109 protein-coding genes, 2 pseudogenes and 1 riboswitch (1 of these 112 cut by a window edge) are annotated in these 112,044 nt (G+C 60.2%); of the genes and pseudogenes, 52 read left to right on the top strand and 59 right to left on the bottom strand.

Features of this window, described 5'->3' with window-relative positions:
• Positions 1-95 precede the first annotated feature (95 nt).
• Positions 96-1,292: a class I SAM-dependent rRNA methyltransferase gene (locus KI231_RS27800; RefSeq protein ID WP_007913577.1), complete on the bottom strand. Its 1,197-nt coding sequence runs from the start codon at positions 1,290-1,292 to the stop codon at positions 96-98.
• Between the two features lie 239 nt (positions 1,293-1,531).
• Complete coding sequence (locus KI231_RS27795) at positions 1,532-2,071, bottom strand: type 1 glutamine amidotransferase domain-containing protein (protein WP_103304334.1); 540 nt, start codon at positions 2,069-2,071, stop codon at positions 1,532-1,534.
• 228 nt (positions 2,072-2,299) lie between these two features.
• Between KI231_RS27795 and KI231_RS27790 the strand changes: the two genes are divergently transcribed.
• The 3 genes from KI231_RS27790 to KI231_RS27780 all read left to right on the top strand — a co-directional run bounded on the left by KI231_RS27790 (position 2,300) and on the right by KI231_RS27780 (position 4,330).
• Complete coding sequence (locus tag KI231_RS27790) at positions 2,300-3,112, top strand: HDOD domain-containing protein (RefSeq protein ID WP_177431403.1); 813 nt, start codon at positions 2,300-2,302, stop codon at positions 3,110-3,112.
• Between the two features lie 12 nt (positions 3,113-3,124).
• The gene (gene mutM, locus KI231_RS27785; RefSeq protein ID WP_103304332.1) at positions 3,125-3,937 is read left to right on the top strand and encodes a bifunctional DNA-formamidopyrimidine glycosylase/DNA-(apurinic or apyrimidinic site) lyase; all 813 of its coding nucleotides are present in this window, start codon (positions 3,125-3,127) and stop codon (positions 3,935-3,937) included.
• Positions 3,938-4,006: 69 nt separating this feature from the next.
• A complete protein-coding gene (locus KI231_RS27780; protein WP_213026860.1) occupies positions 4,007-4,330 on the top strand; it encodes a multidrug transporter in 324 nt (107 codons plus the stop codon).
• A gap of 151 nt (positions 4,331-4,481) precedes the next feature.
• Here the strand turns inward: KI231_RS27780 and KI231_RS27775 are convergent, their stop codons facing one another.
• From KI231_RS27775 to KI231_RS27755, 5 genes are all read right to left on the bottom strand, one after another.
• Positions 4,482-4,733, bottom strand: a complete 252-nt coding sequence (locus tag KI231_RS27775) for a YfhL family 4Fe-4S dicluster ferredoxin (protein WP_003195146.1) — start codon at positions 4,731-4,733, stop codon at positions 4,482-4,484.
• 161 nt (positions 4,734-4,894) lie between these two features.
• Positions 4,895-5,374 (bottom strand): pantetheine-phosphate adenylyltransferase, encoded by a 480-nt coding sequence (coaD, locus tag KI231_RS27770; RefSeq protein WP_003229157.1) that lies wholly within the window; start codon positions 5,372-5,374, stop codon positions 4,895-4,897.
• A 115-nt stretch (positions 5,375-5,489) separates the two neighbouring features.
• Positions 5,490-7,085 carry a GMC family oxidoreductase gene (locus KI231_RS27765; RefSeq protein ID WP_213026859.1) on the bottom strand — a complete coding sequence of 532 codons (1,596 nt, stop codon included), beginning with the start codon at positions 7,083-7,085 and terminating at the stop codon, positions 5,490-5,492.
• A gap of 88 nt (positions 7,086-7,173) precedes the next feature.
• Positions 7,174-7,719: a twin-arginine translocation pathway signal protein gene (locus tag KI231_RS27760; RefSeq protein ID WP_213026858.1), complete on the bottom strand. Its 546-nt coding sequence runs from the start codon at positions 7,717-7,719 to the stop codon at positions 7,174-7,176.
• A gap of 32 nt (positions 7,720-7,751) precedes the next feature.
• Entirely contained in the window at positions 7,752-9,182 is a 1,431-nt protein-coding gene (locus tag KI231_RS27755) for a coniferyl aldehyde dehydrogenase (protein WP_103304328.1), read from the bottom strand.
• Positions 9,183-9,328: 146 nt separating this feature from the next.
• Here KI231_RS27755 and KI231_RS27750 point away from each other — a divergent pair, with 146 nt between their 5' ends.
• Both KI231_RS27750 and KI231_RS27745 read left to right on the top strand, forming a co-directional pair.
• Positions 9,329-10,000, top strand: coding sequence for a TetR/AcrR family transcriptional regulator (locus tag KI231_RS27750; RefSeq protein ID WP_103304327.1), 672 nt, complete (start codon positions 9,329-9,331; stop codon positions 9,998-10,000).
• A gap of 32 nt (positions 10,001-10,032) precedes the next feature.
• Positions 10,033-10,887 (top strand): sulfurtransferase, encoded by an 855-nt coding sequence (locus KI231_RS27745; RefSeq protein ID WP_213026857.1) that lies wholly within the window; start codon positions 10,033-10,035, stop codon positions 10,885-10,887.
• A 111-nt stretch (positions 10,888-10,998) separates the two neighbouring features.
• Here KI231_RS27745 and KI231_RS27740 read toward each other — a convergent pair whose 3' ends face one another.
• The 5 genes from KI231_RS27740 to KI231_RS27720 form a co-directional block, all read right to left on the bottom strand.
• Positions 10,999-11,841: an AraC family transcriptional regulator gene (locus tag KI231_RS27740; RefSeq protein ID WP_213028843.1), complete on the bottom strand. Its 843-nt coding sequence runs from the start codon at positions 11,839-11,841 to the stop codon at positions 10,999-11,001.
• Positions 11,838-12,833, bottom strand: coding sequence for a hydrolase (locus tag KI231_RS27735; protein WP_213026856.1), 996 nt, complete (start codon positions 12,831-12,833; stop codon positions 11,838-11,840). The genes KI231_RS27740 and KI231_RS27735 overlap by 4 nt, the downstream gene beginning before the upstream one ends.
• A gap of 134 nt (positions 12,834-12,967) precedes the next feature.
• The gene (rsmD, locus tag KI231_RS27730; protein ID WP_213026855.1) at positions 12,968-13,585 is read right to left on the bottom strand and encodes a 16S rRNA (guanine(966)-N(2))-methyltransferase RsmD; all 618 of its coding nucleotides are present in this window, start codon (positions 13,583-13,585) and stop codon (positions 12,968-12,970) included.
• Positions 13,585-15,072 carry a M16 family metallopeptidase gene (locus KI231_RS27725; RefSeq protein WP_213026854.1) on the bottom strand — a complete coding sequence of 496 codons (1,488 nt, stop codon included), beginning with the start codon at positions 15,070-15,072 and terminating at the stop codon, positions 13,585-13,587. The genes rsmD and KI231_RS27725 overlap by 1 nt, the downstream gene beginning before the upstream one ends.
• Positions 15,065-16,420, bottom strand: a complete 1,356-nt coding sequence (locus KI231_RS27720; RefSeq protein WP_213026853.1) for a M16 family metallopeptidase — start codon at positions 16,418-16,420, stop codon at positions 15,065-15,067. Before KI231_RS27720 ends, KI231_RS27725 begins: the two co-directional genes overlap by 8 nt.
• A gap of 345 nt (positions 16,421-16,765) precedes the next feature.
• Here KI231_RS27720 and ftsY point away from each other — a divergent pair, with 345 nt between their 5' ends.
• The 4 genes from ftsY (at position 16,766) to rpoH (ending at position 20,928) form a co-directional block, all read left to right on the top strand.
• The gene (gene ftsY, locus KI231_RS27715; protein WP_213026852.1) at positions 16,766-18,268 is read left to right on the top strand and encodes a signal recognition particle-docking protein FtsY; all 1,503 of its coding nucleotides are present in this window, start codon (positions 16,766-16,768) and stop codon (positions 18,266-18,268) included.
• Positions 18,265-18,936 (top strand): cell division ATP-binding protein FtsE, encoded by a 672-nt coding sequence (gene ftsE, locus KI231_RS27710; RefSeq protein WP_003229148.1) that lies wholly within the window; start codon positions 18,265-18,267, stop codon positions 18,934-18,936. Before ftsY ends, ftsE begins: the two co-directional genes overlap by 4 nt.
• Positions 18,933-19,958 carry a permease-like cell division protein FtsX gene (gene ftsX / locus KI231_RS27705; protein WP_201236427.1) on the top strand — a complete coding sequence of 342 codons (1,026 nt, stop codon included), beginning with the start codon at positions 18,933-18,935 and terminating at the stop codon, positions 19,956-19,958. The genes ftsE and ftsX overlap by 4 nt, the downstream gene beginning before the upstream one ends.
• A gap of 115 nt (positions 19,959-20,073) precedes the next feature.
• On the top strand, positions 20,074-20,928 hold the full coding sequence (rpoH, locus tag KI231_RS27700) for an RNA polymerase sigma factor RpoH (protein ID WP_003229146.1): 855 nt from the start codon (positions 20,074-20,076) through the stop codon (positions 20,926-20,928).
• A 208-nt stretch (positions 20,929-21,136) separates the two neighbouring features.
• Here the strand turns inward: rpoH and mtgA are convergent, their stop codons facing one another.
• On the bottom strand, positions 21,137-21,859 hold the full coding sequence (mtgA, locus tag KI231_RS27695; protein WP_213026851.1) for a monofunctional biosynthetic peptidoglycan transglycosylase: 723 nt from the start codon (positions 21,857-21,859) through the stop codon (positions 21,137-21,139).
• Positions 21,860-21,933: 74 nt separating this feature from the next.
• Here mtgA and KI231_RS27690 point away from each other — a divergent pair, with 74 nt between their 5' ends.
• From KI231_RS27690 to KI231_RS27670, 5 genes are all read left to right on the top strand, one after another.
• Positions 21,934-22,314 (top strand): DUF423 domain-containing protein, encoded by a 381-nt coding sequence (locus KI231_RS27690; RefSeq protein WP_103304318.1) that lies wholly within the window; start codon positions 21,934-21,936, stop codon positions 22,312-22,314.
• Positions 22,315-22,385: 71 nt separating this feature from the next.
• Positions 22,386-22,586: a sulfur carrier protein ThiS gene (thiS, locus tag KI231_RS27685; RefSeq protein ID WP_165557463.1), complete on the top strand. Its 201-nt coding sequence runs from the start codon at positions 22,386-22,388 to the stop codon at positions 22,584-22,586.
• A gap of 60 nt (positions 22,587-22,646) precedes the next feature.
• On the top strand, positions 22,647-23,441 hold the full coding sequence (locus tag KI231_RS27680; RefSeq protein ID WP_042561554.1) for a thiazole synthase: 795 nt from the start codon (positions 22,647-22,649) through the stop codon (positions 23,439-23,441).
• Between the two features lie 9 nt (positions 23,442-23,450).
• Positions 23,451-24,176, top strand: a complete 726-nt coding sequence (trmB, locus tag KI231_RS27675) for a tRNA (guanosine(46)-N7)-methyltransferase TrmB (RefSeq protein WP_103304316.1) — start codon at positions 23,451-23,453, stop codon at positions 24,174-24,176.
• A gap of 188 nt (positions 24,177-24,364) precedes the next feature.
• A complete protein-coding gene (locus tag KI231_RS27670; protein WP_213026850.1) occupies positions 24,365-25,153 on the top strand; it encodes a hypothetical protein in 789 nt (262 codons plus the stop codon).
• A gap of 19 nt (positions 25,154-25,172) precedes the next feature.
• On the opposite strand, the gene KI231_RS27665 is transcribed toward KI231_RS27670, so the two are convergent.
• The 11 genes and pseudogenes from KI231_RS27665 to KI231_RS27615 all read right to left on the bottom strand — a co-directional run bounded on the left by KI231_RS27665 (position 25,173) and on the right by KI231_RS27615 (position 32,775).
• Positions 25,173-25,721 carry an RNA 2'-phosphotransferase gene (locus KI231_RS27665; RefSeq protein ID WP_213026849.1) on the bottom strand — a complete coding sequence of 183 codons (549 nt, stop codon included), beginning with the start codon at positions 25,719-25,721 and terminating at the stop codon, positions 25,173-25,175.
• A gap of 19 nt (positions 25,722-25,740) precedes the next feature.
• Positions 25,741-26,064, bottom strand: coding sequence for a DUF3392 domain-containing protein (locus tag KI231_RS27660; protein WP_007913629.1), 324 nt, complete (start codon positions 26,062-26,064; stop codon positions 25,741-25,743).
• A gap of 35 nt (positions 26,065-26,099) precedes the next feature.
• A complete protein-coding gene (gene hemW / locus KI231_RS27655) occupies positions 26,100-27,305 on the bottom strand; it encodes a radical SAM family heme chaperone HemW (protein ID WP_249412077.1) in 1,206 nt (401 codons plus the stop codon).
• On the bottom strand, positions 27,302-27,898 hold the full coding sequence (gene rdgB / locus KI231_RS27650; RefSeq protein ID WP_103304312.1) for an RdgB/HAM1 family non-canonical purine NTP pyrophosphatase: 597 nt from the start codon (positions 27,896-27,898) through the stop codon (positions 27,302-27,304). Before rdgB ends, hemW begins: the two co-directional genes overlap by 4 nt.
• Positions 27,895-28,329 carry a DUF4426 domain-containing protein gene (locus KI231_RS27645; RefSeq protein WP_213026848.1) on the bottom strand — a complete coding sequence of 145 codons (435 nt, stop codon included), beginning with the start codon at positions 28,327-28,329 and terminating at the stop codon, positions 27,895-27,897. Before KI231_RS27645 ends, rdgB begins: the two co-directional genes overlap by 4 nt.
• Before the next feature lie 25 nt (positions 28,330-28,354).
• The gene (gene metW, locus KI231_RS27640; RefSeq protein ID WP_103304310.1) at positions 28,355-28,975 is read right to left on the bottom strand and encodes a methionine biosynthesis protein MetW; all 621 of its coding nucleotides are present in this window, start codon (positions 28,973-28,975) and stop codon (positions 28,355-28,357) included.
• Between the two features lie 7 nt (positions 28,976-28,982).
• A pseudogene (gene metX / locus KI231_RS27635) lies at positions 28,983-30,121 on the bottom strand (homoserine O-succinyltransferase MetX).
• A 236-nt stretch (positions 30,122-30,357) separates the two neighbouring features.
• Positions 30,358-30,648: a DUF167 domain-containing protein gene (locus KI231_RS27630; RefSeq protein ID WP_213026846.1), complete on the bottom strand. Its 291-nt coding sequence runs from the start codon at positions 30,646-30,648 to the stop codon at positions 30,358-30,360.
• Entirely contained in the window at positions 30,645-31,235 is a 591-nt protein-coding gene (locus tag KI231_RS27625; RefSeq protein ID WP_213026845.1) for a YggT family protein, read from the bottom strand. Before KI231_RS27625 ends, KI231_RS27630 begins: the two co-directional genes overlap by 4 nt.
• 10 nt (positions 31,236-31,245) lie before the next feature.
• Positions 31,246-32,064 carry a pyrroline-5-carboxylate reductase gene (gene proC, locus KI231_RS27620; protein WP_103304306.1) on the bottom strand — a complete coding sequence of 273 codons (819 nt, stop codon included), beginning with the start codon at positions 32,062-32,064 and terminating at the stop codon, positions 31,246-31,248.
• Positions 32,065-32,088: 24 nt separating this feature from the next.
• Positions 32,089-32,775: a YggS family pyridoxal phosphate-dependent enzyme gene (locus KI231_RS27615; RefSeq protein WP_103304305.1), complete on the bottom strand. Its 687-nt coding sequence runs from the start codon at positions 32,773-32,775 to the stop codon at positions 32,089-32,091.
• Positions 32,776-32,831: 56 nt separating this feature from the next.
• On the opposite strand from KI231_RS27615, the gene KI231_RS27610 reads away from it, so the two are divergent.
• Positions 32,832-33,866: a type IV pilus twitching motility protein PilT gene (locus KI231_RS27610; protein WP_213026844.1), complete on the top strand. Its 1,035-nt coding sequence runs from the start codon at positions 32,832-32,834 to the stop codon at positions 33,864-33,866.
• Positions 33,867-33,985: 119 nt separating this feature from the next.
• Here the strand turns inward: KI231_RS27610 and KI231_RS27605 are convergent, their stop codons facing one another.
• The gene (locus KI231_RS27605; protein WP_201236439.1) at positions 33,986-34,609 is read right to left on the bottom strand and encodes a C40 family peptidase; all 624 of its coding nucleotides are present in this window, start codon (positions 34,607-34,609) and stop codon (positions 33,986-33,988) included.
• 248 nt (positions 34,610-34,857) lie between these two features.
• On the opposite strand from KI231_RS27605, the gene KI231_RS27600 reads away from it, so the two are divergent.
• Entirely contained in the window at positions 34,858-35,292 is a 435-nt protein-coding gene (locus KI231_RS27600; protein ID WP_103304302.1) for an NINE protein, read from the top strand.
• A 100-nt stretch (positions 35,293-35,392) separates the two neighbouring features.
• Here the strand turns inward: KI231_RS27600 and KI231_RS27595 are convergent, their stop codons facing one another.
• The 7 genes from KI231_RS27595 to gshB form a co-directional block, all read right to left on the bottom strand.
• Positions 35,393-36,664, bottom strand: a complete 1,272-nt coding sequence (locus KI231_RS27595) for a dihydroorotase (RefSeq protein ID WP_213026843.1) — start codon at positions 36,662-36,664, stop codon at positions 35,393-35,395.
• Positions 36,661-37,665, bottom strand: a complete 1,005-nt coding sequence (locus tag KI231_RS27590; RefSeq protein ID WP_095164512.1) for an aspartate carbamoyltransferase catalytic subunit — start codon at positions 37,663-37,665, stop codon at positions 36,661-36,663. Before KI231_RS27590 ends, KI231_RS27595 begins: the two co-directional genes overlap by 4 nt.
• A 27-nt stretch (positions 37,666-37,692) precedes the next feature.
• Positions 37,693-38,199: a bifunctional pyr operon transcriptional regulator/uracil phosphoribosyltransferase PyrR gene (gene pyrR, locus KI231_RS27585; RefSeq protein ID WP_103304300.1), complete on the bottom strand. Its 507-nt coding sequence runs from the start codon at positions 38,197-38,199 to the stop codon at positions 37,693-37,695.
• An 81-nt stretch (positions 38,200-38,280) separates the two neighbouring features.
• On the bottom strand, positions 38,281-38,718 hold the full coding sequence (gene ruvX / locus KI231_RS27580; protein ID WP_064589634.1) for a Holliday junction resolvase RuvX: 438 nt from the start codon (positions 38,716-38,718) through the stop codon (positions 38,281-38,283).
• Positions 38,718-39,290, bottom strand: coding sequence for a YqgE/AlgH family protein (locus KI231_RS27575; protein ID WP_103304299.1), 573 nt, complete (start codon positions 39,288-39,290; stop codon positions 38,718-38,720). Before KI231_RS27575 ends, ruvX begins: the two co-directional genes overlap by 1 nt.
• A gap of 193 nt (positions 39,291-39,483) precedes the next feature.
• The gene (locus KI231_RS27570; protein WP_213026842.1) at positions 39,484-40,383 is read right to left on the bottom strand and encodes an energy transducer TonB; all 900 of its coding nucleotides are present in this window, start codon (positions 40,381-40,383) and stop codon (positions 39,484-39,486) included.
• Positions 40,384-40,489: 106 nt separating this feature from the next.
• Positions 40,490-41,461 carry a glutathione synthase gene (gshB, locus tag KI231_RS27565; protein ID WP_213026841.1) on the bottom strand — a complete coding sequence of 324 codons (972 nt, stop codon included), beginning with the start codon at positions 41,459-41,461 and terminating at the stop codon, positions 40,490-40,492.
• Between the two features lie 225 nt (positions 41,462-41,686).
• On the opposite strand from gshB, the gene pilG reads away from it, so the two are divergent.
• The 15 genes from pilG (at position 41,687) to madM (ending at position 59,477) form a co-directional block, all read left to right on the top strand.
• On the top strand, positions 41,687-42,091 hold the full coding sequence (pilG, locus tag KI231_RS27560; RefSeq protein ID WP_007913673.1) for a twitching motility response regulator PilG: 405 nt from the start codon (positions 41,687-41,689) through the stop codon (positions 42,089-42,091).
• Between the two features lie 60 nt (positions 42,092-42,151).
• Positions 42,152-42,517 carry a twitching motility response regulator PilH gene (pilH, locus tag KI231_RS27555; RefSeq protein ID WP_007913674.1) on the top strand — a complete coding sequence of 122 codons (366 nt, stop codon included), beginning with the start codon at positions 42,152-42,154 and terminating at the stop codon, positions 42,515-42,517.
• Positions 42,518-42,527: 10 nt separating this feature from the next.
• Positions 42,528-43,067, top strand: coding sequence for a chemotaxis protein CheW (locus tag KI231_RS27550; protein ID WP_103304296.1), 540 nt, complete (start codon positions 42,528-42,530; stop codon positions 43,065-43,067).
• A gap of 247 nt (positions 43,068-43,314) precedes the next feature.
• Positions 43,315-45,369, top strand: coding sequence for a methyl-accepting chemotaxis protein (locus KI231_RS27545; RefSeq protein WP_103304295.1), 2,055 nt, complete (start codon positions 43,315-43,317; stop codon positions 45,367-45,369).
• 11 nt (positions 45,370-45,380) lie between these two features.
• Positions 45,381-51,284: an Hpt domain-containing protein gene (locus tag KI231_RS27540; protein ID WP_213026840.1), complete on the top strand. Its 5,904-nt coding sequence runs from the start codon at positions 45,381-45,383 to the stop codon at positions 51,282-51,284.
• Entirely contained in the window at positions 51,277-51,747 is a 471-nt protein-coding gene (locus KI231_RS27535; RefSeq protein WP_213026839.1) for a chemotaxis protein CheW, read from the top strand. Before KI231_RS27540 ends, KI231_RS27535 begins: the two co-directional genes overlap by 8 nt.
• A gap of 482 nt (positions 51,748-52,229) precedes the next feature.
• Positions 52,230-53,900, top strand: coding sequence for a malonate decarboxylase subunit alpha (gene mdcA, locus KI231_RS27530; RefSeq protein ID WP_213026838.1), 1,671 nt, complete (start codon positions 52,230-52,232; stop codon positions 53,898-53,900).
• Positions 53,900-54,772 (top strand): triphosphoribosyl-dephospho-CoA synthase, encoded by an 873-nt coding sequence (locus KI231_RS27525; RefSeq protein ID WP_213026837.1) that lies wholly within the window; start codon positions 53,900-53,902, stop codon positions 54,770-54,772. The genes mdcA and KI231_RS27525 overlap by 1 nt, the downstream gene beginning before the upstream one ends.
• Positions 54,772-55,071 (top strand): malonate decarboxylase subunit delta, encoded by a 300-nt coding sequence (locus tag KI231_RS27520; RefSeq protein WP_007913697.1) that lies wholly within the window; start codon positions 54,772-54,774, stop codon positions 55,069-55,071. The genes KI231_RS27525 and KI231_RS27520 overlap by 1 nt, the downstream gene beginning before the upstream one ends.
• Positions 55,064-55,915: a biotin-independent malonate decarboxylase subunit beta gene (locus tag KI231_RS27515; protein WP_213026836.1), complete on the top strand. Its 852-nt coding sequence runs from the start codon at positions 55,064-55,066 to the stop codon at positions 55,913-55,915. The genes KI231_RS27520 and KI231_RS27515 overlap by 8 nt, the downstream gene beginning before the upstream one ends.
• Positions 55,912-56,697, top strand: a complete 786-nt coding sequence (mdcE, locus tag KI231_RS27510; protein WP_213026835.1) for a biotin-independent malonate decarboxylase subunit gamma — start codon at positions 55,912-55,914, stop codon at positions 56,695-56,697. Before KI231_RS27515 ends, mdcE begins: the two co-directional genes overlap by 4 nt.
• Entirely contained in the window at positions 56,691-57,311 is a 621-nt protein-coding gene (locus KI231_RS27505) for a malonate decarboxylase holo-ACP synthase (protein ID WP_213026834.1), read from the top strand. Before mdcE ends, KI231_RS27505 begins: the two co-directional genes overlap by 7 nt.
• Positions 57,308-58,228, top strand: a complete 921-nt coding sequence (gene mdcH / locus KI231_RS27500; protein ID WP_213026833.1) for a malonate decarboxylase subunit epsilon — start codon at positions 57,308-57,310, stop codon at positions 58,226-58,228. The genes KI231_RS27505 and mdcH overlap by 4 nt, the downstream gene beginning before the upstream one ends.
• A 66-nt stretch (positions 58,229-58,294) precedes the next feature.
• Positions 58,295-58,711, top strand: a complete 417-nt coding sequence (madL, locus tag KI231_RS27495) for a malonate transporter subunit MadL (protein WP_003229065.1) — start codon at positions 58,295-58,297, stop codon at positions 58,709-58,711.
• A 1-nt stretch (position 58,712) separates the two neighbouring features.
• Positions 58,713-59,477, top strand: a complete 765-nt coding sequence (gene madM, locus KI231_RS27490) for a malonate transporter subunit MadM (RefSeq protein WP_213026832.1) — start codon at positions 58,713-58,715, stop codon at positions 59,475-59,477.
• A gap of 116 nt (positions 59,478-59,593) precedes the next feature.
• Here madM and KI231_RS27485 read toward each other — a convergent pair whose 3' ends face one another.
• The gene (locus tag KI231_RS27485; protein ID WP_213026831.1) at positions 59,594-60,514 is read right to left on the bottom strand and encodes a LysR family transcriptional regulator; all 921 of its coding nucleotides are present in this window, start codon (positions 60,512-60,514) and stop codon (positions 59,594-59,596) included.
• Positions 60,515-60,656: 142 nt separating this feature from the next.
• Between KI231_RS27485 and trhA the strand changes: the two genes are divergently transcribed.
• Positions 60,657-61,274, top strand: coding sequence for a PAQR family membrane homeostasis protein TrhA (trhA, locus tag KI231_RS27480; protein ID WP_103304284.1), 618 nt, complete (start codon positions 60,657-60,659; stop codon positions 61,272-61,274).
• Between the two features lie 111 nt (positions 61,275-61,385).
• Here the strand turns inward: trhA and KI231_RS27475 are convergent, their stop codons facing one another.
• A complete protein-coding gene (locus KI231_RS27475; RefSeq protein ID WP_213026830.1) occupies positions 61,386-62,105 on the bottom strand; it encodes a 16S rRNA (uracil(1498)-N(3))-methyltransferase in 720 nt (239 codons plus the stop codon).
• 144 nt (positions 62,106-62,249) lie between these two features.
• The gene (locus tag KI231_RS27470; RefSeq protein WP_213026829.1) at positions 62,250-63,656 is read right to left on the bottom strand and encodes an adenosylmethionine--8-amino-7-oxononanoate transaminase; all 1,407 of its coding nucleotides are present in this window, start codon (positions 63,654-63,656) and stop codon (positions 62,250-62,252) included.
• A gap of 223 nt (positions 63,657-63,879) precedes the next feature.
• Between KI231_RS27470 and KI231_RS27465 the strand changes: the two genes are divergently transcribed.
• The 3 genes from KI231_RS27465 (at position 63,880) to KI231_RS27455 (ending at position 67,159) form a co-directional block, all read left to right on the top strand.
• Positions 63,880-65,649: a flavin monoamine oxidase family protein gene (locus KI231_RS27465; RefSeq protein ID WP_103304281.1), complete on the top strand. Its 1,770-nt coding sequence runs from the start codon at positions 63,880-63,882 to the stop codon at positions 65,647-65,649.
• Positions 65,650-65,997: 348 nt separating this feature from the next.
• Positions 65,998-66,549 carry a cytochrome b gene (locus KI231_RS27460; RefSeq protein WP_213026828.1) on the top strand — a complete coding sequence of 184 codons (552 nt, stop codon included), beginning with the start codon at positions 65,998-66,000 and terminating at the stop codon, positions 66,547-66,549.
• 31 nt (positions 66,550-66,580) lie between these two features.
• The gene (locus tag KI231_RS27455) at positions 66,581-67,159 is read left to right on the top strand and encodes a YceI family protein (RefSeq protein WP_103304279.1); all 579 of its coding nucleotides are present in this window, start codon (positions 66,581-66,583) and stop codon (positions 67,157-67,159) included.
• A gap of 261 nt (positions 67,160-67,420) precedes the next feature.
• Here KI231_RS27455 and rhlE2 read toward each other — a convergent pair whose 3' ends face one another.
• The 4 genes from rhlE2 to ahcY all read right to left on the bottom strand — a co-directional run bounded on the left by rhlE2 (position 67,421) and on the right by ahcY (position 72,932).
• The gene (gene rhlE2 / locus KI231_RS27450) at positions 67,421-69,304 is read right to left on the bottom strand and encodes an RNA helicase RhlE2 (protein ID WP_213026827.1); all 1,884 of its coding nucleotides are present in this window, start codon (positions 69,302-69,304) and stop codon (positions 67,421-67,423) included.
• Positions 69,305-69,525: 221 nt separating this feature from the next.
• On the bottom strand, positions 69,526-70,338 hold the full coding sequence (locus KI231_RS27445; RefSeq protein ID WP_213026826.1) for a substrate-binding periplasmic protein: 813 nt from the start codon (positions 70,336-70,338) through the stop codon (positions 69,526-69,528).
• Positions 70,339-70,485: 147 nt separating this feature from the next.
• Positions 70,486-71,331: a methylenetetrahydrofolate reductase [NAD(P)H] gene (gene metF / locus KI231_RS27440; protein ID WP_003229047.1), complete on the bottom strand. Its 846-nt coding sequence runs from the start codon at positions 71,329-71,331 to the stop codon at positions 70,486-70,488.
• Positions 71,332-71,522: 191 nt separating this feature from the next.
• Entirely contained in the window at positions 71,523-72,932 is a 1,410-nt protein-coding gene (gene ahcY / locus KI231_RS27435) for an adenosylhomocysteinase (protein ID WP_064388105.1), read from the bottom strand.
• Positions 72,933-72,955: 23 nt separating this feature from the next.
• Positions 72,956-73,054, bottom strand: a riboswitch (S-adenosyl-L-homocysteine riboswitch).
• A gap of 197 nt (positions 73,055-73,251) precedes the next feature.
• On the opposite strand from ahcY, the gene KI231_RS27430 reads away from it, so the two are divergent.
• Together KI231_RS27430 and KI231_RS27425 are read left to right on the top strand one after the other, a co-directional pair.
• Entirely contained in the window at positions 73,252-73,659 is a 408-nt protein-coding gene (locus tag KI231_RS27430) for an acyl-CoA thioesterase (protein ID WP_095137509.1), read from the top strand.
• Between the two features lie 175 nt (positions 73,660-73,834).
• On the top strand, positions 73,835-74,731 hold the full coding sequence (locus tag KI231_RS27425) for a formate/nitrite transporter family protein (RefSeq protein ID WP_213026825.1): 897 nt from the start codon (positions 73,835-73,837) through the stop codon (positions 74,729-74,731).
• A 2-nt stretch (positions 74,732-74,733) separates the two neighbouring features.
• On the opposite strand, the gene KI231_RS27420 is transcribed toward KI231_RS27425, so the two are convergent.
• Both KI231_RS27420 and KI231_RS27415 read right to left on the bottom strand, forming a co-directional pair.
• Entirely contained in the window at positions 74,734-76,023 is a 1,290-nt protein-coding gene (locus KI231_RS27420; RefSeq protein WP_249412076.1) for a cation:dicarboxylate symporter family transporter, read from the bottom strand.
• A gap of 38 nt (positions 76,024-76,061) precedes the next feature.
• Entirely contained in the window at positions 76,062-76,475 is a 414-nt protein-coding gene (locus KI231_RS27415) for a VOC family protein (protein ID WP_213026824.1), read from the bottom strand.
• A gap of 91 nt (positions 76,476-76,566) precedes the next feature.
• Here KI231_RS27415 and KI231_RS27410 point away from each other — a divergent pair, with 91 nt between their 5' ends.
• Positions 76,567-77,430, top strand: coding sequence for a LysR family transcriptional regulator (locus tag KI231_RS27410; RefSeq protein ID WP_213026823.1), 864 nt, complete (start codon positions 76,567-76,569; stop codon positions 77,428-77,430).
• A gap of 30 nt (positions 77,431-77,460) precedes the next feature.
• On the opposite strand, the gene KI231_RS27405 is transcribed toward KI231_RS27410, so the two are convergent.
• Complete coding sequence (locus KI231_RS27405) at positions 77,461-78,723, bottom strand: cation:proton antiporter (RefSeq protein WP_213026822.1); 1,263 nt, start codon at positions 78,721-78,723, stop codon at positions 77,461-77,463.
• 157 nt (positions 78,724-78,880) lie between these two features.
• On the opposite strand from KI231_RS27405, the gene KI231_RS27400 reads away from it, so the two are divergent.
• Both KI231_RS27400 and KI231_RS27395 read left to right on the top strand, forming a co-directional pair.
• The gene (locus KI231_RS27400; RefSeq protein ID WP_213026821.1) at positions 78,881-79,714 is read left to right on the top strand and encodes an EamA family transporter; all 834 of its coding nucleotides are present in this window, start codon (positions 78,881-78,883) and stop codon (positions 79,712-79,714) included.
• A 39-nt stretch (positions 79,715-79,753) separates the two neighbouring features.
• Positions 79,754-80,137, top strand: coding sequence for an MAPEG family protein (locus tag KI231_RS27395; RefSeq protein WP_103304273.1), 384 nt, complete (start codon positions 79,754-79,756; stop codon positions 80,135-80,137).
• Between the two features lie 146 nt (positions 80,138-80,283).
• Here the strand turns inward: KI231_RS27395 and mltA are convergent, their stop codons facing one another.
• Positions 80,284-81,462 carry a murein transglycosylase A gene (gene mltA / locus KI231_RS27390; protein WP_213026820.1) on the bottom strand — a complete coding sequence of 393 codons (1,179 nt, stop codon included), beginning with the start codon at positions 81,460-81,462 and terminating at the stop codon, positions 80,284-80,286.
• 127 nt (positions 81,463-81,589) lie between these two features.
• Here mltA and KI231_RS27385 point away from each other — a divergent pair, with 127 nt between their 5' ends.
• The gene (locus tag KI231_RS27385) at positions 81,590-82,039 is read left to right on the top strand and encodes a c-type cytochrome (RefSeq protein WP_103304271.1); all 450 of its coding nucleotides are present in this window, start codon (positions 81,590-81,592) and stop codon (positions 82,037-82,039) included.
• A 167-nt stretch (positions 82,040-82,206) separates the two neighbouring features.
• On the opposite strand, the gene KI231_RS27380 is transcribed toward KI231_RS27385, so the two are convergent.
• The 4 genes from KI231_RS27380 to KI231_RS27365 all read right to left on the bottom strand — a co-directional run bounded on the left by KI231_RS27380 (position 82,207) and on the right by KI231_RS27365 (position 86,818).
• Entirely contained in the window at positions 82,207-82,602 is a 396-nt protein-coding gene (locus KI231_RS27380) for a DUF1090 domain-containing protein (protein ID WP_103304270.1), read from the bottom strand.
• Between the two features lie 97 nt (positions 82,603-82,699).
• On the bottom strand, positions 82,700-84,376 hold the full coding sequence (ligB, locus tag KI231_RS27375) for an NAD-dependent DNA ligase LigB (RefSeq protein WP_213026819.1): 1,677 nt from the start codon (positions 84,374-84,376) through the stop codon (positions 82,700-82,702).
• Positions 84,377-84,613: 237 nt separating this feature from the next.
• Positions 84,614-85,804: a methionine adenosyltransferase gene (gene metK, locus KI231_RS27370; protein ID WP_034153622.1), complete on the bottom strand. Its 1,191-nt coding sequence runs from the start codon at positions 85,802-85,804 to the stop codon at positions 84,614-84,616.
• Positions 85,805-85,822: 18 nt separating this feature from the next.
• Positions 85,823-86,818, bottom strand: a complete 996-nt coding sequence (locus KI231_RS27365) for an ArsR/SmtB family transcription factor (RefSeq protein ID WP_103304268.1) — start codon at positions 86,816-86,818, stop codon at positions 85,823-85,825.
• 258 nt (positions 86,819-87,076) lie between these two features.
• Here KI231_RS27365 and tkt point away from each other — a divergent pair, with 258 nt between their 5' ends.
• The 6 genes from tkt to fba all read left to right on the top strand — a co-directional run bounded on the left by tkt (position 87,077) and on the right by fba (position 93,434).
• Entirely contained in the window at positions 87,077-89,074 is a 1,998-nt protein-coding gene (gene tkt / locus KI231_RS27360; protein WP_213026818.1) for a transketolase, read from the top strand.
• 152 nt (positions 89,075-89,226) lie between these two features.
• Positions 89,227-90,279 (top strand): erythrose-4-phosphate dehydrogenase, encoded by a 1,053-nt coding sequence (epd, locus tag KI231_RS27355; protein ID WP_093429868.1) that lies wholly within the window; start codon positions 89,227-89,229, stop codon positions 90,277-90,279.
• A gap of 12 nt (positions 90,280-90,291) precedes the next feature.
• Positions 90,292-91,455 carry a phosphoglycerate kinase gene (locus KI231_RS27350; RefSeq protein WP_213026817.1) on the top strand — a complete coding sequence of 388 codons (1,164 nt, stop codon included), beginning with the start codon at positions 90,292-90,294 and terminating at the stop codon, positions 91,453-91,455.
• 34 nt (positions 91,456-91,489) lie between these two features.
• Entirely contained in the window at positions 91,490-91,711 is a 222-nt protein-coding gene (locus tag KI231_RS27345) for a hypothetical protein (RefSeq protein WP_007913756.1), read from the top strand.
• 57 nt (positions 91,712-91,768) lie between these two features.
• A complete protein-coding gene (locus KI231_RS27340; protein ID WP_103304265.1) occupies positions 91,769-92,101 on the top strand; it encodes an MliC family protein in 333 nt (110 codons plus the stop codon).
• A 268-nt stretch (positions 92,102-92,369) separates the two neighbouring features.
• On the top strand, positions 92,370-93,434 hold the full coding sequence (gene fba, locus KI231_RS27335) for a class II fructose-bisphosphate aldolase (RefSeq protein WP_003229012.1): 1,065 nt from the start codon (positions 92,370-92,372) through the stop codon (positions 93,432-93,434).
• 81 nt (positions 93,435-93,515) lie between these two features.
• Here the strand turns inward: fba and KI231_RS27330 are convergent, their stop codons facing one another.
• Positions 93,516-94,715 carry a type II toxin-antitoxin system HipA family toxin gene (locus KI231_RS27330; protein ID WP_213026816.1) on the bottom strand — a complete coding sequence of 400 codons (1,200 nt, stop codon included), beginning with the start codon at positions 94,713-94,715 and terminating at the stop codon, positions 93,516-93,518.
• The gene (locus tag KI231_RS27325; RefSeq protein ID WP_213026815.1) at positions 94,712-94,963 is read right to left on the bottom strand and encodes a helix-turn-helix domain-containing protein; all 252 of its coding nucleotides are present in this window, start codon (positions 94,961-94,963) and stop codon (positions 94,712-94,714) included. Before KI231_RS27325 ends, KI231_RS27330 begins: the two co-directional genes overlap by 4 nt.
• Positions 94,964-95,079: 116 nt before the next feature.
• Between KI231_RS27325 and KI231_RS27320 the strand changes: the two are divergent.
• Positions 95,080-95,424: pseudogene (locus tag KI231_RS27320) on the top strand (class II fructose-bisphosphate aldolase); the annotation flags it as partial.
• 63 nt (positions 95,425-95,487) lie between these two features.
• On the opposite strand, the gene KI231_RS27315 reads toward KI231_RS27320, so the two are convergent.
• The 3 genes from KI231_RS27315 to KI231_RS27305 form a co-directional block, all read right to left on the bottom strand.
• Positions 95,488-95,838, bottom strand: a complete 351-nt coding sequence (locus KI231_RS27315; protein ID WP_103304261.1) for a hypothetical protein — start codon at positions 95,836-95,838, stop codon at positions 95,488-95,490.
• Between the two features lie 544 nt (positions 95,839-96,382).
• On the bottom strand, positions 96,383-96,745 hold the full coding sequence (locus tag KI231_RS27310; RefSeq protein ID WP_213026814.1) for a DUF6124 family protein: 363 nt from the start codon (positions 96,743-96,745) through the stop codon (positions 96,383-96,385).
• A gap of 494 nt (positions 96,746-97,239) precedes the next feature.
• Positions 97,240-97,908 (bottom strand): polysaccharide lyase family 7 protein, encoded by a 669-nt coding sequence (locus tag KI231_RS27305; protein ID WP_213026813.1) that lies wholly within the window; start codon positions 97,906-97,908, stop codon positions 97,240-97,242.
• Between the two features lie 320 nt (positions 97,909-98,228).
• On the opposite strand from KI231_RS27305, the gene KI231_RS27300 reads away from it, so the two are divergent.
• The 3 genes from KI231_RS27300 to KI231_RS27290 are packed head-to-tail and all read left to right on the top strand — an operon-like array spanning position 98,229 to position 101,212.
• A complete protein-coding gene (locus KI231_RS27300) occupies positions 98,229-100,352 on the top strand; it encodes a putative bifunctional diguanylate cyclase/phosphodiesterase (protein WP_213026812.1) in 2,124 nt (707 codons plus the stop codon).
• Positions 100,353-100,396: 44 nt separating this feature from the next.
• Positions 100,397-100,891 carry a M48 metallopeptidase family protein gene (locus tag KI231_RS27295; RefSeq protein ID WP_103304376.1) on the top strand — a complete coding sequence of 165 codons (495 nt, stop codon included), beginning with the start codon at positions 100,397-100,399 and terminating at the stop codon, positions 100,889-100,891.
• Positions 100,892-100,915: 24 nt separating this feature from the next.
• Positions 100,916-101,212: a winged helix-turn-helix domain-containing protein gene (locus tag KI231_RS27290; protein WP_007913779.1), complete on the top strand. Its 297-nt coding sequence runs from the start codon at positions 100,916-100,918 to the stop codon at positions 101,210-101,212.
• A 123-nt stretch (positions 101,213-101,335) separates the two neighbouring features.
• Here the strand turns inward: KI231_RS27290 and KI231_RS27285 are convergent, their stop codons facing one another.
• The gene (locus KI231_RS27285) at positions 101,336-101,788 is read right to left on the bottom strand and encodes a GNAT family N-acetyltransferase (RefSeq protein WP_213026811.1); all 453 of its coding nucleotides are present in this window, start codon (positions 101,786-101,788) and stop codon (positions 101,336-101,338) included.
• A gap of 255 nt (positions 101,789-102,043) precedes the next feature.
• On the opposite strand from KI231_RS27285, the gene KI231_RS27280 reads away from it, so the two are divergent.
• Entirely contained in the window at positions 102,044-102,781 is a 738-nt protein-coding gene (locus tag KI231_RS27280) for a substrate-binding periplasmic protein (RefSeq protein WP_103304256.1), read from the top strand.
• A gap of 146 nt (positions 102,782-102,927) precedes the next feature.
• Here the strand turns inward: KI231_RS27280 and yccS are convergent, their stop codons facing one another.
• The 6 genes from yccS to KI231_RS27250 all read right to left on the bottom strand — a co-directional run.
• On the bottom strand, positions 102,928-105,111 hold the full coding sequence (yccS, locus tag KI231_RS27275; protein ID WP_213026810.1) for a YccS family putative transporter: 2,184 nt from the start codon (positions 105,109-105,111) through the stop codon (positions 102,928-102,930).
• A 254-nt stretch (positions 105,112-105,365) separates the two neighbouring features.
• A complete protein-coding gene (locus KI231_RS27270; protein WP_213026809.1) occupies positions 105,366-106,544 on the bottom strand; it encodes a BaiN/RdsA family NAD(P)/FAD-dependent oxidoreductase in 1,179 nt (392 codons plus the stop codon).
• Positions 106,545-106,678: 134 nt separating this feature from the next.
• Positions 106,679-108,064 carry an ATP-dependent RNA helicase DbpA gene (gene dbpA / locus KI231_RS27265; RefSeq protein WP_008085781.1) on the bottom strand — a complete coding sequence of 462 codons (1,386 nt, stop codon included), beginning with the start codon at positions 108,062-108,064 and terminating at the stop codon, positions 106,679-106,681.
• A 307-nt stretch (positions 108,065-108,371) separates the two neighbouring features.
• Entirely contained in the window at positions 108,372-109,799 is a 1,428-nt protein-coding gene (gene mdtD, locus KI231_RS27260; protein ID WP_103304251.1) for a multidrug transporter subunit MdtD, read from the bottom strand.
• Positions 109,800-109,947: 148 nt separating this feature from the next.
• Complete coding sequence (locus KI231_RS27255) at positions 109,948-111,285, bottom strand: TldD/PmbA family protein (RefSeq protein ID WP_103304250.1); 1,338 nt, start codon at positions 111,283-111,285, stop codon at positions 109,948-109,950.
• Positions 111,285-112,044: the 3' portion of a TldD/PmbA family protein gene (locus KI231_RS27250; protein WP_213026808.1), read on the bottom strand. Its footprint extends 683 nt past the window's final position; only the last 760 of its 1,443 coding nucleotides appear in the window; the start codon falls outside the window, past its right edge; the stop codon is at positions 111,285-111,287. Before KI231_RS27250 ends, KI231_RS27255 begins: the two co-directional genes overlap by 1 nt.

Below are 112,044 nucleotides of genomic sequence, written 5' to 3'. Positions count from 1 at the left end.
AAGTGTCGACTATTGAAGCAGAGATAGCGCCCTGACTGGCATGGGCTGGCGTAAAGCAAACGGGGAGCCTGCTGGCTCCCCGTCATCCGCATTGATCAGCTGTTTGGCAGCAGGCGGCAGGTGATGCTCTTGATGTAGCGGGTTTCGGCGATCGCCGGATGCACCGGGTGATCCGGGCCCTGACCGCCACGCTCAAGCAACTGGATATTTCGGTCCAGGTGACGGGCGCTGGTCAGCAGGATGTTCTGCAGATCGTCTTCCGGCAGGTGCATCGAGCACGAAGCGCTGACCAGGATGCCGTCCTTGTTGAGCAGGCGCATGGCTTGCTCGTTCAGGCGACGGTAGGCGCCTTCGCCGTTTTTCATGTCTTTCTTGCGTTTGATGAACGCCGGCGGGTCGGCCACGATCACGTCGAAGCGTTCTTCGCTGGCCTTCAGTTCTTTCAGGGCTTCGAAAACATCGCCTTCGATGCAGGTCATCTTGTCGGCGAAGCCGTTCAGTGCAGCGTTGCGCTCGACACCGTCGAGAGCGAAAGCCGAGGCATCGACGCAGAACACTTCGCTGGCGCCGAAAGCGGCAGCCTGCACGCCCCAGCCACCGATGTAGCTATAGAGGTCGAGGACGCGTTTGCCTTTGGCGTAAGGAGCCAGACGCGCGCGGTTCATGCGGTGGTCGTAGAACCAGCCGGTTTTTTGGCCCTGGATGACCGGTGCTTCGAATTTCACGCCGTTCTCCTCCAGCGCGACCCACTCCGGCACCAGACCGAATACGGTTTCGACGTAACGGTTGAGGCCTTCGGCGTCACGGGCGGCGGAGTCGTTCTTGAAAAGGATGCCGCTTGGCTTGAGCACTTGGGTCAGTGCGGCGATCACGTCATCTTTATGCGCTTCCATGGTCGCCGAGGCGATCTGCACCACAAGAATGTCGCCGAAACGGTCGACAACCAGGCCCGGCAGCAGGTCGGAATCACCGTAGACCAGACGATAGAACGGCTTGTCGAACAGACGCTCGCGCAGGGACAGCGCGACGTTCAGGCGGTGCACCAACAGCGATTTGTCCAGCGCGACCTTGGTGTCACGCGATAGCAGGCGGGCGCAGATCAGGTTGTTCGGGCTCATCGCGACGATGCCCAGCGGCTTGCCGCCGGCGGCTTCGAGGATCGCCTGATCGCCGGCGTTGAAGCCGTGCAGTGGCGTGGCGGCCACATCGATTTCGTTGCTGTAGACCCACAGGTGACCGGCGCGCAGGCGACGGTCGGCGTTGGCTTTGAGGCGCAAGCTAGGCAGGGACATGACGTCGCTCCGGAAAAAAGAGCGGGAGTATACCGTGTTGCTCGGCACGATTGGCTGGTGAGTGGACATGTGGCGCGACAGCAATGGTGATAGGGCTTACCGGTGGCGAGGGGATTCATCCCCGCCGGACGGCGCAGCCGTCGCACCTGTCTGACACGGTAAGCCTGATATCTCGCGCTGTCAGATTTGCGACTGCTGCGCAGCCGATCGGGGATAAATCCCCTCGCCACAAGGGCAGTTCAATCAGAGAGTGCGTCGATCAACTCTCGGCTGAACGCCGGAATATCATCCGGCTGGCGGCTGCTGATCAAGTGGCCGTCTCTGACCACTTCCTGATCGACCCAGTTGGCTCCGGCATTCACCAGATCATCCTTGAGTGTCTTGTAGCTGGTGATGGTTTTGCCATTGACCAGCCCCGACGAGATCAGCAACCAACTGCCATGGCAGATCACCGCAATCGGTTTGCCGGCCGAAGTGCCGGTCTTGACCAGATGCTGGGCATCCTGATCGATGCGGATCGTGTCGGAGTTCTGGACGCCACCGGGCAGCACAATCGCGTCATATTGCTCGCTGCTGGCGCCCTGGAAAGTCTGGTCGACGGTGAAGTCGTCCGCCGGCTTGTCGTGATGCCAGCCTTTAACCTTGCCGGCCTCGGCCGAGAGGATATCGACCTGCGCACCAGCCTCTTCCAGCGCCTGCTTGGGACCGGTCAATTCAACCTGTTCGAAACCATCGGTTACCAAAAAAGCGACGCGCTTGCCGTTGAGTGAAGTAGCCATCAATAAGCTCCTGAGTCTGTTGGAAATAGCCGCCCCACGGGATCGAAATGAACCGTCGGGCATTACAGAGTCCGAAGCCAGGGCCTGAATGAAAGTTCCTGACAATTGCCCACTGGTGTGTCGTCTTGCGGTTTTTAGGGGTTAGAATCGCCGCCTGTCCCAGAGTGTGTACTTATGTCCCAAGAGCTGACCACCGAACAGATTCAACAATCCCTGCAGGGCATCAGCGTGCCCGCGCAGCCGCAGATCATGGTGGATCTGCAAATGGAGCAGTACATGCCCGACCCGGATCTGGAGGTGATCGCCAAGCTGATCGCCCAGGATCCCGGCCTGTCCGGCGCGCTGCTGAAAATCGTCAACTCGCCGTATTACGGCTTGAGCAACAAGATCACTTCGATCCAGCGCGCGGTAAACCTGCTGGGCAGCCGTTCGATCATCAACCTGATCAATGCCCAATCGATCAAGGGCGAGATGAACGACGACACCATCGTCACCCTCAATCGTTTCTGGGACACCGCGCAGGACGTGGCGATGACTTGCCTGACCCTGGCCAAGCGCATCGGCACTCAGGCGGGCGACGAGGCATACGCTCTCGGCCTGTTCCACGACTGCGGCGTACCGTTGATGTTGCAGCGGTTCCCCAATTACATGTCGGTACTGGAAAAGGCTTACGCCAATGCCAGCGCCGAATGCCGTGTGGTGGACACTGAAAACGCCGAGTTCAACACCAACCACGCTGTGGTCGGCTACTACACCGCCAAGTCCTGGCGCCTGCCGGAACATGTCAGCGCGGCCATCGCCAATCACCACAATGCCTTGGCGATCTTCAGCGATGAGTCGTCGCGCAACAGTCAGCTGAAAAACCTGTTGGCGATTCTCAAGATGGCCGAGCACATCTGCGCCTCGTATCGAGTGCTGGGCAATCAGACCGAAGATTTCGAATGGAACGCAGTGGGCCCGCTGGTACTCGATTACGTAGGGCTGTCGGACTACGACTTCGAAACCCTCAAACAAACGATCCGCGACCTCGGCGCGCATTGATTCGAGGACGTCATGCCTGAACTGCCGGAAGTTGAAACCACCCGCCGGGGCATTGCTCCGCATCTGGAAGGCCAGCGCGTCAGCCGGGTGATCGTGCGTGACCGGCGGCTGCGCTGGCCGATCCCCGAAGACCTCGATGTGCGACTTTCGGGGCAGCGCATCGTGTTGGTCGAGCGCCGGGCCAAGTATCTGTTGATCAATGCCGAGGTCGGCACGTTGATCAGCCATTTGGGCATGTCGGGCAATCTGCGTCTGGTCGAGGTCGGGTTGCCGGCGCTCAAGCATGAGCATGTCGATATCGAGCTGGAGTCGGGTCTGGCCCTGCGCTATACCGATCCGCGGCGGTTCGGCGCGATGTTGTGGAGCAATGATCCGCTCAATCACGAATTGCTGATTCGCCTCGGGCCGGAGCCGCTTACTGATCTGTTCGATGGCGAGCGGCTGTTCCAGCTGTCACGCGGGCGTTCGATGGCGGTCAAGCCGTTCATCATGGACAACGCGGTGGTGGTCGGGGTCGGCAATATCTACGCGACGGAAGCGCTGTTTGCCGCCGGGATCGATCCGCGCCGCGAGGCCGGGGGCATTTCCCGGGCGCGCTATCTGAAGCTGGCCATCGAGATCAAGCGCATCCTCGCTGCCGCCATCGAGCGTGGCGGCACCACGTTGCGTGATTTCATCGGCGGCGACGGGCAGCCGGGGTATTTCCAGCAGGAACTGTTTGTCTACGGTCGTGGCGGTGAACACTGCAAGGTTTGCGGCACCGGTTTGCGCGAAGTGAAGCTGGGACAACGCGCCAGTGTGTTCTGCCCGCGCTGCCAGACCTGAGACGAAAGGCTGAAAAAGTCCTACGGTCTATAGTGAGTTGTCTCACTGTTCAGCCCGAAGGATCGTGCCATGAAATCCTTGCAAGTCCTCTTCGCAACACTGCTGCTGTGTTCCAGCCTGGTTGTTCAGGCCACGGAAAACGGCAGTGGTGATCCGCGTTACACCATTCAGAATCCACCGGCCTACGCCATGATCGGCGACTTGCTGATTGCCCGACCTTTGCTGGTGGTGGCTACGGTGATTGGCGCGGGGGCGTTTATTGTGTCGCTGCCATTTACCGCGTTGGGTGGCGGGATTGGCGATGCAGGACAGGCGCTGGTCGTGGACCCGGCGAAAGCGGCGTTTGTGCGGTGTCTGGGGTGTACGGGGGAGGGGTTTGAGCAGCGTGAGTGAGCTGCTCCGGAGTCAATGGTGTTTCTGATGGCCCAATCGCGGGCAAGCCCGCTCCCACAGGGTTTTTGGTGTTTACACGATTAGTGTTTCACCACGGAAACCTGTGGCAGCGGGCTTGCCCGCGATGGCGTCGGATCAGGCGCTGAAGGACTCAGGCCTTGCCGGTGATCTTGCGGTACTTCTCCATCAACTGTTCTTCAGTCTCCGGATGCGCTTCATCGAGCGGAATGCAATCCACCGGGCAGACCTGCTGGCACTGTGGTTCGTCGTAGTGGCCGACGCACTGGGTGCACAGGTTCGGGTCGATCACATAGATCTCTTCGCCTTGGGAGATGGCGGCGTTCGGGCACTCGGGTTCGCAGACGTCGCAGTTGATGCAATCGTCGGTAATGATCAGGGACATGCTAACTCCAGCCGGGGCGGCAGGCCCGGGCGCTATAAATCAATGCGCGCAATTGTGCCGCATTGGCGAGCGCAGTGCACGCGGGTGCGATCAAGGGCACGCGACTGCAATCCTTTAAAAGCAAAAGATCGTCTGATCGCAGCCCGAGCCTTCGGCAGCGCTTACTTCTTGAAGCGTAGGGTCAGGGCGTCGGCCACGGCCGGGTGGACGAACTTGCTGATATCGCCGCCCAGCGCGGCAATTTCCCGCACCAGCGTCGAAGAAATGAACGAATAACGCTCGGATGGCGTGAGAAACAGGCTCTCCACGTCCGGCGCCAACTGGCGGTTCATGTTGGCCAGCTGAAATTCGTATTCGAAGTCCGACACCGCACGCAAACCACGCAGGAACACGTTGGCATTCTGCTCTTTGGCGAAATGCGCAAGCAGCGTCGAGAAACCGACCACTTCCACGTTCGGCAGGTGTTTGGTGACCTCGCGAGCCAGTTCAACCCGTTGTTCCAGCGGGAACAGCGGGTTTTTCTTGGGGCTGGCGGCGACGGCAATGATCACATGGTCGAACAGGCGCGAGGCGCGTTCGACCAGATCGCCATGGCCCTTGGTAATAGGGTCGAAGGTACCTGGGTACAACACTCGGTTCATCGCGTCGTCCTGGCGGGAGTCCGTTGGGGAGTCGGATGGTATCGCAGCCGTCCCGGTCGGCCAAGTCGCCTGTTGGGTAAGAAAGCACTATAGACGAGGGGAATATTCTGCTTTTTCATGGATTTTTCAGCCGATCGGCGAGGGATGTCGCCAATTGTGCGGTCAGGCCATACACCGACAATTGCGGGTTGGCGCCGATGCTGGTGGGGAACAGCGAGCCGTCGTGGATCGACAGATTACTCAGTTGATGATGGCGACCGAGGCTGTCGGTGACCGCGGTTTTCGCGTCTTCGCCCATCGCACAGCCGCCCATGACGTGGGCGCTGCCCAGCCGCGTGCGGTACAACTCAAGGCTCAAACCATCGATCAGGCTGCGCGCCTCGGCCAGGGTTTTCACGTAATGCGCGTCGGCGTGCATCGGCAGCACCGCTTTGGCGCCGCCGGCAAACTGGATCTCGGCCATGCTGTGGAACGCACGGCGCAGGCCTTCCCAAGCGTACGGTGAAACCTGATAGTCGAGCACCGGCGAGCCGTCGCCGCGCAGTTCGACACTGCCACCGGGACTGTCCGGATGAAAGCCGTCGCGCAGTAGCGCCAGCATCGCGTGGGTGTGCGGCAGATCAGCCATATGCTCGGCGTTCTGCTGGCCGAACCCACCGAGCAGGGTGGCCGCCAGCGCCGGGTGCAGCGGCGGCACTTCAAGTTTGTAGCCTATCGGCCCGGTGGTGCCGTCCTTCCACTGGAAATAGTCCGAGTAGATCGACTGCGGCGCACCGTAGAACGGGTTGATCACCTCGTCGAAGCGTGCGGCGGACATGTTCACCAAATGCAGGAAGGTGCGTTTACCCAGGCGTTGATGCGGGTCTGGCGCATCCGAGCGCAGCAGCAACGCCGGGCTGTTGATACCGCCGCCGGCCAGCACGTAGTGCCGTGCCTTGACGGTGATCTTGTGTCCGGTCGGCTCGACACAGCGCTCGTCCATCGCCACGCATTGCAGGCCGGAGATTTTGTCGCCGTTGATCAACAGCTTCTCCGCACGGGCCAGATAAAGCAGCTCGCCGCCCTTTTCCAGGGTTGCCGGAATGGTCGTGACCATCATCGATTGCTTGGCATTGGTCGGGCAGCCCATGCCGCAGTAACCAAGGTTCCAGCAGCCGCGCACGTTGCGCGGGATCACGTGCCAGCTGTAGCCGAGTTGCTCGCAGCCTTTACGGATCACGTCGTTGTTGGCGTTGGGCGGGACCATCCACGGTGCGACGCCGAGGCGCTGCTCCATTTTTTCGAACCACGGTGCCATCTCGGCAGGGCTGTGGCCTTTGACGTTGTGCTCTTTGGCCCAGTGCTCAAGGGTCGGTTCCGGCGTGCGGAAGCTCGATGTCCAGTTGATCAGTGTGGTGCCGCCCACCGCGCGGCCCTGCAGGATGGTGATCGCTCCGTCCTTGCTCATGCGGCCGATGCCTTCCTGATAGAGGCTGCTGTAGGCCTGATCTTCGAGCAGTTTGAAGTCGGTGCTGGTTTTCAGCGGGCCTTCTTCGATCAGCAGCACCTTATAGCCGGCGGCACTGAGGATTTCCGCCGTGGTCCCGCCACCGGCACCGCTGCCGATGATCGCGACGTCGGCTTCAAGGGTCAGATCGTCGCTGAGTTGGGCGCCGTTGTAGGTTTTCCAGCCTCGGGCGAGGCCTTCGCGGAAGGGGTCGGGTACGGGCATCGATCAGGTTCTCTTTTATTATTCTGGATGCAGGGGTGGGGCAACTGGCGCATCGCGGGCAAGCCCGCTCCCACAGGGTTTGTGCTGTTCAGACGACAGGCGGGCCGGGGTAGCCGCAATGCGCCCAGGATTCGGTGCGGGTGTACCAGGCCATCAGCACCAATTGCTGCAAGGAGCTGTGACCCATGCGCAGCAGGCTCAACGAGCTGTTTTGCCAGCGGTCGAGGAAGTGGCGCATGCCTTCGGGGCTGGCGTTTTCCCAACTGCCCCAGATGCCGGTCAGCGGTCCACGCGTCACGGCCATGCCGAGCACGTCAAACAGTTGCCGGGTGAGCTTGAGCATTTCCGGCGACAGATGATCGAGGCTGTAGTCCAGCGACTTGAGAGTGCCATCGACGGCACTCGGCATTTTCTCGGCCGCCACGGCGCCGTCGAGCATCACTGGAATCAGTGCGCGCAAAAACAGCAGATCGTCGTCGCGCAATGAAACGAAACCGTTGGCGGCGACGCTCGACGAACAGCCGCTGAGGCTGGCACCAAGGCCTGCGGTGGCAAGGAATGCCGTGGCGCCGAGGCTGAATTTCAGCAGGCCACGGCGCGACAGGGCAGGTGTATCGGTCAGGCTTGGGTGCATTGTTTTTATTACCCGGCGACGATGACGAAGGTTTAGCGAATGAACAGCTTCTGGATCAGTTTCTGAATGGATTTGCCGTAGGGCGGGTAAATCAGTCTGGCCGCGTTGAAGCGCTGTTTAACCAGCACGCCTTTGGCTTTGCTGAACGTCAGAAAGCCCTCGTGACCGTGGTAATGGCCCATGCCCGAAGCACCGATGCCGCCGAAGGGCATGTCGTCCTGCGCCACATGTAGCAGGGTGTCGTTCAGGCACACGCCGCCGGAATGGGTTTCGTGCAGGACGCGAGTCTGTTCGCGTTTGTCGTAGCCAAAGTAGTAAAGAGCCAGAGGACGTGGCCGCTGATTGATGTAAGCGAATGCCTGCTCCAGATCCCGGTACGGCACGATCGGCAGCAGCGGGCCGAAGATTTCGTCCTGCATCACTGTCATCTCGTCGCTGACGTTCAACAGCACACTGTGCGGCATGCGCCGGCCCTGACCCTGATCGAACAGCGGGATCAGCAGCGCGCCTTTGCTGGTGGCGTCGCTGACGTAGCCGTTGAGCCGGGCCAATTGGCGTTCGTTGATGATTGCCGTGTAGTCCGGGTTGTCGGCGAGGGTCGGATAAAAACCCTGCACTGCCTGGCGATAGGCTTCGACGAAGCCGCCGACCCGGTCTTCCGGGACCAGCACGTAATCAGGTGCGACGCAGGTCTGCCCGGCATTGAGAGTTTTGCCGAAGGCAATGCGCTCGGCCGCATCCTTGAGCGGCACATCGCGCGAGACGATGGCGGGCGACTTGCCGCCCAGTTCCAGGGTTACAGGCGTGAGGTTTTCTGCGGCGGCGCGCATCACATGCTTGCCGATGCTGGTGGCGCCGGTGAACAGCAGGTGATCGAAGCGCAAACGGGAAAACGCCACGCCAATATCGGCTTCGCCCAGCACCACGCAGACCAGATCTTCGGGGAAAATCCGCGCCAGCAGTTGTTTGAGCAACAGCCCGGTGGCGGGGGTCGATTCACTGAGTTTGAGCATTACCCGGTTGCCCGCCGCCAAAGCGCCGACCAGTGGGCCGATGGCCAGATACAGCGGGTAATTCCACGGCACGATGACGCCCACCACGCCCAATGGCTGGTAGACCACTTTCGCCGAGGCGGGCTGGAAAGCCATGCCGACCTTGCGCCGCGATGGCTTCATCCAGCCGTTGAGATGACGGCTGGCGTAGTGGATGCCGTGCAGGCTCGGCATCAGTTCGGCGAGCAGGGTTTCATCGGCGCTGCGGTGGCTGAAATCGGCGCTGATCGCCTCAATCAGGGCCTGACGTTCGTTGCTCAGCAAATCGCGCAATGCCTTGAGCCATTGCTGACGCTGGGCGGCGGGTGGCATCGGGTTGGCGGCGTATGCGGCCCGTTGTGCAGCGAACTGCCGATCGAGCTCTTCCAGTGGCTGTTGCAGCGTTTGCAGGTAGGCAATGTCGGCAGTCATGGTCGGCTCCGGATTTATTGTAGTGAGGAACTTTCTAGAGTCTATGCTCTAGAAAGTCAAATGACTTCCATGCACAGCAGTGTTTTATCCATTTCCGGTTAGGTCGTAAGATGCCCGTCAACGCACTCTGAATTAAAGCTCAAGCCATGGCCCCACGAATAAAAACCAGCGAGCGTATCGTGCTGAACAGCCTCGAGCTGTTCAATCAGCAGGGCGAACGCAGCATCAGCACCAATCACATTGCAGCCCACATGGAGATTTCTCCGGGCAACCTGTACTACCACTTCCCCAACAAGCAGGCGATCATCGCCGTGTTGTTCAGTGAGTACGAAAGCCTGGTCGACAGCTTCCTGCGCCCGCCACAGGGACGCGCCGCGACGGTCGAAGACAAGCGCTTCTACCTCAAGGAGCTGTTGTCGGCGATGTGGCGCTACCGCTTTCTGCACCGTGATCTGGAGCACCTGCTCGACAGCGATCCGGAGCTGGCCGCGCGTTATCGGCGTTTTTCCCAGCGCTGCGTGATCCAGGGTGCGGCGATCTACGAAGGTTTTGTCGCCGCCGGGATCCTCGAAATGGATCGCGTGCAGATCGAATCCCTGACCCTCAACGCCTGGATCATCCTGACGTCGTGGGTGCGCTTTCTGTGCACCACCCGGGAAAACTCCAACCACCTGAGCGAGCAAGCCATTAAACGTGGCGTGTATCAGGTGCTGGTACTGGAAGCCGGGTTCGTCACCGATCAGGCGCGCGAGCAGGTCAATGCGCTGTTCGAGGAGTTCTACGTGCCGCTGGCCCAGGCCCTCGAAGACGTGAAGTAAACCGTTCTGTTGAAATCCCACAGGAGCCCGTTATGCCGATTGCGCAACTGATCAGCCCCAACGCTCTGGATGCTCGCAAGGAGCAACCGGGGCTGGTGATTCTCGATTGTCGTTTTGCCCTCGAAGACCCGGACTACGGGCAGCGTAGCTACGCTGAAGGGCATATTGCCGGGGCGAGCTTCGCCGATCTCGAGCGTGATCTCAGCGGCAAAGTGGTCAAGGGCGTGACCGGGCGCCATCCGTTGCCGGAGCCGGCAGCGCTGATCGAACGCTTGCAAGCCTGGGGCATCAGTGCCGACAGCGACGTGGTTTTGTATGACGATGGCCCCGGTGCGTACGCGGCGCGTGCGTGGTGGTTGCTGGTATGGCTGGGCAAGCGTGACGGTGTGTTCATTCTCGATGGCGGGCTCAAGGCCTGGCATGCGGCGGGCCTGCCGCTGAGTCTGGATGCGCCGACGATCACGCGTGGAACCTTCAGTGGTCAGCCGGACATGTCTTTGCTGCTCAGCGCCGAACAATTGCAGCAGCGCCTCGGTCAACCGGCACTGACTTTGATCGATGCCCGAGCCTTGCCGCGCTTCAAGGGCGAAGTCGAGCCGATCGACCCGGTTGCCGGGCACATTCCCGGTGCGCAATGTGCGGCGTTTACTGACAACCTCGGGAGTGATGGCCGGTTCCTGCCGGCGGAGCAACTCAAGCAGCGCTTTGCCGCCAGACTGGGTGATCGCTCGCCAGCGGATCTGGTGGCGTATTGCGGCTCCGGTGTGACGGCGTGTCACAACCTGTTTGCGTTGTGTCTGGCGGGTTATCCGTTGGGCTCGCTGTACGCCGGGTCGTGGAGCGAGTGGATCAACGAGCCTTCGCGCGGTATCGCCACGGGCGAATAAACACGGCAAATCCTCTCTGTGGGAGCGAGCCTGTTCGCTAATGCATCGGATCAGTCGACATCAATGTTGAATGAACGAGCGCTTTCGCGAGCAGGCTCGCTCCCATATGGGCTATGCGGTGTCTGGGGAAATCTGCCGGGCACTGCGATAAGCCGCCGGCCCCACGCCATAAACCTGCTTGAACTGCCGGCTCAGGTGACTCTGATCGGCAAACCCCAACTGCAGGGCGACCTCCACGGGTAAACATCCACTTTGCAGCAACCCCCGGGCCGTGGCGATGCGTTGCTGCATCAACCAGGTATGCGGCGGCATGCCGGTGGCACGGCGGAACACCCGGGCGAAGTGAAAAGGCGACAGATTGACCACCGCCGCCAATTCTTCGAGCGATGGCGGCGCCGCCAGCTGTGCGTGCAGGAGTTCCTTGGCGCGCACCACCGCCCGGTGTTCCTTGCCGGGTTTGCCGGGGATCCGCACGGCAGCGTGACGCTGTAACAGCAAAATCATCATTTCGCGCCACACGGTTTGCTGCTGCAACGCCGTGGCCGGATTTTCCAGCAAACGGTGTAACTGACAGAAACCGTTGACCAGGTCCGGGTCGCGGTACAGCGTTTCGCCAAAGGCAGGCATCGGCGCGCTGGGCAATTCCAGTTCGTCCAGCAACGCCATGACTTTGCCGGTGTCGGGATAAAACGCCCGGTACAGCCAGCCGTTCTCGGTGCCCTTGTGGCCGGTGTGCAATTCGTCCGGATTGATCAACACCAGCGTGCCGCTGCCCGCCAGATGTTCAGCGCCGCGATAGCGATAACGCTGAGCGCCGGCCATGATCATGCCGATCACGTAGCCATCGTGAACGTGCGGGGCAAAGCGTTGTTCGATGTAGCGTGCCGACAGCAGTTCGACTCCGGCCAGCGGCGTGGTTTGCCAGAAACGGATCGACTCGCCCTGATCGTTCATGACGTCAGGCGTGCCAGCCATTGCGGGATGCGCCGTTCCAGGTAATAACCCGGCTGACGCAGCGAACCCTCGACGAAGCCGACGTGTCCGCCGCGAGTCTGCAATTCGAATTCGGTGCACTCCGACAGCTCGCTGGCTTGCGGCAGGCTGTGCGGGAATACGAACGGATCGTCCGCCGCCTGAATGATCAGGGTCGGCGTGCGGATTTCGCCGAGAAAGTAACGGCTCGAGGCGCGGCGGTAGTAATCCTCGGCATCGGTGAAACCGTGAAGCGGCGCCGTCACCCGGCCATCGAAGTCCCAGAACGTGCGCATGTTCTCCAGCGAACCGAGCGCCGCCAGCGCGGCGAGGCCATCGTCGCGTCCGTCATGCTGGAACTGACGTTGCTTGTTCTTGATGTAAGCGACCATCTCGCGCATGAAGTGCGCCTGATAGACCTTGGAAAACCCTTGGCCGATGCGGTCGGCGCATTGGTCGAGGCGAAACGGCACCGACACCGCCACCGCGCCGAGCACACCACTGGCGCTGCCGGTTTCCCCCAGATGCTTGAGCAGTACGTTGCCGCCCAGGGAATAACCGACGGCATACAGCGGCGCCAACGGACGTTTGGCGCGCAGGTGGCGAATGGCTTCAGCGAGGTCTTCGCTGGCGCCGGAGTGGTAGCTGCGCGGCAACAGATTCGGTTCGCCCGAACAGCCGCGCCAGTTCAACGCGACGCTGGCCCAGCCTTGATCGGCCAAAGCCTTTTGGACACCTGCCACGTAGGGCGAATTGGAAGAGCCAGTCAGCCCGTGTAGCACCAACACCAGCGGTGCGTCGGCGCTATGCGGGCCGTGCCAGTCAAGATCAAGGAAGTCGCCGTCGTCGAGCCAAAGCCGTTCGCGCTCGCGCTCAAGGTGAACGGTTTTGCGCCACAGCGGGCCCCACAAGGTTTGCAAGTGCGGATTGCCGAGGCCGAAGGCAGGAATGAAGCGTTCTGACGAAGGGGACACGATGGTTCTCGATGCACTTTGTGGCGAGGGAGCTTGCTCCCGCTGGACTGCGCAGCAGGCCTCGCTTCTGAAATAAGGGCCGCTTCGCGACCCAGCGGGAGCAAGCTCCCTCGCCACAGGTTTCTCGCAAACTTTTAGTTAACGGCTATCTCTGCCGTGCGTTGCCACAGCGCGTAATAAACGCGTCCGGACTTCTGCTCGCGGTGCAGGCGCCAGTTGCCCGGAAGACCCAGCGTCGAAGGCGCGGTTTCGCTTTCAGTGTAGATCCACGAGTCGGGCGCCAGCCACTGACGTTCTTCAAGCAGAGTGCAAACCGCCGGCAGCAGGTTCTGGTTGAACGGCGGGTCCAGGAACACCAGGTCAAACGGCGTGGCAACTTGCGTTTCCAGATAGCGCAGGGCGTCAGCGGTCTGCACCTGCCCGTTGGTGCAGCGTAGCGTGCCGAGGTGTTCTTTCAGGCTGGACACCGCAATGTTGCTGGCGTCCAGCGCCTGACCCATGGCCGCGCCACGGGACAGCGCTTCGAGAAACAGCGCGCCGCTGCCGGCGAACGGGTCGAGCACCTTGGCCCCTTCAACGTAGGGCGCGAGCCAGTTGAACAGGGTTTCACGCACACGATCCGGCGTCGGGCGCAGGCCCGGCGCATCGGGGAAGCTCAGCTTGCGGCTGCGCCATTGGCCGCCAATGATGCGCAACTGGTTCACACCGTTGTGAACGTTGTGCGCAGGTTTTTTTGGGGAACGAGTCGCCATTAATGCTCCGGAACCCCGAGCGGTTGCTCGGCAGGTTTATCAGATGGGGCCGGTAACGGCTTTTGCGGCACGGTCGGGCCAGCGCTGACGATGACCATTTTGTCCGTGCTCAGGTGTTTGTTCATCGCGTCTTTGACCTGCTCGACGGTCAGACTCTGGGACTGACGCATGAAGTCGTCCAGATAGCTCAGCGGCAGATTATAGAAGCCCATGGCGCCGAGCTGGCCAACGATGTCGGCGTTGCTCGCGGTGGACAGCGGGAAGCTGCCGGCGAGTTCGCGTTTGGCGTCGTCGAGTTCTTTTTGCGTCGGGCCGGTTTTCAGGTAGTCGGCGAGTACGTCCTGCACCAGTTTCAGGGTGCCTTCGCTCATTTCCGCGCGGGTCTGCAGGTTGATCATGAACGGACCGCGAGCCTGCATCGGGCTGAACCCGGAATACACGCCATAGGCCAGGCCGCGCTTCTCGCGCACTTCACTCATCAAACGCGTACCGAAACCGCCGCCGCCGAGGATCTGGTTACCCATCGACAAGGCGGCGTAGTCCGGGTCGTCGCGGTCGATGCCCAGTTGCGCGATCATCAGGTTGGTTTGCTTGGACGGGAACTCGATGTGACCGATGCTGGCCTTCGGTTCCTGCGGCTGGGCGATTTTCGCCAGCGCCGGGCCTTTCGGCAGGGCGGCGGACACCTGATTGGCAATCGCCTCGGCATCGGCGCGGGACAAGTCGCCCACCAGCGCGATCACCACGTTGCCAGCAGCGTAAGCCTTGGCATGGAACTCACGCAGTTGCGCGAGGGTGATTTTCGGCACGCTTTGCGCGTTGCCATCGCTGGAATGCGCATATGGGTGATCGCCATACAGACGCTTCATCAGCTCGAGGCTGGCGAGTTTGCCGGGGTTCTGTTTCTGGTATTCGAAGCCGGCGAGCATCTGGTTCTTGATGCGCGCGAACGAATCGGCCGGGAAGGTCGGTTTGCCGACCACCTCCGAGAACAGCTTCAAGGCCGGTTCACGCTGGTCGACAGCACTCAGGCTACGCAGCGACGCCAGCGCCATGTCCTTGAAGGCACCGTTGCCGAAATCCGCGCCGAGGCCTTCAAAGCCCTGGGCGATGGCGCCGACGTCTTTGCCGGCAACACCTTCGTTGAGCATCGCGTTGGTCAGCACCGCGAGCCCCGGCGCATTGCCGTCCTGGCTGCTGCCGGCGGCGAAGATCAGGCGCATGTCGAACATCGGCAGCTCATGCGCTTCTACGAACAGCACCTTGGCGCCTTCGGCGGTGTTCCAGGTCTGTACGTCGAGCTTGCGGCTGGCCGGCGCCTTGCCGTCGAGTTCGGCCAGCGATTGCAGCTTCTGGCTGGTCTTGGCGTTATCCAGCGCTTCACTGGCGTTGGTGTTAGCGCCTGGGGTCAGATAGAACGCGGCGGAGCCGATCACGGCGACCGCGATCAGACCAAGCAACAGGCGTGGGGTTTTGCGCTCACTCATGAGTCGTCTCCAGTGGCAGGACGTGGGCGACGCTGAGACGTTCGCGGGTGAAATACAGCTTGGCGGCATTCTGGATATCTTGCGGGGTCACGCTTTCCAGATCGGCGAGTTCGGTGTCCATCAGTTTCCACGACAGACCGACAGTCTCCAGTTGGCCAATGGCAGTGGCCTGACTGGTGATCGAGTCACGCTCGTAGACCAGACCGGCAATCACTTGTGCACGTACGCGCTCAAGCTCTGCGGCGGAGGGCGCTGTGGTTTTCAACTGATCGAGCAGCTTCCACAGACCGGCCTCGGCTTGCGCCATGGTCTTTTTCTTCTGGGTATTCGGTGTGGCCGAAAGGGTAAACAGGCTGTCGCCGCGCGTGTAGGCGTCGTAGCTCGACGAACCGCCGGAGACCAACTCTTCACCGCGCTCCAACTGCGTCGGGATGCGCCCGCTGTAGCCGCCGTCGAGCAGTGCCGAGATCAGGCGCAGAGCGTTGACCGAGCGTTTGTCTTCGGCGGTGGCGATGCTCGGCACGTTGAAACCGAGCATCAGGCTAGGCAATTGCGTCTGCACGTGCAGGGTGATCTGGCGTTCGCCGGGCTCGGCCAGTTCCAGTGGTTGCTTCGCCGGTGGCACGTCGCGCTTGGCGATCGGGCCGAAGTAGCGCTGGGCGAGGGTCTTCACTTCGTCCGGGGTGACGTCACCGACCACCACCAGGGTGGCGTTGTTCGGCACGTACCAGGACTGATACCAGTGGCGCAGCTCTTCGACTTTCATCCGGTCGAGGTCGGCCATCCAGCCGATGGTCGGCGTGTGGTAGCCGCTGGCCGGGTAGGCCATGGCCTTATAGCGCTCGTAGGCCTTGGACATCGGCTTGTCATCAGTGCGCAGACGGCGCTCTTCCTTGATGACTTCGATTTCCTTGGCGAACTCGTCGGCCGGCAGGCGCAGGTTGGCCATGCGGTCGGCTTCCAGTTCGAAGGCCACGCCCAGACGATCGCGGGCCAGTACCTGGTAATAAGCGGTGAAGTCGTCGCTGGTGAACGCGTTCTCTTCGGCACCCAGATCACGCAGGATCAGCGAAGCTTCGCCGGGACCGACTTTTTCGCTGCCCTTGAACATCATGTGCTCAAGCGCATGGGACAGACCGGTCTGGCCCGGGGTTTCGTAGCTGGAACCGACCTTGTACCAGACCTGCGACACCACTACCGGCGCGCGATGGTCTTCGCGCACGACAACCTTCAAACCGTTGTCGAGGGTGAATTCGTGAGTCGGTTGCGGGTCGGCCGCCAGGGCCGAAAGGGGCAGGCAGACTGTGCTGAGCAGCAGGCCTGCAGCGCGGCGGGCTAGAGCATTCATTCGTTTTTTAACCTGTTGAGCTGCCCGCTTGGTCTTAGCGTCGGCGGGCGAGAGGGTGCTAGGATACTGATCCGTTTTACTGGCGGCCACGCCTATCAAGCCATTGATCGGTCGATAGGTTGTATGGGTTACCGGCAGAAGCTTTGAGTTTCTCAGCTAAACTCTGCGTTTTCGCCGAAGATGCCGTTCCAGTCCTTCGTAATAATCGACCTTTGAGGTGCCATTGGCGCCTCGACAAAATGTTGCGCGTGAACAAGCTGGGTGAAACACAGTCTGTTCTGCATCGAATATTTATTTGCCGGGGCGCCCTTATGGCGCGTCGCTACCGTGAGATAGCCGTCCTCCATGTTTGGTTCCAACGACGACAAGAAGACCCCAGCTGCGGCTGGCGAAAAGAAAAGCCTGTTCGGATGGCTGCGTAAGAAACCGCAGGAACCCGTCGTCGAACAGCCGCCCGCGATTCCTGAGCCCGTTCCGGCGCCTGCTCCAGTCATAGAAGAAGAGCCGGCACCGATCGTGCTGCCGATCGCCGAGCCGGTGCTGCAACCGGCCGCCGAACCTGAGCCTGAAACCCCTGTGATTGCCGAGGCGCCGCTGACCCCGGTAGCCGAGCCGTGGCTGACGTTGCCAGTGGCGGAAGAGCCGGTAGCGTTGGTTGAAGAGGCTGCGCCGCATGTCACGCCAGTGATTCCCGCGCCTGCCGCGTTCATTCCCGAGGTGGCTCCGGCGCCGGTGGTCGAACCTGCGCCTGTTGTAGCTGAGCCTGTTGTTCCGGAGCCAGTTGCCCCGGTAGTTGCTGCTCCCGTAGCTCCAGTCATTCATCAGCCAGCACCTGCACCGGTTGTCGCTGCGCCAGTATTGCCGGTTGAAGTGGTTGCCGAAACGCCCGTCGAAGCCCCGCGCACTGAAGAAACCAAAGCCGGTTTCTTCGCCCGTCTCAAGCAAGGCCTGTCGAAGACCAGCGCCAGCATCGGCGAGGGTATGGCCAGCCTGTTCCTCGGCCGTAAAACCATCGATGACGATCTGCTTGATGACCTCGAAACCCGTCTGCTCACCGCCGACGTTGGCGTCGAAGCCACCACGCAGATCATCCAGCGCCTGACCCAGAAGGTCGCACGCAAGGAACTGGCCGACTCCGACGCACTGTACAAATCCCTGCAAGCCGAGCTGGCCGCTATGCTTAAGCCGGTCGAGCAGCCGCTGAAGATCGTTTCGCAGAACAAGCCATTCGTGATTCTGGTGGTCGGCGTCAACGGCGCCGGCAAGACCACCACCATCGGCAAACTGGCGAAGAAGCTGCAACTGGAAGGCAAGAAAGTCATGCTCGCCGCCGGTGATACCTTCCGCGCCGCCGCCGTTGAGCAGTTGCAGGTCTGGGGTGAGCGCAACAAGATCCCGGTGATCGCCCAGCACACTGGCGCGGACTCGGCTTCGGTGATCTTCGATGCCGTACAAGCCGCCAAGGCCCGTGGCATTGATGTGCTGATCGCTGACACCGCCGGTCGTCTGCACACCAAAGACAACCTGATGGAAGAACTGAAAAAGGTTCGCCGGGTGATCGGCAAGCTTGACGCCGATGCGCCGCACGAAGTGCTGCTGGTGCTAGACGCCGGTACTGGCCAGAACGCCATCAACCAGGCCAAGCAATTCAACCAGACCGTCGAACTGACCGGCCTGGCGCTGACCAAGCTCGACGGCACCGCCAAGGGCGGGGTGATCTTCGCCCTGGCCAAGCAGTTTGGCCTGCCGATTCGTTACATCGGCGTCGGTGAAGGCATCGACGATTTGCGTACCTTTGAAGCCGAACCCTTTGTCCAGGCACTGTTTGCCGAGCGGGAGCGTTCATGATTCGTTTCGAACAGGTCGGTAAACGCTACCCGAACGGTCACGTCGGCTTGCATGAGCTGAGCTTTCGAGTCCGTCGTGGCGAGTTCTTGTTTGTCACCGGCCACTCCGGTGCCGGTAAGTCCACACTGTTGCGCCTGTTGCTGGCGATGGAGCGTCCGACCAGCGGCAAGCTGCTGCTCGCCGGGCAAGACCTGAGCACCATCAGCAACGCGCAGATTCCGTTCCTGCGCCGGCAGATCGGCGTGGTCTTCCAGAATCACCAGTTGCTGTTTGATCGCACGGTGTTCAACAACGTCGCGTTGCCGCTGCAGATTCTCGGACTGTCCAAGGCCGAGATCGCCAAGCGCGTTGATTCGGCGCTGGAGCGTGTGGCGTTGTCGGACAAAACCGATCTGTACCCGGGCGACCTGTCCACCGGTCAGCAACAGCGCGTCGGCATTGCGCGCGCCATCGTTCACCGCCCGGCCCTGCTGCTGGCGGACGAACCGACCGGTAACCTCGACCCGCGTCTGGCGGCCGAGATCATGGGCGTGTTCGAAGATATCAACCGTTTGGGCACCAGCGTGCTGATCGCCAGTCACGACCTGGCACTGATCGCGCGCATGCGTCACCGCATGCTGACCCTGCAACGTGGCCGATTGATCGGTGACGGGGAGGCCGGGGTATGAGTGCGACACGCAGTCCGAAGGTTTCCGAGCGCGTGGCCCCGAAAGCCGCTGATCCGCAGCCGCCGAAGAAGAAAAAGCACGACGATGACGATGGTCCTGATTTCGCTACGCTGTTGCGTGCCTGGATCGAAAGCCATCGCGCCAGTCTGCTCGACAGCCTGCGCCGACTCGGCAAGCAGCCGATCGGCAGCTTCTTTACCTGCATGGTGATGGCGGTGGCGTTGAGCTTGCCGATGGGCTTGTCACTGTTGCTCAATAATGTCGAGCGTCTTGGCGGTTCGTGGCAGCGTGCGGCGCAGATTTCGCTGTACCTGCAACTCGATGCAAGCCCGGAGCAGGGCGAGTCATTGCGCGAGCAGATCAAAGGCATGCCCGGCGTAGCTGATGCTGAATATGTCGGCCGCGATCAGGCGTTGGAAGAGTTCCAGCAGCAGTCAGGATTGGGTGAAGCCCTGCGCGAGCTGCCGGAAAACCCGCTGCCGGGCGTGGTGCTGGTCACCCCGAACGAAGTCGACAAGTCGACGCTGGAAGCATTAAGACAAAAACTTTCCGAGCTGCCCAAGGTACAACAGGCGCAACTTGATCTAGTCTGGGTCGAGCGTCTGGCCGCCATCCTCAAGCTCGGCGATCGTTTTGTCTTCGGTCTGACAGTGCTGCTGGTTTCTGCATTACTTTTGGTGATAGGCAATACCATTCGTCTTCATATCGAAAACCGCCGCACCGAGATAGAAGTGATTAAACTCGTCGGCGGCACCGACAGCTATGTGCGGCGTCCCTTCCTTTATATGGGCGCGTTGTACGGTTTCGGTGCGGGGCTGTTGTCCTGGGGAGTGTTGGCGTTCGGCCTGAACTGGCTGAACGACGCGGTGGTTGGGCTGGCCGGCTTGTACGGCAGTGATTTCGCGCTGGCCGGAGTGCCAGTTGCCGACGGTCTGTCGCTCTTGCTTGGCGCGGTGCTGTTGGGTTATATCGGTGCATGGATTGCAGTCGCACGTCATCTCAGGGAGCTGGCGCCGAAGTAGAATCTTTTTTGCGCGTGATTGGCCTCGCGGTTTTTTTGGGAACTTGTACTTGAATTCCCGGTCAATTTTTCGCAGTGCCGAGAGGCACGAGTATGTAAGTGGGAGGTTTTTTCGCATGACCAATTCTTTGCAACCTGCGTACGCGTTGGTTCCGGGTGCGAACCTGGAAGCCTATGTGCACACCGTCAACAGCATTCCATTGCTGACGCCGGAGCAGGAGCGTGAACTGGCCGAGAGTCTCTACTATGAGCAGGATTTGGGGGCGGCTCGGCAGATGGTGCTCGCCCACCTGCGTTTTGTCGTACACATTGCCCGTAGCTATTCCGGCTACGGTCTGGCTCAGGCTGACCTGATCCAGGAAGGTAACGTCGGCCTGATGAAGGCCGTCAAACGCTTCAACCCGGAAATGGGTGTGCGTCTGGTGTCGTTCGCCGTGCACTGGATCAAGGCGGAAATTCACGAGTTCATCCTGCGCAACTGGCGCATTGTGAAAGTCGCGACCACCAAGGCCCAGCGCAAGCTGTTCTTCAACCTGCGCAGCCAGAAGAAACGTCTGGCGTGGCTGAACAACGAGGAAGTCCACCGTGTGGCGGAAAGCCTTGGCGTCGAGCCGCGGGAAGTGCGCGAGATGGAAAGTCGCCTGACCGGCCATGACATGGCCTTCGACCCGGCTGCGGAAGCAGACGACGACAGTGCTTTCCAGTCGCCGGCCAACTATCTGGAAGACCACCGGTACGACCCGGCGCGTCAACTGGAAGATGCCGACTGGAGCGACAACTCCAACCACAACCTGCACGAAGCGCTGGAAGTGCTGGACGAGCGCAGCCGTGACATTCTCTACCAGCGCTGGCTGGCAGAAGAGAAAGCCACGCTGCACGACCTGGCGCAGAAGTACAACGTGTCGGCCGAGCGTATTCGTCAGCTCGAAAAGAGTGCGATGAACAAGCTCAAGTTGTCGATCGCCGCCTAAACCGGCGCCACGGCAATAAAAAACGCCCCGATCAGCGATGATCGGGGCGTTTTTTTATCCGCGTGTTTCGGGGCTATATCAAACCCTGTGGGAGCTGGCTTGCCAGCGATGGCGTCCTGTCAATCATTTAGATGTCTGCTGAACCACCGCAATCGCGGGCAAGCCCGCTCCCACAGGGATCATCAGTGTCTGGAAGGTTAATGCTCGACTATTGCGCCCAAGGTGCCCGGCGCGAATCATTGAGCCCCAGCAGATAACTGGTCCCACCCAATTGACTCATCTGCTGCCGAATCCATCCGGCACGGCGCGACACGTACGCCGTCGGATGACTCGCGCTCCAGACGCGAGGATTCGGCAATACTGCCGCCAGATAACTCGCCTGCTGCCGTGACAGGGACTTCGCGCTCACACCAAAGTGATGGCGGGCCGCTGCTTCAGCGCCGAACACACCGTCATCCCACTCGACACTGTTCAGGTACACCTCAAGAATCCTCTGCTTGGGCCAGAAAACCTCGATCAGCGCGGTAAACCACGCTTCCAGACCTTTGCGCAGATAGCTACGGCCGGCCCACAGAAACAGGTTCTTCGACACCTGCTGGCTCAATGTGCTGGCGCCTCGGATCGAGCCGCCCAGTTCGTTGTGCGCCAGTGCAGCCTGGATGGCGCCGAAATCAAAACCCCAATGCTCGGGAAACTTCTGATCCTCGCCAGCCATGACGGCCACTTTGAGGTCATCGGAGATCTCGTCCCACGGTTTCCAGGTGCGTTGCAGGTCGATTGGCTCACCGTCGACCCAGGATTCGACTTTACGCTCGACCATCAATGCCGTGCCCGGTGGCGGCACGAAGCGAAACAGCAACACCAGCAATACGCTGCCACCCGCGAACCAGAGCAGGGCCTTCGTGAGACGACGAAAAATAGTACGCAGCATAGAGATGGCTTGGCCGAACCGGTGGAGCGGGCCATTATACAGACCCTGCCGATCGAGTCTGACTGGAGTTCCACATGCTGCGTGGCTTTCTGATGCTGGCCGCTTTTTTTGGTTTCACCGGCGTTGCCTTGGGTGCTTTCGCCGCCCACGGTTTGAAAAACCGCCTCACGCCCGAGTATCTGGCGATTTTCCATACCGGCGTCACCTATCAACTGGTGCACACCCTGGCGTTGTTCGGCGTAGCGCTGCTGGCCACGCAAATTCAGGGGCGACTGGTTACTTGGGCCGGTGTTTCGTTCACCGTCGGCATCGTCCTGTTCTCCGGCAGTCTTTACGCGCTGACCACCACCGGCATTAGCAAGCTTGGCATCATCACCCCGTTCGGTGGTCTGGCATTTCTGGCCGGTTGGGTATGCCTGGGGCTCGCCGCCTGGCGCTTGCAACCCACCGCTTGACGCTCGGTGCTGACCTTTAGGTCATGATCGGGCTAGAATGCCAGCCCCTAAAAATGATGGCGGCGTTAAGCATGCGCATTCAGTTGAACGGCGAATCCCTTGAACTGCCCGACGGTGAAACCGTTGCGGCCCTGCTGACCCGTCTGGAACTGACCGGACGCCGGGTAGCGGTCGAACTCAATCTGGATATCGTCCCGCGCAGCCAGCATGCCGACACCACGCTCAACGACGGCGACAACGTCGAAGTCGTGCACGCCATCGGCGGCGGCTAGTCGCCCGGCCCGCAAGGGCAGAGAATTCTGCAAGACCCTCACCCGTAAAGAGGATTCCCCATGAGCATCGTTCGTAGCGACAAGCCTTTCGTCTTGGCCGGTCGTACTTACCAGTCGCGTTTGCTGGTCGGTACCGGCAAGTACCGTGACATGGAAGAAACCCGTCAGGCCATCGAAGCCTCGGGTGCCGAGATCGTCACCTTCGCCGTGCGCCGTACCAACCTGGGCCAGATCGAGGGCGAGCCGAACCTGCTCGACGTGTTGTCGCCGGATCGCTATACCTTTCTGCCGAACACCGCCGGCTGCTACGACGCTATCGAAGCCGTGCGCACTTGCCGTCTGGCCCGTGAGCTGCTCGACGGCCACAACCTGGTGAAGCTGGAAGTGCTGGCCGACCAGAAAACCCTGTTCCCTAACGTGATCGAAACCCTCAAGGCCGCCGAAACGCTGGTCAAGGAAGGCTTCGACGTGATGGTTTACACCAGCGATGACCCGATCATTGCCCGGCAACTGGCGGAGATCGGCTGCATTGCAGTCATGCCGCTGGCCGGTCTGATCGGTTCCGGTCTGGGGATCTGCAACCCGTACAACCTGCAGATCATCCTCGAAGAAGCAAAAATTCCGGTGCTGGTCGATGCCGGTGTCGGTACTGCTTCCGACGCCACCATCGCCATGGAACTGGGCTGCGATGCCGTGCTGATGAACTCGGCCATCGCCCACGCCGGGCAACCGGTGATGATGGCGCAAGCCATGCAACACGCGATCGTCGCGGGCCGTCTGGCCTACCTCGCCGGCCGCATGCCGAAAAAACTCTATGCCAGCGCCTCTTCGCCGCTGGATGGTCTGATCAAGTAAGAGCCATTGATGACTGAATCGAACGACACGCCTATCCAGACGGAAGAGGGCGACGAGCGCCAACACCGCCGCATCAAGAGCTTCGTGATGCGCGCCGGGCGCATGACCGAAGGCCAGCAACGCGGTCTGGATCAAGGCGCGCCCAAGTTCGTGCTGCCACTGGCCGACGCGCCGGTGGATTACGATCAAGTGTTTGGCCGCTCGGCACCGCGCTCGCTGGAGATCGGTTTCGGCATGGGTCACTCGCTGCTGGAAATGGCCGCAGCGGCACCGGATCAGGATTTCATCGGCGTTGAAGTACACCGTCCGGGTGTTGGCGCGCTGCTCAACGGCGTGCTGACGCAGGGCCTGACCAACCTGCGCGTCTACGATTGCGACGCGATCGAAGTGCTCAACCGCTGCATCGCCGACAACAGCCTTGATCGCCTGATGCTGTTCTTCCCGGATCCATGGCACAAGAGCCGTCACCACAAGCGTCGCATCGTTCAGGCGTCGTTCGCTGAACTGGTGCGCAGCAAGTTGAAGGTTGGCGGCATTCTGCACATGGCCACCGACTGGGAACCGTACGCCGAATACATGCTGGAAGTGATGAACGTCGCCCCGGGCTACCGCAACCTCGCCGAAGACGGCAAGTGCGTACCGCGCCCGGCCGAACGCCCGATCACCAAGTTCGAACGCCGCGGCGAACGTCTTGGCCATGGCGTCTGGGACCTGAAGTTCGAAAAACTCGCTTAAGCATCACGCAATACCCAATGTAGGAGTGAGCCTGCTCGCGATAGCGGTGGATCAGTCAGTACTTATGCAGACTGGCACACCGCTATCGCGAGCAGGCTCACTCCTACAGTTGTTTTTGGGGTGCCTTAAAGATTGCTGGCGATCCGCCGAAAGCTCTACGTCCCCCCACTTGTAAAGGAAGACGAGTCTTGAAAGCCCTTTTCACCTGCATGCTGGCGTTGGGTCTGCTGTTTTCAGCGGCTTGCGAGCGCGTGGTAACGCCCGATGAATACTTCGCCAGCGCGCAAAGAGTGGCCGAAAAAATCCAGCGTGACGCCGATGAGCGGATCAGGCGGGAAGGCGCCGGCGAGCCGGAACTCGCGTATACGCCGGAGCAGTTGCGCAATGCCGAAGGCGATTTTGCAGCGCTTGCAGACAATCTGAAAAAGGCCTCGGATGGCGGGCATGTGCTCGCAACGTACTTGCTAGCCAACCTTCAGGACAATCCAATGTTCTCTGAGCGAACGCGGATGGAGGCCTGTGGCCTTTACCAGAAAGCCATGGATCAGGGGTTGCTGGCGGCTGCGGTGGGTTACTACCATTTATGCGACAAGGCATACGAAAGGTTTGATCTGCAAAACGCGGATCATTTGAAGTTCTTGCAGTCGCTGCAACAGTTATTGAGCAAGCCCGACGCTTATGCCGACGTCTATCCTTTGCAGGCCAAGCATTCGCTGTGCTTCGTCGACGAGAGGGCGCCCGTCGGACAGCAAGGCAAATTGGCGGCAATGCGGGCCCGCGCTGTCGCGCTGTTATTGTCAGAAGATCAATATCGGGCTGAGGCCAACTACATTCTTGCGCTGACGCATGTAAACGAGAATGACCGGCACGATGCTCAGAATATTGCGTATCTGGACAATGCAGAAGCGTTGGGCTGTAAGGACTACTACGGGCTCAGTGCGATGATTCGAAGTGAGGTCAAAGCCAGCGCTGAATAGATGACGAAGGTGTCGAGGACTACAGCGTAGAGATGAAGCGCACCGGCACTTGCTCTGTCAGCCAGACGCCGTTTTCCGCCTGATAGAACTTGAAGCCTTGTTCCTGCATCTGCCGCGCGGCGACTTTCAGAATGACCACGGTGCCGTAGCGTTGACCTACGGCTGAGGCGGTGGTGGTTTCTGCCGAGAGATGCACGTGATGCCGCGATCCGGGGATCAAGCCTTGCTGGTTGATCGAGTTCATGAAGCGCGTCGCCGTGCCGTGATACAGCGTTTCTGGTGGCTGCTTTGCCTCAAGTTGCAGCTCCACGCTCTTGGTCGAGTGACCCTGCACGGCGCGGATCTGCTGGCCGTCCTCGGAAATCGAAAAGCGCTTCTTGTCGTTGCTCGCCACGACGGTTTCGATCAGTGCGCGATCGAGAGTGCGACCGTCGCGCGCCGCGCCGCTGATCAGCGCTTCGATATTCGCCCAGCCTTCAGAGTCCAGCGTCAGGCCAATGGCTTGAGGCTCGTGGCGCAGCACGTAGCTGAGAAATTTGCTTGTTTCATCCAGCAGTTTTTTACTCATGAACGTCCCTGTTTTGCATTTAGCGGCGGTCAGCGACGACGCCAATCAATACCAGCACCACCAACAACACCGGCGCCAGGCTGTAGTTGTTGAACTGGCTCAGCCCCTTGATCACCCACGGTGTGGCGTAGATCAGTGCGGCGCCGCTGCCGATGACGCACAGCAGGGCCATCAGCGGTACGCGCAGGGCGCCGGCGATGCTGCCCAGGCGTTGCTCGACCCAGCCTTTGAAGTCGGCGCCGAACAGCACCAGCAGGCAACCAACCAACGCGAGGGCGATTTCCGAGAGGTTGCTGCGGCTCCAGCGGGAGACGGTGGCGAGCAGGTCGAGTATCAAATCCATGCGTTTTCCCTTGGGACAGAAGTTGAGGGTTGGGCTCAGTTCAGAAATTGTTGCAGCAAGTCGTTGAGGAACAGCTGTCCGCGCTCGGTGGCCGCCAGACGTGACGGTTCGACCTGCAACAGACCGCTTTGTTCGGCCTCGCGCCGGCCTTCGGCAAGCGTGTCCAGCGACAGGCCGGTGCGCTCCGGATACAGACGCGATTCGACACCTGCGGTCAGGCGTAAAGCGTTCATCAGAAACTCGAACGGCATTTCGTCGTTGGTCAGGGCCTTCTCGCCGGCCTGGAAGCTTTTCGCCGGATTGAGGTAGTCCTTCGGCAGGCGCGTTTTCCAGGTGCGCACGATGCGCCCGTCCGGATGACTGAGCTTGCCATGCGCACCCGCACCGATACCGATGAAGTCGCCGAAACTCCAGTAGTTGAGGTTATGCCGCGCCGGGCGTCCGGCCTGGGCATAGGCCGACACTTCGTATTGCGCGTAACCGTGCTCGGCCAGCAGCGCTTGCCCGGCTTCCTGAATGTCCCACAGCGTGTCGTCTTCCGGTAGCACGGGCGGTTGGTTCCAGAACACCGTGTTCGGTTCCAGCGTCAGCTGATACCAGGAAATGTGCGTCGGCTTCAGTTCGATGGCCTGGCGCAAATCGCTCAATGCGTCGTCCAGCGACTGATCGGGCAAGCCGTGCATCAAGTCGAGGTTGAAGTTATCGAACCCTGCCTGTCGCGCCATGCCGGCCGCACGCACCGCTTCGTCGCCGTTGTGGATGCGACCGAGCGCCTTGAGTTTTTCCTGCTGGAAACTCTGGATGCCGATCGACAGGCGATTGATCCCCAGCTTGCGGTACGCGACGAACTTCTCTTGTTCGAAGGTGCCGGGATTGGCTTCCAGAGTGATTTCGATGTCGGAGGCGAACGGAATGCGCTGCTCGACGCCTTCCAGCAAACGCCCTAGGGCCTCGGCGCTGAACAGGCTCGGCGTGCCGCCACCGAAGAAGATCGAGCTGATTTCACGGCCGTAAACCGCGTGCAGGTCCTGATCGAGATCAGCCAGCAACGCGTCGACGTATTCCTGCTCCGGCAAAACCGGGCTGGCGGTGTGCGAGTTGAAGTCGCAATACGGGCATTTGCGCACACACCACGGGATGTGGATGTACAGCGCCAGGGGCGGCAGCGTCGGCAGCGGCGCCCGAGGTGAAGAAGCGGCGCCGCCGACAATCAGCGACGACGCAGAAGAGTCACGGGTCATTTCAAGCCCAGACGCTGGCGCAGCAGATCCATTGCACGGGCGCGGTGGCTGATCTGGTTCTTGTCGGCCGGGCTCAGTTCGGCGCTGGACACGTTACGTTCCGGCACCCAGAACAGCGGGTCATAGCCAAAACCGTGTTCGCCACTGGCGGCGGTCAGGATGCGCCCGTGCCACAGGCCTTCGCAAAGAATCGGCAGCGGATCATCAGCGTGGCGCACCAGCGCCAGCACGCAGACGAACTGTGCGCCGCGCTCGGCTTCCGGCACGTCTTTGAGGGCGTCGAGCAGCTTGGCGTTGTTCGCCGCATCGCCTTTGCCGTCGGCATAACGCGCCGAGTAGATGCCCGGCGCACCGCCGAGGAAATCCACTGCCAGGCCGGAGTCGTCGGCCAGCGCCGGCAGCCCGGAAATGCGTGCGGCATTGCGCGCCTTGAGGATCGCGTTCTCGACAAACGAAAGACCGGTTTCTTCCGGCTCGACCTTGCTCCACTCGCCAATCGAGCGCAGTTGCACCGAGTCGCCGAGCATGGCCTGGAGTTCTTTGAGTTTGCCGGCGTTATGGCTGGCCAGTACGAGCTGCTTGAGGTTCATCATTCGCCGGGAAAGAGTTCTTGGTTGAAATTGATGGTGTTGATCTTGTCGCCGTTCTGCACCTTGATTTCAAAGGTGCGGGTTTCCTGCTGCTCCACCGGGTACTGGGCGATGTAGTAGATCGCGCCTTGTTCGGTCACCTGGCGGAAATTCAGCGGCACGCTCTGGCTGGTCAGGTCTTTGACCGTGCCGGTGACGCTGGCGACCAGTGGTTTGCCATCCTTGATCACCGAGACGTTGATCACGCCTTGATTCTTGCTGCGGACAAGCTCTGCTGCCTTGGCGATGTCCGGGGTCAGAAACGTGGAATTGAAGGTGTTGTAGTGCACCGTCACGTCGCCGAAGGTTTCCTTGCGCTCGCCCTTGATGACGTCGGCCGCCATGGCACTGACGCTGAGGCAGGCTGTGAGTAACAACAACGCTAAACGACCCATGATCGTCTCCTCGAAAAGTCGTGGCTCAGACCGCGATCCGATGATCTGCAAGCACCGGGCTGCTGACGCGGTAGATACCGATCTCACCTAACAGATTAGGCCATAGCTTACTGGCCCACCCGTGGCGGTGCTGTTGATCCACGGCAAGCCGATCAATGACCTTCGCATCACGTTCGCGACAAAGTTCTTCAAAGTCTTCGAAGGTGCAGAAGTGGATGTTCGGCGTGTTGTACCAGGTGTAGGGCAGAAACTCCGACACCGGCATCCGGCCCTTGCTCGCCAGATACCAGCGGCAGCGCCAGTGACCGAAGTTGGGGAAGGTGATGATGCACTGGCGGCCGACCCGCAGCATTTCGTCGAGGATCTTGTCCGGGTAGTGCACGGCTTGCAGGGCCTGGGTCATCACGACGATGTCGAAACTGTTGCTGGCGAAGTTGCCCAGCCCCTTGTCCAGGTCCTGCTCGATAACGTTGATGCCCTTGGCCACGCACTCGGCAATGTTATCCGGGTCGTTTTCCAGGCCATAACCGGTGACCTGCTTGTTGTCGCGCAGCCAGGTCAGCAGTTCGCCGTCACCGCAACCGAGGTCGAGGACGCGGCTGCCGGCGGGGATCCATTCCTGGATGATTTCCAGATCAGCTCTCATGGCTTGTTCACACCGTAATTCGGTTCATGTAATTGCCGAACGCCTGCAAGTAGCGCGGGATCGGAATCAGGAAGGCGTCGTGGCCCTGCGGCGCGTCGATTTCCAGATAGCTGACGTCTTTGCGCGCCGCCATCAGGGCATCGACCAGTTCACGCGAACGTGCCGGGGAGAAGCGCCAGTCGGTGGTGAACGACATCACGCAGAACTTCGCCGTGGCGTTCTCGAAGGTTTTCGCCAGGTTATCGTCGAAGTTCGCCGCCGGATCGAAGTAATCCAGTGCCTTGGTCATCAACAGATAGGTGTTGGCATCGAAGCGCCCGGAGAACTCCTCGCCCTGATAACGCAGGTAGCTCTCGACCTGGAATTCGACACTGTGAAAGTCGTAGTTGAGCTTTTCGCTCTTCAGACCACGGCCGAATTTCTCGCCCATGGAGTCGTCGGACAGGTAGGTGATGTGCCCGACCATCCGCGCCAGCATCAGCCCGCGCTTGGGGATCACGCCTTGTTCCTGGAACGAACCGCCGTGGAACTCGGGGTCGGTGAGGATCGCCTGGCGGGCGACTTCGTTGAAGGCGATGTTCTGTGCCGACAGTTTGGGCGCCGAGGCGATGGCCAGGCAGTGGCGCACGCGATCCGGGTAGGTGATGGTCCATTGCAGCGCTTGCATGCCGCCGAGGCTGCCGCCGATCACCGCCGCCCACTGGCCGATGCCGAGCAGGTCAGCGAGACGCGCCTGACTGTGCACCCAGTCTTCCACGGTGAGCACCGGGAAGTCGGCGCCGAACGGTTTGCCGGTGTCCGGGTTGATGCTGCTTGGGCCAGTGGAGCCGTTGCAGCCGCCGAGGTTGTTCAGGCTGACCACGAAGAATTTGTTGGTGTCGATCGGTTTGCCGGGGCCGATGCAGCTGTCCCACCAACCCGGTTTGCGGTCGTCGGGGCTGTGATAGCCGGCGGCGTGGTGGTGGCCGGACAAGGCGTGGCAGATCAGCACGGCGTTGCTCGCCTGTGCGTTCAGCGTGCCGTAGGTTTCGTAGATCAGGTCATAGGCGGGCAGCGAACGGCCACAGGCCAAGGCCAGCGGTTCGCTGAAGTGCGCCGTTTGGGGCGTCACCAGACCAACAGAATCGGGGGAAAGGCAGCTGGCATCGACCCTGCTCTCGTTGAAATGAGGCGTAAGTCTAAAGACCGGGGGGGTTAGCGGCAAGCAACGATCGGGCCTCATTCATTCATTGAACGCGCCCCCTGTGGCGAGGGCATTTATCCCCGATCGGCTGCGCAGCAGTCGCAAAACCTGCTGACGCGGACTGGCTGGAAGAAAGCAAGGGGCGGCTTCGCCACCCATCGGGGATAAATCCCCTCGCCACAAGTGCTGCACTACTCGATCACGGGCGCACCAGATCAGGCAAATCCGGCAACTTCTTCGGCGAACAGATCTTCACGCGCTTCTGCCGATTCAACTCGCCACTGAGCAAACTGACCTGGCTCTTGGACACCCCAAACGCCTTGGCCAGAAAGCCCATCAGATAGGCATTGGCCTTGCCCTCGACCGGCGGCGCGGTCAGGCGGATCTTCAAGCGATCACCGTGCAGCCCGCAGAAATCATCGCTGCGGGCTGCTGGTTGCAGGTGACACTCGATGATCAAGTCGTCACCGTCCCAGCGAAACCAGCTCACATCAGCAGGCGCAGGATTTCCGGCATCATCGTCATCGCCGCCAGATTGTTGATCACCAACATGTCGATCAGCTTCAGCGCCAGAAACGCGAAGATCGGCGACAGGTCCAGACCGCCCATGCTTGGCAGAAAGCGGCGGAACGGCGCCAGGGCCGGTTCGCAGATCTGGTTGACCAGTTCAGCACCCGGATTGTGGCTGCCCGGCGCGACCCACGAGAGGATCACGCTGATGATCAGGGCGAAGAAGAAAATCTTCAGGAACAGCGCGGTTACGCCGATGATCGACCAGATAAACAGTTGCAGCGGGTTGCCGGTGGTGCCGTAAGTCAGCAGCAGGGTCAGGGCCATCAGTGCCAGCTGCACCAGAATCGCCAGCACCAACGACGACATGTCGAGGCCGAACAGGCTCGGAATGATCCGGCGCAGCGGCTTGAGCAGTGGCTGGGTCGCTTTAACGATGAACTGGCACAGCGGGTTATAGAAGTTTGCCCGTACCAGTTGCAGCACGAAGCGCAGCAGCACGATCAGCAGATACATACTGCCGAGGGTTTGCAGCACGTAAACCGCTGCGGTGTTCAATCCAATCATGTAAGGCTCCTTATTTGCCCAGTTGTTCGGCCATTTCGGCCGAGCGGTGCGCGGCGGCGCCGAGTGCGGTTTCGACCAGGGCTTCGAAGCCATTGGCCTGGAATGATTTGATGGCAGCTTCGGTGGTGCCGTTTGGCGAGGTCACGCGACGGCGCAGTTCAGCAGCGTCAACGTCGCTGGAGACAGCCATGTGCGCGGCGCCCAGAGCCGTTTGCTGGGTCAGTTGCTCAGCGATTTCTTTTGGCAGACCGAGTTTGACGCCGGCGGCGGTCATGGCTTCGATCAGCAGGAAGAAGTAGGCCGGGCCGGAACCGGACACCGCAGTGACCGCGTCCAGTTGCTGCTCTTCGTTGAGCCACAGCGCGATGCCGACGGCGGACAGCAGCTCTTCGGCTTGCTGACGCTGCTCGGCGGTCACTTCGCGCGTGGCGTACAGGCCGCTGACGCCCTGACGCAGCAGCGCCGGAGTGTTCGGCATGCAGCGCACGATCGGTTGTTCGCCGAGCCATGCGGTCATGCTGGCGCAGGTGATGCCGGCAGCAATCGAGACCACCAGTTGATTGGCTTTCAGGCTCGGGCGAATCGCTTCGCAAACGGCTTTCATCGCCTGTGGCTTGACCGCCAGCACGATGACGTCGACGCCGTCGATGGCCTGAGCGTTGTCGGCGAAGGTTTCAATGCCGTGTTCGGCGCTGACCTTGGCGCGGGTTTCCTCGCCCGGGTCGCTGGCGCGAATCTGCGCGGCTTCCAGACCTTTGGCGCGCAGGCCGCCAATCAGGCTGGCCGCCATGTTGCCCGCACCGATAAACGCAATACGTGTGTTGCTCATGTTTTGGTCCTTATCTGGAAACGTTCAAGACTGGGAATAATCTCTGGCGCCAAACAGGGCCGTACCGATACGAACCCAGGTGGCGCCTTGGGCAATGGCCGACTCGAGGTCGTGACTCATGCCCATGGACAGCGTGTCGAGCGGCAGATCGAGGCTGGCCTGCAACTTCTGCACGGCAGCAAATGCGGCGTCCTGTTCGGCGCGATCTTCGGTCGGCTCGGGAATCGCCATCAGCCCGCGCAACTTCAGGCGCGGCAGCGCGTTTATGGACGCGGCCAGTGCCGGCAGATCAGCCGGGGTGCAGCCGGATTTGCTGGCCTCGCCGCTGACGTTGACCTGAATGCAGATGTTCAGCGCTGGCAGGTCGGCCGGGCGTTGTTCGGACAGGCGTTGAGCAATTTTCAGGCGATCCACGGAGTGCACCCAGTCGAAATGCTCGGCAATGGCTCGAGTCTTGTTCGATTGAATGGGGCCGATGAAGTGCCAGATCAAGGGCAGGTCGGCCAGTTCGAGCTGTTTGCCCAAGGCTTCCTGCAGGTAGTTCTCGCCAAAATCGCGCAGGCCGGCTGCATGTGCCTCGCGCAGGGCTTCAGCGGGTTTGGTTTTGCTCACGGCCAGCAACTGCACGCTGTTTTCGGGGCGCCCGGCGGCAGCGGTAGCGGCCTGGATGCGCGAACTAACCAGTTGAATGTTGTCTGCTATCGTGGACATCAAGAGGCGCCGGCGGTCTGAAGGTTCGCGGCATTCTACTGGAATTGAGGAGCGCTATGGATATCACTGAACTGCTGGCCTTCAGCGCCAAACAGGGAGCTTCCGACCTGCACCTGTCGGCCGGTCTGCCGCCGATGATTCGAGTCGATGGCGATGTGCGGCGGATCAATCTGCCGGCGCTGGATCACAAGCAAGTGCACGAATTGATCTACGACATCATGAACGACACCCAGCGCGTCGACTTCGAGAAACACCTGGAAACGGATTTTTCCTTCGAGGTCCCCGGTGTTGCACGTTTCCGGGTCAACGCCTTCAACCAGAACCGTGGCGCCGGCGCGGTGTTCCGCACCATTCCATCGAAGGTGCTGAGCATGGAAGACCTCGGCATGGGCGACGTCTTTCGCAAGATCACCGATGCCCCGCGCGGGCTGGTGCTGGTCACCGGGCCGACCGGCTCCGGCAAGTCGACCACGCTGGCGGCGATGATCGACTACCTCAATACCCATCGCCATCACCACATCCTCACCATCGAAGACCCGATCGAATTCGTTCACGAATCGCGCAAATGCCTGATCAACCAGCGCGAAGTCCACCGCGATACCCGCAGCTTCGCCACCGCGTTGCGTTCAGCACTGCGCGAAGATCCGGATGTGATTCTGGTGGGCGAGATGCGTGATCTGGAAACCATCCGCCTGGCCCTGACCGCTGCCGAGACCGGGCATCTGGTGTTCGGCACGCTGCACACCACCTCGGCGGCGAAAACCATCGACCGGGTGGTCGACGTATTCCCCGGTGATGAGAAGTCGATGGTGCGCTCGATGCTGTCGGAGTCGTTATTGGCAGTTGTGTCCCAGACGCTGATCAAGAAGATCGGCGGCGGACGGGTGGCGGCGCACGAGATCATGCTGGGAACGTCGGCGATCCGTAACCTGATCCGCGAAGACAAGGTGGCGCAGATGTATTCGGCGATTCAGACGGGTGGGGCGTTGGGGATGCAGACACTCGACATGTGCCTGAAGGACCTGGTGACCAAGGGCTTGATCAGCCGCGAGCATGCGCGGGAGAAGGCGCGTACGCCGGATAACTTCTGAGAGGATGATCGTTCCCGCGCTCTGCGTGGGAATGCCTCGATGGACGCTCCGCGTCCGCTTTGGGACGCAGAGCGTCCCGGGCTGCGTTCCCACGCAGAGCGTGGGAACGATCTGCGGTGTTAGCGTTGAACCACGCGCAGCTGCTTGCTGGCCGGTTCTTTCGGCAGCACACGCTTGGCCACCACGTAATGCTTTTCCCAATACGGCTTGTTCAGCGTATCGATGCTCACCGACTTGCCACGGCGCGGTGCGTGGATAAAGCGGTCGTTGCCCAGGTAGATGGCAACGTGATTGACCCGACGGCTCTTGATGTTGAAGAAGATCAGGTCGCCCGGTTTCAGATCCTTGCGTTCGACTTTCTCGCCATGCCCACTGGCCATGGCATTGGAAGTACGTGGCAGGTCGAATGTGGCGTCGTTGAACGCGTATTTCACCAGACCGCTGCAATCGAAACCTTTACTTGGGCTGCTGCCGCCCCAACGGTATGGCGTACCGAGGACGTTCACTGCGCGGCTAAGGACGTTACTGCTTTCCTTGTTCGCCATCGGCGGTACCAGCTTGCCGTGGCTCTTGCTGCTCAGCGTGGTGACTTTGCTTTGCTTGCTTTTGCTCGATGGAGCAGAAGCATGGGATTTAGGGGTGAAACCGTTAACGTTGGGAAGACGTTGCTCACGATTGGTGGCGTGGGCGGCCAGTGGCATTAATAGGCAAATGGTTAGCCATGTCTTGAAAAATGGTCGCATTAGGCGTGGCTCTTCAGTGATAGCGCGCAACTTTATAACAGCTTTTTTGTCCCTTCCGAGGCCGTTGGTCGATTGACTCTGGAGGCAACGGAACCAAATAAGCGGCAAATTGACGCGATTGTCGGACAGAAGTCCTGTGCTACAAGGCTTTGGAGGTAGCAACGGTAACATTTGCCATACGTCGGCTACCTGTAAAAAAGTCACAAAGAATTCAAGAATATTTATCTATCGAGTGCAACGAGGTCTTCATGAACAGCTATCAGCTACCCCGTGTGAAGGAAAAAGACACCCACAGCAAACTCATCGGTTATCTGCTGTGGATCTTCGGATTCACCGGTGCTCACCGCTTTTATTACGGCAAGCCGGTGACCGGAACGATCTGGTTCTTCACCTTCGGTTTGCTCGGAATTGGCTGGCTGATCGACGTGTTCCTGATCCCGGCGATGGATCGCGAGGCGGATCTGCGTTTTGCCGAAGGGCCGATCGAGTACAACGTGGCGTGGATTCTGCTGACGTTTCTTGGCGCGCTGGGCGTGCACCGGATGTATCAGGGCAAGTGGATCAGCGGGCTGATCTATCTGCTGACGGGCGGTTTGTTCTTTATCGGCGTGCTGTATGACTTCTGGACGCTGAACGATCAGGTCTCGGTGCGTAACGCCGAAGGTAGAGGCGCCTTCCAATAAGCCATCGCTGGCAAGCCAGCTCCCACAAGGTCTTGCGCAATTTTCGGGTTAGCGCAAAACCTGTGGGAGCTGGCTTGCCAGCGATTGGGGCAACCCGGTATTAAAGCTGGTGGCTGATCCGCCCATCCACCAGGGTATAGTGAACCACGCCCGGCAGACTGTGCCCCAGGAACGGGCAGTTCTCACCCTTCGACAGCCAGCCTTCACCGGCCACGGTCGAGGCCTTCGGATCGAACAGCACGATATCCGCAGCCCCACCCACCGCCAGTTTGCCCGCCGGCAGACGCAGTGCCTCGGCAGGTCCTGAGCTCAACCGAGCCAGCAAAGTCGGCAGATCGAGCAAACCATCCTCAACCAACGTCATCGCTAACGGCAGCAGCAGTTCAACACTGCTGATGCCCGGCTCGGTCGCGCCGAACGGTGCCAGTTTGGCGTCGCGCTCGTGCGGCTGGTGATGGCTGGAAATTGCCGAGATCACACCGGACTTCACCGCTTCACGCAGGCCATCGCGATCAGCGCGGGTGCGCAGCGGCGGTTGTACGTGATAGAGGCTGCTGAAGTCGATCAACGCTTCATCGGTCAGGATCAGTTGATACAGCGCGACATCTGCTGTGACCTTCAAGCCGCGAGCCTGAGCCTGAGCAATCAGCGCCACGCCGCGAGCGCTGGTCAACTGGCTGAAGTGCGCACGCACGCCAGTTTGCTCGACCAGCAACAGATCCCGAGCCAAAGCTACGGTTTCCGCCGTTTCCGGAATCCCCGGCAGACCGAGGAAACTGGCGACGGCGCCTTCGTGGGCCAGGCCACCTTCGGCCAGATCATGATCCTGCGAGTTGAAAATCACTGTCAGATCAAACGTCGCTGCGTATTCCAGCGCCCGGCACAGGGTGCGGGTATTGCGGAAACTCTCCAGACCGTTGCCGAACGCCACACAACCAGCGTCGCGCAGGGCGACCAGTTCTGCCAACTGCTCACCGTCCAGACCTTTGCTCAGCGCGCCAATCGGGAACACCTTGGTGTTGCCGGCCTCACGTGCGCGGTCGAGGATCAGTTCGGCCACGGCGGAGGTGTCGAGCACCGGTTTGGTTTTCGGCGGGCAGCACAGGCTGGTCACGCCGCCGGCGGCGGCTGCGCGGGTTTCGCTGGCAATCGAACCTTTACGGCTGTAGCCCGGCTCGCGCAGGGCGACGTTCAGGTCAACGAGGCCCGGAGCGGCCACAAGGCCTTGAGCATCAATGGTTTCAACTGCGCTGAAACCGGCCGGAGCGGCGCCGAGGGCGACGATCTTGCAGGCTTCAACGTGGATATCGGTGATTTGATCCAGGCCGCTGCTTGGATCGATGACGCGGGCGCCGAGAATGCTGAGCTTCACTGGGCGTTCTCCTGCTCGAATTGACGTTGCGCTGTTTGCCCGCTCATGGCCATGGACAGCACGGCCATACGAATCGCGATGCCGTAGGTCACCTGATTGAGGATTACCGAGTGCGGACCGTCAGCCACCGCTGACTCGATCTCCACACCACGGTTGATCGGCCCCGGGTGCATGACGATGCAATCGGGTTTGGCCCCGGCCAAACGCGCGGTGGTCAGGCCGAACAAGCGGTAGAACTCGCCTTCGCTCGGCAGCAGGCCGCCGGTCATGCGCTCACGCTGCAGGCGCAACATGATTACCACGTCGACGTCTTTCAGGCCTTCGGTCATGTCGGTGTAGACCTTCACGCCGTATTGCTCGATGCCGATCGGCAGCAGGGTTTTCGGCGCGATCACGCGGATGTCCGGGCAGCCGAGGGTCTTCAGGGCGAGCATGTTCGAGCGCGCCACCCGCGAGTGCAGGATGTCGCCGACGATGGCCACCGAGAGGTTTTCGAAACTGCCCTTGTGCCGACGGATGGTGAGCATGTCGAGCATGCCCTGGGTCGGGTGGGCGTGACGGCCGTCGCCGCCATTGATGATCGCCACTTGCGGGCAAACGTGTTCGGCGATGAAGTGCGCGGCGCCGGAATCACCGTGGCGCACAACGAACATGTCGGCGGCCATGGCTTCGAGGTTGCGCAGGGTGTCGAGCAGCGTTTCACCTTTACTTGCCGACGAGGTCGACACGTTCAGGGTAATCACGTCCGCCGACAGCCGCTGGGCCGCCAGTTCGAAGGTGGTGCGGGTGCGTGTGGAGTTTTCGAAGAACACGTTGCACACGGTCTTGCCGCGCAGCAACGGGACTTTCTTCACCGCCCGGGCACCGACTTCGAGGAACGAGTCGGCAGTGTCGAGGATTTCCGTCAGTAACTCGCGGCGCAGGCCGTCGAGCGAGAGGAAGTGGCGCAGCTGGCCCTGATCATTGAGCTGCAGCGGGCGCTTGGTATCTAGAGGCGTCATCGCGAGGGGGACTCTCAATAGGGCGGATTAAAGGGAGAAATCTTGCAGTTCGAGCGTCAGCGGCTCGGGGCCGGACAGCTTCACGCGCTCGTGGGCGGCCAGCGCCAAGGTCGCGCCGACCACGTTGGGGCGGATCGGCAGCTCGCCGGCGTCCAGGTCGAGCAGGCAGACCAGAGTCACGCTGGCCGGGCGGCCGTAGTCGAACAGTTCGTTCATGGCGGCGCGGATGGTGCGGCCGCTCATCAGTACGTCATCGATCAGCACCAGATGCTGGCCTTCGATCTCGAAGGGCAGGGCGGACGGGCGCACTTGCGGGTGCAGGCCGTTCTGGCTGAAATCGTCGCGGTAGAAGGAAACATCCAGTGTGCCCAATGGCGAGTCGCTGCCCAATTCCTTGAGCAGGGCTTGCGCGACCCAGATGCCGCCAGTGCGAATGCCGATGTAGCGCGGTTCGCTGATGCCACGCTGGGCAAGGTGCGCCTTGAGGCGGGTCGCCATCTGGCTGATCAGATCGGCGGGATTGGGCAGACTCATGGTTGCTCCTTCTTTGACCCGAGCCGCGTCCTGCCGGACATGGCTGGGTTTTTAGCCAAAAGAAAAGCGCCGAAGCGCTTGTCAGGATTCAAATAGTGCGGTGTTTTCATCGAGCCAGCCCTGCAACAGCAGAGCGGCAGCGATTGCATCCACCGGGTTGTCGCGGTAACTGCCTTTCTGGCCGCCGCGGGCCAGTCGCTCGCCTTTGGCTTCAAACGTGGTCAGGCGTTCGTCGTGGGTATAGAACGGCAGGTTGAAGCGGCCATTGAGGCGGCGGGCGAATTTCTCGGCGCGTACGCACATGTCGCTCGGTGTGCCGTCCATGTTCAGCGGCAGGCCGACGACAACGGCGTCAGGTTTCCATTCTTTTATAAGGGCTTCGACCTGGTTCCAGTCCGGTACGCCATTCTGTGCTTTCAGGGTGCACAGCTCGCGGGCCTGGCCGGTAATCACCTGACCGACGGCAACGCCGATCTGTTTGGTGCCGTAGTCGAAGCCGAGAATCAGGCGCAGGGCCATCAGGCGTGCCCCGCCTGGCTGGTCAGCAGGCTGAGGTTGATCCCCAGGTGTTTGGCCGCTGCTTCGAGGCGCAATTCGCTGCTGGTGTTGAACAGGATGTCGGCGTCGTAAGGGCAGGTCAGCCACGCATTGTCGGCCAGTTCCGCTTCCAGTTGCCCGGCTTCCCAGCCAGCGTAGCCGAGGGCGATCAGGCTTTTCGCCGGGCCGACACCGTCAGCGATGGCGAACAGCACGTCCTGTGAGGTGGACAGTGCCAGGTCACCTTCAAGCTCGGCGGTGGCCTGGAAGGTCTTGCCCGCCGGGTGCAGGACAAACCCGCGATCGGTCTGCACCGGGCCGCCAATGAAGATCGGTACATGCTGGCAGAGGGCCGGCGGATCGATGTCCGGGCGCAGTTGCTCAAGAATGTCCGCCAGATTCAGCTCCTGCGGTCGATTGACCACAATCCCCATGGCGCCATTGGCCGTGTGCTCGACGATGTAGGTCAAGGTGTGGGCAAAGTTCGGGTCGGCCATGTGCGGCATGGCGATCAGGAAGTGATGCTTGAGGTAGCTGGGGCTGACGTTTTTCATGAGCGATAGTGTGGCGTTCAAGGGGCGAACTGACAAGCTGGAGATATCTGGGAAGTGCTGCAAAAAACCGCGAGCGATGCTGACCCCTGTGGGAGCGGGCTTGCCCGCGATGGCGTCAGGTCAGTTGCCATCAATGTCGGATGTGCCGGCCCCATCGCGGGCAAGCCCGCTCCCACAGGGTTTTGCAATGCCTTTAATTGCTCGAGAGCTTGTCGCCCCGGGCGAATTTCCAGGTGCGGATGATTTCCAGTCGGTCGATATCCGACAAGTCCCCGGTAAACGGGGCAAACGGTGCCGCCAGGCGCACGATGCGCTGCGCCGCCTGATCCAGCAGCGGCTGGCCCGACGACTCGAGCACCAGCACTTCATACAGCGAACCATCGCGGTTGATCGAGACCATCAGGCGCAAATTGCCGTAGATCTGCTTGCGTCGCGCTTCTTCGGGGTAATTGAGGTTGCCGATACGCTCGACTTTCTTGCGCCAGTCATCCTTGTACCAGGCGCCTTTGTCGCGCATGGTCGAGGCCGCACTCAAGCGGTGAATGCGCGGGCGCTTGGCGTACAGCTGTTGTTCCTTGGCCAGTTCCGCTTCGAGGCTGGCGATGTCGCTGGACAGTTGCGAGCTGTCGAACTCAGGCGCGTCAACGGTCGGTTTGACCTCGGTCTTGGTTTCTTCTTTCTTGGTCGGCGCCTTTTTCGGCTTCGGCGCCACGGTGGTCACCGCTGCCTTGGGCGCGGCCTCCTGCACTTCCGGTTTGGCGGCCGGTGGCGGAGTGACCTTTTTCACCTGATTGTCCTGGAACGGCGCGACCTCGGTGGTCTTCGGAATCGCCTTCTTGTCCAGCGTGCCGCTGCCTTCCTGGTTTTCCTGAGCGAGGAAATCAGCTTTTTTCGGCTTGGTTTCGCTCTTGAAGGTGGCGAGGGTGATTTCCAGGGTTTTGCTGATCTGCTTGGGCTCGACCATCGTGAAGCCGACGCCCAGCAGCAGCGCCAAATGGATCAGCGCCGCAAGAAACAAGGTAAATCCGAGGCGATCGGCCGGGCGCACGCCACGATGGGCGAGTTCTACGGGCAGATCGGACGGGAGGGTCATGACAGAAAAACCAACATCGCGTTTTTACGGGCTCGGCATGATAACGCAATGTTGGTTTTTAGCTGCAAGCTTCAAGCGGCAAGCGACAAGCTGCTCACCACTGACTTCAAGCTTGCGGCTCGCGGCTCGCAGCTTGCAGCTTGCTTTCAATGGCATCCATCAACATGCCGCCAATGTCAGTGCCAAACGCATTATCGATTTCACGGATGCAGGTCGGGCTGGTGACGTTGATTTCAGTGAGGCTTTCGCCGATCACGTCCAGGCCCACGAACAGCAGGCCTTTCTCACGCAGGGTCGGGCCGACTTGTGCGGCGATCCAGCGATCCTTGTCGGTCAGCGGACGGGCTTCACCACGACCACCGGCAGCAAGGTTGCCACGGGTTTCGCCCTGTGCCGGAATCCGCGCCAGGCAGTAATCCACCGGCTCGCCGTCGATCATCAGGATGCGTTTGTCACCGTCCTTGATCGCCGGCAGATAGGCCTGGCCCATGATCTGCTGGCCACCGAGGGCGGTCAGGGTTTCCAGAATCACCGACAGGTTCGGATCACCGGCGCGGTGACGGAAAATCGACGTGCCACCCATGCCGTCCAGCGGCTTGAGGATCACGTCGCCATGCTTGGCGGCGAATTCACGCAGCACATCGGCGCGACGGCTGACGATGGTCGGCGGGGTGCACTGCGGGAACAGCGTGGCGAACAGCTTTTCATTGCAGTCGCGCAGGCTCTGCGGCTTGTTCACCACCAGCACGCCGGCGGTTTCGGCCTGTTCGAGCAGGTAGGTGGAGTAGACGAACTCCATGTCGAACGGCGGATCCTTGCGCATCAGGATCACGTCCAGATCGCTCAGCAGATTGTCCTGCTCGTCGTCCAGTTCGAACCATTTTTCCGGGTTGGCGAAGACTTTCAGCGGCTTCATCCGCGCCCGCGCCTGGCCTTCGGCCTGATACAGGTCGCGCTGTTCCATGTAGAACAGCTCCCAGCCACGCTTCTGCGCGGCCAGCAGCATGGCCAGCGAGCTATCCTTTTTATAGGAGATGCTGGCGATAGGGTCCATGACAATCCCGACGCGAACGCTCATTGGGTTTTCCTCGAAAATTGGCTACCGGATCGGTATGAAAAAAGTGCCGCCAGAGTGGCGCCGGGCGGGTTTTCGGTCAAGGGAAAACCCGTCGATAGATTGCATCTGGAGACTGTGCTAAAAAGGCTGGCATAGCGTGCTGGCCCTTGAGCATCAAGGGTTTCCAGCCATTACTCATCGCAAAACGGACAATTTGATTCGCAAAGGCGACGGTAGAGCCCCCTTATGGAACAGCAGTCCAGCGCCTTGAAGGTCATGGTGATCGATGACTCGAAAACGATTCGTCGCACCGCCGAAACACTGTTGAAGAATGTGGGCTGTGAAGTCATCACGGCCATCGACGGTTTCGACGCGTTGGCGAAGATCGCCGACAACCATCCCGGGATCATTTTTGTCGACATCATGATGCCGCGTCTGGATGGTTATCAGACCTGCGCTTTAATCAAGAACAACAGCGCGTTCAAGGCGACACCGGTGATCATGCTGTCGTCCAGGGACGGGCTGTTCGACAAGGCCAAGGGGCGGATTGTCGGCTCCGATCAATTTTTGACCAAGCCTTTCAGCAAGGAAGAACTGCTCAACGCGATTCAAGCCCATGTTCCGGGCTTCGCCGCCGTTTTGCCGCAGTAAGACACGTACAGTGACGCTCGGCCAGCGGGCCGGGGGTCGACAAGAAAAATGGGGAAAACCATGGCACGTATCCTGATCGTCGATGATTCGCCGACTGAAATGTACAAACTGACCGGCATGCTCGAAAAGCACGGTCACGAAGTGCTCAAAGCTGAAAACGGCGCCGACGGTGTCGCACTGGCCCGTCAGGAAAAGCCCGATGCAGTCCTGATGGACATCGTCATGCCCGGCCTCAACGGTTTCCAGGCGACCCGTCAGTTGACCAAGGATGCCGACACCAGTCACATCCCGGTGATCATCATCACCACCAAGGATCAGGAAACCGACAAGGTCTGGGGCACCCGTCAGGGCGCCAAGGACTACCTGACCAAACCGGTCGACGAAGACACCCTGATCAAGACCCTGAACAACGTGCTTAAAGGCTGATCGCGCAACCATGAGCGAATCGCTGACCGCGTTCGAACTGCTCTGGCAGATTGACCAGCGCTGCCGCCTGTTGGCGGCCGACCTGCCGTCGCAGCCTGCGCGCCAGGATCGCTGGAGCGGTATCGGTTTTCGCCTTGGCGAGCACTGGTACGTTGCGCCGATGGGCGAAGTCAGCGAAGTGCTGCACGAACCGCGCTTCACCCAGTTGCCCGGGGTCAAGCCGTGGGTCAAAGGCGTGGCTAACCTGCGCGGGCGGCTGCTGCCGATCATGGATTTGTGCGGTTTCTTCGGGCATGAGCTGTCGCCCTTGCGCAAGCAGCGGCGGGTGCTGGTGGTGGAGCATGGCGACGTGTTTGCCGGATTGATGGTCGACGAGGTCATTGGTTTGCAGCACTTCGAGCAGGACAGTTTCGAACCCGTTTCGATCAGCAAACGCCAGGGCTCCAAGGCCGAGTTCGTCAAAGGCTATTTCCGGCGCGAGCAGAACTGGCGGGTGTTCAGCCTGTTTGCCCTGGCTAAATCACCGGTGTTCATGAGTGTCGCAATTTAGTCGAAACAACAGAGAATCCATTGTGGGAATAGGCCATGTGGTAATGGGATTCTGTGGTGAGGGGATTTATCCCCGATGGGCCGCGCAGCGACCCCAGAACATGAGTTGTATCTGATACATCTCAAATGTAGGTTTTGGGTCGGCTTCGCCAACCATCGGGGATAAATCCCCTCGCCACAGAATCCCTTCACTTTCCAAGGCTAGTTCCTACAGGTTCTACCGGTGAGCTTCAAACAGGCGAGGACCGATGACAAAAGCAAAAACAGGCAAGCCAGCGGAAGGATCGCGCAGTCGCTCGCAGATCATCGTGCTGTTCATCGCACTGATCGTGTTCATCATGCTGCTGTTCGCCAACTTCGCTTACCTCAACACCCAGGCGAACTACGACAAACAGTACATCGGCCATGCCGGTGAGCTGCGCGTGCTGTCGCAACGCATCGCCAAGAACGCCACCGAAGCTGCCGCCGGCAAGGCTGCCGCGTTCAAGCTGCTCAGCGATGCGCGCAACGATTTCGCCCAGCGCTGGGGTTACCTGAAAAAGGGCGACCCGGCTACCGGCCTGCCGCCCGCGCCATCCACCGTGCGCCCGGAAATGCGCGCCGTGCAACTCGACTGGGAACGCCTGCTGAAAAACACCGACGCCATTCTCTCCAGCGAACAGACTGTGCTGTCGCTGCATCAGGTCGCCGCGACACTGGCCGAAACCGTGCCGCAGTTGCAGATCGAATACGAAAAAGTCGTCGAAATCCTCCTGCAACGTGGCGCTCCGGCCGCGCAAGTGGCGATGGCCCAGCGTCAGTCGCTGCTGGCCGAACGCATCCTTGGCGCAGTCAACACCGTACTCGCCGGCGACGAAAATTCGCAGCAGGCCGCCGATGCCTTTGGCCGCGATGCCACGCGTTTCGGCCAAGTGCTCAACGGCATGCTGCAAGGCAACCCGACGCTGAAAATCACCCAGGTCGAAGACCGCGATGCCCGCGCCCGTTTGAGCGAGATTTCCGAGCTGTTCCAGTTCGTCTCCGGCTCCGTCGATGAAATTCTCGAAACCTCACCGGAGCTGTTCAAGGTCCGTGAGTCGGCAAGCAACATCTTCAGCCTGTCGCAAACCCTGCTTGACGAAGCCTCGCACCTCGCCAACGGTTTCGAAAACCTCGCCGGCGGGCGCAACACCGACACCATCGGCGGCTATGTGCTGGGCTTGCTGGCGCTGGCCTCGATCATCCTGATCGGCATGGTCATGGTCCGTGAAACCAACCGCCAGTTGCGCGAGACCGCCGAGAAAAACGAGCGCAACCAGAACGCGATCATGCGCCTGCTCGACGAAATCGAAGACCTTGCCGACGGCGATCTGACCGTGACCGCCTCGGTGACTGAAGACTTCACCGGCACCATCGCCGACTCGATCAACTATTCCGTCGATCAACTGCGTGATCTGGTCGCGACGATCAACCTCACCGCCGGCCAGGTCGCCGCAGCGGTACAGGAAACCCAGGCCACCGCCATGCATCTGGCGCAAGCCTCGGAGCATCAGGCGCAGCAGATTTCTGAAGCGTCGACGGCGATCAGCGACATGGCGCAGTCCATCGATCAGGTCTCGGCCAACGCTGCCGAGTCTTCGGCGGTGGCGGAGCGGTCGGTAGAGATCGCCAACAAGGGCAACGAGGTGGTGCACAACACCATCCACGGCATGGACAACATTCGCGAACAGATTCAGGACACCGCCAAGCGCATCAAGCGCCTGGGCGAGTCGTCACAGGAAATCGGCGACATCGTCAGCTTGATCGACGACATCGCCGACCAGACCAACATCCTTGCCCTCAACGCGGCGATTCAGGCGTCGATGGCCGGTGATGCCGGGCGCGGTTTTGCCGTGGTTGCCGACGAAGTGCAGCGACTGGCCGAGCGCTCGTCTGCCGCCACCCGGCAGATCGAAACGCTGGTGCGGGCGATCCAGACCGACACCAATGAAGCGGTCATTTCCATGGAACAGACCACCACCGAAGTGGTGCGCGGCGCACGACTGGCGCAGGATGCCGGAGTAGCCCTGGAAGAAATCGAAGGCGTGTCGAAGACCCTCGCGGCGCTGATTCAGAGCATCTCCAACGCCGCGCAGCAGCAGACGACATCGGCCGGGCAGATTTCCCTGACGATGAACGTGATCCAGCAGATCACCACGCAAACGTCGTCGGGCTCCACTGCCACCGCCGAGAGCATCGGCAACCTGACGAAAATGGCCAGCCAGTTGCGCCGTTCGGTCTCCGGTTTCACCTTGCCGGCAGCGCCGACGACGGATAAAGCGTAAGCGGAGTGGTTATGGGTAATCGGCACGACTATGTGGCCCTCGAGTGGGTCAAAGGCGAAATTGCCGAAACGCTGAAACTGGCGCATCAGGCGATTGAAGCCGTGCTCGATGATCCGCAGGCCTTCCCCGGGCTGGACGAGTGTCTGGATTACATCCATCAGGTTCACGGCAGCCTGCAGATCGTCGAGTTCTACGGCGCAGCGCTGCTCGCCGAAGAAATGGAGCATCTGGTCGAAGCCTTGCAGCACGAACGTGTCAGTCATCGCGACGAAGCCCTGCATTTGCTGCTGCAAGCGCTCGGGCAATTGCCGATCTACCTCGATCGCGTGCAGAGCGCTCGCCGAGATTTGCCGCTGGTGGTTCTGCCGCTGATCAATGATCTGCGCAGCGCTCGCGGCGAAAGCCTGCTCTCGGAAACCAGCCTGTTCAGCCCGCAATTGCCCGAGTTACCGCCGCTGAGTGCAGACGCGTTGGCACTGCTGGAACCGGCCGAATTGCCGAACGTGCTGCGCAAATTACGCCAGATGCTGCAAATGGCTCTGGTCGGTCTGTTGCGTGAGCAGGATGACCAGACGCACCTGGAATACTTGGCGAAAGTCTTCAGCCGCCTCGAAGCGCTGAGCGGCGAGGCGCCGCTGAGCCCGTTGTGGCAGGTCGCCTCGGCGCTGGTCGAAGGCATGCGCGACGGCGCCATCGCCAACAGCCCGGCGCTGCGCAGCCTGTTCAAGGACGCCGACAAGGAACTCAAACGCCTGCTCGACCAAGGCATGCGCGGCCTCAACCAGCCGCCACCGCCGGAGCTTTTGAAAAGCCTGTTGTTCTATATTGCCAAGGCCGAACATCCCACCGGGCAGATGCTGACCATGAAAGATCGCTACTCCCTGGACGACGCGTTGCCCGACAGCGCGATGGTCGACGAAGAACGCGCGCGCCTGGCCGGCCCCGACCGCGATGCGATGCGCTCGGTGCTGGCGGCATTGTGCGAAGAACTGGTACGGGTCAAGGAACGCCTCGATCTGTTCGTACGCAGCGACCGTCAACATGCGTCGGATCTGGAAAGTCTGTTGGCGCCGCTGCGGCAAATCGCCGACACCCTCGCGGTGCTCGGTTTCGGCCAGCCGCGCAAGGTCATCATCGATCAACTGGCGGTGGTGCTAAGCCTCGCCCAGGGCCACCGCGAACCCAACGATGCAACGTTGATGGACGTCGCCGGCGCGCTGCTTTATGTCGAGGCGACGCTCGCCGGAATGGTTGGCACGGTCGAGCCGGAAAGTCCGGAAGACTCACGCCTGCCCACCACCGACCTGACGCAGATCCATCAGATCGTCATCAAGGAAGCGCGCATCTGCCTGCAACAGGCCAAGGACATGATCGTCGACTACATCGACGCCGATTGGGACCGCCAGCACCTGCAACCGTTGCCGGAGCTGTTGACTCAGGTGCGCGGTGCATTGGCGATGATTCCGTTGAATCGTGCGGCGAGCCTGGTCGAGGCCTGCAACGGTTTTATCCGCGAACATCTGCTGCTTGATCCGCACGAGCCGGGTTGGGAGCAACTCGATCACCTGGCCGATGTCATCAGCAGCCTTGAGTATTACCTTGAACGCTTGAGCGACGACCCGCAGGCCCCGAGCGAACAATTGCTCGACGTCGCGCAAAAGAGCCTCGCCCGTCTCGGTTATTTTCCGGATGAAGAGCCCGACGTGCCGGTTCTCGAGGAAGTTCTCAGCCCCAGCGAAGCGCTGGTGATGCAGGACATGCAGGCGCTGGACGATCCCGAGATTGTGCAGTCGCTGGCCGACGTGTTGGCCAGCCCGGTCTCGGCGGTCAATCCGCCGGCGCTGATCACCCCCGGCAGCCTGATGCCGCCGCCGGCCGATGAAGAACCGGTCGACGATGAACTGCGCGAAGTGTTCCTCGAAGAGACCGACGAGGTCCTCGAAGTCCTCCACGAATACCTGCCGCGCTGGTCGGCCAATCCGCAGGACCGCGCCGCTCTGACCGAACTGCGCCGCGCCTTTCACACCTTGAAAGGCAGCGGGCGCATGGTCCGTGCGCTGATTCTTGGCGAACTGGCCTGGGCTGTGGAAAACCTGCTCAACCGCGTGCTCGAACAAAGCGTCGAGCCGGGCGCAGTGGTGCCGCAACTGCTCACCGATACGGTGCTGTTGCTGCCGGAACTGATCAGCGAATTCGCCACCAACAGCCAGCGCCAGCGCGGCGATGTCGATCAACTTGCCGCTCGCGCCCACGCCTTGGCCAAGGGTGACGAACCGCTGGCCGCCGAAGACGTCAACGATGTCGCGGCGCTCGATCCGTTGTTGCTGGAGATCTTCCGCAACGAAGCCGAGACGCACTTGGCCAGTCTCAACCGTTTCCTCGATCAAGCCGCCGAACATGTGCCGTTGCCGGCCAGCGACGAATTGCAGCGCGCCTTGCACACCCTCAAGGGCAGTGCGTCGATGGCTGGCGTACTGCCGATTGCCGAACTGGCAGCGCCGCTCGATCAATTGGCCCGTGAGTTCAAGGCGCATCAACTGCCGCTCGATCTCGATGAAGTGGAATTGCTACTTGAGGCCGAAGGGTTGTTTCGCGTCGGTTTGCGTCAGCTCAAACACGATCCGCTGGCGCCGATTGTCGGCGCGCAATCGCTGATCAAACGTACCGAAACACTGCTCGCCGAGCGTCTTGAATCGATCCTCAATGCGCCGAACACCGGATTGCGCATCAAGCGTGATCCGCAGTTGCTCAACAACTTCCTCGCCCAGGGCATGGACATCCTGCTCGATGCCGAAAACCTTTTGCAGCGCTGGCAGCAGCATCCCGGCGAACGCCAGGAACTCAGTGCGCTGCTGGATGAACTGACCACCCTCGGCGAAGGTGCGCACCTGGCGGACCTGCTGCCGGTCGATGTGCTCTGCGAAGCGTTGCTCGATCTTTATGGCGCCGTGGAAGAAAGCAGCCTCGCGGTCAGCGACCGGTTTTTCCATGAGGCGCAAAACGCCCACGAAGCGCTGATCAACATGCTCGACGAACTGGCCGCCGGCCAGGAAGTCACCCCGCAGCCGGCACGGATTCGTGCGTTGCATGAGCTACTCGACGAAAGCCTCGATCCGTCATCCATGGGCCTGATCCGCAGCGATGGCAGCCGCACCTTGAGCATCCGCGAACTGGGCGCGGCGACCGCCGAGCTTGCGCAGAAAACCGTAACGTCTGAACCGGACGACGAGATCGTCGAGATCTTCCTTGAAGAGGCCGTGGATATTCTCGACAGCGCCGGGCAAGCCTTGCAGCGCTGGCTGAATGACCCGGACAACGTCGCGCCGCTGTCGTCGTTGCAGCGCGATTTGCACACCCTCAAGGGTGGTGCGCGGATGGCCGAAGTCGAGACCATCGGCGATCTGGCCCAGGAGCTGGAAAGCCTTTACGAAGGTTTGCTTGATCGGCGTTACAGTCACAGCGAAGCCCTTGGCCGTTTGCTGCACAAGAGCCATGACCGCTTGGCGTTGTTGCTTGAACAGCTGCAAAACCACCAACCGCTGAACCCGGCGCTGGATCTGATCGAATCGATCCGACAGCTGCGTCAGGGCTCATCCGCCACGGCCGAAACGGCGCAACCGGCCATCGATCACGAAGGCGCCGGGCATGACCCGGAGTTGCTGGAAATCTTCCTCGAAGAAGGTTTCGACATCATCGAGAACTCCGGCGCCGCGCTGCTGCGCTGGCAAGCCGAGCCGGGCAATCGCCAGGAAGTGGAAACCCTGCTGCGCGATCTGCACACCCTCAAGGGTGGCGCGCGGATGGTCGAGATCGGCCCGATCGGCGACCTCGCTCACGAACTCGAATACCTTTACGAAAGCCTTTCTGCCGGCACGCTGCCTGCGTCGACCGAGCTGTTTGCGCTGGTGCAGCGCGGCCATGACCGACTGGCGCAAATGCTCGATGCCGTGCGCGCCGGGCAACCGTGTCCGCCAGCGGATCGGCTGATCAACGCGATCCAGAGTTTCAGCCATCCGCTGACGCCTGAAGCGCCGCCACTGTTGCCTTTGCCGGTTAAAACCGAGCCTGCGCCGCCGGCTGCCGAGGTGGCGGCGGACATGGTCAAGGTCTCTGCCGAGCTGCTCGACGAACTGGTCAATCTGGCCGGGGAGACCTCGATTTTCCGTGGTCGTATCGAACAGCAAGTCAATGACGCACAAGTCGCGCTCAACGAGATGGAAACCACCATCGAGCGAATGCGCGATCAGTTGCGCCGCCTCGACACCGAAACCCAGGGGCGTATCCTCAGCCGACAGCAAGTCGATGCCGAACGCCTCGGTTACGAAGAATTCGATCCGCTGGAAATGGATCGGCATTCGCAGCTGCAGCAACTGTCGCGGGCGTTGTTCGAGTCCGCTTCCGACTTGCTTGATCTCAAGGAAACCCTCGACCGCCGCAACCACGATGCCGAGAACCTGTTGCAGCAACAGGGCCGCATCAACACCGAATTGCAGGAAGGCCTGATGCGTACGCGCATGGTGCCGTTCGAGCGCATGTTGCCGCGCTTGAAACGCATCGTCCGTCAGGTCGCCGAAGAGCTGAACAAAGACGTCGCGTTTGTCGTCGGCAATGCCGAAGGTGAGATGGATCGCAATGTGCTGGAGCGCATGGCCGCGCCGCTGGAGCACATGCTGCGCAACGCCGTCGACCATGGTCTGGAATCCGCCGAGGCGCGGCTGGCGGCGGGCAAACCGGCGCAGGGTACTATCACGCTGGACCTGTCCCGCGAGGGTGGCGACATCGTTTTCGACATCCGCGACGATGGAGCCGGCGTGCCGTTGGAGGCCGTACGGCGCAAGGCGATCAAGCGCGGATTGCTCGCGCCGGACGCCGAGATCAGCGACCGCGACGTGTTGCAGTTCATCCTTCAGCCGGGTTTCTCCACCGCCGAGAAAATCACCCAGATTTCCGGGCGTGGCGTCGGCATGGACGTGGTGCACGAAGAAGTCCGCCAGTTGGGCGGCAGCATGAGCATTGATTCGGTGCCGGGGCAGGGCGTGCATTTCCGTATTCGCCTGCCGTTCACCGTGTCGGTCAACCGTGCGTTGATGGTGCAGTGCGGTGAGGATCAATATGCGATTCCGCTGAACACCATCGACGGTATTGTCCGTGTCTTGCCGAATGATCTGGACGGGCATTTCCGTCTCGATCCGCCGAGTTATCAATACGGTGGCCAACGCTATGAGTTGTGCTATCTGGGCGAACTGCTGAAAACTTCATCGCGGCCGAAACTGCTGGGGCAGAGCCTGCCGTTGCCAGTGTTGCTGGTGCAGTACAACGACCGACGCATAGCGGTGCAGGTCGACACCATGGCCGGTACTCGCGAGATTGTGGTGAAGAGCCTCGGCCCGCAGTTCGCAGCGGTGCAGGGCGTGTCCGGCGCGACGATTCTCGGCGATGGCCGGGTGGTGCTGATTCTCGATTTGCTGGCGCCGATCCGCGCAATGCAGGCGCGCGTTGCGCAGTATCCGACGCTGCCGGACATCGACAGCGAGCCGCAGAAGCCGTTGCTGGTCATGGTGGTCGACGACTCGGTGACCGTGCGCAAGGTCACCAGTCGTTTGCTCGAACGCCACGGCATGAACGTCCTGACCGCCAAGGACGGTGTCGACGCCATGCTCCTGCTGGAAGAACACATGCCCGACCTGATGCTGCTCGACATCGAAATGCCGCGCATGGACGGCTTCGAAGTCGCCACCCAAGTGCGCAACGACGAACGCCTGCAACACCTGCCCATCATCATGATCACCTCGCGCACCGGCCAGAAACACCGCGACCGCGCCATGGCCATCGGCGTCAACGACTACCTCGGCAAGCCGTACCAGGAATCGGTGCTGCTCGAAAGCATTGCCCACTGGAGCAAGAAACATGCATGAGCGCCGGCACAATCAGCGCAGCAGTCAACTCACCGGTTTGCTGCTGCCGTTGGCGGATCGCAATCTGATCCTGCCCAACGTCGCGGTGGCCGAGCTGATCGACTATCAGGCCAGCGCCTTCGACCTGGACACGCCTCCTTGGTATCTGGGGCGGGTGATGTGGCGCGAGCGGCAGATTCCGCTGCTGAGTTTCGAGTCGGCGTGCGGGCAGAAAATTGTCATTGGCGAGCGGGCGCGGATCGTGATTCTCAATGCGCTCGGTGGATTGCCGGAGTTGAAGTTCATTGCGCTGCTGGTGCAGGGGATTCCGCGGTCTTACAAGCTCGATAGCCAGTTGAGTTACGTCGATGTGCCGTTGTGTGCGCTGGAGCAGGCGGCGGTGCAGGTCGGAGAGCAGGTAGCGAAGGTCCCGGATTTGTTGGGACTGGAGAAGTTGTTGGTAGATGCTGACCTGATCCATTGATCCAGAGCTTTCAGTGATCTGACAGGCCCCATCGCTGGCAAGCCAGCTCCCACGGTGTCCGAGTCGTATTCAAATCTGTGAACCCCGCAGAATCCTGCGGGAGCTGGCCTGCAGGTTCTTACAGGGTCCGAGTTGTGTTCGAATTTTGTGAGCCACACAAAACTCTGTGGGAGCTGGCTTGCCAGCGATGGGGCCAGTGGCATAAGCAACTTCCTACCGGCCAACCCCCTGACTCATCGGCGGACTTATCCAGAACTTACGCCGCTTTGGCTGGCCTCTTCGCGAGCAGGCTCGCTCCCACATTAGATCTTCAGTGCCCCCCGGTTTTCGCGGACGATAGAGATCCCCTGTGGGAGCGACCCTGCTCGCGAAGGCGGCGGTGAACGTTACGCTCAGCGTAATGATTCACCACTGCGCTTGATTGATGCCCCCACCCCACACGCCTAACTTTGCTCCACGACAGCGAACCCCGTGGAGTGAGCATGACAACAACAATTTCCCCCGACTCGCGCTGGACGCGGCGGCGTGACGAGAAGCAGCGGCGTCTCGACAAGGTGCGCGGGCTGGCCGACGGTGTGGTGTTGCCCACCGACAAGATCGTCGCCGCGCTCGAAGCGCTGATTCATCCCGGCGACCGTGTGGTGCTGGAGGGCAACAACCAGAAGCAGGCGGATTTCCTCTCGCGCTCGCTGGCCAAGGCCGACCCGGAAAAGCTCCACGACCTGCACATGATCATGCCCAGCGTCGGTCGCTCCGAGCACCTTGATCTGTTCGAACGCGGCATCGCCCGCAAGCTCGATTTCTCTTTCGCCGGCACCCAGAGCCTGCGCATCAGCCAGTTGCTCGAAGACGGCTTGCTGGAAATCGGCGCGATCCACACCTACATCGAACTCTACGCCCGGCTGGTGGTGGACCTGATTCCCAACGTCGTGCTCTCGGCCGGGTTCATGGCCGACCGCGCCGGCAACATCTACACCGGCCCCAGTACCGAAGACACCCCGGCACTGATCGAGCCTGCCGCGTTCAGCGACGGCATCGTCATCGTCCAGGTCAACCAGTTGGTCGACGACGTCAGCGAACTGCCCCGCGTAGACATTCCCGCGTCATGGGTCGATTTCGTCGTGGTCGCCGACAAGCCGTTCTACATCGAACCGCTGTTCACCCGCGACCCGCGCCATATAAAGCCTGTACACGTATTGATGGCGATGATGGCGATTCGCGGGATCTACGAAAAACACAACGTGCAGTCACTCAACCACGGCATCGGTTTCAACACTGCCGCCATTGAACTGATCCTGCCGACCTACGGCGAATCCCTCGGTCTCAAGGGCAAAATCTGCCGCAACTGGACGCTCAACCCGCACCCGACGCTGATCCCGGCGATCGAAAGCGGCTGGGTCGAAAGCGTGCATTGCTTCGGCACCGAACTAGGCATGGAAAACTACATCGCCGCCCGCCCCGACGTATTCTTCACCGGCCGCGACGGCTCGCTGCGTTCCAACCGGATGTTCTGTCAACTGGCCGGGCAGTACGCGGTGGATCTATTCATCGGCGCGACGCTGCAGGTCGATGGCGATGGCCATTCCTCGACCGTCACCCGTGGCCGCCTCGCCGGTTTCGGTGGTGCGCCGAACATGGGCCACGACCCACGCGGTCGCCGTCACGGCACCCCGGCGTGGCTCGATATGCGCCATGACGACTCGCAGCAACCGATGCTCGAACGCGGCAAGAAACTCGTGGTGCAAATGGTCGAGACCTTCCAGGAGGGCGGCAAACCGACCTTCGTCGAAACCCTCGACGCGGTGGAAGTGGCGAAGAAAAGCGGCATGCCGCTGGCGCCGATCATGATCTACGGCGACGACGTCACCCACCTGCTCACCGAAGAAGGCATCGCCTACCTGTACAAAGCTCGTTCGCTGGACGAGCGTCAGGCGATGATCGCCGCCGTAGCGGGCGTCACCGCCATCGGCCTGCGCCACAACCCGAAAGACACCGAACGCATGCGCCGCGAAGGCCTGATCGCCTTGCCCGAAGACCTTGGCATCCGCCGCACTGACGCCACCCGCGAATTGCTCGCGGCGAAAAGCGTGGCTGATCTGGTCGAGTGGTCGGGTGGCTTGTACAACCCGCCCGCCAAATTCAGGAGCTGGTAATGCACGCACTTAACCTGCAAGCGAAACCGCTGTCCCTGGCTGATCGATTGGCCGATCTGGCGGTGGACGCGTTGATCGACGAAGCGGATCTGTCGCCGAAACCGGCACTGGTCGACCGGCGTGGCAACGGCGCGCACACCGATTTGCACCTGGGCCTGATGCACGCGTCGGCGTTGTCGCTGTGGCCGGCATTCAAGGAAATGTCTGAAGCGGCGGTTGAAACCGGTGAAGTAAATTCAACGTTGCGCGAAGCGATTGGCCGCATCGGTCGTGAAGGCGAGCAAGCCATGCTCGCCACCACCAATGGCGTAAACACTCATCGCGGGGCGATCTGGGCGTTGGGGCTTTTGGTCACTGCTGCTGCGCTGGAACCGCAATCCTCCCGCGCCAACGCAGTCTCCCTGCGCGCCGCACGTCTGGCCTTGCTGGATGACCGTTACGCACCCCAACCACTGAGCCATGGCGCCCAGGTCGCCCTGCGTTACGGCGCTCGCGGCGCCCGTGAGGAAGCGCAACTCGGCTTCCCGTCCGTGCTGCAACGTGGCCTGCCGCAACTGAAAAAAAGCCGCACCGCCGGGCATGGCGAACAGAACGCCCGACTCGACGCCTTGCTCGCAATCATGACTGACCTGGCCGACACCTGCGTGCTCTATCGCGCTGGCGAACAAGGCCTGCACGCCATGCAACACGGCGCGCAAGCAGTGCTCGACGCCGGTGGCAGCGCCAGCCTCAGCGGTCGCCGTCGCTTGCACGAACTGGATCAACAACTCATCGCATTGAATGCCTCGCCCGGTGGCGCCGCCGACTTGCTCGCCGCCACGCTGCTGCTCGACCGTATCGAGCGCGACGGCATCCTTCAGGGAGCGTTTTGATGGAAACCTTATCCTTTGAATTCCCCGCCGGGCAGCCGCCACGCGGGCGCGCGCTGGTCGGTTGTGTCGGCTCGGGCGATCTGGAAGTGCTGATCGAACCGGGCCTGGCCGGCAAGTTGACGATCAACGTGCAGACCTCGGTCAACGGTGCGCAGTTGCGTTGGCAGCATCTGTTTGCGCGGATGTTCGACGGCACCACGCCGCCGGCCATGGCCATCGATATCCACGATTTCGGCGCGACACCCGGCGTGGTGCGTCTGCGTCTGGAACAAGGTTTCGAGGAGATCGGCCATGACTGACAGCGCAGCGCTTTTGCACAAACACAGCTTCGTCGAACTCGGTGCGCGGCAACGGGCGAAAGCCTTGCTCGATGCCGGGACCTTCCGCGAACTGCTTGACCCGTTTCAACGCGTCATGTCGCCGTGGCTCGAACGCCAGGGCGTGGTGCCGCAAGCCGATGACGGCGTGGTGATCGCCAAGGGCAGCCTCGACGGTTTGCCGGTGGTGATTGCCGCGATTGAAGGCGCTTTCCAGGGCGGCAGCCTTGGCGAAGTCGGCGGGGCGAAGATTGCCGGTGCGCTGGAACTGGCCGCTGAGGACAACCGTAAAGGCATTCCTACTCGCGCGGTGTTGCTGCTGGAAACCGGTGGCGTGCGCTTGCAGGAGGCCAACCTCGGTTTGGCGGCAATTGCTGATATTCATGCGGCGATTGTCGATTTGCAGCGGTACCAACCGGTGGTTGGTGTGGTCGCCGGTAGCGTTGGTTGCTTCGGTGGTATGTCGATTGCGGCGGCGCTGTGCAGCTATTTGCTGGTGACTCAGGAAGCGCGCCTCGGTCTGAACGGCCCGCAGGTGATTGAGCAGGAAGCCGGGATCGAAGAATACGACTCCCGCGACCGGCCGTTCATCTGGAGCCTGACCGGTGGCGAGCAGCGTTTCGCCAGCGGCTTGGTGGATCGTTATGTCGCCGATGATGTGGCGCAGATCCGCCAGCAGGTCGGCGAATTGCTTCAGCAAGGTTTGCCGGCGCAGCCGCGCAGTCAACGCGCCGAATGGTTTCTGCAACGCCTGAGCAGTCTGAACACTGACCAGCAAATCGAACCGTCGGTGGTTCGCGATCTGTATCAAGGAGAGCGCTCATGAGCGGTTATTCACTGCGCGGTTTGAACTGGTTCAACGCCTTGAGCGCTGGTGCGAAAGCCGTGGAAGGTTTGCCGCCGTCGTTGCAAGTGGCCGATGGCGAACTCGGGCGTTTTATCGCTGTGGTCGCTGACCCGGACAACCGTTTCCCTCGTGCTCGCAATGGCGAAGTCGGCTTGCTCGAAGGCTGGGGTCTGGCCAAGGCTGTGGATGATGCAATCAGCGCTGACCGTGACAAAACGCACAAGCGCCCGATCATCGCCATCGTCGACGTACCGAGTCAGGCTTATGGTCGCCGCGAAGAAGCCCTCGGCATCCATCAGGCTTTGGCCGGCGCTGCGGACAGCTATGCCCGCGCGCGTTTGGCCGGGCATCCGGTGATTGCGTTGCTGGTGGGCAAGGCCATGTCCGGGGCGTTTCTCGCTCACGGTTATCAGGCCAACCGCTTGATCGCGCTGCGCGATCCGGGGGTGATGGTGCATGCGATGGGCAAGGCGTCGGCAGCGCGGGTGACCTTGCGCAGTGTCGAAGAGCTGGAAGCACTGGCCGCCAGTGTGCCGCCGATGGCTTACGACATCGACAGCTATGCGAGTCTCGGATTGCTCTGGGAAACCCTGTCGGTGCAGCAGATCGAACAACCGACAGCGGAAGATCTATCAAGGGTTAACGAGTGTTTGAAGCAAGCCATCGCTGATATCTCCAACACTGATCTGAGCAATCGCCTCGGCGCAAACAATCGTGCCGCTTCCAGCAAAGTGCGTGAACTGCTGAGGGCGCAGTGGTGAATACGCCGCTGGCTCACGACCTGCTCTGGGGCATGACGCCTGCGCAGTTGCCGGCGGATGCGCCGCTGTGGGCAGTCGAGTCGCTGGCCGCCGGGCAACCGGTGGTGGTGCGCCGGGCCGTGTGCACCGAGGGTTTTGTGGCCGTGGGCGTGCGCGGTGTGTTGCGCGAGCAGCGGCTGGCTGCTTTTATGGCGCTCGATTCGATTGCCTGTCGGGTTAGCCCCGAAGCGCTGTGTCATGTCGATTGCGAGTGCGATTTACCGGTCATGCGGGCGCTCAAGCAACTGCGGCCGATGCTTGATGACTGCGGTTGGGTCTGGGGTGTCAGCGGCAGCGTCGGGTTTGAACTGGCCAGTGGTTTTAAAGCGATGCACGCGGCCAGTGATCTCGATCTGATCCTGCGTACCCCGCAACTGCTCACCCGTAATCAGGCACGAAAACTGGTCGCGTTGTTCGATCAGGTCTTGTGCCGGGTCGACATGCAATTGCAGACGCCGTTCGGTGCTGTGGCCCTGCGCGAGTGGGCCAGCGGTTCGGCACGGGTGCTGCTGAAAAACGTCGATCAGGCCTGTCTGGTCGCCGATCCGTGGAATCCGCAGGAGCAGGCAGCGTGAGCAGTCTGCTGGTGTTTCCCGGCCAGGGCGCGCAGCAAGCAGGCATGCTCCAGCGTTTGCCTGGAGAAACGTTGACCGAGGCCAGTGATGTACTCGGTGAAGATGTGCGGTTGCTTGACTCTGCCGAGGCGCTGCGCACAACGAGGGCGGTGCAGCTTTGTCTGCTGATCGCCGGGGTCGCGGCTTCACGGCAGTTGTTGCAGGACGGACTCACGGCGGATTACGTCGCCGGTTTGTCCATCGGTGCTTACCCGGCAGCGGTGGTTGCGGGTGTATTGAGCTTCAGCGATGCGTTGCATCTGGTCAGCCTGCGCGGTGAGTTGATGCAGCAGGCTTATCCACAGGGCTATGGCATGACCGCAATCATCGGTCTGCAGTTATCCACCGTCGAAACGCTGCTGGCGCAGGTGCACAGCGAAGATTCGCCGGTGTACCTGGCCAACATCAACGCCGATAACCAGGTCGTCATTGCCGGCAGCGACGAGGCGATGCAAGCGGTCGCCGATCTGGCGCGCAGCCGTGGCGCCGGTCTGGCAAAGCGTCTGGCGGTGAGTGTGCCGTCGCACTGCCCGCTGCTGGAAAAACCGGCGCAAACCCTTGCCGAAGCCTTCGCCAAGGTAGAACTGAAAACCCCGAAAATTGCTTACCTGAGCGGCAGTCGTGCGCGTCCGGTCATCAAGCCCGAAGCGCTACGCGACGACCTCGCTTTCAACATGTGCCGCGTGGTGGACTGGCGCGGCACCGTGCAAAGCGCTTACGAGCGCGGTGTACGGTTACAGATCGAACTGCCGCCCGGTGCGGTGCTGACCGGGCTGGCGCGCCGGGTGTTCGAATCGGGCACTGTCACTGCCTTCGACAGTGCGCGGCTCGACACCTTGCAGGCGCTGTTGCGTGAGGAGGGAAGCCGCCAACTCTAAACCGCCGCGACTCAGGCTTCGAACAACAAAAACAACATTCGACGATGCACTTTGAGGACTACAACAATGATTATTTACGGTGTGGCGCTGTTGGCGATCTGTACGCTGGCAGGGGTGATCATGGGTGACATGCTCGGTGTGCTGCTGGGCGTCAAATCCAATGTCGGCGGGGTCGGCATCGCCATGATCCTGTTGATCTGCGCGCGGTTGTGGATGCAGAAGCGCGGTGGCATGACCAAGGATTGCGAGATGGGCGTCGGCTTCTGGGGCGCGATGTATATTCCGGTGGTGGTGGCGATGGCTGCGCAACAAAACGTCGTCACCGCCCTGCACGGCGGACCGGTGGCGGTGCTGGCGGCGATTGGTTCGGTGGTGGTGTGTGGTTGCACGATTGCCTTGATCAGCCGCACCCATAAGGGCGAGCCATTGCCCGACGAACCGGTGGAAGTCACTCCGGTCGGCACCCCGGTAGGAGGTCGCTGACATGTGGGCACTCATTGAAAACGGTCTGGAACACAACGGTCTGGTCACTGCTTTCGCCTTCGTCGGCGTGATCATGTGGGTGTCGGTGATTCTCTCGAAACGTCTGACGTTCGGGCGCATTCACGGCTCGGCGATTGCCATTGTCATTGGTCTGGTATTGGCCTGGGTCGGCGGCACCATGACTGGCGGGCAGAAGGGCCTGGCGGATCTGACGCTGTTCTCCGGTATCGGCCTGATGGGCGGGGCGATGTTGCGTGATTTCGCGATCGTCGCCACCGCGTTCGAAGTGCAGGCGACCGAGGCGAAGAAGGCCGGGATGATTGGTGTGATTGCGCTGCTGCTGGGCACGATCCTGCCGTTCATTGTCGGCGCGAGCATGGCCTGGGCCTTCGGTTACCGCGATGCGGTGAGCATGACCACCATTGGCGCGGGCGCGGTGACTTATATCGTCGGGCCGGTGACGGGGGCGGCGATTGGTGCGAGTTCGGATGTGATGGCGCTGTCGATTGCCACCGGGTTGATCAAGGCGATTCTGGTGATGGTCGGCACGCCGGTCGCGGCGCGTTGGATGGGCCTGGATAATCCGCGTTCGGCGATGGTGTTTGGCGGGTTGGCCGGGACGGTGAGCGGGGTGACGGCTGGGCTGGCGGCGACGGATCGGCGGTTGGTGCCTTATGGGGCGCTGACGGCTACGTTCCATACCGGGCTGGGGTGCTTGCTGGGGCCTTCGTTGTTGTACTTCATTGTTCGCGGGATTGTGGGCTGAGCCTCTCTAACTGATCGTTCCCACGCTCTGCGTGGGAATGCAGCCCGGGACGCTCTGCGTCCCAAAGCGGACGCGGAGCGTCCATTGAGGCATTCCCACGCGGAGCATGGGAACGATCATGGGGTGATCTGCCGATTGGCATACATCCGACACTCCGCCAACAACGCCAGCAGATTCGGATCCCTCTCCTTGGCCTTCAAGAACACCACACCAATGTGCTGCTGCAACCGGTACTTCTCCTGCAACGGAATCAACTTCACCCGGTTCTCATACACCGCCGCAATCCGCCCTGGCAGCAACGCATAACCCACCCCTGAACTGACCATGCTCAGCAGCGTGAAAATGTCATTCACCTGCATCGCCACTTTCGGTTCGAACCCCGCCTGCTTGAAAACCCGCACACCATCCTGATGGGTCGCGAAGCCTTGGGTCAGCGTGATGAACGTTTCATCACGTACTTCCGCCAAATCCACCTCACTGCGCTGGGCAAACCTTGAATCTGCTGGCGTCGCGAGAAAAATGTCATCGGAAAACAGCGCAATCTGCTCGCAATCCGGGTCGTTGATGCTGTCGTCCAGCGACACCAGGATCGCGTCGACTTCCATGTTCTTCAGCTTGTAGAGCAGGTCGATGTTTGAGCCAAGAATCAGATCGATGTTGAGTTCGCTGCGGCGGATCTTCAGGCCCATGATCAGTTGCGGTACGGTCTTCACCGTCAGCGAATACAACGAGCCAAGCTTGAAACGTTCAGCGGAGAACCCGGCGGCTTCGCGGGTCAGGCGTACGCTTTCGACCACGTCCTGAATCAGCTTCTGTGCGCGTTCTTCCAGCACATAAGCGCTTTCCAGTGGTGTCAGGTTGCGGCCTTCGTGCTTGAACAGCGGACAACGCAGGGCACTCTCCAGCGAGTGAATCGCGCGATGCACGCTGACATTGCTGGTCTGCAATTCGGCAGCGGCGCGGGCCAGATTGCCGGTGCGCATGAAGGCGAGGAACACCTCGAGTTTTTTCAGGGTCAATTCTTCGTCGATCAGCATGGCGTGGACTCTTTTTGGTATCGGCCGATTGTGCCCAATTAACCGGGCACGCGCAGGTTCGCGTTGAACAGAAACATTGCGCTTTTACGCTCAAGGCCCGAGCCTTGCGCGCTGCGGTAATGAATATTGAGGTGAGCGATACATGTATCACGGAGAACGATTGAACGCCTGGACCCATCTGGTCGGGGCGGTGGCGGCTTTTATCGGCGGGGTGTGGATGCTGGTGATCGCCAGCCTGGATGGCAGTCCATGGAAGATTGTCAGTGTGGCGATTTACGCTTTCACCCTGCTGGTGCTTTACAGCGCATCGACCGTGTACCACAGCGTGCGCGGGCGCAAAAAAGCGATCATGAAGAAGGTTGATCACTTTTCGATCTACCTGTTGATTGCCGGCAGTTATACGCCGTTCTGTCTGGTGACCCTGCGCGGGGTGTGGGGCTGGACGCTGTTCGGGATTGTCTGGGGGCTGGCGCTGATCGGGATCTTGCAGGAGATCAAACCGCGTTCCGAGGCGCGGATTCTGTCGATCGTGATCTACGCGGTGATGGGCTGGATCGTGCTGGTGGCGGTCAAGCCATTGATTGCGGCGCTGGGCACCATCGGTTTTGCCTGGCTGGCCACGGGCGGCGTGCTGTACACCGTGGGGATTATCTTTTTTGCCCTGGACCACCGGTTGCGACATGCACACGGGATCTGGCATCTGTTCGTCATCGCCGGGAGCCTGCTGCACTTTGTGGCGATTATGTTTTACGTCCTGTAGACCGAGGCGCTGCCAATCGCTGGCAAGCCAGCTCCCACAGGGTTCAGTGTTGTTCACAAATGTTGTGGTCAACAAGAAATCTGTGGGAGCTGGCTTGCCAGCGATGGCGTCCTAGAAATCACCCCAAAGTTGTTGGGCCACCGCCAGTGCAACCACCGGCGCGGTCTCGGTGCGCAACACTCGCGGGCCGAGGCGGGCGGCATGGAAGCCGTTGCCCTTGGCCTGCTCAACCTCAGCATCCGTCAGCCCACCCTCAGGCCCGATCAGAAACGCCAACGTCGCCGGTTTGGCATGGCTCACCATCGGCTGGGCAACCGGGTGCAGCACCAGCTTCAGATCAGCCTCGGTCTGTTTGATCCAGTCCGCCAACAGCACCGGCGGATGAATCACCGGCACCCGCGAACGCCCGCATTGCTCACAAGCGCTGATCGCCACCTGACGCCAGTGCAGCAGGCGTTTGTCGGCGCGTTCGTCCTTCAGGCGGACTTCGCAGCGGTCGCTGAAGATCGGGGTGATTTCATTCACGCCCAACTCGGTGGCTTTCTGGATCGCCCAGTCCATCCGCTCGCCACGGGAAAGGCCCTGGCCGAGGTGGATCTGCAGCGGCGATTCGACCTGGCCGGGCAATTGTTCGTCTATCTGTACGACGACGCGTTTCTTGCCGACTTCTACCAGCGATCCGCGAAACTCATGACCGGAGCCGTCGAACAGCTGCACCGCATCGCCCTCGGCCATGCGCAGCACGCGGCTGATGTAATGCGCCTGGGCTTCCGGCAATTCGTGTTCGCCAGTGCTCAGGGGGGCGTCGATAAAGAAGCGGGACAGTCTCATGCGGGGTCTCTGTAAAGTTTGTAAAAGTCTGGCGGCCCCATCGCTGGCAAGCCAGCTCCCACAAGGTTTTGCGCAGAACCTGTGGGAGCTGGCTTGCCAGCGATGACTGTAGTCCGGTCACCGCTGAAGCTTAAGTGAAATAGATCAGCCCGGATCGCGGAAACCGGGGTGAAAGTCTTTCGGCACCGCCACGCTGACACTGTCACGCGTAGCAATGTCGATACCTTCGCTGGCGACTTCGGCGAGGAAGTCGATCTGTTCCGGGGTGATCACGTACGGCGGCAGGAAATACACCACGCTGCCCAGCGGCCGCAGCAACGCGCCACGCTCCAGCGCATGCTGGAACACCTTCAAGCCACGGCGCTCCTGCCAAGGGTAGGCCTCTTTCGTGGCTTTATCCTTGACCATCTCGATGGCCAGCACCATGCCGGTCTGGCGCACTTCAGAGACGTTCGGGTGATCGACCAGATGTGCCGTCGCCGAGGCCATGCGCTGGGCCAGTGCCTTGTTGTTCTCGATCACATTGTCCTGCTCGAAGATATCCAGCGTCGCCAACGCCGCCGCGCACGCCAGCGGATTGCCGGTGTAGCTGTGCGAATGGAGGAAGGCGCGCAGTGTTGGATAATCGTCGTAGAACGCGCTGTAAACCTCGTCGGTGGTCAGGCACGCCGCCAGCGGCAGGTAACCACCGGTCAGGGCCTTGGACAGGCAGAGGAAGTCCGGACGGATGCCGGCCTGCTCGCAGGCAAACATCGTCCCGGTACGGCCGAAGCCGACGGCGATTTCGTCGAGGATCAAATGCACGCCGTAGCGGTCGCAGGCCTCGCGCAGCAGTTTCAGATACACCGGGTGATACATGCGCATGCCGCCGGCGCCTTGAATCAGCGGCTCGACGATCACTGCCGCAACACTGTCATGATGCTCGGCCAGGGTTTGCTCCATGGCCGCGAACATATTGCGCGAGTGCTCTGCCCAGCTCATGCCTTCAGGGCGCCCGTAGCAATCCGGGCTCGGCACCTTGATGGTGTCCATCAGCAGCGCTTTATAGGTCTCGGTGAACAGCGGCACGTCGCCAACGGCCATCGCCGCCATGGTTTCGCCGTGGTAGCTGTTGGTCAGAGTGACAAAGCGCTTCTTGGCAGGCTGGCCGCGATTGAGCCAGTAGTGAAAGCTCATTTTCAGCGCGACTTCGATGCAGGACGACCCGTTATCGGCGTAGAACACCCGGTTCAGGCCTTCCGGCGTCATCTTCACCAGACGCTCGGACAGCTCGATCACCGGTTGATGGCTGAAACCGGCCAGAATCACGTGTTCCAGTTGATCGACCTGATCCTTGATGCGCTGGTTGATGCGCGGGTTGGCGTGGCCGAACACATTGACCCACCACGAGCTGACCGCGTCGAGGTAGCGCTTGCCTTCGAAGTCTTCGAGCCAGACGCCTTCGCCGCGCTTGATCGGGATCAGCGGCAGCTGTTCGTGGTCTTTCATCTGGGTGCAGGGATGCCACAGCACCGCGAGATCGCGTTGCATCCACTGGTTATTCAGGCCCATTTACAGTCTCCTCGAGGCGGCTCGCGTCTGGCGCGGGCAAACAATCGCGCAAGCCTATGCAATGCATCGCGTCGGGACAACCCATTGTGTCGATTGAGCTACTTTGTATGGGCCGATAGACGTCGCTGGCGGCGTTTTGATGGCTGACGTATTCTTCGCGGTTCTTTGGGTCGTCTGACCCGCAAAACTGCTTTTTCCTACGTGTTTTTCCGGAGTTCGCTGAATGTCTGTCGGTTGGCTGCGCGCCTGTGCGCTGGTGATGTTGGGGCTGTTCAGCGTTACGGCGCTGGCCAAGGATAAAACCGCAATCGTGATCGGCGGCGGCCTGTCGGGCCTGACCGCCGCTTACGAACTGCAAAACAAAGGCTGGCAGGTCACGCTGCTGGAAGCCAAGCCAAGTCTGGGCGGTCGCTCGGGCATGGCCACCAGCGAGTGGATCGGCAACGACAAGACCCAGCCGGTGCTGAACAAGTACGTTTCGACTTTCAAGCTGGGCACCACGCCAGCGCCGGAATTCGTGCGGACGCCGGGTTATCTGATCGACGGCGAGTATTTCTCTGCTGCTGATCTGGCGACCAAGCAACCGGCCACCGCCGATGCCTTGAAGCGCTATCAGAAAACCCTCGACGATCTGGCGCGTTCGATTGATGACCCGCAAAACCCGGCGGCGACCAACACTCTGCACGCACTGGATCAGATCAACGTGTCGAGCTGGCTCGACAAGCAGAACCTGCCGGCCACGGCGCGTCAGTTGATCAACCAGGACATCCGCACTCACTACGACGAGCCTTCGCGCCTGTCGCTGCTGTATTTCGCTCAGCAGAACCGCGTCTATCGCGGCATCTCCGACCGTGACCTGCGCGCTTCGCGTCTGGTCGGCGGCAGCCAGGTGCTGGCACAGGCGTTCGTCAAACAGATCAAGACCATCAAGACCAACTCGCCGGTCTCGGCCATCACTCAGGACAAGGACGGCGTGACCGTCAAAGTCGGCAGTGTTGGCTACCAGGCCGACTACGTGGTGCTGGCCGTGCCACTGCGCGCGCTGAACAAGATTGCGCTGACCCCGGCGCTGGACGCTCAGCACCTGGCCGCGATCAAGGGCACCAACTACGGCTGGCGCGACCAGATCATGCTGAAGTTCAAGACGCCGGTGTGGGAAAGCAAGGCGCGCATGTCCGGCGAGATCTACAGCAACGCCGGTCTGGGCATGCTCTGGATCGAGCCAGCGCTGAAGGGCGGCGCCAACGTGGTGATCAACCTCTCTGGCGACAACGCCCGTGTGATGCAGGCGTTTGGCGACAAGCAGATGGTCGATCAGGTGCTGATCCGTCTGCACGCGTTTTATCCACAGGCCCGTGGCTCGTTCACCGGTTATGAAATCCGTCGCTACAGCACCGACCCGTCGATGGGCGGCGCCTACCTGGCTTACGGCCCGGGCCAGATCAGCAAGTTCTGGCGTATCTGGGAACGTCCGCTGCAACGCGTAGCGTTCGCCGGCGAACACACCGACACCTTGTACCCGGGCACACTGGAAGGCGCGCTGCGCACCGGCCAGCGTGCGGCCAGTCAGGTTGAAGATCTGGCAGCTGGCAAATCGTTTGAACCGGCGAAAGTGGTACCGGCCGCAGCAGCGGCAGGCGCGGCGGGTGCCGTGGCAGCGAAGAAGGGCAACTTCTTCAGCAATCTGTTTGGTGGTTCGGATGACGAGAAGAAGCCTGAGCCTGTGAAAGCGCCAGAGCCGGCTCCAGCTCCGGTCGCTCCAGCGCCTGCGCCGACCCCGGCACCTGCGCCAGCTCCGGTGGAGGCACCGAAGCCTGCCGCTCCGGTGAAAGCCGAGCCTGCGAAGAAAGCGGCGGCCAAGCCAGCGGCGAAGAAGCCTGCGGCTAAAACCGAAGTGAAAAAGCCTGCGGCGAAACCGGCAGCGAAGAAGGCTGAACCGGCGAAGAAGCCAGCAGCCAAGCCTGCTGCAGCGACTGAGACCAAGGTGCAGTAAGGCCTTGTGGTGAATGAAGAAGCGCGGCACTTATGCCGCGCTTTTTTTTGCCTGTAACGGCCTCATCGCGGGCAAGCCAGCTCCCACAGGTTTCTGAGGTGAACGCAGAATTTGTGACCGCCACCGACCACTGTGGGAGCGGGCTTGCCCGCGATGAGGCCTGTTCAAACAGCACATCTTCAGGATCTTCCACCTAGCATCCCTCCGCACTTTTCCTTTTAATCCTTCCTTAATTCACCACTTCCAGACTCTTGATCGTATTTCTCGATATTTCAAAGCGAAATTTTCCGCTTTAATTCGATAGATAACTCGCTAGTCTTGGTTCGCAGTTCTCACAGGATTTGGGCAATGCAGCTACGTAACTCTTCTTCGCGCTATGGTTGGGTCAGCATCTTCATGCACTGGGGCGTGGCGCTGGTGGTCTTCGGGCTGTTCGCGTTGGGTCTGTGGATGGTCGGGCTGGATTACTACAGTACCTGGCGCAAAGACGCGCCGGATCTGCACAAGAGCATCGGTCTGGTGCTGCTCGGTGTGATGGTCTTGCGGGTGGTGTGGCGCTTTATCAGCCCACCGCCGCCGACGCTGCAAAGCTACAGCCGCATGACCCGCATCGGCGCCAAGTTCGGCCACGGGTTTCTGTATCTGGCGCTGTTCGCTGTGATGATTGCCGGTTACCTGATTTCCACCGCAGACGGTGTCGGGATTCCGGTGTTTGGCCTGTTTGAAGTTCCTGCACTGGTCTCCGGGCTACCGGATCAGGCAGATACCGCTGGGGTGATTCATCTCTGGCTGGCGTGGGCGCTGGTAATTTTTTCCGGTCTCCATGCGTTGGCAGCATTGAAGCACCACTTTATCGATCGTGATGCGACCCTGACGCGAATGCTCGGTCGCAAAGCCTGAAGTTCAACCTCGACTCAAAGGAAAAGAAAGCATGTTGAAAAAGACTCTGGCCGCTCTGGCAATCGGTTCTGCACTGCTCTCGGCTGGTCAGGCCATGGCTGCGGATTACAAAATCGACAAGGAAGGCCAGCACGCCTTCGTTGACTGGAAAATCAGCCACCTGGGTTACAGCTTCATCCACGGTACGTTCAAAGACTTCGACGGTACTTTCTCGTGGGATTCGGCCAAGCCTGAAGCCAGCAAGATTGCCGTTGACGTGAAAACCGCCAGCCTGTGGTCGAACCATGCCGAGCGTGACAAGCACATCGCCAGCAAAGACTTCCTCGACGTGGGCAAATTCGCTGACGCCAAGTTCGTCTCCACCGCCGTCAAGTCGACCGGTGACAAGACCGCTGACGTGACCGGTGACCTGACCCTGCACGGTGTGACCAAGCCTGTGACCTTCAAGGCCACGTTCAACGGCGAAGGCAAGGATCCATGGGGCGGCGAACGTGCTGGCTTTAACGCCAAGACCACGCTTAACCTGAACGATTTCGGGATCAAGGGCCCAGGTCCTTCCTCGCAAACCGCGGACCTGGACATCTCGCTGGAAGGTGTGAAAGTTAAATAACTTTCCCCGGCCACATAAAAACGCCCCCGATCAAAAGACCGGGGGCGTTTTTTATTGCCTGCGACACATACACACATCCCCTTTGGGAGCGAGCCTGCTCGCGAAGGCGGCGGGTCAGTCAGCAATGATGTTGGCTGAATGACCGCTTTCGCGAGCAGGCTCGCTCCCACAGGGGAGATGCGGTGATTCAGGGGTATTTGTGGCGCCATAAAAAATGCCCCGACTCTTTCGAGGCGGGGCATTTTTCAATGCGGCGTCAACTCAGCGATTGCGGGTCAGCAAGGCTGGTTTTTCGCCACGCGGACGGCTTGGCAGTTGATCGAGCTGCTCAGGGGTCGGGAAGCGATCAGCCTTCGACTCCTTGTGCATGATCTTCGGGCCGGTGCTGCGCGGGTTCTGCACGGCGGGTTCGCTGCGTGGCTGATCGTCACGGGCCGGACGACGGTTGCGCGACGACGAGGATGATTCGTCGCGACGACCCGACTGACCGTCACGCGGCGCACCATTGCGTGGGCCGCTGCGTTTGCCCGGCGGGGTGCCGGTGCTCGAACCGTTGCTGTTGCGCGGACCGTTCTGGCGACCTTGCGGCTGACCGCCGCGTGGTGCGCCGGCACCAGCGCCTGCGCCTTGAGCCGGTGCGCCTGGACGACGGCCACGGCCGCCGGCAGGGGCAGGCTTGGGCACGTAGTCAACGCGGTTGCCGAAGTTATCGATATCGTCGTCGAGGAACTCGTCCGGTGCACGATCAGCTGCTGCGCGTGGCGGTTGGCTCGGACGCTGTTCGCGGGCCGGAGTACCTTCGCGTGGCTTCTGCTGACGGGCAGGGCGTTCGCCGCGTTCGCCGGCAGGTTTCTCTTTGCCCTTGTCCTTGCCTTTGTCTTTACGACCGCCGCCACCGCCGCCGCCATTCGGGCCGTCGCCGCGAGGACCACGGGAATTGCGCGGGTTGCGCACGTCGGGACGTTCGCGCACTTCAGGCTTCTCGGCCTCGATGGTGCTGGAGTCAAAGCCCATCAGATCGCCGTCGGCAATCTTCTGTTTGGTCATGCGTTCGATGCTTTTCAGCAGTTTCTCTTCGTCCGGTGCGACCAGCGAAATCGCCTCGCCCGAACGACCGGCGCGGCCAGTACGGCCGATACGGTGTACGTAATCTTCATCGACGTTTGGCAGCTCGAAGTTGACCACGTGTGGCAACTGATCGATGTCCAGACCGCGAGCAGCGATGTCGGTGGCGACCAGAATGCGCACTTCACCAGCCTTGAAGTCGGCCAGGGCTTTGGTGCGAGCGTTCTGGCTCTTGTTACCGTGGATCGCCACAGCCGGCAGGCCGTGTTTGTCCAGGTACTCGGCCAGGCGATTGGCGCCGTGCTTGGTGCGGGTGAACACCAGCACCTGTTCCCAAGCACCTGCGGTGATCAGGTGCGCCAGCAGCGCACGCTTGTGGCTGGCCGGCAGACGGAACACGCGCTGTTCGATGCGCTCGACCGTGGTGTTCGGCGGCGTCACTTCGATGCGTTCCGGGTTATGCAGCAGCTTGCCGGCAAGATCGGTGATGTCTTTGGAGAACGTTGCCGAGAACAGCAGGTTCTGACGCTTGGCCGGCAGACGTGCGAGGACTTTCTTCACGTCGTGGACGAAGCCCATGTCGAGCATGCGGTCAGCTTCGTCGAGGACGAGGATTTCAACGTGGGACAGGTCAACGCTGCCTTGGCCGCAGAGGTCGAGCAAACGACCCGGGCAGGCGACGAGAACGTCGACGCCACGGGACATGGCCTGAACCTGTGGGTTCATGCCGACGCCGCCGAAGATGCAGGCGCTGACGAATTTCAGGTCACGGGCGTAGATCTTGAAGCTCTCGTGTACCTGGGCCGCGAGTTCGCGGGTCGGGGTCAGGACCAGGACGCGCGGTTGGCGCGGGCCGTGACGCTGGGATTTGTCCGGGTGACCGTTGGGGAACAACCGCTCCAGGATCGGAAGGGCGAAGCCGCCGGTTTTACCGGTACCTGTCTGAGCCGCAACCATCAGGTCGCGACCTTGCAACACGGCGGGAATAGCCCGCTGTTGCACCGGAGTAGGCTCGGTATAGCCCGCATCTTCGATGGCGCGGACTAAAGCCTCGGAGAGACCGAGGGAAGCAAAGGACATGAGTAATCCTGTTTTAGTTAGGGCTTGGCCCAATGGGAGTCTTGCCTGGCGCGAATCACGTTTAAGAGGACGTAATCCCGTCCGGTCCTGCTGCGGTTCCAAAGGCACGTCAGGAGCGCTCGCGCGGGCTGAAAGCTGCGCTGTAGCGGGTCGAGAGGCCTGTTACGGTTCCGGGCGTCCGGGCGTGAGCCTGGCGGGAACGCCGGAGTATAACAGAGCATTCATTGCGCGCTGCTTTCCTGCTGCTCAACGGTTTTACTGTTGGCCGAGGCATTGCCCAGCGGTGCGGCAACGTTGGGCGCCGCGCCATAGCGTGCGCTCAGCTCGGCGTACGCTGGTTCGCGCTTGAATCGCTTGAGCTCGGCACCGAAACGCTGCACCAGCAAATCCATCCCGGCATTGCGCCGAACCGCAAGAAACTGGCTCTGACGGCTAATGACTGTGGGGTTTTCGCTGATCTGATCGCGAATATTCAACTGATCGAGCAAATGCTGGCCGACGCGGCGGTCGGTGATCAGCAGGTCAATGCGTCCACGCAGCAGTTTGCCGAAATTGGCTTCGTGGGTCGGTGCCGGTTCGCGGGTAAACAGTGTCGATTCGCTGAAGTCGGGGCTGTACAGATAACCCGGTGAGGTGCCGATGGTCAGGCCTTTGAGTTCTTCGAGGTTGCTGAAGGGGTGCGGTCGATCGTTGGCGTAGAACATCACGAACTCGACATCCGACAGCGGTTCGCTGGGGTAGAGCAGGGTGGCATCGCGCTCGTCGCTGTGGAAGATATCCAGTGCGCCGTCGGCCTGGCCGGTTTCCAGCATCGACAGGCAGCGTTTCCATGGCAGGAATTGCCATTCGACTTCAATGCCCAGGCGCTTGAACACGATGGCGGTGGTTTCGTAGTCGAGCCCGAGGTTTTTGCCGTTCTCCTCGTAGACATAAGGCGCCCACGGTTCGGTGACAATGCGCAGCTTCTCGCCTCGAGCGGCGAAGCTCAGGCAAGCAAAAACCAGCACGGTGAATAACTGCGCGATCAAAGGCATGGCTTGAGATTACGACGAGAAACGTGAAAGAGCCAGAAAGTGGCCGCACAAGCTCTAATTCGCGGATTCAAACGCAAAAAATCGCAGCAACGACAACCCTTGGAGGAGCTGCCGAAGGCTGCGATCTCTTGATCCTGCTTCTAACGCTTAACGCGGTAACTTCAGGTTATTCCAGATCGCCAGGCTAGGCTCAGCCTGGTTCATGGAATAGAAATGCAGTCCCGGCGCGCCACCTTGCAGCAGGCGCTCGCACATCTCGCTGACAACTTGCTCACCAAAGCGCTGAATGCTTTGGCTGTCATCGCCGTAGGCTTCCAGTTGCTTGCGGATCCAGCGCGGAATTTCCGCACCGCAGGCATCGGAGAAGCGCGCGAGTTTGCTGTAGTTGGTGATCGGCATGATTCCCGGTACTACCGGAATATCCACACCCAGCGCCTGCAAACGGTCGACGAAGTAGAAGTAGCTGTCGGCGTTGAAGAAATACTGGGTGATCGCGCTGTCGGCGCCAGCGCGGGCCTTGCGCACGAAGTTGGCGAGATCGTCTTCGTAATTGCGCGCTTGCGGATGCATCTCCGGGTAAGCGGCGACTTCGATGTGGAAGTGATCGCCGGTTTCTTCACGAATGAATTCAACCAGTTCATTGGCGTGACGCAGCTCACCGCTGGTCATGCCCATGCCGGACGGCAGGTCGCCACGCAGGGCAACGATGCGCTTGATGCCGGCAGCCTTGTACTCGTTCAGCAGGCCGCGCAGGTCGTCCTTGCTGTCGCCGACGCACGACAGGTGCGGTGCGGCCGGTACTTTGACTTCGCTTTCCAGTTGCAGAACGGTGTTGAGGGTGCGATCACGGGTCGAACCACCAGCGCCATAGGTGCAGGAGAAGAAATCGGGATTGTACGTTGCCAACTGACGGGCAACGTTGAGCAGCTTTTCATGCCCAGCATCGGTCTTGGTCGGGAAGAACTCGAAGCTGTAGCGACGGTCTTGGGACATGGAGGGAGCCTCCAGCTACAAGCTGCAAGCTTCAAGCTGCAAGAGCAGCGGAGGTGCGCCGGTCTCTTGTGCCTGAAGCTTGCGGCCTGACACTGTTTTGAAATAGGGGCGGAGCCTCAGGCTTCGCACGGCAAGTTCGGCTTTTGACCTCGCTTGCCGCTTGAAGCTAGACGCTCGCAGCTGCTCTTGTCTTAGTAGCGGTAAGCGTGCGGCTTGAACGGGCCTTCGACGGTGACGCCGATGTAGTCAGCCTGTTGCTTGGTCAGTTGCGTGACCACGCCGCCGAAGCCGCGAACCATTTCCAGGGCCACTTCTTCGTCGAGTTTCTTCGGCAGTACTTCAACGGTCAGACGCTCGGCTTTCTGGGCTGGCGACAGGTCGGCGTACTTCTGGCCGAACAGGAAGATCTGCGCCAGAACCTGGTTGGCGAACGAACCGTCCATGATGCGGCTCGGGTGACCAGTGGCGTTGCCCAGGTTCACCAGGCGGCCTTCGGCCAGCAGGATCAGGTAGTCGTCGTTCTGCGCATCGAAAGCGCCCGGGCCGGTACGGTGGATCTTGTGTACCTGTGGCTTCACTTCTTCCCATGCCCAGTTCTTGCGCATGAAAGCGGTGTCGATTTCGTTGTCGAAGTGACCGATGTTGCAGACAACGGCGCGCTTCTTCAGGGCTTTGAGCATGTTCGCGTCGCAAACATTGACGTTACCGGTGGTGGTCACGATCAGGTCGATCTTGCCCAGCAGCGCTTTGTCGATGCTTGCTTCGGAACCGTCGTTGATACCGTCGATGAACGGCGAAACCAGTTCGAAACCGTCCATGCACGCTTGCATGGCGCAGATCGGGTCAACTTCGGAAACCTTGACGATCATGCCTTCCTGACGCAGGGACTGCGCGGAGCCCTTGCCCACGTCACCGTAACCGATGACCAGCGCTTGCTTGCCGGACAGCAGGTGGTCGGTACCACGCTTGATCGCGTCGTTCAGGCTGTGACGGCAGCCGTACTTGTTGTCGTTCTTGGACTTGGTCACCGAGTCGTTGACGTTGATGGCCGGGATTTTCAGCTCGCCCTTGGCCAGCATGTCCAGCAGACGGTGTACGCCGGTGGTGGTTTCTTCGGTCACGCCGTGAACGCGATCCAGAACCTGTGGGTACTTGTCGTGCAGCAGCTGAGTCAGGTCGCCGCCGTCGTCGAGGATCATGTTGGCGTCCCATGGCTGGCCATCCTTCAGGATGGTCTGCTCCAGGCACCACTCGTACTCTTCTTCGGTTTCACCTTTCCAGGCGAAAACCGGGATACCGGCAGCGGCGATAGCGGCAGCAGCCTGATCCTGAGTGGAGAAAATGTTGCACGACGACCAGCGCACTTCGGCACCCAGGGCAACCAGGGTTTCGATCAGCACGGCAGTCTGAATGGTCATGTGGATGCAGCCGAGGATCTTGGCGCCTTTCAACGGCTGTTCGCCGGAGTACTTGCGACGCAGACCCATCAGGGCCGGCATTTCCGATTCGGCGATGATGGTTTCGCGACGGCCCCAGGCAGCCAGGGACATGTCGGCAACTTTGTAATCGTTAAAATCTGCAGGCGTGATAACAGCGCTCATGAAGAGCCTCCATTCGTAATGTATGCGAATGGGCGCCGTTGTGCGTTTAGTGTCCGGCCAAGGCCAGTCAACGCCCCATCCGAGCCTGACAGGTTGAACCTGCTGCAGCGCCCCTCGGACAGGTGGCGGGAAAACGGTATCAATTGAAGATGACCGTTTTGAAACGGGGGCGATTATAGCCGTCTAGACTGATCTTCCAAAGGGTTTCTGTCGGCCAAATGAAGATCGCTAATAGCGACCATAGTAGAAGGCTCATGGAGCATGACCGATCAGTCTGCCAAGATGGCGCCCATCTTTCGGCAAACGCTCAGGAGTGAACATGAATTTCCACACCCGCAAATGGGTAAAACCCGAAGACCTGAACCCTAACGGCACCTTGTTCGGCGGCAGCCTGCTGCGCTGGATCGACGAAGAAGCGGCGATCTACGCCATCGTGCAGTTGGGCAATCAGCGCGTGGTGACCAAGTACATCTCCGAAATCAACTTCGTCAGCGCTTCGCGCCAGGGCGACATCATCGAACTGGGCATCACCGCCACCGAATTCGGCCGCACCTCGATCACCCTGACCTGCGAAGTGCGCAACAAGATCACCCGCAAGAGCATCCTTACGGTCGAGAAAATGGTCTTTGTGAATCTGGGCGAGGACGGCCTGCCGGCTCCGCACGGGCGGACCGAGATCAAGTACGTCAAAGACCAGTTCAAGGAAGATGAGCTGGTCAGCAACTGACATCGACGGCGCTCCGATCGCGGGCAAGCCACGCTCCCACAGGTTCAGCGCAATCCCCTGTGGGAGCGGGCTTGCCCGCGATGGCGGTTTTGAAGTCAGCACATATTTGTCTGACCACTGAACAGCTGTGAATGGCGCGGGTCGTAGCTGAAAGCCCCCCACTGGTTCCCCCGCCATGAGCACCCCGACAGACGGCAAGACCCCCAACCTCTCGACCGATGAAAAACATGAAGTCGAGAAAAGCCAGCCGCCCCGCGCGGCGGTTCTGCACGAGATCATCCGCACCCAAGGCGACCAGGAACTGGAGCGCAGTATTGCCGCACTGTGGTGGTCAGCGCTGGCCGCAGGGCTGACCATGGGCCTGTCGCTGATGGGCATGGGCCTGCTCAACTCGCGCCTGCCCGAAGGTGACGAGTTCAAGGTGATCGCCAGTTTTGGTTACTGCGCGGGTTTCCTCGCGGTGATCCTCGCGCGCCAGCAACTGTTCACCGAGAACACTCTTACCGCCGTACTGCCGGTGATGACCAAACCGACCCTGCGCAATTTCGGCCGGTTGATTCGATTGTGGGGCGTGGTGCTGTTCGGCAACCTGTGCGGCACCATTCTGGTGGCGTACGTGATGCTTGAACTGCCGATCTTCGACACCAGGACCGACCAGGCCTTCCTTGAAATAGGCCGCAAGGTCATGGAAAACCACGCCAGCCAGATGTTCGCCAAGGGCATCGTCTCCGGCTGGATGATCGCCACCATGGTCTGGATGATCCCGTCCATGGAAAGCGCCAAGATGTGGATCATCATCCTCATCACTTACCTGATGGCGTTGGGCGACTTCACCCACATCGTGGTCGGTTCGGCGGAAGTGTCGTATCTGGTGTTTGCCGGCGAACTGCCGTGGAGTGATTTCTGGATGGTGTTCGCCGGGCCGACGCTGGCGGGGAATATCATCGGCGGCAGTTTCATCTTCGCCCTGATCAGCCATGCGCAGATTCGCAGCGAAAGCGGCGTGCCCAAGGCTGACAAGTCAGACCCTGGCGCACCCCGCGCAGATGACCGCGACAGCAAGACTCAATAGTTTCAAGCTTTGAATGAGGGGCTGACCGGCTCGGCGGTCGGTTCACCTTCAGGCATCTTGAGCTGTCCTTCCCAGCGAGCGATGACCAGCGGCGCCAATGCATTGCCCAACACATTGAGTGCTGTGACAGGCATGTCCATCAGTCGATAGACGCCAGCGATAATCGCCACGCCCTCCACCGGCAAGCCGGCGGCGGTCAGGGTCGCGGTCAGAATGATGAACATGAAGCCCGGCACACCCGCGGCGCCTTTGGACGTCAGCACCATGATCAGCACCAGCATCGCCTGATCGGCCAGACCCAGGTCGATGCCGTAAGCCTGGGCGATGAACAGCGTGCCCAGTCCGGCGAACAGTGATGCGCCATCCAGGTTGAACGAGTAGCCCAATGGAATGACCATGCTGGTGATAGGACGCGGCGCACCATAACGCTCCATCTTCTCGATCAATTGTGGCATCACCGTGGCCGAAGCGGCGCTGCTGTAAGCCAGCAGAAGTTCACTGCGAATTTCCCGAATCAGGTGGAAAAAGCGGATCCCGGCCATGCGCGCTACCACCCCCAGCACGCCAAGCGCGAACAGCAGCACTGCCACGTAAGTGATACCGATCAGTTTGGCCAGCGGCAGCAAGGCACTGAGACCGAAGCTGGCGACGGTGACGCCGATCAGGCCGAAGATGCCGATCGGCGAATAGTGCATGACCAGATGCGTGACCTTGAACATGGTATCCGAAACCGCCTGCATCACCGCGATCAGTGGCGCCTTTTGCTTTTCGGGCAGCATCGATAAGGCGCAGCCGAACAGGATGGCGAAAAACAGTACTGACAGCAGTTTGCCTTGGGACATGGCCAGCACGATGTTATCCGGAACGATGTTGACCAGCGTTCGGCCCAGATTCTGTGTGTCCCCCGCAGCGGCAAGGCCGGTGACCGGTGCTTGCAGCGTGCTGCTGAAGTCCGCACCCGCGCCGGGCTGGAATACATTACCGACGATCAGCCCGAAGACGATGGCGATGCTGGTGATCGTGAAGAAATACACCAGCGTCTTGATCCCGACGCGTCCGAGCGCCTTGGTGCTGCCTGCCCCGGCGATGCCGACCACCATGCACGCAAAGACCAACGGTACGACAATCATTTTCATCAACCTGATAAACAGATCCCCCGCCGGCTGCAACAGGTTGTCGATGAACCAGATCTTGTGTTCGGGAAACTGATTGAGAAGGATGCCGACGATTATTCCGGCGGCCAGCCCGAGCATGATGCGAGTGACAAGGCTGGTGGGTTGTCTGGTAGTCATGGTGTACCCCTTTGTTGTTGTGTTTGTTGGGGGGAGGCTCAGTGTGCGAAGAGACCGGCGAAGTCCTTGAAGCCCTTGACCTCAATCGGGTTGCCACTTGGGTCGAGAAAGAACATCGTGCGCTGCTCGCCGGGTTCGCCGGCAAAGCGGATCACGGGTGGAATCTCGAAAGCGGTGCCGAGGCGGTTCAAGCGCTCGGCCAGTGCCAGCCATTCATCCAGCGGCAGCACCACGCCAATGTGCGGCATTAATACTTTATGTTCACCGACATGCCCGGTACGGGTGGTGGCGAAGGGTGTGCCCAAGTGCAGGGAGATCTGGTTGCCGAAGAAATCGAAGTCGACCCAGGTCTCGGTACTGCGGCCCTCAGTGCAGCCCAACACATCTCGATAAAAAGTCCGCGTCTGTTGCAGATCGCAAACATGGTATGCAGCGTGAAAAGGTCTGTTCATATGATGTCCCCTAGTGAAGGAGCGCTCAGGGTAAACAGGCTGTACGGCGGGGCAAAACGGCTTCGCCTTGTTCTGAGCGAAAGGAAAACTTATGGATGTACGGTTTCTGAAAAGCCTGGTGGCCGTGGTCGAGACCGGCTCGATTGCAGCAGCAGCACGCCGCGAGAATCGCACGGCCGCCGCTATCAGTCAGCGTGTGCAAGCGCTCGAGCGCGAGTTGGGCTGCACGTTATTGCTGCGCACCGCCCATGCGGCGCGACCCTCCGACCAGTGCCTGCTGATGCTGCCGAAGATCAGGGCAATCATCGAACAGGCGCAGGCTTTACAGAGCGACTGGCACCATGACGGTCTGTCCGGAGAAGTGAAGATCGGGGCCATTTCCACCGCGCTGACGGGTGTGTTGCCCGCCTTGATCGAGCGACTGTCGCTGTCGGCGCCGGATTTGAAGCTGAAGATCACACCGGGCGACTCGAAAAGCCTTTACGAAAAAGTGCTCACGGGTGAGCTTGACGCGGCGATCCTGGTCAGGCCGCCGTTCCAGCCGCCGAAGGCATTGGCACTGGCCGTGCTCAAGGTTGAGCCACTGATTCTGGTCGCCCCGGCCATGCACGCCGGGCAGTCGCTGGCAACGCTGTTACGCGAGCATCCGTTCATACGTTATGACGCACGCTCGTGGGGCGGACAGATTGCCCAGCGCTACCTGGATGAACAAGCCATTGAGCCGAACGTGCTGTGTGAACTGGATGCACTGGAGACCATCGTCATGCTGGTCGCGCAGGGGATGGGAGTGTCGCTGGTGCCGCAATGGGCCGGGATGGCGCTGGAGGGGATGTGTGTATTGCCGGTGGGCGACGGGCAGCGTTATTCGCGGGAACTGGTGGTGATGCGTGGCTCGACGCCGCACCGCCCGTTGGCGATGCGGCATCTGCTCGAGTTGCTCGGCAGTTCGTCGTGAAGGTGTTCCACGACGGGTCGAGGGGATGTATCAGTGCGCGGCTTCAGTCACGCTTGCCGGCTCGTTGCGAGTCGCGTGCTTGACCAGTTTGCCGATGGTCAAACCTTGCAGCAGGATCGACGACAGCACCACGATATAGGTGATGCTCAGCAGTAGATCACGCTCCGGACCCAGTGGCAGCGCCAGCGCCAACGCCACCGAGACACCGCCGCGCAAACCGCCCCAGGTCAGGATGCGGATGGTGCCGCGCGGCACCGTGCGCCAACGACGCAGCAGGACGATGGCCGGGGCCACGGTGAGCAGGCGCGACAGCAGAATCGCCAGCGCCAGCAAACTGGCCGCCGCCACGTGCGCCCAGTTGAATGGCAGCAGCAACAGTTCCATGCCGATCAGCGCGAACAGCAGTGCGTTGAGCATGTCATCGAGCAGCTCCCAGAAGCCGTCGAGGTATTTGCGGGTCATGTCGTTCATCGCCAGGTTGCGACCGAGGTTGCCGATGATCAGACCGGCGACCACCATCGCAATCGGCGCCGAGACGTGCAGTTCGGACGCCATCGCCGAACCGCCGATCACCAGTGCGAGGGTCAGCATCACTTCGATCTGGTGCTGCTCGATGCTCTTGATCATCAGGTACACCAGATAACCGATCAGCCCACCGAACAGCACGCCGCCAATCGCCTCATGTGCGAACAGCATGGCGGTGGCGCTGATGGTCGGGGTTTCGCCGAGCTGGGCGATGCCCAGCAACACGGTGAACACCACAACCGCAGTGCCGTCGTTGAACAGCGATTCGCCGACGATGGTGGTTTTCAGCGGTTTCGAGGCGTTGGCGGTCCGCAGTACGCCGAGCACGGCGATCGGGTCGGTCGGCGAAATCAGCGCACCGAACAGCAGGCAGTAGAGGAAACTCACATGCCAGCCAAACAAGGCAAAAATGTAATAGGCGAGACTGCCGATCACGGCGGTCGCGATCAATACACCGAATGTTGCCAGCAGGCCGATGGGCCAGCGGTAGCTGCGCAAGTCGTTCAGGTTGACGTGCAGGGCGCCGGCGAACAGCAGGAACGACAGCATCCAGTTCATCAGCAGGTCGCCGAAGTCGATCTGGCCGATCAGTTGCTGCACACGTTCTTCGAGGCCTGGGTAGCCGAGCAGGCTCAGGCCTTGCAGCAACAGAGAGAACATCAGTGCGGTGACCATCACGCCGATGGTCGGCGGCAGGCCGATAAAGCGGAAATTGACGAAGGTCAGGAGGGTGGTCAAACAGATAAAAGCGGCGACAAGTTCAAGCATCCGGGGTCCTTTGGATGAGGGGTGGAAAGACAGCGCACCGATTCTTCGATGCAGGGGTTGGATGGGCTGATTCGGGGCGGAGACACAATGATGTCCCCTCGGTTGGTCAGCCGCAGACATTGGTGTAGGGTCAACCGCAAAAAACAAGGAGTAGAACATGCTGGCGACAGCTCTGGTGTTGGTGGCGGCGCTGTTGCATGCGGCGTGGAATACCCTGATCAAATTCAGCGCCGAACGGCTGCTGGTGGTGGCGTGCATGGACACGGTGGCGCTGTTGTTCGTGACGCTGGCGTTGCCCTTCATCAGCCTGCCGCCGCAGGAAATCTGGCCGTGGATACTGGCTTCGGCGGCGTTCGAACTGCTGTATCGCTATCTGCTGATCCAGGCCTATCGGGTCGGCGACCTCGGTCTGGTCTATCCGCTGATGCGCGGTTTGTCACCGCTGGTGGTGCTGGCGTTGACCCTGATTTTTGCCGGCGAAGTGCTGACCACCCAGCAGATCTTCGGGATCATGCTGATTCCCTTTGGCATGGCCTGCCTGCTCTGGCAGGGCGGTGGCGGCAAGCATCTGCCGTGGTCAATGTTGCCGGTGGTTGCGTTGATCGGACTGTGCATCGGTTGCTACACCTACATCGACGGTCAGGCGTTGCGGCGCTGGTCGCACCCGCTGGATTATCTGGTCTGGGTCACGCTGCTCAGTGCCTGGCCGTTTCCGCTGCTTGCGTGGGTGGCCAAGCGCCCGGCGTTCATGCAGTTCTGGCGTGAACAATGGAAGCTGGGGCTGACCGTCGGATTCTGCGTGTTGTTCAGCTACGCTCTGGTGCTGTGGGCGATGCAGTTGGGCTCGATTGCAGAAGCGGCGGCATTGCGCGAGATCAGCGTGATTCTGGTGGTGCTGTTTGGTATGCGCTATCTCAAAGAACCTTTCGGCCGGCCACGGCTCTTAGCCTGTGGGCTGGTGCTGATCGGCATGCTGGTGATGAAGTTCTGACCGCTCGCGAATTCTATGACTCGAAAAAAGGACGGCGTTATGACGGTGGCTCTGTGGTGTGTGTTGATCGCGATTTTTCTGCCGTATATCTGCACCGGCGTGGCGAAAGCCGTGGGTGGCTACCGGCTGAGTGACAATCACGATCCGCGCGATTTTCTGGAAAGCCTTAACGGTGTGGCTCGTCGGGCGCATGCGGCGCAACTGAACAGCTTTGAAGTGATGCCGGCGTTTGCCGCTGCGGTCATCGTCGCGCATCTGGTGGGGACTGCTGAGCTGGTGACGGTCAATGTGCTGGCGGTGCTGTTTATCACCAGTCGCCTGCTGTACATCATTTGCTATCTGGCTGACTGGGCGATCTTGCGGTCGCTGGTGTGGTTTGTGGGGATGGGGTTGATTGCTTCGTTCTTCTTTGTGTCTGTTTGATTACCGGTGTTGCTGATGGCCTCATCGCGGGCAAGCCCGCTCCCAAAGGTATCAGTGGTGAACAGAAATTCTGTGTACACCAAGGAAGCTTGTGGGAGCGGGCTTGCCCGCGATGGCTTTCTAACAGCCACCGATGATCTGAAGAGTTATTTCTTCTCCGTATCGGCCACCTGCGGCACTTGCGGCAGCGCCGCACCTTTTGGCCAAAGCATCCAGATCTGCCCCTGCTGTTTCATGTCCCCGGCCAATTGTCCGGCTGCGTCGCCGGTGCCCCAGAACAGATCCGCACGAACCTCGCCGGCAATTGCGCCGCCGGTGTCTTGCGCCGCCACCGGACGCACCAGCGCCGTGCCGTCGGGGCGCGTAGTCGACAGCCACAACAAACTGCCCAGCGGAATAACCTTGCGGTCCACCGCCGCGCTGTAACCGGCAGTCAGCGGCACGTTCAGCGAGCCGCGCGGGCCTTCGTTGCTGTCCGGGTTGCGGGTGAAGAACACGTAGCTCGGGTTGCTGCCGAGGAGTTCAGGGATGCGCGCCGGATTGGCTTTGGCCCAGTTGCTGATCGCACTCATGGTGACGTCTTCTTTCTTCAGCTCGCCTTGCTCGACCAGCCAGCGGCCGATCGGCCGATATGGGTGGCCGTTCTGGTCGGCGTAGGCAATGCGCAGCTGCTTGCCGTCCTGCGTCTGAATGCGCCCGGAACCCTGGATCTGCAGAAATTGCAGGTTCATCGGATCGGTCAGGTAGGCAACTACCGGCGCTTTCACGCCTTTGGACTCGATGGTCGCTGCATCGTCGTAGGGTTTGAGCACGCGACCTTCGAGGCGACCGCGCAAGCGCTTGCCCTTCAATTCGGGATAAATGCTGTCCAGCGAGACGATGATCATGTCTTCGGGGACGCCATACACCGGCACGTTGGCCACGTCAGTGGGCGTCAGGCTGCCGGGGTAGACGGGTTCGTAGTAGCCGGTGATCAAGCCGTTGGGGTTGTCGTTTTCAGCGCGCAGGCCAAACACGTCGAGGTTCTGCTTGAGGAACGCACGAATCTCGCCGGCACTTTGTGGCACGTTAGCGGCTGCCGCACAGGTCGTGCCCCAGACCGGGTCGGCCTTGAGTCGAGTGCATGCACTGCGCCACGAGCCGAAGCCAGCGACCAGATCACTGTCGGATACGACAGGCAGTGCTTCCCAGGTTGCGCTGGAATAAGTGGCCAGCGCATGGGTTTTCGGCTTGTCGCTGTCGCCCCCGGTGCAGCCGGCGAGAATCGCCAGCAGGGGTAGAGTCGCGATCAGTGGATGACGCCAGGCCTTGAAACGGCTGTTCATGGAGTGATTCCTGTGCCGGTTGCCCGAGTGCTCCATGCGCTCGAACAACCCGTATTTTAATAGGGCTATTGGTGTTTGGCGGTGACGCGGGGATACTGGCCGCCGATTTCCGTGACCTGAAGCCACCATGACTCTTAAAAGAATTGCTGTTGTATTGCTGGCCTGTCTGACCTTGTCCGCCTGTGGCGGTGTCGATCCGAACTCTCCGCTGGGGCAACGCAAGGCGATCTTCAAACAGATGCTCAAGACCGGTGAAGATCTGGGTGGCATGTTGCGTGGACGTATTCCGTTCGACGGGCCGAAGTTTGCTGAAGGTGCGGTAAAGCTTGATGCGTTGTCTCATGAGCCGTGGAAGCATTTCCCGCAGGTGCGCGAAGAAGATCACACCAGCGCCAAGGACGATGTCTGGCAGAAACAGGCGCAGTTTCAGGAAATGGCTCGCACCCTTGAAGCTGCCACCGGTGAATTGGTGATCGCCAGCAAGGTCCAGCCGTACAAGGCCAGCAACCTCGGGCCTGCGGTGCAGAAAGTTGAAGATGCCTGCAGCGCTTGCCATAAGCAATTTCGGGATCATTGATCTTCAAGACTGCTGAGTAACCCTGTGGCGAGGGGATTTATCCCCGATCGGCGGCGTAGCCGTCGCAAATCCATTCAACCAGGTATGCCTGTTACAGCTGAGTTGCATGGACTTGGGGCCGCTTCGCAGCCCATCGGGGATAAATCCCCTCGCCACAGGGGCATCAATTACTTATCGATTTCGTCCAGCGCTTCCTGCAGTTCCTTGCGCGATTCGGCGAGCTTGTCTTTGCGTTTGTTGATCTTCTCGGGATCGCCTTTCTTCATGGCTTTGTCGAGGTCAGCCTGGCGTTTGCTCACTTCGTGCTTGGCTTCAAGCACCTTGTTTTCGCGTTCTTTCTTCAAGCCTGCATCAGTGCAATGTTCGGTCACTTCGCGCAGCGCAGTTTCCAGGCCCGCCTGCTGATCGGCATTGCCACGGGATTTGGCCTGCTCGATCTGGTTCATGATGCCCTGCTTCTTGGCAGCGCAACCGGTGAGGCCCGGAGCATCTTCGGCAGCCATCACGGGCGCGGCCATTACGCCACAAAGAGTGAGCAGGGCGAGCGGTGTGAGAAATTTCATAAAAGCTCCATGTGCAAAGGCAATCAGGTCGGTCGGGCACTGCGCTGTTGGAGCGCTTCGGCGGCCGTTGGGTTCCCGGCGCACCGGGATTGCATGTTCAGAAGCCGTCGATACCGGCGGCGCGTAAGGTTTGACTCAAGGCCAGCACCTGCGGGTCGCGGAAAAATGCGCTCAATTGCGCCGCGCGACCGGGGCCGATGCCGGCTTCTGCCTGCCATTGTTTGGTGTCACGTTGTGCCAGTGCCTGCCACGACTCAGCCAGCCTTGCCTCACCTGTTGGCGGCAAGCCCAGTGCCTTGAGCCACTGTGCGAATGGTCGTTGGCGGGCGCTGTGAAAACTGTAGATCAGGCGCTCACTGCTGCGGTCGCCGAAACCGGCAATGTTAGCAAGCTCTGGCGCATCGAGGGTCAACCAATCCAGCAGGTTGTTCAGGCGGCCTGTTTCGAGAAGTTTCTCCCAGGTGCCACGACCGACATGTTGCATCGCCAGTCCGTGTTTGCCACTGAGCCAGGTCAGGCGGGCGAGAAACTGGCTTTCGCAGCCGGGTGTGGGTTGCCAGCAGCTCAGGGCGTGGAAGTCGTCGGCGCTGGGGATATTGATGTCCGCCCGTTCAGTGGTGCGCAACACAACGCTGTCGAGGCGCGGAATCGTCAGCCCTGCCAGGCTGATTGCCACCTGGTCACCGGGCCGGATATCCAGTTCTTCCCAACGCTTCAGCGAACCGGCGCTGACCCGTTTGATCTGTCGGTCATCCAGCATGACCGGTGTCAGTTCCAGAACCGGGGTGATGCGCCCGGTGCGCCCCACTTTGAAATTGACTTTGCGTACGTTGGCCATAGCCTGGGCGAACGGGTACTTCCAGGCGACGGCCCAATAGGGCGCGCGAGGCTGCCAGCGTTCGGCGGGTGGGCGCTGGCTCTGGCGCAAAACCACACCATCGCTGGCGAACGGCAAAGGTGAGCGATACCAGTGGTCACGCCATTTTTGTGCATCGGCGAACTCGCTGACAGGGTGGCTGTAAAGTTCGTTGGCGGGAAAACCCAGTGTCGCCAATGTCGATAATCTTTCAGGCAATTGCGCAGGCCCTTGCGGCCAGTCCCAGACAAACAGTCCGATGTCGGCGGCGTGTTCGTCATTCAGGGATTTGCGTCCCATCAACCCGGCCACCGTGGCACGGGCGTTGACGCTGCCGGAACGGGCCTGCACATGCTCGTTCAGGCGCCAATACAGTTCACCTTGCACCAGCAAATCCACAGGTTGCGTCAGTTGTTGCGGAATCGCTTTGATCTTGCGCGCCGATGCCGTCCAGTCGTGTCCGTTGACCCCGTCGCCGCGACTGATTGCTTGCTGCAAAAGTCCATCGCGATAAATGAGTGTCACCGCAACGCCATCGACCTTGGGTTGCACCCAGACCTCTTTGCGATCACGCAGCCAGGCTTGCACGGCCTCGGCTTTGTGAAGTTTATCCAGACCGGTGTGGGCGACTGGATGTGCGACTGGCCCGGAGGCTGTGCGCACGGCCTCGATCGTCGCAGGCGATTTGAAGCACGCTCGCCATTCGTTTAGCCGCAGGCGTGATTGGTCATAGAGTTCGTCGGCAATCAGCGAGCGCCCTTCGCGGTGGTAGGCATCGTCCCATTGGTCGATCTGTTTTTGCAGCGCGGTGATTTCGCGTTGGGCCTGGTCGGGCGGCCAGTTCGGGCATTCGGCGTAAGCCTTTAGAGTAAGGAGCGTCAGCAGCAAAGTAATTAACAGGCGCAGCGTGGCATGCATCGTGAGCGTCCTTGCTCAAGGGGAATGCTTGAAGGCTAGGCGAGTATTTTAAGTTGGGTCGGCAAGGTGTTTTGCTGAGTGTTTCTATGCGGAATCTGATGTCGCTCTTGCGGGCCTCTTCGCGGGCAAGCCCGCTCCCACAGGGTTATTCGTTTGGGTTCAGGAATCGTATTTCAGGCATAAAAAAGCCCCGCACGGCGCGAACCATGCGGGGCTTTTTGTACCGCCGGGGAAGTCTTACAGACCAGCAGCAGAACGCAGAGCGTCGGCGCGGTCGGTTTTTTCCCAGGTGAAGGTGGTGAAGGTGTCTTCGCCAACAGTCTTGGTCTCTGGAGCGCGACCGAAGTGACCGTACGCTGCAGTTTCCTGGTACATCGGGTGCAGCAGATCCAGCATGGTGGTGATTGCGTATGGACGCAGGTCGAACACTTCGCGAACCAGTTTGATGATCTTGTCATCGCTGATCTTGCCGGTGCCGAAGGTGTTCAGCGAGATCGAAGTAGGCTGGGCCACACCGATCGCGTAGGAAACCTGAATTTCGCAGCGCTCGGCCAGGCCGGCAGCGACGATGTTCTTGGCCACGTAACGGCCAGCGTAGGCTGCCGAACGGTCAACCTTCGATGGATCTTTACCGGAGAACGCGCCACCGCCGTGACGGGCCATGCCGCCGTAGCTGTCGACGATGATCTTGCGACCGGTCAGACCGCAGTCACCTACCGGGCCGCCAATGATGAACTGGCCGGTCGGGTTGATGTGGAACTGGGTGTCTTTGCTCAGCAGTTCGGCAGGCAGCACGTGCTTGACGATCAGCTCCATCACGCCTTCGCGCAGGTCTTTGTACGACACTTCAGGGTTGTGCTGGGTCGACAGAACAACTGCGTCGATACCAACCACCTTGCCGCCTTCGTAACGGCAAGTCACTTGCGACTTGGCGTCTGGACGCAGCCATGGCAGCAGACCCGATTTACGGGCTTCGGCCTGACGCTGCACCAGCTGGTGTGAGAAGGTGATCGGGGCTGGCATCAGCACGTCGGTTTCGTTGCTGGCGTAGCCGAACATCAGGCCCTGGTCGCCGGCGCCCTGATCTTCAGGCTTGGCGCGGTCAACACCCTGGTTGATGTCGGGGGACTGCTTGCCGATGATGTTCATCACGCCGCAAGTCGCGCCGTCGAAGCCGACTTCGGAGCTGGTGTAGCCGATGTCGCAGATCACGTCACGAACGATCTGCTCCAGGTCGACCCAGGCGCTGGTGGTCACTTCACCGGCAACGATGGCCACGCCGGTCTTGACCAGGGTTTCCACGGCAACGCGTGCGTGCTTGTCCTGGGCAATAATGGCGTCCAGCACCGCATCGGAAATCTGGTCGGCGATTTTGTCCGGATGTCCTTCAGACACGGACTCGGAGGTGAAGAGGGAGTATTCGCTCATCTCGATGTTTTCCTGAATTTACCGATGGTGAGTGTCGCCAGCCGGTCGCTGAAAATGGCGGACCTGGATCTGGAAACCATTACGTAAGCCTACATAGAGGCTTTCCCCGGGAACGAGTCCCGCAGCGGTGGCCCAACGGGCCAAATCGTCCTGTTCAAACCCCAACCACAGATCACCGCAGGCCTCCCTGGCCCAACTCTGGTTGTGGCTACATAACTCTGTCACGAGCAGACTACCGCCCGGTTGCAGCAGGCCGGCCATGTGCTTGAGCGCTTCGGCCGGTGCGGCGAAATGGTGCAGCACCATATTCAGTACAACGCAATCGGCTTGAAGGCTGGTGCCGTTCAATGCATCGGCCAATTGCAGGCTGACGTTAGCCAGTTGTTCGCGTTCACATACCTGACGTGCCAGTTCGAGCATCGCCGGGCTGTTGTCCAGCGCGGTTACGGTGCCGAAGCGGCGTGCCAGTTCCGGCAGAAAAGCACCATCGCCGGGGCCGACTTCAATGGCCGTGGCAGCGCCATTGAAATTCAGTTTGTCGAGCAGGGCCAGCACGCTTTCACGATACTGCGGCAGGCCGGCAATCAGGTCTTGCTGGGCGCGAAATTTCTCCGCGACCCGGGCGAAAAAGTCTTGGCTGGCGGCGGCTCGCTGGGCGTGAACCTGAGCGATTCGCGCCTGGACGTCGTCCGGGAGCGCCAGATTGTCGACTTCTTCTAACAGTGCAGCGTGCAGCTTGCCACCCAGCAGTTCGGTGTGGGGCAGGGCGCGGCGATAGAAAATCGCGTTGCCTTCGCGGCGGGTCGCCACCAGATCGGCTTGCGCCAGGACTTTAAGGTGATGACTCATGCCGGACTGGCCAATGCCGAAAATCTGCGCCAGTTCCAATACACCAAACGAATCGTTGGCCAGCGCGCGCAGTACATTCAGCCGCAGCGGATCACCGCCGGCCTTGCACAGGGCCGCCAGCTCGTCGCAATCGTCATGGCGAATGGAAGGCACGCGTAAGTTCATGGGGCAGCAGTCTAGAGACGGGGGTAAATCACCGCAAGGCCAATATCAAAAAGTTTTGATATTGCTCGATAAATGGCACTTCTCACGAAACGGTTAACTCTACAAACGAACAGCGGAAAGGTTTCACCAACGGAAACCGCCGTTAACCATGGGAAAAACGCCCTCGGATGACTATCTGTCATTGCCCCGAGGCGCTCCGGTGAGGGAAAATGCCCTCCTTTTTTCCGTTTCAATCTATTCACACCCAGGAGATCAGCGATGCCTAGCCGTCGTGAGCGTGCCAACGCCATTCGTGCCCTCAGCATGGATGCCGTGCAAAAAGCCAACAGCGGCCATCCCGGTGCCCCTATGGGTATGGCAGATATCGCCGAAGTGCTTTGGCGCGACTACCTCAAGCACAACCCGAGCAATCCATCGTTCGCCGACCGTGACCGCTTTGTGCTGTCCAACGGCCACGGCTCGATGTTGATCTACTCGCTGCTGCACCTGACCGGTTACGACCTGTCGATCGACGACCTCAAGCAATTCCGTCAACTGCACAGCCGCACCCCGGGTCACCCGGAATTCGGTTACACCCCGGGCGTCGAAACCACCACTGGCCCTCTGGGTCAGGGTCTGGCCAACGCCGTGGGCTTCGCTCTGGCTGAAAAAGTGCTGGGCGCGCAGTTCAACCGTCCTGGCCACAATATCGTTGACCACCACACCTACGTGTTCCTGGGTGATGGCTGCATGATGGAAGGCATTTCCCACGAAGTCGCTTCCCTGGCCGGTACTCTGGGCCTGGGCAAGCTGATCGCTTTCTACGATGACAACGGCATCTCCATCGACGGCGAAGTCGAAGGCTGGTTCACCGATGACACGCCGAAGCGTTTCGAGTCCTACAACTGGCAGGTCATCCGCAACGTCGACGGTCACGATCCGGAAGAGATCAAGACCGCCATCGAGACCGCGCGCAAGAGCCCGCTGCCGACCCTGATCTGCTGCAAGACCACCATCGGTTTCGGTTCGCCGAACAAGCAGGGCAAAGAAGACTGCCACGGCGCCCCACTGGGTGACGCGGAAATCGCTCTGACCCGTCAGGCGCTGAACTGGAATCACGGCCCGTTCGAAATCCCGGCCGACATCTATGCCGAATGGGATGCCAAAGAAGCTGGCCGTGCTGTTGAAGCCGAGTGGGATCAGCGTTTCGCTGCTTACTCCGCCGCGTTCCCGACCGAAGCCAACGAACTGGTGCGTCGTCTGAGCGGCGAGCTGCCGGCCGACTTCTCCGAAAAAGCCTCGGCCTACATCGCTGAAGTCGCGGCCAAAGGCGAAACCATCGCCAGCCGTAAAGCCAGCCAGAACACCCTGAACGCGTTCGGCCCGCTGCTGCCGGAACTGCTCGGCGGTTCGGCTGACCTGGCCGGTTCCAACCTGACCCTGTGGAAAGGTTGCAAAGGCGTCAGCGCTGAAGATGCCAGCGGCAACTACATGTACTACGGCGTGCGCGAATTCGGCATGACCGCGATCATGAACGGCGTCACTCTGCACGGCGGCCTGGTGCCTTACGGCGCGACCTTCCTGATGTTCATGGAATACGCCCGCAACGCCGTGCGCATGTCCGCGCTGATGAAGAAGCAAGTGATCCACGTCTACACCCACGACTCCATCGGTCTGGGCGAAGACGGCCCGACGCACCAGCCGATCGAGCAACTGACCAGCCTGCGTACCACACCGAACCTCGACACCTGGCGTCCAGCCGATGCCGTTGAATCGGCCGTGGCCTGGAAAAACGCTCTGGAGCGCAAGGACGGCCCATCGGCGCTGATCTTCTCGCGTCAGAACCTGCAGCACCAAGAGCGCGATGCCGGTCAGATCGCCGACATCAGCCGCGGTGGCTACGTTCTGAAGGACTGCGCAGGCGAGCCTGAGCTGATCCTGATCTCGACCGGTTCTGAAGTGGGCCTGGCTGTTCAGGCGTACGACAAACTGACCGAGCAGGGCCGTAAGGTGCGCGTGGTTTCCATGCCTTGCACCAGCGTGTTCGATGCTCAGGACGCGGGCTACAAGCAAGCCGTGCTGCCGTTGCAGGTCAGCGCGCGTATCGCGATCGAAGCGGCTCACGCCGACTTCTGGTTCAAGTACGTGGGTCTGGAAGGTCGCGTGATCGGTATGACCACTTACGGCGAATCGGCTCCGGCTTCGGCACTGTTCGAAGAGTTCGGCTTCACCCTGGAAAACATCCTGGGTCAGGCTGAAGAGCTGCTGGAAGACTAAGTCCGACAGTTGTGTTGTCCGGGCTGACGCCATCGCGAGCAGGCTCACTCCTACAGGGTTTTACGTTGCCCATGTAGGAGTGAGCCTGCTCGCGATAGCGTCGCTTCAGACAATAAAGAGCTTTCTGATTCACCACGGTAATCGAGAACCCCATGCCTCAACCGCGTCCTTACAAAGTTGCACTCAACGGCTACGGCCGGATTGGTCGTTGCGTCTTGCGTGCGTTGTTTGAGCGAGGCGAGAAAGCCGGGTTTGAAATTGTCGCGATCAACGATCTGGCTGACATGGCCAGCATCGAATACCTGACACGCTTCGACTCCACTCACGGCCGCTTTCCCGGCGAAGTGCGAGTAGAAGGCGATTGTCTGCATATTAATGGCGACTGCGTGAAGGTCCTGCGCAGTGCCACCCCCGAAGGCATCGATTGGGCGTCCCTTGGTGTCGATCTGGTGCTTGAGTGTTCCGGTGCCTACAACACCCGTGAAGATGGCCAGCGCTTTCTCGACGCCGGCGCGCCACGCGTGTTGTTCTCGCAGCCGATGGCCAGCGAGGCGGATGTCGACGCCACCATCGTTTACGGCGTCAATCAGGATTGCCTGACTGGTGATGAGTTGCTGGTGTCCAACGCCTCCTGCACGACCAACTGCGGCGTGCCGCTGTTGCGTTTACTCGACAAGGCGATTGGCCTCGATTACGTGTCGATCACCACGATTCACTCGGCGATGAACGATCAGCCGGTGATCGACGCCTATCACCACGAAGACCTGCGCCGCACGCGTTCGGCGTTCCAGTCGGTGATCCCGGTGTCCACTGGTCTGGCGCGCGGTATCGAGCGCCTGCTGCCGGAACTTGCCGGGCGAATTCAGGCCAAAGCCGTACGCGTGCCGACGGTCAACGTGTCTTGCCTCGACATCACGATGCAGACCGCCACCGCGACCGACGCCAATGAGGTCAACCGGATTCTGCGCGAGGCTGCCACCAGCGGCCCGCTCAAAGGCCTGTTGGCTTACACCGAGCTTCCCCACGCAAGCTGTGATTTCAACCATGACCCACATTCGGCCATCGTCGATGCCAGTCAGACCCGTGTTTCCGGCCCCAAACTGGTAAACATCCTGGCCTGGTTCGACAACGAATGGGGTTTTGCCAACCGAATGCTGGATGTTGCAGAACACTATCTGCAAACAGCAACTTCAAAAAAACCGTAGGAAGTGCGACCCATGACCGTGTTGAAGATGTCCGACCTCGATCTGCAAGGTAAGCGCGTATTGATCCGCGAAGACCTCAACGTCCCAGTCAAGGACGGTGTTGTCACCAGCGACGCGCGTATCCTGGCTTCGCTGCCGACCATCAAGCTGGCCCTGGAAAAAGGTGCGGCGGTGATGGTTTGCTCGCACCTGGGCCGTCCGACCGAGGGCGAGTTCTCCGCCGAGAACAGCCTCAAGCCAGTCGCCGACTACCTGAGCAAGGCTCTGGGCCGCGAAGTGCCGCTGGTGGCCGATTACCTGGGCGGTGTAGACGTCAAGGCCGGCGACATCGTGCTGTTCGAAAACGTGCGCTTCAACAAGGGCGAGAAAAAGAACGCTGACGAACTGGCCCAGCAATACGCGGCCCTGTGCGACGTGTTCGTGATGGACGCCTTCGGCACCGCCCACCGCGCCGAAGGTTCGACCCACGGCGTGGCCAAGTTCGCCAAAGTCGCCGCTGCTGGCCCTCTGTTGGCTGCTGAACTGGATGCACTGGGCAAAGCCCTGGGCGCGCCGGCCAAGCCAATGGCTGCGATCGTTGCCGGCTCCAAGGTGTCGACCAAACTCGACGTGCTGAACAGCCTGAGCCAGATCTGCGATCAACTGATCGTCGGCGGTGGTATCGCCAACACTTTCCTCGCTGCGGCCGGTCACCCGGTGGGCAAATCGCTGTACGAGCCGGACCTGCTCGACACCGCGCGCGCCATCGCCGCCAAGGTCAGCGTGCCGCTGCCGGTTGACGTGGTGGTTGCCAAAGAATTCGCCGAAACCGCAGAAGCCACTGTCAAACTGATCGCTGAAGTTGCCGCTGATGACATGATTCTGGACATCGGCCCGCAGACCGCTGCCAACTTCGCTGAACTGTTGAAATCGTCGAAAACCATTCTGTGGAACGGCCCGGTCGGCGTGTTCGAATTCGACCAGTTCGGCAACGGTACCAAAGTGCTGGCTCAGGCCATCGCTGAAAGCTCGGCGTTCTCCATTGCTGGCGGTGGCGACACCCTGGCCGCTATCGATAAATATGGCGTGGCTGAGCAAATCTCCTACATTTCCACCGGTGGCGGCGCGTTCCTCGAATTCGTCGAGGGCAAAGTGCTGCCAGCCGTAGAAGTCCTGGAAAGCCGGGCCAAGGCCTGAGGCCGCCCGATTGGCCAGGCAAAGGAGTGGTCACATGGTCAAGTCGTTAGCACTGTTGTTGCTGACCGGTACGCTGGCGGCCTGCGGGAGTAACCCGAAGGCCGAAGCGACGCCAGCACCCAGCGAGTCGCAGAAGGGCTGTTATCAGGCCGACTGGCAGGCCGAAACCAACCCGGTGCTGAACAAGCGCTCGGGGCCGGACGGCCTGGATAAATACGAGACGCAAACCCCGGCCAAGGAACATGGTTGTCCTTGACGGGTCTGACTCTTTAACTCAGGGCTGGCGGCGTGCGCCGTCAGTCGAGGAACACGGATGAAAGGCTTGATCGCCATTGCGGCGTTGGCATTGTTGGGCGGTTGCGCGCAGTTGAACCTGTTTCAGTCGTCCGCCCCGGCGGATAACTGGACCACCTGGACCTGCGACAGCCAGGCCAAAGTGCTGTGGCGTTACGCCGATGCCAGCCAGAAGGAAGTCGATGTTCGACTGGGTGGCGGCGATCAGGTCTATCGCCTGAAAGAAGAGCCGGGCGCCTCGGGCACGTTGTACAGCGATGGCATGCTGGCGTTTCACGTCAAGGGTGACGAAGGCCTGGTGTACTGGGTCGCCACCAATGACTTGATTGGCCGCGGCTGCAAAGCGCAATAACTGACACATCACCACTCTAATGTGGGGGGCTTTTGTGGCGAGGGGGCTTGCCCCCGTTGGAGTGCGAAGCGCTCCCAAAGCTATTTACGACTGCTGCGCAGCCGAACGGGGGCAAGCCCCCTCGCCACAGAGTTTCAGTGACAAACAGAATTTGCTTTATCGAATCACCAGACCGGGCTTCGACCCCCGATCTGCAATCACTTGAATAGCCGCCGCCGCTCCGGCAGGCTGGCACGATTAACGACCCAAACCGGGAGAGACACACACAATGGCACTTATCAGCATGCGCCAGATGTTGGACCACGCAGCCGAGTTCGGCTACGGCGTTCCAGCCTTCAACGTCAACAACCTTGAGCAGATGCGCGCCATCATGGAAGCCGCTGACAAGACTGACTCCCCGGTGATCGTCCAGGCTTCGGCCGGCGCCCGTAAATACGCTGGCGCGCCGTTCCTGCGTCACCTGATCCTGGCCGCGATCGAAGAATTCCCGCACATCCCGGTGTGCATGCACCAGGACCACGGCACCAGCCCTGACGTCTGCCAGCGTTCGATCCAGCTGGGCTTCAGCTCGGTGATGATGGACGGCTCCCTCGGCGAAGACGGCAAGACCCCGACCGACTACGAATACAACGTCCGCGTTACCCAACAGACCGTAGCCATGGCTCACGCCTGCGGCGTTTCGGTTGAAGGTGAATTGGGCTGCCTGGGTTCGCTGGAAACCGGCATGGCCGGTGAAGAAGACGGTATCGGCGCTGAAGGCGTTCTGGATCACAGCCAAATGCTGACCGACCCGGAAGAAGCCGCTGACTTCGTCAAGAAGACTCAGGTTGATGCCCTGGCCATCGCCATCGGCACCAGCCACGGCGCCTACAAGTTCACCAAGCCACCGACCGGCGACGTGCTGGCGATCGACCGCATCAAGGAAATCCACAAACGCATCCCGAACACCCACTTGGTAATGCACGGTTCCTCGTCGGTGCCACAAGAGTGGCTGGCGATCATCAACCAGTACGGCGGCGACATCAAAGAAACCTACGGCGTACCGGTTGAAGAAATCGTCGAAGGCATCAAGTACGGCGTGCGCAAGGTCAACATCGACACCGACCTGCGTCTGGCATCCACCGGCGCAATGCGTCGCCTGATGGCCACCAACCCGAGCGAATTCGACCCACGTAAATTCTTCGGCGCCACCGTGACGGCAATGCGTGATGTGTGTATCGCTCGTTATGAAGCGTTCGGTACTGCGGGTAATGCTTCGAAGATCAAGCCGATTTCTCTGGAAGCGATGTTCCAGCGTTATCTGAAAGGTGAGTTGAACGCTAAGGTTAACTGAGCCTTGGCTTTGAACCGCTGATACAAGAAACCCGCCGTGAGGCGGGTTTTTTGTGGGCTGCAATGTCTGCGTGCAGTGAAGCTATCCAAAAGTCAGAGCAAATGGTGCTGCTGATTGCTTGATGGCAGTAAACACGTGAGGCGCCTGTTCCCGATACTGAGAATGGCGCTTCAGCACCTCTTCAACAGCGATGAGCAACTTTTGAATACGCTCTCTGGGCTGCTCGATTTCACAGGTATGGGCAAACTCCAGCAGTCCTTGTCGGGAGGCGAACATTGACTTGTTGCCCGCCAGATCCAACGCCAAAACATCTTCCGGAATATAGGCGGTGGTGTTGACGATGTCGTAAGCCGGCGCCAGATGCGCATCGCGTTGCGTGGGTTCTGAATAGAGCAAACCGAAATTTTTCAAATGAGCGTCGCCATTTCCGACGATGCAACTCAGGGCAACGCTATCGAAGAGTTGATCGAGGGACGTGCGCAAGTGTTTCGCTGGGCAAAACACTCGAACAGCCTTCGCGATGGCTGCATAACTTTTGCTGTACTTCTGAGTAGCTGGCAGCCCCATCAACACGGCCATGTCTTCAAAACCGATCGGGTTGAGCTGATCGTCGCGATCAAAGCGGCGCATGACAAATAGCTTGGCGTTGTCGGAAAGATAAAACGGCGGAACGGGAATGCCCGCGTCTTTTGCCATGGACATACAAAGGAATTCGTTGATCGCCAGGCCTGGGAATTCGTCTCTGCCACTTTTGATGATCAGGTCCGAGGTTTTGGATGTCACTCGCGGCAACTCTGCCTCTTGTCGTTCCGGCACCAGCAACTTGGGTTGAACGCCTGAAATGCCTGCCCGCAGGATGTAGCGATCAAGCATGTCGGCGAAGATATCTTCCGTGCCGTCCCACGTGAGAATCTCTTCGAGTTTCTCTCCCGGAAATTCTTGCTCCTCCAACAAGGCATCAACGGTTTCAGAGCGTACGTGAACCCTGCCAATGGGCGATGTGCTTCCGGAAAGCGCCAGTAGCAGCATTGGGTCGACGTTGACTGTCTTGGCCAAGCGATTGCGTAACTGCTCCAGCACATAGCCTTCTGGCAGGTTCATTTGAAAAACAGGGTGCAGTTCGCGCCGACGAAATTCGTCATGCCGTACAGGCATCGAGAGGCTGATGGCCATTTTGGGCGATGCATCTTCGTGATAACGAAAAGTGAAATCCTCGGCGTTGCTGAAAAGTCTGCCGCTATTACCTTGTGGGGTACTGACTTGAAGAGAGGCCATTTTCATTCGAATAAATCCCCAAGCTCTTCAAGGGTTGGCATCGTTGCTGGAACCACCGAGAGTTCGCAGTCCAGAGCAGCCAAAACGCGCGCGTAAGCGATCATGCCGACGGAAAGGGTGCCTTTCTCCACCGCGATGACTTTGTATCGCGTCAGTCCCGCCAGATCGGCAAGCTGAGCCTGCGTCAGGCCACGATTTATACGTTTTTGACGTAATTGGATGCCGAGCCGGTTAATCAACAGAGAGTGGTCCATGTGTCGCTACCGTAACATTTAATATTGAAGGTAGCGTATACGAAACATTTTATCCACGCTTCACTGCGAACCGCTGCCCTTGCTGATGCACGTTTACTCGTCCATGAAACCGGAAGTGGCTGGCGATCATCAACCAGTACGGCGGCGACATCAAAGAAACTTATGGCGTACCGGTTGAAGAAATCGTCGAAGGCATCAAGTATGGCGTGCGCAAGGTCAACATCGACACCGACCTGCGTCTGGCATCCACCGGCGCAATGCGTCGCCTGATGGCCACCAACCCGAGCGAATTCGACCCACGTAAATTCTTCGGCGCGACCGTGACTGCAATGCGTGATGTGTGTATCGCTCGTTATGAAGCGTTCGGTACTGCGGGTAATGCTTCGAAGATCAAGCCGATCTCCTTGGAAGCGATGTTCCAGCGTTATCTGAAGGGTGAGTTGAACGCTAAGGTTAACTGAGCCTGATCGTTAATTTGCTGATTCAAGAAACCCGCCGAAAGGCGGGTTTTTTGTGCTCTGGGGTTACCCTCTTGTGAAGTTCATATTGTAGGTCTTACCCACATTCGGCCCGCCTGCGAGAACTTTAACAGTACCGCCCAACTGATTGTCGTTGCCATCGGACGACTTCAGGGTGATGGTGAGTGAACTGTCTCCATGCCCATATTCATCCCCATCTGAAGCTTTTGCTTTTGCCTGAAGATTAAAAGATCTGGATGTCTTCGCGGTATAGTTCCCGGTGACGGTGAAGTTAAGCCCGTAATATTTCATTTTCCCATTATTTAACTTGCCACCCTGTTGGCTTAGGTCATCAAATGTAAGTGTGGCGGGATTGCTTTCGCCTGTATCAGAGACGGTTCCTTGGAAAGTAAGCATTATTTTCTTAACCTTTTGCTCGCGATATTTAAGGCTCGGGCTAAATTTCAGTCCGAAGTCGTTTTTCCGGTATCACGCTGATGAGGTTAAGTTGAAGTCTGTTTCTTGTAACCTGATAGAAATGACAGTTTTTTATAGTCATTCGCGATGATCTGTTCGGGTAATTCATGAATTCGGTATAAGAAGTTGGAATTTAAGCAGGTCTGTTCCCTTTATTTAAGCAATTTGAGCGAATTTCACCCACGTAAGATCTCCGGAGTCACTGTGATCCCGATGCGTGATGTGTGTATCGCTCGTAATGAAGTATTCGCTACTGCCGGTAATACTTCGAAGACCAAAACGATCTCGCTGGAAGCGATGTTACTGGCGTTATCTGAAGGAAGAGTTGAAGACTAAGGGCAAATAAGTCGGAGCGTTGGACTGTTATAGAATAAACCCGCCGCGGGGCGGGTTTATCTGTGGATGATTTCCCATCAGTGACAAGGAATTGTCACCTACAGCGGACATCCAAGAGGTTTTTAGATGAAAAGTCCGATATGGGTGGCTATTCCTTCAACTCCACGTGATCCAGCGCTTGATTCACCGCCAGTTCACCGAGCATGACGACCTGCGCTATGCCCAACGCAGTCTTGCGGTGTGAGGTGTCGAGCATGGCGGCGAAGTTGTTGAGCATTTCGCTGGCTGAACCCAGGGTTTCGCTGGCGTTGGCCAGCAGGGATTCGGTGTTGTACTTCGGGTTGGCGAGGTACATCGGCTCGGGTTTGTTGGTGCTGGCCATGATGCAGGCGGCGGGACTGAGGTAGTGGTCGAGGGCGCGTTCAGCGGCGTCGTTGAGTTTTTTGGAATTGAGGGATTCGTACGGGGAGGCCGGGTCGGTGACCGGCGGGTGAGGCGTTGATTTGATCATTTGCTCGAAACCTGATTGTAGTGCCCCCGCTCTGGCTACTAATCAAAGTGGAGGCAACTGTACGCAGGTTAGTAGACCGGGGTTTCGAGCAAGCCGGCGCACCCGAAGGTGCCCTGCGCACAGCTACCATCAAGCGCAGGAATCGGAATCCCTGACTGATAGATGCTTGAGCACCAAGCTTGAAACCACGGGCTACTAAACCCGATCACTGGAAATCAGTGACGCGAATCAAGTTACCGATGGCCCGCCAGGCGCACAAGCCGGCGGATTCTGGCGTACCCGTAGGCAACGACGCAAGCTGTTGTAGGCATCCGGAAGTAACGGCCGACAAATCTAAACAACCACGTTTAAAGGATGTCCGACTGGCAATAAATAACACTGTGGCGAGGGAGCTTGCTCCCGCTGGACTGCGCAGCAGACCTCGCTTTTTCAGGGCCGTTGCGCGCCCCAGCGGGAGCAAGCTGCCTCGCCACAGGATGTGTGTCAATAAAGAGTTATTTGTCGTGGTCGATATCGAGTTTGCTGAAGGTGACCTGGCCGCCTTCGCTGGTGTAGCCGGTGTTGTCCTGCACATAAACCCCGGCCTTGAAGTACAGCGGCTTGTTGCGCCACGTCGCGCTGATCTGGCTGTCCCACTGATAACCCGCCGCGCTGATGCCGAGTGCGCCGCCGGGGCTTAAGTGGATGAGGTAGTTGAATTCGCGATCCAGTTTGATCCCGGTGGCGAGGGTGATGACCCGGCCCTCGTCGTCATCCGAGTGCATGCGCACCTTGATCACCAGGTTACCGGTCTCGGTTTTGGTCTTGTATTGGTACTCGAGTTTGACCATCGGCTTCTGGCTTTCGTACGCGTGGATCTGGCCGATGACAATCTTGCCGGAGCTGGGCACCTTGTTCACCGTCACGGTGGCACGCAACGAGTTGTCGGCGTCGGGGTAATACCAGTTGCGCAGGGTGCCGTTGCTGTAGGTTTCGCGCAGTTCGGTGCGCGGGTAGATGGCGTTTTCGGTTTTTGACCCGGTAACCGGTGACCAGAAGAACAAAGTGCCGGTGTCGGAATGGAAGTACTGATCCTTGAAGCCGTTCACCAGTTTGGAGGTTTCGACGGTGTATGGCGGGCTGCCAACGGGAACGCTGAGGTTCCAGGTTGCGAGGTCGATCATGTCGGTTCTTCCACTCAAGTTTCACTGCACGCACGTGCCAGAAGCTCTAGGCCGCACGTTTTGGGGCGGCCTTTATAAGCGTAGAGGGTTTTTTTGTTAACCGCCGTCCGGCGGACGTTTGGCGTCAACATCCTGTCGAAATGCCATCTTTCCCGGTTTCAGGGGCCTTCACGCGTGACCGTTAGTCGGCTAGACCTGACATTGGTTAAATGATGGCCTGATGACAGCTTCTGCTTTTGCAGATCCGCGACTAGAGTGAAGGCTCAGTATGTGTACGGTTTTTACCGGAACCGGTCTGATGTCCCGACAAGAGAAGCAGCATGGAATGCGTGCAACCCCCGCCAAGTGAAGGCAGCTCTGTCCTTTTGATCGTTGATGATTACCCTGAAAACCTGATCAGCATGCGCGCGTTGCTGCAGCGTCAGGATTGGCACGTGTTGACCGCGGCCTCCGGTTTCGAGGCGCTCAATCTTTTGCTCGAACACGACGTCGATCTGGTGCTGCTGGATGTGCAGATGCCGGGCATGGACGGCTTTGAAGTCGCGCGCCTGATGCGCGGCAGTCAGCGTACGCGCCTCACGCCGATTATTTTCCTGACTGCCAACGAGCAATCCCAGGACGCCGTGATCAAGGGCTACGCCAGCGGCGCGGTGGATTACCTGTTCAAACCGTTTGATCCGCAAATCCTTAAACCGAAAGTGCAGGCGTTGCTGGAACACCAGCGCAATCGCCGCGCGTTGCAGCGCTTGAGTCATGACCTGGAAGTGGCGCGCGCCTTCAATGCCTCGGTGCTGGATAACGCTGCCGAGGGGATATTGGTGGTGGGCGAGGATGGCTTGATCCGCTTTGCCAATCCGGCGATTTCGCGCCTGCTGAACGCGCCGGTGAAGGAGCTGGAGGGTAAGGAATTTCTGGATTATCTGCAGAAACCACACATCCCGCTGTGGGCCGAATCCGAGTTTTACGCCAGCTTCAAGCGTGCTGAAACCCTGAGACTTCACGATGCGTTATTGCGCACAGCGCCCGGCCAGCAGGTGCCGGTGGCCTTGTCCTGCGCGGCGCTGCCCACTGAACAACAGGCGATGGTGGTGACGGTTCTCGACATGTCGGTGGTGCGCCACCTGCACCAACAGCTCGAATTCCAAGCCGTGACCGATCCCTTGACCGGGTTACTCAACCGTCGCGGTTTTTACCAGACCGTGGAGAACCTGTTGTTGCGCGGTGAGCGCAGCGACAGCAGTTGGGTGCTGCTGTATCTGGACCTCGACGGTTTCAAGCGGGTCAATGATTCCCTTGGCCACGATGCCGGCGACCGCGTGTTGCGTTGGGTGTCCGAGCAGTTGAAGGCGTGTCTACGGCCGTTCGACATTCTTGCGCGCATGGGCGGGGATGAATTTACGGCGTTGCTGGATCTGGAGTTTCCCGAGCAAGCGGCGAAGATCGCCGAGAAACTCATCGAACGTGTGTCGATCTGTCAGCAGATCGAAGGGCTGGACATCGCCCTCGGTGCCAGTATCGGCATCGCGACGTATCCGGATTGCGGTTCGAACCTCGACGGATTACTGCGCGCCTCGGACATCGCCATGTACGAGGCCAAGCGCGCCGGGCGTCAGCAATATCGTTTTTACGATCACGAAATGAATGGCCGGGCGCGCTCGCGTTTGATGCTCGAGGAGAGCGTGCGCACGGCCATCGAAAACCGCGATTTCAATCTGGTCTATCAACCGCAGGTGGCCATCGACAGCGGCCAGATTCGTGGCTTTGAAGCGCTGTTGCGCTGGCAGCACCCGAGCGTTGGCGATGTGCCGCCGGGGTTGTTCTTGCCGTTGCTGGAGGAGGCGCGATTGATCAGCCGTCTCGGCAGCTGGATTTATCATCGCGGTGCCGGTCAGCGCAAAGCCTGGGAAACCCTGTTTGCCGAAGACCTGGTGCTCGGCGTGAGTTTGAGCAACACCCAGTTCAGCCTGCCGAATCTGGTCACCGAGTTGCGTCAGGTCATGGAGCGACATTCTTTGCAGCCACGGCAATTGGAAGTCGAGGTCACCGAAGAAGCATTGATGCAAAACCCGGATGAAACCCGCAAACAACTGCGTTTGCTGCGCAATCTCGGGGTGCGCGTGGCGCTGGACGACTTCGGCTCCGGGCCGTGTTCGCTGACGCATCTGCGTGACCTGGAGCTCGATACGCTCAAGCTTGATCGCCATCTGATCGCCCGGTTGCCGGACTCCGAAAGGGACGCTTCGCTGGTGAGCACGGTGATCAACCTGTGCAAGCAATACGGTTTGCTGGTGATTGCCGAAGGTGTCGAAACCATCGAGCAGTATCAATGGCTGCAAGCCCACGGCTGCGAGTATGTGCAAGGCTTCCTCGTCGCACGACCACTGATCGCCGAGGACGTTGCAAGCTTCGCCGCGCCGTTTGACTGGAGCGCACTGCCCGGTTGAATTCGCTACACTGGCGCACCTTTTTCGAACCGTGTCGCTCGTCCATGACTGTGTTGAAGTACCTCCAGGCCTATCCCGCGCAACTTCAGGATCAGGTGCGCCAACTGATTGCCGACGGGCGTCTGGGTGAATACCTGGATCAGCGCTATTCGGGGCGGCACGATGTGCAGAGCGACAAGGCGCTGTACAGCTACGCACTGGACTTGAAGCAGGAATATCTGCGCAACGCCCCGGCCATCGACAAAGTGCTGTTCGACAACCGCCTCGATCTGACCCACCGTGCGCTCGGTCTGCACACCACGGTTTCGCGAGTGCAGGGCGGCAAGCTCAAGGCCAAGAAAGAGATTCGTATCGCCTCGCTGTTCAAGGATGCCGCGCCGGATTTTCTGAAGATGATCGTGGTGCATGAACTGGCGCATTTCAAAGAGTCGGATCACAACAAGGCGTTTTATAAATTGTGTGAGCACATGCTGCCGGGGTATCACCAGGTCGAGTTTGATCTGCGCGTGTACCTGACGTGGCGGGATCTGCAGGCTTAACAGTACGCAACCAGGAAGGTGTGGATGGACGTCAGCAAGACCAAAAGCAGTTTCTACCGCCGCTTGTACGTGGCGTACCTGATCGACAGCGGTCTGGCGCCGAGTGTGCCGACGCTGACCGAAGTGACCGGCATGCCCCGGCGCACGGCGCAGGACACGATTGCGGCACTGGCGGATCTGGATATCGTTTGTGAATTCGAGCAGGAAGAGGGCGCACGCAACCATGCCGGGCGCTATCGGATTCGCGAGTGGGGGGCGATTGATCGCGGGTGGATCGAGCGTAATTTGCGGCAGATCAAGGCAGTGCTGGAATATCCCTGAGTCCTGCGTTGACTGAGCTGAAGCCATCGCTGGCAAGCCAGCTCCCACAGGTTTTTCTGTCATTCACAAAAAGTGTGTTTGCCGCAGATCTCTGTGGGAGCTGGCTTGCCAGCGATGGGGCTTTCAGGAGCGACGCATCCCGATATGCGGAATGTAATCCTCCAGATACTCCTCACCCGCCACCACAAACCCGTACTTGCCGTAATACCCCTGCAAATGCGCTTGTGCCGACAGATAGATCGGCACCTGTGGCCAATGCTTCTCGGCCTGTTTCAGCGCCTGTTCCATCATTTCGTGCCCAAGCCCTTTGCCTCGCCCTTGCGGCGCAGTTATCACCCGGCCGATCACCACGTCACCGCCCTGGGATTCCGGATCCAGCAGGCGCAGATACGCCATCAACTGGTCATCCTCCCAACCCATCAAATGATAGGTGTCACCGTCCAGATCCTGGCCATCGAGGTCGGGGTAGGCGCATTTCTGTTCGACCACGAAAACTTCCGAACGCAGTTTCAGCAGTGCGTACAACTGTTCTTTGCCCAAATCACTGTGATGTTTGCAGACCCATTCGATTGTCATTTTTCGATTCCTTGAAGGCGTCGCCCGATACTAAGCGCAGACGCCAAAGATGTCTGTATGGCTGAAGAGTCTGTGATAAAGGTCAAAATGCCATCATTCCTTTCTCGCGACGGTGTCTTCTTTGTGTAATCTGCTGGAGAGCGCTGTGCACTGGCTTCAATGAGCTAACGTTAGGGCCTGGGTTTCGCCGGTAAGGGGCCTTGGGTTTTGACTGAAAAATACGCCGGGCAGCTCGCCCGCTAAGGATTTTCAAGCATGCCGCGATTGCATCGAGCCTTTGCTTTGATCGGATTGCTCTTGCTGGGTCAGAACGCTGCAGCCGATAAGCTGCGGCTGGTATTCGATATCTGGCCACCCTTTACCGACGACACGCTGGTCAATGGCGGCCTGGCCACCGACATCGTCAGCACCGCGCTGGCCCGGGCCGGTTATGCCAGCGGTTATGAACAGGTGCCGTGGGCACGGGCGCTGCTGGGTGTCGGCGAAGGCCGTTACGATGTACTGGTCAACGCCTGGTACAACGATGAGCGGACGAAACTCGGGCAGTTTTCCGGTGAGTACCTGCTCAACCGCATCCGCTTCCTCAAGCGCAAAGACACGCCGCTTGAATACTCCAATCTGCAGCAATTGCACACATACCCGATTGCAGTGGTGCGCGGTTATGCCTATTCGCCGCCATTTGATGCCGACACGGCGTTGCAGAAAGTCCCTGTGCATAACTTCGCCATGGCGGTGCGCATGCTGGCGGCGGACCGGGTCAAGTTGACGCTGGAGGACGAGTATGTCGCGAAGTACTACCTGGCGCGGGAATCAGCCAAGGTGCGCAATTCGGTGGAGTTCTTGCCCAAACCGTTGAGCGAGAACAGCCTGCATATATTGGTGAGCCTGAAAAATCCGCAGCATGAGCAGATCGTGGCGGGGTTTGATCGGGCGATAGCGGCGATGAAGGCGGATGGCAGTTATGACCGCTTGCTGCGCCAGCATGGGATGTAGGTGTCTGATCCCAGAGTTGTGTTGTTGCTGAGGGCCTCATCGCTGGCAAGCCAGCTCCCACAGGGTCTTTGGTGAAGCACAATTTTGTGAATCACTCGACCCACTGTGGGAGCTGGCTTGCCAGCGATGAGGCCAGTCAGGCCACCTCAAACTTCGGAGGTGTCCTTGATCAAATGCGCCGCTAACGTGCGCAACGGCCCCAACTGCCGGCAGATCAACGCCAATTGCGTCTGCACCAGGCGCTGCCCTTCATCAATCTCATCGGGCATCTGCTCCAGTTCGTTGGCCAGCGCTTCTTCTTCATCACTCTGAATCGCAATCGGCTGCTTGCTCGCTAGCCCCTGGGCGATTTCATCAATGCTCGTCGCCAGCTTCACCCCGGCCCCATCGATCAAATGCTCTCGCACCTCCGCCGGCAACTGCGTCTCGCGGTGCGCACCCAGCCCTGACAGGTAACTGAGCAAGGTGTGCGACAGCACCAGAAAGCGGAAACCGACATCCGCTTCTTTGCGGAAATGCCCCGGCTCCATCAGCATGTTCGCCAGTGTCGTCGACAGCGCCGCATCGGCGTTATGCGCATTGCGCCGGGCCAGACGATAAGCGAGGTCGTCGCTCTTGCCGGCGGCATATTGCTGCATGATCTGGCGCAGGTAGATGCTGTTGCAGGTCAGGGTGTTGGCCAGCACTTTGTTCAGGCGTCGGCCCTGCCAGTCAGGCAGGAACAGGAACACCGTCAGGCCGGCAATCAGGCTGCCGAGCAAAGTATCGAACAGTCGCGGCAGGAACAGCCCGTAACCGTCGCCGACCTGGTTGAAGCAGAACAGCACCATGATGGTGATCGCCGCCGTCGCCAAGGTGTAGCGCGTGGTGCGGTTGGTAAAGAACACCACGCCGGCGGCGATGGCGAAACACGACTGCACCAACGGACTCGGGAACAGATCGAACAGCGCCCATGCCACGGTCAGGCCGATGGCCGTGCCGAAAATCCGCTGACCGAGTTTGCGCCGCGTGGCGCCGTAGTTCGGCTGGCAGACGAACAGGGTGGTGAGGATGATCCAGTAGCCTTGCGACGGGTGAATCAAATGCACCATGCCATAGCCGATGCTCAGCGCCAGCGGCAGGCGCAGGGCATGGCGGAACAACAACGAAGTCGGTGTCAGTTGCGTGCGCAGGCGAATCCACACGTCCTTGAGGTTGCGTGGCGAGCGGTCGAGCAGGCTGCTGTCGGTGGCGTCGGCGAGGGCGTCGGGGTTACTCGCGTCGCTGAGCAAACGGTCGAGGGTGCCGAGGTTGGCTGCCAGTGCGCGCAACGAACGCAGGAGTCCGCGCCATGCCGGATTGCTCTGGATGCGCAGGTGTTCGAGGGAGGCGTCGAGGTCGCTCAGCGCTTCGGCGAAACTGGCGTCATAGATGAACGGCTGGCGCATCTGGATCGATTCGGCCAGTGCGCGGCAGGCTTTGCCTTGCTGGCGCAACAGGCGTTGGCAGCGGAACAGCACATCACTGTGGAAAAACGCTTCGGCCAGCGCATTGTAGGGATAGTGCGAAGAGCTGGCGCGTTCGTGGATGTCCTGAGCGAGGAAGTACAACTTCAGGTAACGGCTGACTTTCGAGCCGGGGCGACCGTTGCCGACCCGGTGCAGAATGATTTCCTTGGCACTGTTCAGTGCCGCCACCACGCGGCCATTTTGCTGGGCCAGCTCCAGCCGTCGTGCTTCGACGTCCATCTGCCGGATCGGCTCGAACAGCGAGGATTTCAACTTCAGGTAAAACCCCAGTTCACGGAACAACCGCGCCAGGCTCTGCTGTACCGGCTGATTGGAAAACATCGCCTGCCACAACACCGAGAGCAAGCCGTACCACGCCGCACCCGCCACCAGCAGCATCGGTTCGTGCCAGAAATCAGTGACCGCACCACCGCGTTGATCGACGCCGATCATCGTGTACACGGAAAGAATCAACGTTGCCGAGGCAATCGCCCCATAACGCTCGCCGAGCGCACCGAGCATGGTCAGGCCGAAGCTGGCCAGCGCCAAGGCAATGGCAAACACGATGGGGTAGGGGAAGAGCAATTCCACCGACAGCGCGGCGATGCTGAAACACACCAGCGTCACCGCGAGTGCGTTGAGGCGGCCCTGCCAACTGTCGTCGGTCTCGGCCAGGGCGCTGGCGATAATGCCGAGGAACAACGGGATCAGCAGGCCCATTTCATCCTGATACCAACACAGCGCCATGCTGCCGGTCAGGGCGATGAACACCCGCACGCTGTAGCTGAATTTATCCAGCGCCCACAGGCGCCGCAAAGACTGACGAAACGAGGTCGAGGACATGAAGTGCGAAGGCCTTCCGAGGCGATGCCGCTAAATTGAGCCAGTAATGACGCCGACGCAATGGCGCCGATCACATCTGACAGCAAAAAGTGTTCCTTTGAGATCTTGTGCTGGATTAAATCTTGAATTGGGCACGGAACCCTGTGGGAGCTGGCTTGCCAGCGATGGCTGCCTGACAGGCAACAATTATGTTGGATCCGCCGGCCTCATCGCTGGCAAGCCAGCTCCCACAGGATTTTGTATTTAGCTTTGAATCAAGCGTACTGCGCAGCCGCGTAACCCGAGGCCCAGGCCCACTGGAAGTTGAAGCCGCCCAGGTGGCCGGTGACGTCGAGCACTTCGCCGATGAAATACAGGCCCGGGCTTTTCAGCGACTCCATGGTTTTGGAAGACACTTCGCGGGTATCCACGCCACCGAGTGTTACCTCGGCGGTGCGATAACCTTCAGTACCCGCCGGCACGACTTTCCAGCTGCCGAGCTTCTCGGCGATCTCCGCCAGTTCCGCGTGGGTGTACTGCTTCATCGGCTTGGAGATGAACCAGTTGTCCGCCAGCAGGTTGGCCATCTTCTTGGTGAAGATTTCACCCAGCAACGTTTTCAGCTCGCTATTGGGGCGTTCGGCCACTTGCTGTTGCAGCCAGCTCGCGGCGTCGTGATCCGGCAGCAAGTTGATCTCCACCGTGTCGCCGGATTCCCAGAACGAGGAAATCTGCAGAATCGCCGGACCACTGAGGCCACGGTGCGTGAACAGGATATTCTCGCGAAAGCTCTGCTCGTTGCAGCTGACCAGGCAATCCACCGAAGTCCCGGACAGTTCGGTGCACAATTCCTTGAGCTGATCGGTGATGGTGAACGGCACCAGCCCGGCGCGGGTCGGCAGCAGTTCATGGCCGAATTGCTTGGCCACCTGATAACCAAAACCGGTGGCGCCCAGCGTCGGGATCGACAGACCACCCGTGGCAATTACCAGCGACTGGCACTGGACTTGACCGAGGGTGGTGTCGAGCAGGTAGCCATTTTCGACTTTCTCGATGGTCTGGATCGAGGTGTCCAGACGCAGGTCGACACCGACTTGATCGCATTCGGTGAGGAGCATTTCGAGGATGTCGCTGGACTTGTTATCGCAGAACAGCTGGCCGAGTTTTTTCTCGTGGTACGGCACGGCGTGCTTGCCGACCATGCCGATGAAATCCCACTGGGTGTAACGCGCCAGTGCCGATTTGCAAAAATGCGGGTTCTGCGAGAGGAAATTGCTCGGCTCGGTGTACATGTTGGTGAAGTTGCAGCGGCCACCGCCCGACATCAGGATTTTCTTGCCGGCCTTGTTCGCGTGGTCGAGCAGCAACACCTGACGCCCGCGCCCGGCGGCGGTCAGTGCACACATCAACCCAGCGGCGCCAGCGCCAATGATCACGACTTCGGTAGAGCGCAAAACGGTGTCCTCACACAATGATCGTTCCCACGCTCTGCGTGGGAATGCCGCCATGGACGCTCTGCGTCCGCTGTTGAATCGTGACGCGGAGCGTCACAGGATGCGTTCCCACGCAGAGCGTGGGAACGATCGGGTCAGAGGATACGCACGCGCAGCGAACGGCCCTTGATCTTGCCGTCGTTCAAACGCTGCAAAGCCTGCATGGCCACAGTGCGGTCAACCGCCACGTAGGCCTGGAAATCAAAGATCGCGATCTTGCCAACCTGCGCACCCGGAATGCCGGCGTCGCCGGTCAATGCGCCAAGAATGTCGCCCGGACGCACTTTGTCTTTACGACCAGCGCCGATGCACAGGGTAGTCATTGGCGGTTGCAGCGGGGCAAGGCCCTGGGACTTGAGGTTGTCGACCTGATCCCAGTTCAGCGGCGATTTCTGCAGTTGTTCGATGGCTTGAGCGCGGTGTGCTTCGCCCGGGGCAACCAGACTGATCGCAATGCCTTTCTCGCCAGCACGACCGGTACGGCCGACGCGGTGAATGTGGATTTCCGAATCGCGGGCCAGTTCGACGTTGATCACCATGTCCAGCGCGTCGATGTCCAGACCACGGGCGGCAACGTCGGTGGCAACCAGTACCGAAGTACTGCGGTTGGCGAACATCGCCAGCACCTGGTCGCGGTCACGCTGTTCCAGATCGCCGTGCAGGCCGACGGCGGAAATGCCTTTGGCGGTCAGGTGATCGACGGTTTCCTGCACCTGCTGCTTGGTGAAGCAGAAGGCTACACAGGACGCCGGGCGGAAGTGGTGCAGGACTTTGGTCACTACGCTCATCCGGTCTTCCGGGGAAATCTCGTAGAAACGCTGCTCGATCTGCGTGTCATCGTGGAACGCTTCGGCTTTCACCGTTTGCGGGTCACGCATGAACTTCGAGGCGAGTTGTTTGATGCCCACCGGGTAAGTCGCGGAGAACAGCAGGGTCTGACGACGCTCTGGCGTCTTGACGATGATGTCTTCGATGGCGTCGTAGAAACCCATGTCGAGCATGCGGTCGGCTTCGTCGAGGATCAGCGTGTTCAGGCCATCGAGCACCAGCGAGCCCTTGCGCAGGTGCTGCTGAATGCGCCCCGGGGTGCCGACGATGATGTGCGCGCCGTGTTCCAGCGAAGCGATCTGCGGGCCGAACGACACGCCACCGCACAGGGTCAGGACCTTGATGTTGTCTTCGGCACGGGCCAGACGACGGATTTCCTTGGCAACCTGATCGGCCAGCTCACGGGTCGGGCAGATTACCAGCGCCTGGCAACCGAAGTAGCGCGGGTTGATCGGGTTGAGCAGGCCGATGCCGAACGCAGCGGTTTTGCCGCTGCCGGTCTTGGCCTGGGCGATCAGGTCCATCCCCTTGAGGATCACCGGCAAGCTCTGCGCCTGGATCGGCGTCATCTGGGCATAACCGAGTGATTCGAGGTTAGCCAGCATGGCGGCGGACAGCGGCAGAGTATTAAAAGCGGTGGCGATGGTGGTCACGGGACTGGCCTGCAAAACAAAATGTCGCGCAGTGTAGCAGCCCCGGGCCACTTTCCTCGAAAGTTCTGGACGAACAGTGACTGAATCAACAGCCCAGAGTTGTTCCCGGACCATAGATGAAGCTGTGGCAGAGGAGCCTCTGTGGTGAGGGGATTTATCCGCGATGGGCTGCGAAGCAGCCCCAAAACCTGCCGCCTCAGTGCATCAGACTGATCGCATTCAGCTTTCTTGGGGTCGCTGCGCAACCCGTCGGGGATAAATCCCCTCACCACAAAGCTCCCTCGCCACAAAAGCCCTTCAGCGCAAATCAGTGTTCGATGTGCTCTTCCGGGCGTTTGGCGCGGCGGCCGTCTTCTTTCGACAGTTGCGAGAAAATTGTCGCCGCCAGCATCGCCATGATCCCGACCGTGACGAAGGTCAACTGGAACGCGCCCAATACGGTCTCGACGCCGTCGTTGCCGATCTCCGCCGTGAACCCGCCGAGCAGCGCGCCCGCGCAGGCAACCCCAAGACTCAGGGACAACTGCGCCACCACCGAGAGCAAACTGTTGCCGCTGCTGGCGCTCGCATCATCCAGATCAATCAACGTCACCGTATTCATCGCCGTAAATTGCAGCGAGTTGATCGCGCCGAGAACCGCCAGCAGACACAGCAGCAGCCAGTACGGTGTCTGCTCGCTGACCAGGCCCATGCTCGCCAGCATGATCCCCAGCGCCAGTGTGTTGCCGGTCAGCACAATGCGATAACCGAGACGTTCGATCAGCGGCCGCGCCACCCATTTGGCGACCATCGCCGCAGCGGCCAGCGGCAGCATGCTCATCCCCGCTTGCGACGGCGAATAACCGAGCGCCACTTGCAGCAGCAACGGCACCAGAAACGGCAGGGCACCGCTACCCAGACGTGCGAACAGATTGCCGAGAATGCCCACGGCAAAGGTGCGGGTCTTGAACAGTGACGGCGCGAACAGCGGGTTTTCGATGTGTCCGGCGCGCAACCAATACGCTGCCAGACAGGCCATGCCGCCGAACAACAGCAACATCACCCGCAGGTGCGGCAGGTGCAGTTCGCCGAGCCCTTCCATGGCGATGGTGATCAGAATCATCGCCGCGCCAAACAACAGGAAACCAAGACTATCGAAGCGTGTGCGCTCGGTGCCGCGCAGGTCGGGGATGAACTTCCACACTGCGTAGCAGCCGATGACGCCGACCGGCAGGTTGATCAGGAAGATCCAGTGCCACGTCAGGTATTCGACCATCCAGCCGCCCATGGTCGGGCCGATCAACGGGCCGAGCAGGCCGGGGATGGTGATGAAACCCATGATCCGCACCAGTTCCGATCTTGGATAGGCACGTAAAACCACCAGTCGACCGACCGGCAACATCAGCGCGCCGCCCAAGCCTTGGATGACGCGGGCGCCAACCAGCATGCTCAGGCTGCTCGACAACGCGCAGAGCAGCGAGCCGAAGCTGAACAGGAGGATCGCGCCGAAGAAGATTTTCTTGGTCCCGAAGCGGTCGGCGATCCACCCGGAAGCGGGGATCAACAGCGCCACGGTGAGCATGTAGGAGATGACCACACCCTGCATGCGCAGAGGGTCTTCGGCCAGATCTCGGGCCATGGCCGGCAGGGCGGTGTTGAGGATGGTCCCGTCGAGGGACTGCATGAAGAACGCAATGGCGACGACCCACGGCAACCAGCGGGCGGTGATGGCGTCGAGAGGCGGGCGAGTGGGCATGGAACCTCTGAGAAAGTGGATCAGACGGAACACTACCCTGTGGGAGCTGGCTTGCCAGCGATGAGGCCCTCAGATTCAACATCGTTGTTGCCTGAAAGTCCGCCATCGCTGGCAAGCCAGCTCCCACAGGTACTGCGGTGTTGCGGTATTACAAGGTCAGGGTCAGTCGGCTGACCAGCGCCCCCGGCAGCAACGCCGAGGAAGTATTGCGCTGGCTATACGTACTCGCCGACAGCAGCAACTCACGCTCGGCGGTCAGTGCTTCCAGCTGCGAACCCAGCAAGCTGTAGGCGCTGTCATCGAAACGCATGGTGCTGACCGGGGCCTGGATTTCGCCGTTCTCGACCCAGAAGGTCGCGAAGCGGGTCATGCCGGTCATGCGCGCCGCCGGTTGATCCGAGAAGTTCAGGTACCACAGGTTGCTGATGTACAGCCCGGTGCCCAATTGCTTGAGGATCTCTGCTTGCGACAGATCACCGGCAGCCATGTTCAATGCACTCGGCGATTCACCGCCGCTGGCACCGTTGGCCGTCAGGCCGTATTCGGCCGCACTGCGCGAACCGACCAATTGATCGCCAGCCTTGCCTTCGACGATCAGGCGCAGATCGCTGCGTGGATAACCTTCACCGGAAAACGCCGGGCTCAACGATTCGCTGACTTTCTCATCCAGCGACACCAGCGGGCTGAACGCCTGATCGCCGACATAGAGCTTCTGCAACGGGCTGCTTTTGCTCGCGATCGATTGCGCCGAGAAACCGCCCCAGCTCAGCATGCCCATGATTTCTTCCAGCGCCGCCGGCGCCAGATACGCGCGGTATTGCCCCGGTGCCAAGGTGCGCAACGGCCGACCAAGGAATTCCAGTTGCTCGCGCGCCTGCTGGAAGCGTTTGGCGAAACCATCGCTGCTCCAGTCGTGCCCGGCGTAACTGGCCTTCACGGCCTCGCCGTTCTCGTGGAACAGGCTGAAATCGAAGTTGAAGCTGTTCGCCTGATGCCAGCCGAAGGCGCCTGAAGAACTGGCGAAACCACGGCTGATCGGGCCGGCGGCATAGAAGCCCACCAGGTCCAGACCTTCGGCGGCGGCGCAGATTTCGTCGACTACCTGCTCGGTGTCCGGCAGCGGATGCTCCTGCACGTTATTGCTCTGCCAGCCATTGTGGTTGAGCAACAGATACGGATCCTGCGGCAGCAGCGGCAGGGTTTCGCGCAATTGTTGCAGGCCTTCGGCGAGGCGTTGCAGGTCGCCTTCCAGATCACCGGAGAGGGTGATGTGCAAGTCGGCATGGCGGCCGTCGTTGATCAGTTTCAGGCCGACATCGGCCTGCTGCACTTGCCCGGCCTGACGCACCTTGGCGTGGTTGAAACGCACGAACGCCGACGATTCGGCGGCATAGCTGAGGGTGAACTGTTCCGGCTCGCGCACTGTGTCGCGCAGCCAGTTGACCAGTACTTTAAAGGCCTCAGCCTGATTCTTGACCGTACTCATCAGGCGTCTCCCCCAAACACATCAACATTGCTGAATACGCAGGCCGGCGAAGCGTGGCCGACGCGGATCACCTGGTTCGGTTCGCCCTTGCCGCAGTTTGGCGTGCCCAGCACCTTGACGGTGTTGGCGTCGCCGACGGCGCGCAGGCTTTTCCAGAAGTGCGCGGAAATCGCCCGGTAGTTCGGGTTTTTCACCACGCCTTTGAGTTCGCCGTTTTCGATCAACTGGCCCCATTCGCAGCCGAACTGGAATTTGTTGCGTGCATCGTCAATCGACCACGAGCGGTTGGTGCTCATCAAAATGCCGTGCTCGATGCCTTCGATCAGCTTGTTCAGCGGCTGGTCGCCCGGTTCGATATTGAGGTTGGCCATACGGTCGATCGGCGCGCGGTTCCAGCCACAGGCGCGACTGTTGGCGACACCGTCGAGACCGGCGCGGAACTGCGACAGAGCACCGCCCAATGGTCGCAGCAGCAGGCCCTCGCGAATCAGGAATTGCTTGCTGGCCTTGCTGCCATCGTCGTCGTGGCCGTAACTGGCGAGTTCTTCGGGGATGCCCGGATCGAAGGTCACGTTGAGCAGTTTCGAGCCGTATTGCAGGCTGCCGAAATCAGATGCTTTGACGAAACTGGTACCTGCGTAATTGCGCTCGTCGCCGAGAATCCGGTCGAGTTCCAGCGGGTGACCAATGGATTCGTGGATCTGCAGCATCATCTGATCGGGCATCAACAGCAGGTCGCGCGGCCCTTGCGGAGTGTTG

It is taken from the genome of Pseudomonas sp. Seg1, assembly GCF_018326005.1.
GTDB lineage: Bacteria > Pseudomonadota > Gammaproteobacteria > Pseudomonadales > Pseudomonadaceae > Aquipseudomonas.
The sequence above is the reverse complement of the archived record's forward strand: the minus strand, read 5'-3'. Positions and strand labels throughout refer to the sequence as shown.

What these genes read in the sequence shown, in the direction of transcription:
- KI231_RS27800 (WP_007913577.1), bottom strand. Translation starts at nt 1,292, where the DNA reads ATGTCCCTGCCTAGCTTGCGCCTCAAAGCCAACGCCGACCGTCGCCTG.
- KI231_RS27795 (WP_103304334.1), bottom strand. Translation starts at nt 2,071, where the DNA reads ATGGCTACTTCACTCAACGGCAAGCGCGTCGCTTTTTTGGTAACCGAT.
- mutM (WP_103304332.1), top strand. Translation starts at nt 3,125, where the DNA reads ATGCCTGAACTGCCGGAAGTTGAAACCACCCGCCGGGGCATTGCTCCG.
- KI231_RS27780 (WP_213026860.1), top strand. Translation starts at nt 4,007, where the DNA reads ATGAAATCCTTGCAAGTCCTCTTCGCAACACTGCTGCTGTGTTCCAGC.
- KI231_RS27775 (WP_003195146.1), bottom strand. Translation starts at nt 4,733, where the DNA reads ATGTCCCTGATCATTACCGACGATTGCATCAACTGCGACGTCTGCGAA.
- coaD (WP_003229157.1), bottom strand. Translation starts at nt 5,374, where the DNA reads ATGAACCGAGTGTTGTACCCAGGTACCTTCGACCCTATTACCAAGGGC.
- KI231_RS27765 (WP_213026859.1), bottom strand. Translation starts at nt 7,085, where the DNA reads ATGCCCGTACCCGACCCCTTCCGCGAAGGCCTCGCCCGAGGCTGGAAA.
- KI231_RS27760 (WP_213026858.1), bottom strand. Translation starts at nt 7,719, where the DNA reads ATGCACCCAAGCCTGACCGATACACCTGCCCTGTCGCGCCGTGGCCTG.
- KI231_RS27755 (WP_103304328.1), bottom strand. Translation starts at nt 9,182, where the DNA reads ATGACTGCCGACATTGCCTACCTGCAAACGCTGCAACAGCCACTGGAA.
- KI231_RS27750 (WP_103304327.1), top strand. Translation starts at nt 9,329, where the DNA reads ATGGCCCCACGAATAAAAACCAGCGAGCGTATCGTGCTGAACAGCCTC.
- KI231_RS27745 (WP_213026857.1), top strand. Translation starts at nt 10,033, where the DNA reads ATGCCGATTGCGCAACTGATCAGCCCCAACGCTCTGGATGCTCGCAAG.
- KI231_RS27740 (WP_213028843.1), bottom strand. Translation starts at nt 11,841, where the DNA reads ATGAACGATCAGGGCGAGTCGATCCGTTTCTGGCAAACCACGCCGCTG.
- rsmD (WP_213026855.1), bottom strand. Translation starts at nt 13,585, where the DNA reads ATGGCGACTCGTTCCCCAAAAAAACCTGCGCACAACGTTCACAACGGT.
- KI231_RS27725 (WP_213026854.1), bottom strand. Translation starts at nt 15,072, where the DNA reads ATGAGTGAGCGCAAAACCCCACGCCTGTTGCTTGGTCTGATCGCGGTC.
- KI231_RS27720 (WP_213026853.1), bottom strand. Translation starts at nt 16,420, where the DNA reads ATGAATGCTCTAGCCCGCCGCGCTGCAGGCCTGCTGCTCAGCACAGTC.
- ftsY (WP_213026852.1), top strand. Translation starts at nt 16,766, where the DNA reads ATGTTTGGTTCCAACGACGACAAGAAGACCCCAGCTGCGGCTGGCGAA.
- ftsE (WP_003229148.1), top strand. Translation starts at nt 18,265, where the DNA reads ATGATTCGTTTCGAACAGGTCGGTAAACGCTACCCGAACGGTCACGTC.
- ftsX (WP_201236427.1), top strand. Translation starts at nt 18,933, where the DNA reads ATGAGTGCGACACGCAGTCCGAAGGTTTCCGAGCGCGTGGCCCCGAAA.
- rpoH (WP_003229146.1), top strand. Translation starts at nt 20,074, where the DNA reads ATGACCAATTCTTTGCAACCTGCGTACGCGTTGGTTCCGGGTGCGAAC.
- mtgA (WP_213026851.1), bottom strand. Translation starts at nt 21,859, where the DNA reads ATGCTGCGTACTATTTTTCGTCGTCTCACGAAGGCCCTGCTCTGGTTC.
- KI231_RS27690 (WP_103304318.1), top strand. Translation starts at nt 21,934, where the DNA reads ATGCTGCGTGGCTTTCTGATGCTGGCCGCTTTTTTTGGTTTCACCGGC.
- thiS (WP_165557463.1), top strand. Translation starts at nt 22,386, where the DNA reads ATGCGCATTCAGTTGAACGGCGAATCCCTTGAACTGCCCGACGGTGAA.
- KI231_RS27680 (WP_042561554.1), top strand. Translation starts at nt 22,647, where the DNA reads ATGAGCATCGTTCGTAGCGACAAGCCTTTCGTCTTGGCCGGTCGTACT.
- trmB (WP_103304316.1), top strand. Translation starts at nt 23,451, where the DNA reads ATGACTGAATCGAACGACACGCCTATCCAGACGGAAGAGGGCGACGAG.
- KI231_RS27665 (WP_213026849.1), bottom strand. Translation starts at nt 25,721, where the DNA reads ATGAGTAAAAAACTGCTGGATGAAACAAGCAAATTTCTCAGCTACGTG.
- KI231_RS27660 (WP_007913629.1), bottom strand. Translation starts at nt 26,064, where the DNA reads ATGGATTTGATACTCGACCTGCTCGCCACCGTCTCCCGCTGGAGCCGC.
- hemW (WP_249412077.1), bottom strand. Translation starts at nt 27,305, where the DNA reads ATGACCCGTGACTCTTCTGCGTCGTCGCTGATTGTCGGCGGCGCCGCT.
- rdgB (WP_103304312.1), bottom strand. Translation starts at nt 27,898, where the DNA reads ATGATGAACCTCAAGCAGCTCGTACTGGCCAGCCATAACGCCGGCAAA.
- KI231_RS27645 (WP_213026848.1), bottom strand. Translation starts at nt 28,329, where the DNA reads ATGGGTCGTTTAGCGTTGTTGTTACTCACAGCCTGCCTCAGCGTCAGT.
- metW (WP_103304310.1), bottom strand. Translation starts at nt 28,975, where the DNA reads ATGAGAGCTGATCTGGAAATCATCCAGGAATGGATCCCCGCCGGCAGC.
- KI231_RS27625 (WP_213026845.1), bottom strand. Translation starts at nt 31,235, where the DNA reads ATGATTGGATTGAACACCGCAGCGGTTTACGTGCTGCAAACCCTCGGC.
- proC (WP_103304306.1), bottom strand. Translation starts at nt 32,064, where the DNA reads ATGAGCAACACACGTATTGCGTTTATCGGTGCGGGCAACATGGCGGCC.
- KI231_RS27615 (WP_103304305.1), bottom strand. Translation starts at nt 32,775, where the DNA reads ATGTCCACGATAGCAGACAACATTCAACTGGTTAGTTCGCGCATCCAG.
- KI231_RS27610 (WP_213026844.1), top strand. Translation starts at nt 32,832, where the DNA reads ATGGATATCACTGAACTGCTGGCCTTCAGCGCCAAACAGGGAGCTTCC.
- KI231_RS27605 (WP_201236439.1), bottom strand. Translation starts at nt 34,609, where the DNA reads ATGCGACCATTTTTCAAGACATGGCTAACCATTTGCCTATTAATGCCA.
- KI231_RS27600 (WP_103304302.1), top strand. Translation starts at nt 34,858, where the DNA reads ATGAACAGCTATCAGCTACCCCGTGTGAAGGAAAAAGACACCCACAGC.
- KI231_RS27590 (WP_095164512.1), bottom strand. Translation starts at nt 37,665, where the DNA reads ATGACGCCTCTAGATACCAAGCGCCCGCTGCAGCTCAATGATCAGGGC.
- pyrR (WP_103304300.1), bottom strand. Translation starts at nt 38,199, where the DNA reads ATGAGTCTGCCCAATCCCGCCGATCTGATCAGCCAGATGGCGACCCGC.
- ruvX (WP_064589634.1), bottom strand. Translation starts at nt 38,718, where the DNA reads ATGGCCCTGCGCCTGATTCTCGGCTTCGACTACGGCACCAAACAGATC.
- KI231_RS27575 (WP_103304299.1), bottom strand. Translation starts at nt 39,290, where the DNA reads ATGAAAAACGTCAGCCCCAGCTACCTCAAGCATCACTTCCTGATCGCC.
- KI231_RS27570 (WP_213026842.1), bottom strand. Translation starts at nt 40,383, where the DNA reads ATGACCCTCCCGTCCGATCTGCCCGTAGAACTCGCCCATCGTGGCGTG.
- gshB (WP_213026841.1), bottom strand. Translation starts at nt 41,461, where the DNA reads ATGAGCGTTCGCGTCGGGATTGTCATGGACCCTATCGCCAGCATCTCC.
- pilG (WP_007913673.1), top strand. Translation starts at nt 41,687, where the DNA reads ATGGAACAGCAGTCCAGCGCCTTGAAGGTCATGGTGATCGATGACTCG.
- pilH (WP_007913674.1), top strand. Translation starts at nt 42,152, where the DNA reads ATGGCACGTATCCTGATCGTCGATGATTCGCCGACTGAAATGTACAAA.
- KI231_RS27550 (WP_103304296.1), top strand. Translation starts at nt 42,528, where the DNA reads ATGAGCGAATCGCTGACCGCGTTCGAACTGCTCTGGCAGATTGACCAG.
- KI231_RS27545 (WP_103304295.1), top strand. Translation starts at nt 43,315, where the DNA reads ATGACAAAAGCAAAAACAGGCAAGCCAGCGGAAGGATCGCGCAGTCGC.
- KI231_RS27540 (WP_213026840.1), top strand. Translation starts at nt 45,381, where the DNA reads ATGGGTAATCGGCACGACTATGTGGCCCTCGAGTGGGTCAAAGGCGAA.
- KI231_RS27535 (WP_213026839.1), top strand. Translation starts at nt 51,277, where the DNA reads ATGCATGAGCGCCGGCACAATCAGCGCAGCAGTCAACTCACCGGTTTG.
- mdcA (WP_213026838.1), top strand. Translation starts at nt 52,230, where the DNA reads ATGACAACAACAATTTCCCCCGACTCGCGCTGGACGCGGCGGCGTGAC.
- KI231_RS27525 (WP_213026837.1), top strand. Translation starts at nt 53,900, where the DNA reads ATGCACGCACTTAACCTGCAAGCGAAACCGCTGTCCCTGGCTGATCGA.
- KI231_RS27520 (WP_007913697.1), top strand. Translation starts at nt 54,772, where the DNA reads ATGGAAACCTTATCCTTTGAATTCCCCGCCGGGCAGCCGCCACGCGGG.
- KI231_RS27515 (WP_213026836.1), top strand. Translation starts at nt 55,064, where the DNA reads ATGACTGACAGCGCAGCGCTTTTGCACAAACACAGCTTCGTCGAACTC.
- mdcE (WP_213026835.1), top strand. Translation starts at nt 55,912, where the DNA reads ATGAGCGGTTATTCACTGCGCGGTTTGAACTGGTTCAACGCCTTGAGC.
- madL (WP_003229065.1), top strand. Translation starts at nt 58,295, where the DNA reads ATGATTATTTACGGTGTGGCGCTGTTGGCGATCTGTACGCTGGCAGGG.
- madM (WP_213026832.1), top strand. Translation starts at nt 58,713, where the DNA reads ATGTGGGCACTCATTGAAAACGGTCTGGAACACAACGGTCTGGTCACT.
- KI231_RS27485 (WP_213026831.1), bottom strand. Translation starts at nt 60,514, where the DNA reads ATGCTGATCGACGAAGAATTGACCCTGAAAAAACTCGAGGTGTTCCTC.
- trhA (WP_103304284.1), top strand. Translation starts at nt 60,657, where the DNA reads ATGTATCACGGAGAACGATTGAACGCCTGGACCCATCTGGTCGGGGCG.
- KI231_RS27475 (WP_213026830.1), bottom strand. Translation starts at nt 62,105, where the DNA reads ATGAGACTGTCCCGCTTCTTTATCGACGCCCCCCTGAGCACTGGCGAA.
- KI231_RS27470 (WP_213026829.1), bottom strand. Translation starts at nt 63,656, where the DNA reads ATGGGCCTGAATAACCAGTGGATGCAACGCGATCTCGCGGTGCTGTGG.
- KI231_RS27465 (WP_103304281.1), top strand. Translation starts at nt 63,880, where the DNA reads ATGTCTGTCGGTTGGCTGCGCGCCTGTGCGCTGGTGATGTTGGGGCTG.
- KI231_RS27460 (WP_213026828.1), top strand. Translation starts at nt 65,998, where the DNA reads ATGCAGCTACGTAACTCTTCTTCGCGCTATGGTTGGGTCAGCATCTTC.
- KI231_RS27455 (WP_103304279.1), top strand. Translation starts at nt 66,581, where the DNA reads ATGTTGAAAAAGACTCTGGCCGCTCTGGCAATCGGTTCTGCACTGCTC.
- rhlE2 (WP_213026827.1), bottom strand. Translation starts at nt 69,304, where the DNA reads ATGTCCTTTGCTTCCCTCGGTCTCTCCGAGGCTTTAGTCCGCGCCATC.
- KI231_RS27445 (WP_213026826.1), bottom strand. Translation starts at nt 70,338, where the DNA reads ATGCCTTTGATCGCGCAGTTATTCACCGTGCTGGTTTTTGCTTGCCTG.
- metF (WP_003229047.1), bottom strand. Translation starts at nt 71,331, where the DNA reads ATGTCCCAAGACCGTCGCTACAGCTTCGAGTTCTTCCCGACCAAGACC.
- ahcY (WP_064388105.1), bottom strand. Translation starts at nt 72,932, where the DNA reads ATGAGCGCTGTTATCACGCCTGCAGATTTTAACGATTACAAAGTTGCC.
- KI231_RS27430 (WP_095137509.1), top strand. Translation starts at nt 73,252, where the DNA reads ATGAATTTCCACACCCGCAAATGGGTAAAACCCGAAGACCTGAACCCT.
- KI231_RS27425 (WP_213026825.1), top strand. Translation starts at nt 73,835, where the DNA reads ATGAGCACCCCGACAGACGGCAAGACCCCCAACCTCTCGACCGATGAA.
- KI231_RS27420 (WP_249412076.1), bottom strand. Translation starts at nt 76,023, where the DNA reads ATGACTACCAGACAACCCACCAGCCTTGTCACTCGCATCATGCTCGGG.
- KI231_RS27415 (WP_213026824.1), bottom strand. Translation starts at nt 76,475, where the DNA reads ATGAACAGACCTTTTCACGCTGCATACCATGTTTGCGATCTGCAACAG.
- KI231_RS27410 (WP_213026823.1), top strand. Translation starts at nt 76,567, where the DNA reads ATGGATGTACGGTTTCTGAAAAGCCTGGTGGCCGTGGTCGAGACCGGC.
- KI231_RS27405 (WP_213026822.1), bottom strand. Translation starts at nt 78,723, where the DNA reads ATGCTTGAACTTGTCGCCGCTTTTATCTGTTTGACCACCCTCCTGACC.
- KI231_RS27400 (WP_213026821.1), top strand. Translation starts at nt 78,881, where the DNA reads ATGCTGGCGACAGCTCTGGTGTTGGTGGCGGCGCTGTTGCATGCGGCG.
- KI231_RS27395 (WP_103304273.1), top strand. Translation starts at nt 79,754, where the DNA reads ATGACGGTGGCTCTGTGGTGTGTGTTGATCGCGATTTTTCTGCCGTAT.
- mltA (WP_213026820.1), bottom strand. Translation starts at nt 81,462, where the DNA reads ATGAACAGCCGTTTCAAGGCCTGGCGTCATCCACTGATCGCGACTCTA.
- KI231_RS27385 (WP_103304271.1), top strand. Translation starts at nt 81,590, where the DNA reads ATGACTCTTAAAAGAATTGCTGTTGTATTGCTGGCCTGTCTGACCTTG.
- KI231_RS27380 (WP_103304270.1), bottom strand. Translation starts at nt 82,602, where the DNA reads ATGAAATTTCTCACACCGCTCGCCCTGCTCACTCTTTGTGGCGTAATG.
- ligB (WP_213026819.1), bottom strand. Translation starts at nt 84,376, where the DNA reads ATGCATGCCACGCTGCGCCTGTTAATTACTTTGCTGCTGACGCTCCTT.
- metK (WP_034153622.1), bottom strand. Translation starts at nt 85,804, where the DNA reads ATGAGCGAATACTCCCTCTTCACCTCCGAGTCCGTGTCTGAAGGACAT.
- KI231_RS27365 (WP_103304268.1), bottom strand. Translation starts at nt 86,818, where the DNA reads ATGAACTTACGCGTGCCTTCCATTCGCCATGACGATTGCGACGAGCTG.
- tkt (WP_213026818.1), top strand. Translation starts at nt 87,077, where the DNA reads ATGCCTAGCCGTCGTGAGCGTGCCAACGCCATTCGTGCCCTCAGCATG.
- epd (WP_093429868.1), top strand. Translation starts at nt 89,227, where the DNA reads ATGCCTCAACCGCGTCCTTACAAAGTTGCACTCAACGGCTACGGCCGG.
- KI231_RS27350 (WP_213026817.1), top strand. Translation starts at nt 90,292, where the DNA reads ATGACCGTGTTGAAGATGTCCGACCTCGATCTGCAAGGTAAGCGCGTA.
- KI231_RS27345 (WP_007913756.1), top strand. Translation starts at nt 91,490, where the DNA reads ATGGTCAAGTCGTTAGCACTGTTGTTGCTGACCGGTACGCTGGCGGCC.
- KI231_RS27340 (WP_103304265.1), top strand. Translation starts at nt 91,769, where the DNA reads ATGAAAGGCTTGATCGCCATTGCGGCGTTGGCATTGTTGGGCGGTTGC.
- fba (WP_003229012.1), top strand. Translation starts at nt 92,370, where the DNA reads ATGGCACTTATCAGCATGCGCCAGATGTTGGACCACGCAGCCGAGTTC.
- KI231_RS27330 (WP_213026816.1), bottom strand. Translation starts at nt 94,715, where the DNA reads ATGAAAATGGCCTCTCTTCAAGTCAGTACCCCACAAGGTAATAGCGGC.
- KI231_RS27325 (WP_213026815.1), bottom strand. Translation starts at nt 94,963, where the DNA reads ATGGACCACTCTCTGTTGATTAACCGGCTCGGCATCCAATTACGTCAA.
- KI231_RS27315 (WP_103304261.1), bottom strand. Translation starts at nt 95,838, where the DNA reads ATGCTTACTTTCCAAGGAACCGTCTCTGATACAGGCGAAAGCAATCCC.
- KI231_RS27310 (WP_213026814.1), bottom strand. Translation starts at nt 96,745, where the DNA reads ATGATCAAATCAACGCCTCACCCGCCGGTCACCGACCCGGCCTCCCCG.
- KI231_RS27305 (WP_213026813.1), bottom strand. Translation starts at nt 97,908, where the DNA reads ATGATCGACCTCGCAACCTGGAACCTCAGCGTTCCCGTTGGCAGCCCG.
- KI231_RS27300 (WP_213026812.1), top strand. Translation starts at nt 98,229, where the DNA reads ATGGAATGCGTGCAACCCCCGCCAAGTGAAGGCAGCTCTGTCCTTTTG.
- KI231_RS27295 (WP_103304376.1), top strand. Translation starts at nt 100,397, where the DNA reads ATGACTGTGTTGAAGTACCTCCAGGCCTATCCCGCGCAACTTCAGGAT.
- KI231_RS27290 (WP_007913779.1), top strand. Translation starts at nt 100,916, where the DNA reads ATGGACGTCAGCAAGACCAAAAGCAGTTTCTACCGCCGCTTGTACGTG.
- KI231_RS27285 (WP_213026811.1), bottom strand. Translation starts at nt 101,788, where the DNA reads ATGACAATCGAATGGGTCTGCAAACATCACAGTGATTTGGGCAAAGAA.
- KI231_RS27280 (WP_103304256.1), top strand. Translation starts at nt 102,044, where the DNA reads ATGCCGCGATTGCATCGAGCCTTTGCTTTGATCGGATTGCTCTTGCTG.
- yccS (WP_213026810.1), bottom strand. Translation starts at nt 105,111, where the DNA reads ATGTCCTCGACCTCGTTTCGTCAGTCTTTGCGGCGCCTGTGGGCGCTG.
- mdtD (WP_103304251.1), bottom strand. Translation starts at nt 109,799, where the DNA reads ATGCCCACTCGCCCGCCTCTCGACGCCATCACCGCCCGCTGGTTGCCG.
- KI231_RS27255 (WP_103304250.1), bottom strand. Translation starts at nt 111,285, where the DNA reads ATGAGTACGGTCAAGAATCAGGCTGAGGCCTTTAAAGTACTGGTCAAC.